This is a genomic window from Streptomyces sp. NPDC031497 (genome assembly GCF_055580905.1).
The window spans coordinates 171,130-286,472 of the sequence record NZ_JBVIKO010000012.1; the positions used below are offsets into that span (position 1 = coordinate 171,130).

At 70.6% G+C, this 115,343-nt stretch carries 88 protein-coding genes, 1 tRNA gene and 5 pseudogenes (2 of these 94 only partly in view); 46 read left to right on the forward strand and 48 right to left on the reverse strand.

The window, feature by feature from the left end:
• Window positions 1-1,154 carry the 5' portion of an AMP-dependent synthetase/ligase gene (locus ACZ5K7_RS25290; protein WP_351699111.1) on the reverse strand. 673 nt of this gene lie to the left of the window's left edge, so only the first 1,154 of its 1,827 coding nucleotides appear in the window; its start codon is at window positions 1,152-1,154; its stop codon lies beyond the left edge, outside the window.
• 247 nt (window positions 1,155-1,401) lie between these two features.
• Window positions 1,402-2,901, reverse strand: coding sequence for an MFS transporter (locus ACZ5K7_RS25295; RefSeq protein ID WP_468916383.1), 1,500 nt, complete (start codon window positions 2,899-2,901; stop codon window positions 1,402-1,404).
• 112 nt (window positions 2,902-3,013) lie between these two features.
• Here ACZ5K7_RS25295 and ACZ5K7_RS25300 point away from each other — a divergent pair, with 112 nt between their 5' ends.
• Window positions 3,014-3,991 (forward strand): Lrp/AsnC family transcriptional regulator, encoded by a 978-nt coding sequence (locus tag ACZ5K7_RS25300; RefSeq protein ID WP_351699442.1) that lies wholly within the window; start codon window positions 3,014-3,016, stop codon window positions 3,989-3,991.
• A 31-nt stretch (window positions 3,992-4,022) separates the two neighbouring features.
• On the opposite strand, the gene ACZ5K7_RS25305 is transcribed toward ACZ5K7_RS25300, so the two are convergent.
• Entirely contained in the window at window positions 4,023-4,889 is an 867-nt protein-coding gene (locus ACZ5K7_RS25305) for a LysR substrate-binding domain-containing protein (RefSeq protein ID WP_351699115.1), read from the reverse strand.
• Window positions 4,890-5,075: 186 nt separating this feature from the next.
• On the opposite strand from ACZ5K7_RS25305, the gene ACZ5K7_RS25310 reads away from it, so the two are divergent.
• Both ACZ5K7_RS25310 and ACZ5K7_RS25315 read left to right on the forward strand, forming a co-directional pair.
• The gene (locus ACZ5K7_RS25310; RefSeq protein WP_351699444.1) at window positions 5,076-6,101 is read left to right on the forward strand and encodes a bile acid:sodium symporter family protein; all 1,026 of its coding nucleotides are present in this window, start codon (window positions 5,076-5,078) and stop codon (window positions 6,099-6,101) included.
• A 141-nt stretch (window positions 6,102-6,242) separates the two neighbouring features.
• On the forward strand, window positions 6,243-6,770 hold the full coding sequence (locus ACZ5K7_RS25315) for an isochorismatase family protein (RefSeq protein WP_468916387.1): 528 nt from the start codon (window positions 6,243-6,245) through the stop codon (window positions 6,768-6,770).
• A 12-nt stretch (window positions 6,771-6,782) separates the two neighbouring features.
• Here the strand turns inward: ACZ5K7_RS25315 and ACZ5K7_RS25320 are convergent, their stop codons facing one another.
• Window positions 6,783-7,502 carry an SDR family oxidoreductase gene (locus ACZ5K7_RS25320; protein ID WP_351699118.1) on the reverse strand — a complete coding sequence of 240 codons (720 nt, stop codon included), beginning with the start codon at window positions 7,500-7,502 and terminating at the stop codon, window positions 6,783-6,785.
• A 140-nt stretch (window positions 7,503-7,642) separates the two neighbouring features.
• Here ACZ5K7_RS25320 and ACZ5K7_RS25325 point away from each other — a divergent pair, with 140 nt between their 5' ends.
• Window positions 7,643-8,473 (forward strand): LysR family transcriptional regulator, encoded by an 831-nt coding sequence (locus tag ACZ5K7_RS25325; RefSeq protein WP_468916390.1) that lies wholly within the window; start codon window positions 7,643-7,645, stop codon window positions 8,471-8,473.
• Window positions 8,474-8,545: 72 nt separating this feature from the next.
• Here the strand turns inward: ACZ5K7_RS25325 and fdhD are convergent, their stop codons facing one another.
• Genes fdhD through ACZ5K7_RS25350 form a run of 5 tightly spaced genes read right to left on the reverse strand, consistent with a single transcriptional unit; the run spans window position 8,546 to window position 14,969 of the window.
• A complete protein-coding gene (fdhD, locus tag ACZ5K7_RS25330) occupies window positions 8,546-9,394 on the reverse strand; it encodes a formate dehydrogenase accessory sulfurtransferase FdhD (protein WP_468916393.1) in 849 nt (282 codons plus the stop codon).
• Between the two features lie 7 nt (window positions 9,395-9,401).
• Entirely contained in the window at window positions 9,402-10,262 is an 861-nt protein-coding gene (locus ACZ5K7_RS25335) for a 2Fe-2S iron-sulfur cluster-binding protein (RefSeq protein ID WP_468916395.1), read from the reverse strand.
• Window positions 10,259-12,076 carry an NADH-ubiquinone oxidoreductase-F iron-sulfur binding region domain-containing protein gene (locus tag ACZ5K7_RS25340; RefSeq protein WP_468916570.1) on the reverse strand — a complete coding sequence of 606 codons (1,818 nt, stop codon included), beginning with the start codon at window positions 12,074-12,076 and terminating at the stop codon, window positions 10,259-10,261. The genes ACZ5K7_RS25335 and ACZ5K7_RS25340 overlap by 4 nt, the downstream gene beginning before the upstream one ends.
• A gap of 5 nt (window positions 12,077-12,081) precedes the next feature.
• Entirely contained in the window at window positions 12,082-14,001 is a 1,920-nt protein-coding gene (locus tag ACZ5K7_RS25345) for a molybdopterin oxidoreductase family protein (protein ID WP_468916398.1), read from the reverse strand.
• Window positions 13,998-14,969, reverse strand: a complete 972-nt coding sequence (locus ACZ5K7_RS25350) for a 2-dehydropantoate 2-reductase (RefSeq protein WP_468916401.1) — start codon at window positions 14,967-14,969, stop codon at window positions 13,998-14,000. The genes ACZ5K7_RS25345 and ACZ5K7_RS25350 overlap by 4 nt, the downstream gene beginning before the upstream one ends.
• A 227-nt stretch (window positions 14,970-15,196) precedes the next feature.
• On the opposite strand from ACZ5K7_RS25350, the gene ACZ5K7_RS25355 reads away from it, so the two are divergent.
• The 4 genes from ACZ5K7_RS25355 (at window position 15,197) to ACZ5K7_RS25370 (ending at window position 18,535) form a co-directional block, all read left to right on the forward strand.
• On the forward strand, window positions 15,197-16,525 hold the full coding sequence (locus ACZ5K7_RS25355; protein WP_468916403.1) for an OFA family MFS transporter: 1,329 nt from the start codon (window positions 15,197-15,199) through the stop codon (window positions 16,523-16,525).
• Window positions 16,500-16,634, forward strand: coding sequence for an MFS transporter small subunit (locus ACZ5K7_RS25360; RefSeq protein ID WP_351730470.1), 135 nt, complete (start codon window positions 16,500-16,502; stop codon window positions 16,632-16,634). The genes ACZ5K7_RS25355 and ACZ5K7_RS25360 overlap by 26 nt, the downstream gene beginning before the upstream one ends.
• Window positions 16,635-16,781: 147 nt before the next feature.
• Window positions 16,782-17,729, forward strand: coding sequence for a beta-ketoacyl-ACP synthase III (locus ACZ5K7_RS25365; RefSeq protein WP_468916406.1), 948 nt, complete (start codon window positions 16,782-16,784; stop codon window positions 17,727-17,729).
• 128 nt (window positions 17,730-17,857) lie between these two features.
• A complete protein-coding gene (locus tag ACZ5K7_RS25370) occupies window positions 17,858-18,535 on the forward strand; it encodes a GntR family transcriptional regulator (RefSeq protein WP_468916408.1) in 678 nt (225 codons plus the stop codon).
• Window positions 18,536-18,620: 85 nt separating this feature from the next.
• Here ACZ5K7_RS25370 and ACZ5K7_RS25375 read toward each other — a convergent pair whose 3' ends face one another.
• Window positions 18,621-19,610: a helix-turn-helix transcriptional regulator gene (locus ACZ5K7_RS25375; RefSeq protein WP_468916410.1), complete on the reverse strand. Its 990-nt coding sequence runs from the start codon at window positions 19,608-19,610 to the stop codon at window positions 18,621-18,623.
• Between the two features lie 92 nt (window positions 19,611-19,702).
• On the opposite strand from ACZ5K7_RS25375, the gene ACZ5K7_RS25380 reads away from it, so the two are divergent.
• On the forward strand, window positions 19,703-20,101 hold the full coding sequence (locus ACZ5K7_RS25380; RefSeq protein WP_468916413.1) for a VOC family protein: 399 nt from the start codon (window positions 19,703-19,705) through the stop codon (window positions 20,099-20,101).
• Window positions 20,102-20,125: 24 nt separating this feature from the next.
• Here ACZ5K7_RS25380 and ACZ5K7_RS25385 read toward each other — a convergent pair whose 3' ends face one another.
• Both ACZ5K7_RS25385 and ACZ5K7_RS25390 read right to left on the reverse strand, forming a co-directional pair.
• On the reverse strand, window positions 20,126-20,914 hold the full coding sequence (locus tag ACZ5K7_RS25385) for an SAM-dependent methyltransferase (protein WP_468916416.1): 789 nt from the start codon (window positions 20,912-20,914) through the stop codon (window positions 20,126-20,128).
• 285 nt (window positions 20,915-21,199) lie between these two features.
• Entirely contained in the window at window positions 21,200-21,658 is a 459-nt protein-coding gene (locus ACZ5K7_RS25390; protein ID WP_468916418.1) for a MarR family winged helix-turn-helix transcriptional regulator, read from the reverse strand.
• A 63-nt stretch (window positions 21,659-21,721) separates the two neighbouring features.
• On the opposite strand from ACZ5K7_RS25390, the gene ACZ5K7_RS25395 reads away from it, so the two are divergent.
• Window positions 21,722-22,090: a VOC family protein gene (locus ACZ5K7_RS25395; protein ID WP_351699147.1), complete on the forward strand. Its 369-nt coding sequence runs from the start codon at window positions 21,722-21,724 to the stop codon at window positions 22,088-22,090.
• 323 nt (window positions 22,091-22,413) lie between these two features.
• Here the strand turns inward: ACZ5K7_RS25395 and ACZ5K7_RS25400 are convergent, their stop codons facing one another.
• From ACZ5K7_RS25400 to ACZ5K7_RS25420, 5 genes are all read right to left on the reverse strand, one after another.
• Window positions 22,414-23,817, reverse strand: coding sequence for an OFA family MFS transporter (locus tag ACZ5K7_RS25400; RefSeq protein ID WP_468916420.1), 1,404 nt, complete (start codon window positions 23,815-23,817; stop codon window positions 22,414-22,416).
• Window position 23,818: 1 nt separating this feature from the next.
• Window positions 23,819-25,207 (reverse strand): OFA family MFS transporter, encoded by a 1,389-nt coding sequence (locus ACZ5K7_RS25405; protein ID WP_468916423.1) that lies wholly within the window; start codon window positions 25,205-25,207, stop codon window positions 23,819-23,821.
• Window positions 25,208-25,330: 123 nt separating this feature from the next.
• Window positions 25,331-27,475: an acetate--CoA ligase family protein gene (locus ACZ5K7_RS25410; protein ID WP_468916426.1), complete on the reverse strand. Its 2,145-nt coding sequence runs from the start codon at window positions 27,473-27,475 to the stop codon at window positions 25,331-25,333.
• A 4-nt stretch (window positions 27,476-27,479) separates the two neighbouring features.
• Window positions 27,480-28,712, reverse strand: a complete 1,233-nt coding sequence (gene frc, locus ACZ5K7_RS25415; protein ID WP_351699154.1) for a formyl-CoA transferase — start codon at window positions 28,710-28,712, stop codon at window positions 27,480-27,482.
• 11 nt (window positions 28,713-28,723) lie between these two features.
• Window positions 28,724-30,406, reverse strand: a complete 1,683-nt coding sequence (locus ACZ5K7_RS25420) for a thiamine pyrophosphate-binding protein (RefSeq protein WP_468916430.1) — start codon at window positions 30,404-30,406, stop codon at window positions 28,724-28,726.
• Window positions 30,407-30,593: 187 nt separating this feature from the next.
• Here ACZ5K7_RS25420 and sucC point away from each other — a divergent pair, with 187 nt between their 5' ends.
• Genes sucC through ACZ5K7_RS25435 form a run of 3 tightly spaced genes read left to right on the forward strand, consistent with a single transcriptional unit; the run spans window position 30,594 to window position 34,189 of the window.
• A complete protein-coding gene (sucC, locus tag ACZ5K7_RS25425; protein WP_468916432.1) occupies window positions 30,594-31,724 on the forward strand; it encodes an ADP-forming succinate--CoA ligase subunit beta in 1,131 nt (376 codons plus the stop codon).
• A gap of 11 nt (window positions 31,725-31,735) precedes the next feature.
• Complete coding sequence (sucD, locus tag ACZ5K7_RS25430) at window positions 31,736-32,632, forward strand: succinate--CoA ligase subunit alpha (protein WP_351699160.1); 897 nt, start codon at window positions 31,736-31,738, stop codon at window positions 32,630-32,632.
• A 3-nt stretch (window positions 32,633-32,635) separates the two neighbouring features.
• The gene (locus ACZ5K7_RS25435; RefSeq protein WP_468916435.1) at window positions 32,636-34,189 is read left to right on the forward strand and encodes an aldehyde dehydrogenase family protein; all 1,554 of its coding nucleotides are present in this window, start codon (window positions 32,636-32,638) and stop codon (window positions 34,187-34,189) included.
• Here the strand turns inward: ACZ5K7_RS25435 and ACZ5K7_RS25440 are convergent.
• Complete coding sequence (locus ACZ5K7_RS25440; protein WP_468916438.1) at window positions 34,179-34,436, reverse strand: hypothetical protein; 258 nt, start codon at window positions 34,434-34,436, stop codon at window positions 34,179-34,181. The two genes, ACZ5K7_RS25435 and ACZ5K7_RS25440, sit on opposite strands and share 11 nt — an antisense overlap.
• A gap of 442 nt (window positions 34,437-34,878) precedes the next feature.
• Here ACZ5K7_RS25440 and ACZ5K7_RS25445 point away from each other — a divergent pair.
• Window positions 34,879-34,963 (forward strand) — tRNA-Leu (locus ACZ5K7_RS25445).
• A gap of 143 nt (window positions 34,964-35,106) precedes the next feature.
• Here ACZ5K7_RS25445 and ACZ5K7_RS25450 read toward each other — a convergent pair.
• The 5 genes from ACZ5K7_RS25450 to ACZ5K7_RS25470 all read right to left on the reverse strand — a co-directional run bounded on the left by ACZ5K7_RS25450 (window position 35,107) and on the right by ACZ5K7_RS25470 (window position 39,766).
• The gene (locus ACZ5K7_RS25450; protein WP_468916441.1) at window positions 35,107-35,844 is read right to left on the reverse strand and encodes a recombinase family protein; all 738 of its coding nucleotides are present in this window, start codon (window positions 35,842-35,844) and stop codon (window positions 35,107-35,109) included.
• Window positions 35,845-35,959: 115 nt separating this feature from the next.
• Complete coding sequence (locus ACZ5K7_RS25455) at window positions 35,960-36,424, reverse strand: hypothetical protein (protein WP_351699169.1); 465 nt, start codon at window positions 36,422-36,424, stop codon at window positions 35,960-35,962.
• A 352-nt stretch (window positions 36,425-36,776) separates the two neighbouring features.
• A complete protein-coding gene (locus ACZ5K7_RS25460; RefSeq protein ID WP_468916444.1) occupies window positions 36,777-37,463 on the reverse strand; it encodes a DUF6308 family protein in 687 nt (228 codons plus the stop codon).
• Between the two features lie 260 nt (window positions 37,464-37,723).
• Window positions 37,724-38,062, reverse strand: coding sequence for a thioredoxin family protein (locus ACZ5K7_RS25465; RefSeq protein ID WP_468916445.1), 339 nt, complete (start codon window positions 38,060-38,062; stop codon window positions 37,724-37,726).
• A 564-nt stretch (window positions 38,063-38,626) separates the two neighbouring features.
• On the reverse strand, window positions 38,627-39,766 hold the full coding sequence (locus ACZ5K7_RS25470) for a PucR family transcriptional regulator (RefSeq protein WP_468916446.1): 1,140 nt from the start codon (window positions 39,764-39,766) through the stop codon (window positions 38,627-38,629).
• 87 nt (window positions 39,767-39,853) lie between these two features.
• Between ACZ5K7_RS25470 and ACZ5K7_RS25475 the strand changes: the two genes are divergently transcribed.
• Window positions 39,854-40,909 (forward strand): ferredoxin reductase, encoded by a 1,056-nt coding sequence (locus tag ACZ5K7_RS25475; RefSeq protein ID WP_351699178.1) that lies wholly within the window; start codon window positions 39,854-39,856, stop codon window positions 40,907-40,909.
• A gap of 7 nt (window positions 40,910-40,916) precedes the next feature.
• Complete coding sequence (locus tag ACZ5K7_RS25480; protein ID WP_468916448.1) at window positions 40,917-42,050, forward strand: fatty acid desaturase family protein; 1,134 nt, start codon at window positions 40,917-40,919, stop codon at window positions 42,048-42,050.
• A 504-nt stretch (window positions 42,051-42,554) separates the two neighbouring features.
• On the opposite strand, the gene ACZ5K7_RS25485 is transcribed toward ACZ5K7_RS25480, so the two are convergent.
• Together ACZ5K7_RS25485 and ACZ5K7_RS25490 are read right to left on the reverse strand one after the other, a co-directional pair.
• Window positions 42,555-44,816: a WD40 repeat domain-containing protein gene (locus tag ACZ5K7_RS25485; protein WP_468916451.1), complete on the reverse strand. Its 2,262-nt coding sequence runs from the start codon at window positions 44,814-44,816 to the stop codon at window positions 42,555-42,557.
• A gap of 14 nt (window positions 44,817-44,830) precedes the next feature.
• On the reverse strand, window positions 44,831-45,382 hold the full coding sequence (locus ACZ5K7_RS25490; protein WP_468916453.1) for a hypothetical protein: 552 nt from the start codon (window positions 45,380-45,382) through the stop codon (window positions 44,831-44,833).
• A 433-nt stretch (window positions 45,383-45,815) separates the two neighbouring features.
• Here ACZ5K7_RS25490 and ACZ5K7_RS25495 point away from each other — a divergent pair, with 433 nt between their 5' ends.
• The 3 genes from ACZ5K7_RS25495 to ACZ5K7_RS25505 all read left to right on the forward strand — a co-directional run bounded on the left by ACZ5K7_RS25495 (window position 45,816) and on the right by ACZ5K7_RS25505 (window position 50,107).
• Window positions 45,816-46,451 carry a GntR family transcriptional regulator gene (locus tag ACZ5K7_RS25495; protein ID WP_468916456.1) on the forward strand — a complete coding sequence of 212 codons (636 nt, stop codon included), beginning with the start codon at window positions 45,816-45,818 and terminating at the stop codon, window positions 46,449-46,451.
• Window positions 46,452-46,660: 209 nt separating this feature from the next.
• Entirely contained in the window at window positions 46,661-47,233 is a 573-nt protein-coding gene (locus ACZ5K7_RS25500) for an SMI1/KNR4 family protein (RefSeq protein ID WP_351699188.1), read from the forward strand.
• Window positions 47,234-47,491: 258 nt separating this feature from the next.
• Window positions 47,492-50,107 (forward strand): LamG-like jellyroll fold domain-containing protein, encoded by a 2,616-nt coding sequence (locus ACZ5K7_RS25505; protein ID WP_468916460.1) that lies wholly within the window; start codon window positions 47,492-47,494, stop codon window positions 50,105-50,107.
• Between the two features lie 120 nt (window positions 50,108-50,227).
• Here ACZ5K7_RS25505 and ACZ5K7_RS25510 read toward each other — a convergent pair.
• From ACZ5K7_RS25510 to ACZ5K7_RS25525, 4 genes and pseudogenes are all read right to left on the reverse strand, one after another.
• Window positions 50,228-50,308, reverse strand: a pseudogene (locus ACZ5K7_RS25510) (hypothetical protein); the annotation flags it as partial.
• Window positions 50,302-50,895: a helix-turn-helix domain-containing protein gene (locus tag ACZ5K7_RS25515; RefSeq protein WP_468916462.1), complete on the reverse strand. Its 594-nt coding sequence runs from the start codon at window positions 50,893-50,895 to the stop codon at window positions 50,302-50,304. The gene ACZ5K7_RS25515 and the pseudogene ACZ5K7_RS25510, both read right to left, overlap by 7 nt.
• 192 nt (window positions 50,896-51,087) lie before the next feature.
• A pseudogene (locus ACZ5K7_RS25520) lies at window positions 51,088-51,288 on the reverse strand (hypothetical protein); the annotation flags it as partial.
• A gap of 49 nt (window positions 51,289-51,337) precedes the next feature.
• A complete protein-coding gene (locus ACZ5K7_RS25525; RefSeq protein WP_468916573.1) occupies window positions 51,338-52,477 on the reverse strand; it encodes an acyl-CoA dehydrogenase family protein in 1,140 nt (379 codons plus the stop codon).
• A gap of 106 nt (window positions 52,478-52,583) precedes the next feature.
• On the opposite strand from ACZ5K7_RS25525, the gene ACZ5K7_RS25530 reads away from it, so the two are divergent.
• The 4 genes from ACZ5K7_RS25530 (at window position 52,584) to ACZ5K7_RS25545 (ending at window position 57,006) form a co-directional block, all read left to right on the forward strand.
• The gene (locus ACZ5K7_RS25530) at window positions 52,584-53,642 is read left to right on the forward strand and encodes an AraC family transcriptional regulator (protein ID WP_468916464.1); all 1,059 of its coding nucleotides are present in this window, start codon (window positions 52,584-52,586) and stop codon (window positions 53,640-53,642) included.
• 127 nt (window positions 53,643-53,769) lie between these two features.
• Window positions 53,770-54,675 carry a TIGR03620 family F420-dependent LLM class oxidoreductase gene (locus ACZ5K7_RS25535; protein WP_468916466.1) on the forward strand — a complete coding sequence of 302 codons (906 nt, stop codon included), beginning with the start codon at window positions 53,770-53,772 and terminating at the stop codon, window positions 54,673-54,675.
• Window positions 54,676-54,979: 304 nt separating this feature from the next.
• Window positions 54,980-55,615: a nucleotide-binding protein gene (locus ACZ5K7_RS25540; protein ID WP_468916469.1), complete on the forward strand. Its 636-nt coding sequence runs from the start codon at window positions 54,980-54,982 to the stop codon at window positions 55,613-55,615.
• Between the two features lie 572 nt (window positions 55,616-56,187).
• On the forward strand, window positions 56,188-57,006 hold the full coding sequence (locus ACZ5K7_RS25545; RefSeq protein WP_468916576.1) for an SAM-dependent methyltransferase: 819 nt from the start codon (window positions 56,188-56,190) through the stop codon (window positions 57,004-57,006).
• A 70-nt stretch (window positions 57,007-57,076) separates the two neighbouring features.
• On the opposite strand, the gene ACZ5K7_RS25550 is transcribed toward ACZ5K7_RS25545, so the two are convergent.
• Window positions 57,077-57,997, reverse strand: coding sequence for a helix-turn-helix domain-containing protein (locus tag ACZ5K7_RS25550; protein ID WP_351699202.1), 921 nt, complete (start codon window positions 57,995-57,997; stop codon window positions 57,077-57,079).
• A gap of 98 nt (window positions 57,998-58,095) precedes the next feature.
• A complete protein-coding gene (locus tag ACZ5K7_RS25555) occupies window positions 58,096-58,326 on the reverse strand; it encodes a DUF397 domain-containing protein (protein ID WP_468916472.1) in 231 nt (76 codons plus the stop codon).
• A 373-nt stretch (window positions 58,327-58,699) separates the two neighbouring features.
• On the opposite strand from ACZ5K7_RS25555, the gene ACZ5K7_RS25560 reads away from it, so the two are divergent.
• Both ACZ5K7_RS25560 and ACZ5K7_RS25565 read left to right on the forward strand, forming a co-directional pair.
• Window positions 58,700-59,092: an ATP-binding protein gene (locus tag ACZ5K7_RS25560; protein ID WP_468916475.1), complete on the forward strand. Its 393-nt coding sequence runs from the start codon at window positions 58,700-58,702 to the stop codon at window positions 59,090-59,092.
• Window positions 59,093-59,120: 28 nt separating this feature from the next.
• Window positions 59,121-59,657 carry a hypothetical protein gene (locus ACZ5K7_RS25565; RefSeq protein WP_468916579.1) on the forward strand — a complete coding sequence of 179 codons (537 nt, stop codon included), beginning with the start codon at window positions 59,121-59,123 and terminating at the stop codon, window positions 59,655-59,657.
• A 490-nt stretch (window positions 59,658-60,147) separates the two neighbouring features.
• Here the strand turns inward: ACZ5K7_RS25565 and ACZ5K7_RS25570 are convergent, their stop codons facing one another.
• Window positions 60,148-61,224, reverse strand: coding sequence for a CE1758 family FMN-dependent luciferase-like monooxygenase (locus ACZ5K7_RS25570; RefSeq protein ID WP_468916477.1), 1,077 nt, complete (start codon window positions 61,222-61,224; stop codon window positions 60,148-60,150).
• Window positions 61,225-61,506: 282 nt separating this feature from the next.
• On the opposite strand from ACZ5K7_RS25570, the gene ACZ5K7_RS25575 reads away from it, so the two are divergent.
• The 4 genes from ACZ5K7_RS25575 (at window position 61,507) to ACZ5K7_RS25590 (ending at window position 64,521) form a co-directional block, all read left to right on the forward strand.
• Window positions 61,507-61,899 (forward strand): hypothetical protein, encoded by a 393-nt coding sequence (locus ACZ5K7_RS25575; protein WP_468916480.1) that lies wholly within the window; start codon window positions 61,507-61,509, stop codon window positions 61,897-61,899.
• Window positions 61,900-61,994: 95 nt separating this feature from the next.
• The gene (locus tag ACZ5K7_RS25580) at window positions 61,995-62,993 is read left to right on the forward strand and encodes an NADPH:quinone reductase (protein WP_468916483.1); all 999 of its coding nucleotides are present in this window, start codon (window positions 61,995-61,997) and stop codon (window positions 62,991-62,993) included.
• 149 nt (window positions 62,994-63,142) lie between these two features.
• Window positions 63,143-63,871, forward strand: a complete 729-nt coding sequence (locus tag ACZ5K7_RS25585; RefSeq protein WP_468916487.1) for a helix-turn-helix domain-containing protein — start codon at window positions 63,143-63,145, stop codon at window positions 63,869-63,871.
• Window positions 63,872-63,966: 95 nt separating this feature from the next.
• Complete coding sequence (locus tag ACZ5K7_RS25590) at window positions 63,967-64,521, forward strand: dihydrofolate reductase family protein (RefSeq protein WP_468916490.1); 555 nt, start codon at window positions 63,967-63,969, stop codon at window positions 64,519-64,521.
• Between the two features lie 302 nt (window positions 64,522-64,823).
• On the opposite strand, the gene ACZ5K7_RS25595 is transcribed toward ACZ5K7_RS25590, so the two are convergent.
• The gene (locus ACZ5K7_RS25595; protein ID WP_468916587.1) at window positions 64,824-65,135 is read right to left on the reverse strand and encodes a hypothetical protein; all 312 of its coding nucleotides are present in this window, start codon (window positions 65,133-65,135) and stop codon (window positions 64,824-64,826) included.
• 36 nt (window positions 65,136-65,171) lie between these two features.
• On the opposite strand from ACZ5K7_RS25595, the pseudogene ACZ5K7_RS25600 reads away from it, so the two are divergent.
• Window positions 65,172-65,525 (forward strand): annotated as a pseudogene (locus tag ACZ5K7_RS25600) (response regulator transcription factor); the annotation flags it as partial.
• Between the two features lie 411 nt (window positions 65,526-65,936).
• On the opposite strand, the gene ACZ5K7_RS25605 reads toward ACZ5K7_RS25600, so the two are convergent.
• The 4 genes from ACZ5K7_RS25605 to ACZ5K7_RS25620 form a co-directional block, all read right to left on the reverse strand.
• Complete coding sequence (locus ACZ5K7_RS25605) at window positions 65,937-66,215, reverse strand: GlsB/YeaQ/YmgE family stress response membrane protein (RefSeq protein WP_351699221.1); 279 nt, start codon at window positions 66,213-66,215, stop codon at window positions 65,937-65,939.
• A 375-nt stretch (window positions 66,216-66,590) separates the two neighbouring features.
• On the reverse strand, window positions 66,591-66,995 hold the full coding sequence (locus tag ACZ5K7_RS25610) for an actin-binding ADF family protein (RefSeq protein WP_351699222.1): 405 nt from the start codon (window positions 66,993-66,995) through the stop codon (window positions 66,591-66,593).
• Window positions 66,996-67,337: 342 nt separating this feature from the next.
• Entirely contained in the window at window positions 67,338-67,850 is a 513-nt protein-coding gene (locus ACZ5K7_RS25615; protein ID WP_468916494.1) for a hypothetical protein, read from the reverse strand.
• 217 nt (window positions 67,851-68,067) lie between these two features.
• Window positions 68,068-68,628, reverse strand: a complete 561-nt coding sequence (locus ACZ5K7_RS25620; protein ID WP_351699226.1) for a hemerythrin domain-containing protein — start codon at window positions 68,626-68,628, stop codon at window positions 68,068-68,070.
• 512 nt (window positions 68,629-69,140) lie between these two features.
• Between ACZ5K7_RS25620 and ctaD the strand changes: the two genes are divergently transcribed.
• Complete coding sequence (gene ctaD / locus ACZ5K7_RS25625; RefSeq protein WP_468916498.1) at window positions 69,141-70,814, forward strand: aa3-type cytochrome oxidase subunit I; 1,674 nt, start codon at window positions 69,141-69,143, stop codon at window positions 70,812-70,814.
• Window positions 70,811-71,215, forward strand: a complete 405-nt coding sequence (gene ctaF, locus ACZ5K7_RS25630) for an aa3-type cytochrome oxidase subunit IV (RefSeq protein WP_468916501.1) — start codon at window positions 70,811-70,813, stop codon at window positions 71,213-71,215. Before ctaD ends, ctaF begins: the two co-directional genes overlap by 4 nt.
• Here the strand turns inward: ctaF and qcrB are convergent.
• Together qcrB and ACZ5K7_RS25640 are read right to left on the reverse strand one after the other, a co-directional pair.
• Window positions 71,133-72,695, reverse strand: a complete 1,563-nt coding sequence (gene qcrB, locus ACZ5K7_RS25635; protein ID WP_468916504.1) for a cytochrome bc1 complex cytochrome b subunit — start codon at window positions 72,693-72,695, stop codon at window positions 71,133-71,135. The genes ctaF and qcrB overlap by 83 nt on opposite strands.
• Before the next feature lie 422 nt (window positions 72,696-73,117).
• A complete protein-coding gene (locus ACZ5K7_RS25640; RefSeq protein WP_468916506.1) occupies window positions 73,118-73,669 on the reverse strand; it encodes an AAA family ATPase in 552 nt (183 codons plus the stop codon).
• 549 nt (window positions 73,670-74,218) lie between these two features.
• Here ACZ5K7_RS25640 and ACZ5K7_RS25645 point away from each other — a divergent pair.
• From ACZ5K7_RS25645 to ACZ5K7_RS25655, 3 genes are all read left to right on the forward strand, one after another.
• A complete protein-coding gene (locus ACZ5K7_RS25645) occupies window positions 74,219-75,055 on the forward strand; it encodes an SDR family oxidoreductase (RefSeq protein ID WP_468916509.1) in 837 nt (278 codons plus the stop codon).
• Between the two features lie 62 nt (window positions 75,056-75,117).
• Entirely contained in the window at window positions 75,118-75,873 is a 756-nt protein-coding gene (locus ACZ5K7_RS25650) for an SDR family NAD(P)-dependent oxidoreductase (protein WP_468916512.1), read from the forward strand.
• Between the two features lie 20 nt (window positions 75,874-75,893).
• Window positions 75,894-76,424 (forward strand): cupin domain-containing protein, encoded by a 531-nt coding sequence (locus ACZ5K7_RS25655; RefSeq protein WP_468916515.1) that lies wholly within the window; start codon window positions 75,894-75,896, stop codon window positions 76,422-76,424.
• Window positions 76,425-76,428: 4 nt separating this feature from the next.
• On the opposite strand, the gene ACZ5K7_RS25660 is transcribed toward ACZ5K7_RS25655, so the two are convergent.
• The 4 genes from ACZ5K7_RS25660 to ACZ5K7_RS25675 form a co-directional block, all read right to left on the reverse strand.
• Window positions 76,429-77,070 carry a TetR/AcrR family transcriptional regulator gene (locus ACZ5K7_RS25660; protein ID WP_351699239.1) on the reverse strand — a complete coding sequence of 214 codons (642 nt, stop codon included), beginning with the start codon at window positions 77,068-77,070 and terminating at the stop codon, window positions 76,429-76,431.
• A gap of 230 nt (window positions 77,071-77,300) precedes the next feature.
• Window positions 77,301-77,645, reverse strand: a complete 345-nt coding sequence (locus ACZ5K7_RS25665) for a hypothetical protein (protein WP_468916518.1) — start codon at window positions 77,643-77,645, stop codon at window positions 77,301-77,303.
• Window positions 77,646-77,925: 280 nt separating this feature from the next.
• Window positions 77,926-78,996, reverse strand: coding sequence for a fatty acid desaturase family protein (locus ACZ5K7_RS25670; protein WP_468916521.1), 1,071 nt, complete (start codon window positions 78,994-78,996; stop codon window positions 77,926-77,928).
• Window positions 78,997-79,238: 242 nt separating this feature from the next.
• Complete coding sequence (locus ACZ5K7_RS25675) at window positions 79,239-80,072, reverse strand: PIG-L family deacetylase (RefSeq protein WP_468916524.1); 834 nt, start codon at window positions 80,070-80,072, stop codon at window positions 79,239-79,241.
• A 556-nt stretch (window positions 80,073-80,628) separates the two neighbouring features.
• Between ACZ5K7_RS25675 and ACZ5K7_RS25680 the strand changes: the two genes are divergently transcribed.
• Together ACZ5K7_RS25680 and ACZ5K7_RS25685 are read left to right on the forward strand one after the other, a co-directional pair.
• Entirely contained in the window at window positions 80,629-83,850 is a 3,222-nt protein-coding gene (locus tag ACZ5K7_RS25680) for an FtsX-like permease family protein (protein WP_468916526.1), read from the forward strand.
• A gap of 47 nt (window positions 83,851-83,897) precedes the next feature.
• Window positions 83,898-86,729, forward strand: a complete 2,832-nt coding sequence (locus ACZ5K7_RS25685; RefSeq protein ID WP_468916529.1) for a thioesterase domain-containing protein — start codon at window positions 83,898-83,900, stop codon at window positions 86,727-86,729.
• A 61-nt stretch (window positions 86,730-86,790) separates the two neighbouring features.
• On the opposite strand, the gene ACZ5K7_RS25690 is transcribed toward ACZ5K7_RS25685, so the two are convergent.
• Together ACZ5K7_RS25690 and ACZ5K7_RS25695 are read right to left on the reverse strand one after the other, a co-directional pair.
• Window positions 86,791-87,822, reverse strand: a complete 1,032-nt coding sequence (locus tag ACZ5K7_RS25690; protein ID WP_468916582.1) for an ABC transporter ATP-binding protein — start codon at window positions 87,820-87,822, stop codon at window positions 86,791-86,793.
• Between the two features lie 312 nt (window positions 87,823-88,134).
• Window positions 88,135-88,866 carry an ABC transporter ATP-binding protein gene (locus tag ACZ5K7_RS25695; protein ID WP_450973177.1) on the reverse strand — a complete coding sequence of 244 codons (732 nt, stop codon included), beginning with the start codon at window positions 88,864-88,866 and terminating at the stop codon, window positions 88,135-88,137.
• A gap of 277 nt (window positions 88,867-89,143) precedes the next feature.
• Between ACZ5K7_RS25695 and ACZ5K7_RS25700 the strand changes: the two genes are divergently transcribed.
• The 8 genes and pseudogenes from ACZ5K7_RS25700 (at window position 89,144) to ACZ5K7_RS25735 (ending at window position 107,724) form a co-directional block, all read left to right on the forward strand.
• Entirely contained in the window at window positions 89,144-91,936 is a 2,793-nt protein-coding gene (locus ACZ5K7_RS25700) for a galactose-binding domain-containing protein (protein ID WP_468916532.1), read from the forward strand.
• Window positions 91,937-92,217: 281 nt separating this feature from the next.
• On the forward strand, window positions 92,218-95,778 hold the full coding sequence (locus tag ACZ5K7_RS25705; RefSeq protein ID WP_468916535.1) for a choice-of-anchor D domain-containing protein: 3,561 nt from the start codon (window positions 92,218-92,220) through the stop codon (window positions 95,776-95,778).
• Window positions 95,779-95,844: 66 nt separating this feature from the next.
• Window positions 95,845-97,818: a galactose-binding domain-containing protein gene (locus ACZ5K7_RS25710; RefSeq protein WP_468916538.1), complete on the forward strand. Its 1,974-nt coding sequence runs from the start codon at window positions 95,845-95,847 to the stop codon at window positions 97,816-97,818.
• Between the two features lie 11 nt (window positions 97,819-97,829).
• A pseudogene (locus ACZ5K7_RS25715) lies at window positions 97,830-97,928 on the forward strand (SAM-dependent methyltransferase); the annotation flags it as partial.
• 108 nt (window positions 97,929-98,036) lie between these two features.
• A complete protein-coding gene (locus ACZ5K7_RS25720) occupies window positions 98,037-99,023 on the forward strand; it encodes a hypothetical protein (RefSeq protein ID WP_468916541.1) in 987 nt (328 codons plus the stop codon).
• 128 nt (window positions 99,024-99,151) lie between these two features.
• Window positions 99,152-100,999, forward strand: a complete 1,848-nt coding sequence (locus ACZ5K7_RS25725; RefSeq protein ID WP_468916544.1) for an HSP90 family protein — start codon at window positions 99,152-99,154, stop codon at window positions 100,997-100,999.
• Between the two features lie 2 nt (window positions 101,000-101,001).
• Window positions 101,002-103,923 (forward strand): hypothetical protein, encoded by a 2,922-nt coding sequence (locus ACZ5K7_RS25730; RefSeq protein WP_468916547.1) that lies wholly within the window; start codon window positions 101,002-101,004, stop codon window positions 103,921-103,923.
• A 489-nt stretch (window positions 103,924-104,412) separates the two neighbouring features.
• A complete protein-coding gene (locus ACZ5K7_RS25735; RefSeq protein WP_468916550.1) occupies window positions 104,413-107,724 on the forward strand; it encodes a GH92 family glycosyl hydrolase in 3,312 nt (1,103 codons plus the stop codon).
• A gap of 77 nt (window positions 107,725-107,801) precedes the next feature.
• Here ACZ5K7_RS25735 and ACZ5K7_RS25740 read toward each other — a convergent pair whose 3' ends face one another.
• The 3 genes from ACZ5K7_RS25740 to ACZ5K7_RS25750 form a co-directional block, all read right to left on the reverse strand.
• A complete protein-coding gene (locus tag ACZ5K7_RS25740) occupies window positions 107,802-109,508 on the reverse strand; it encodes a carbohydrate binding domain-containing protein (protein ID WP_468916552.1) in 1,707 nt (568 codons plus the stop codon).
• 204 nt (window positions 109,509-109,712) lie between these two features.
• Complete coding sequence (locus tag ACZ5K7_RS25745) at window positions 109,713-111,662, reverse strand: LamG-like jellyroll fold domain-containing protein (protein WP_468916554.1); 1,950 nt, start codon at window positions 111,660-111,662, stop codon at window positions 109,713-109,715.
• A gap of 168 nt (window positions 111,663-111,830) precedes the next feature.
• Window positions 111,831-113,066 (reverse strand): MFS transporter, encoded by a 1,236-nt coding sequence (locus tag ACZ5K7_RS25750; protein ID WP_351699268.1) that lies wholly within the window; start codon window positions 113,064-113,066, stop codon window positions 111,831-111,833.
• Between the two features lie 937 nt (window positions 113,067-114,003).
• On the opposite strand from ACZ5K7_RS25750, the pseudogene fusA reads away from it, so the two are divergent.
• Window positions 114,004-115,343 (forward strand): annotated as a pseudogene (gene fusA / locus ACZ5K7_RS25755) (elongation factor G) (it continues 714 nt past the right edge of the window).

Below are 115,343 nucleotides of genomic sequence, written 5' to 3' on the forward strand. Positions count from 1 at the left end.
TAGCCCTCGTAGATCTGCACGCCCGCGCCGGCGAAGAACAGGCCGAGCCTGCGGTCCATGGCCGAGCCGCCGGACATGGCGTTGCGGATCCGGCCGCCCATCGCCGCCCGCACCTTGGAGTAGACGAGCTTGTCGAAGAGCTGGTGCTGCATGCGCAGTGACGCCGACGGGCCGGGGCCGGTGCCCCACGCCTTCGCCTCGACGGCGTCCGCGTACTTCACCGCGATCTCCACCGCCTTCTCGAACGGGCCGCCCTTGCCCTCCTTCTCCGCCTTCCGCCGGGCCGCGTTGAACACCTTCTCGAAGATGTACGGCACGGCCAGGATGAACGTCGGCCGGAACGCGGCCAGATCGGGCAGCAGCGCGGCCGCGTTCAGCTGCGGCTGGTGGCCGAAGCGCACGCCGTGCCGGATCGCGGCGACCTCCACCATGCGGCCGAAGACATGCGCGAGCGGCAGGAAGAGCAGGGTGGAGACCTCCTCGCCCTTCTTCGCGCGGAACACCGACTCCCAGCGGCCGACGACCGTGTCCGCCTCGAACATGAAGTTGCCGTGCGAGAGCACACAGCCCTTCGGACGGCCGGTGGTGCCCGAGGTGTAGATGATCGTGGCGACCGAGTCCGGGGTGACCGCCTGCCGGTGCCGGTGCACGACCTCGTCCTCCAGGTGCGCGCCCGCGTCGTACAGCTCCTGCACCGCGCCGGAGTCCAGCTGCCACAGCTGGCGCAGCTGGGGCAGCCGGTCGATGACGGTGGCGATCGTCATCGCGTGGTCCTCGTGCTCCACGATCGCGGCCGTGCACTCGGCGTCGTACAGCATCCAGAAGCACTGTTCGGCCGACGACGTGGGGTAGACCGGCACCACCTGGGCACCGATCGTCCACAGGGCGAAGTCGAACAGGGTCCACTCGTAGCGGGTGCGGGACATGATCGCGACCCGGTCACCGAACCGGATGCCGCGTGCCAGCAGGCCCTTGGCGAGGGCCAGGACCTCGTCGCGGAACTCGGCGGAGGTCACCTCACGCCACTGGCCGAGGTCGTCCTTGCGGCCCAGGGCGATGTGCAGCGGGTCCGCCAGGGCATGCTCGAACACACAGTCGGCCAGGCCGCCGACCGGCGGTGCCGACGCCAACGGCGGGTTGGTGAACTCGCGCAAACCCCGCTCCCGCTTCTCGCTCCCCAGTCACGCTCCGCACAGCGCCGTGAAAGCTACCCCACCGGCAGACCGTTCGGGAGGGGGTGCGAAAGCGAGCATTGCTCTCGTATGCCATCGCCTGTGCCTGGAAAATACACTCACATGGGGAAGGGCCGGACAGAATCCTTACGGTTGAGTAAGTTCCGCCTCCGTAATCTCCACTGAATCTGTACGACCCGATTACCGCCCCCGGCCGGTTACCGGCCGGTCAGGCCCGCGGCAGCGCCGGGCCCTGTGACGACTGCGCCGCGGGGGCCGATTTCGTCACTGCGCCGTCCGCGCGCGGGGCCCGCACCAGCACCAGGACCAGCGCGCCCGCCACCACCGAGGCACCCCCCATCACCACCAGGGCACCGTTCAGCCCGGAGGCGAAGGCGGTGCGCAGGGTGTGCTCGGCGAAGGTGTCCCGCAGTGCTCCGGCGCCGCCGCCCGCCAGCGTGTGCGCCGCGTCGTGCGGGAGGGCGCCGGTCATCCTGGAGGTCACCACGGTCCCGGAGACGGCGACCCCGAGCGCGTACCCCAGCTGCCGGACCGTGTTCACCGCACCGCCCGCCATCCCGGCCCGCTCCGCCGGCACCGCCGCGAGCGCCGCGCCCGCGACCGTCGGCGACACGAACCCGGTGCCGACACCCACCAGCACGAACCCGGGTATCAGCGTGGTCCAGGAGGAGCCCGCGCCCAGCACGGCCTGGCAGAGGTCGCCCGCGCCGATCAGCAACAGTCCGCCGCCGACCGTCAGCCGGGCCGGCGCCCCGTGCAGCAGCCGCCCCACCAGCACCGCGACCACCATCGCCGCCACTGTCATCGGCAGCAGCGTCAGCCCGGCCCGCACCGGGGCCATCCCGAGCAGGGTCTGCATCCAGATCGACACGTACGGCAGCGCACCGAACGCCACCCCGCTGAACGCGAACGCCCCCACCATCACGCCGGTGAACGACCGGCCGCGCAGCAGCGACAGCTCAAGGAGCGGATGCGCGGCCCGCCGTTCCACCAGCACGAACACCAGCAGCCCGAGGGCCGCCGCGGCGAACGCGCCGAGCGCCGCCGACGCCGTCCAGCCGTCCTCCCCGGCCCGTACGACCCCGTAGGTCACACCCCCGGCGAACAGTGCGAACGCGACCGTGCCCGCCCAGTCCACCCGCATCCCGCGCGGTCCCCGGGACTCCGGTACGACCCGCAGTGTCAGCCACACCGCGACCACACTGACCGGCAGGTTCACCAGGAAGATCCACCGCCAGCCCGGACCCGCCGTCAGCAGCCCGCCGACCACAGGACCGACCGCCGCGGCCCCGCCGCTCACCGCGCCCCACACGCCGAGCGCCGCCGACCGCTGCCGCCCCTGGTAGACCGAGCCGAGCAGCGGCAGCGTGGTCGCGAACATCGCGGCCGCGCCCACTCCCTGCACGGCCCGTGCCGCCACCAGCGTCCCCGGCCCCGGCGCCAGCCCGCACAGCAGGCTCGCGGCGGCGAACAGCACGACACCGGCCACATGCACCCGGCGCCGGCCGAGAATGTCGGCCGCGGCTCCCGCCCCCAGCAGCAGCGCGGCGAGTGCGAGAGCGTACCCGTCCACCACCCACTGCAGGTCGCTCAGGGACGCGTGCAGTGCCGCCGCCATGTCCGGCAGCGCCACCACCACGATCGTCACGTCGAGCAACAACATGAACGTTCCCAGACACACCGCGGTCAGCGGCCCCCACCTGCGCATCTCTTCACTCCTTGGTAGAACGGCTCGATGTCACTCCGTACCATGGGGCCAGTCCGGCCGATCAGGATGGTGGAACCGGGGTGATCGGCGGAATCCGATGGGAGGGGCCGTGCTGGCGCTGGAATCCGACACGTTCGACGAACTGGACCTGCGGCTGCTCAGTGCGCTGGAGGTCGACGGCCGGGCCTCCTTCAGCCGGATCGGGGCGGTCCTCGGCGTCTCCGACCAGACGATCGCCCGCCGCTACCGCAGACTGTGCGCCGACGCCGGACTGCGGGTGGTCGCGGTCCGGGACGCCGAACGGCTCGGCCAGGACCAGTGGATGCTCCGGCTGCGCTGCGCGCCCGACGGTGCCACCGTCATTGCCGAGGCCCTCGCCAAACGCCCCGACACCGCCTGGATCGGGCTGGCCTCCGGCGGCACCGAGATCGCCTGTATGACCCGGCCGCGCCACCCCGGCGACCACGACGACCTGCTGCTCGGCAAGCTGCCACGCACCCCCAGCGTGGTGGAGATCCGCGCCCAGCAGCTCCTGCACCGCTTCTACGGCGGGCCGTCCGGATGGATGCGGAAGTTCCGGGCGCTGACGGACGACCAGGTCGCCGCCCTGCGGCCGCCGGTGACCGGGGGCGACGGGCCGGCGCGCCTGGACCCCGAGGACGCGCCGCTGCTCGCCGCGCTGGAACGGGACGGCCGGGCGACCTACCCGGAGCTGCAGCGGGCGACCGGGCGGTCCGAGTCGGCGGTGAAGCGCCGGCTGGCCGCACTGATCGCCTCCGGGGCGGTGTACATCGACATCGAGTACCGCTGCGAGGTCCTCGGGTACGGCACGGCCGCGGTGCTGTGGATCACCACCGCGCCGTCCGCGATGCACTCCGTCGGGGAGACCCTCGCCGGGCACGACGAGGTGGCGTTCGCGGCGGCCACCGCCGGGCCCTCGCACATCGTCGTCACCGCGGTGGTGCGGAACACGGCCGGTCTCTACGCCTACCTGAGCGGGCCGCTCGGACGGCTGGAGGGGGTGCAGCACGTGGAGGCCATGCCGTTTCTGCGCAGTGTGAAGCAGCTGACGTATCAGGAGGTGTGGTGAGGCACGCGTCGCCGAGGGGACGCTGTGAAGGTCAGCTCCTTCGGTGCAGGCGCTCGCCGCCCCTGAGGATCGCCGCCGCGAGCGCGTCCGCCGCCGACTGTGCCGGTGAACGCCGGTGGCCGTGCACCAGTACGAAGTCGATCTTGCCCAGTTCCGGGAGGCCCGCCCGGTCCGGGACGCGGAACAGTCCCGGCGGGACCAGGCCCTTGGAGTGGGCCATCACGCCCAGACCCGCCCGGGCCGCCGCGATCAGGCCGTTGAGGCTGCCGCTGGTGCAGACGATGCGCCACTCGCGGCCCTGGCGTTCCAGCGCCTCCAGGGCCAGGGCGCGGGTGATGCCCGGCGGGGGGTAGACGATCAGCGGGACCGGGCGGTCGGGGTCCAGGCGGAGCCGCTCCGCACCGATCCACACCAGGTCGTCGTGCCAGACCAGCTCGCCCAGCGGATCCTCCGCGCGCCGCTTCGCCAGCACCAGGTCCAGCTTCCCGGCGGCCAGCTGCTCGTGCAGGGTGCCCGACAGCTCCACCGTGAGCTCCAGGTCGACCTCGGGGTGGTCGGAGCGGAAGCCCTCCAGGATCTCCGGCAGCCGGGTGAGGACGAAGTCCTCCGACGCGCCGAACCGGAGCCGGCCGCGCACCCTGGTTCCCGTGAAGAAGGCAGCCGCCTGCTCGTGCACCTCCAGGATCCGGCGGGCGAAGCCGAGCATCGCCTCGCCGTCCTCGGTCAGTTCCACCGAGTGGGTGTCCCGGGAGAACAGCTGGCGGCCGGCCGCGTCCTCCAGACGGCGTACGTGCTGGCTGACCGTCGACTGGCGCAGTCCCAGGCGGCGGGCTGCCTGGGTGAAGCTGAGTGTCTGGGCCACCGCGAGGAAGGTCCGCAACTGCGAAGGGTCGTACACTCGAACATGTTATCGCGGAACGCGATGGCAGTCAGAGTGGTATGCCGGATTCCCGATCACCTGCCTGAGGAGGACGATGGAGAGGGGCCTTCCGGCCACCGCCGAGAGCCCGGCGTACGCGCCGGCCCGACACTATTGACCGACCGCAAGTGGAGCACCGTGAAACGCCTGAGCTGGCCCCGTTGGATGCCGATCGACCCCTACGTCCTGCTGCTGCTCGGGACGGTAGGCATCGCCGCGCTCCTCCCGGCCCGGGACACCGCCGCCGACGTGGCCTCCGGCGCCTCCACGGCCGCGATCGCCTTTCTCTTCTTCCTCTACGGGGCCCGGCTCTCCACCCGCGAGGCCGTCGACGGACTGCGGCACTGGCGGCTCCATGTCACGGTCCTGGTCTGCACCTTCGTGATCTTCCCGGTGCTCGGCCTGGCCGCCCGCGGCCTGGTGCCCGTGCTGCTCACCCATCCGCTCTACCAGGGGTTCCTCTTCCTCACCCTGGTGCCCTCGACCATCCAGTCGTCGATCGCCTTCACCTCGATCGCCCGGGGCAACGTGCCCGCCGCGATCTGCGCCGGCTCCTTCTCCTCGCTGATCGGCATCGTCCTCACCCCGCTGCTCGCCGCCGCACTGCTCGGCAGCAACGGAGGCGGCTTCTCCGCCGACTCGATCGTCAAGATCGTCCTCCAGCTGCTGGTGCCGTTCGTCGCCGGACAGCTGCTGCGCCGGTGGATCGGCGAGTTCATCGCCCGGCACAAGAAGATCCTCGGCCTGGTCGACCGCGGCTCGATCCTGCTGGTCGTCTACACCGCGTTCAGCGAGGGCATGGTCCGGGGCATCTGGCACCAGGTCAGCGCCGTCCGGCTGGCCGGGCTCCTCGCCGTCGAGGCGGTGCTGCTCGCCGTGATGCTCGTCCTGACCTGGTACGGCGCCAAGGCGCTGGGCTTCGGCCGCGGTGACCGCATCGCCATCCAGTTCGCCGGGTCGAAGAAGTCCCTCGCCTCCGGACTGCCCATGGCCAGCGTCCTGTTCGGCGCCCATGCCTCGCTGGCCGTGCTGCCGCTGATGCTCTTCCATCAGATGCAGCTCATGGTGTGCGCGGTCATCGCCAAGCGCCGCGCCCACGACCCGGAGGCGCAGGAGGAGGATGCCGTGCCCCCGCCCGCCCCCGCGGCGGAGTCACGGTCGGCCGTCGGCACCGGGACCTCCGGCCGCTGAGCGGCCGGCGAGGGGCGCGGCCTCTCCGAGACCGGCCCGGGACCCGGCCACCGGTGTCGTCGGCTGCCGAACGCGACCAGTTCACGGGCCTGTTGATCCGGATTTCCGGTACGGACGGCTGATGACGGCTAACGTTCCGTCATGACCGCACCCCTGGCGCTCGACCCGGCGCGCACCGCCCTCGTCCTCGTCGACCTGATGGACCGCATCGTCGCGCTGCCCCTGGAGCCCCGCAAGGGCACCGAAGTCCTGCACAGCGCCGAGGAGCTGGCCCACTCCTTCCGCGCGGCCGGCGCACCCGTGGTGCTCCTCCGCGTCGAACGGCCCGCGCTCGCCGAGCAGCCGCCGGGCAGCGGGCTGGTGGCCGGACTCCGCAGAGAAGGGGACCTGGAGATCGTCAAGCGCACGATCGGCGGCTTCCAGGGCACGGAACTCGACGCCCGGCTGCGCCGGCTCGGCGTCACCCGCCTGGTGTTCGGCGGCATCGCCACCAACCTCGGCGTCGAGTCCACCGCCCGCGCCGCCGCCGACCTCGGCTACGACCTCGTCTTCGTGGCGGACGCCATGGCCGCCTTCACCGCCGCCGAGCACGAGGCGTCCGTCCGGCTCGACTTCCCGCGCCTCGGCACGGTCGTCACCGCCGCCGACGTCCGCTTCGCCCCCGCCTGACCGTCCGATCGCTCAGACCAGCGACCCGCCCCCGTCCACGACCACCACGGACCCGGTGCTGTACCCCCCACGCATCAGGTACAGGTACGCCTCCGCCACATCCGCCGGCTCGCCGACCCGCCCCACCGGCAGCGACTCGGCGGACGACCGGAACAGACCGTCCCGGTCCGCCTCCGGCAGCTCCCGCCACAGCTCGGTCCGCACCACTCCCGGCGACACCACGTTGACCCGCACCGGCGCCAGCTCCACGGCCAGCGCCCGGGTCAGCGCCTCCATCGCCCCGCACAGCGCCGACGCGACGCTCGAACCCGGCATCGGCCGCTGCCCCGCCGTGCCCGTGGTCAGCACCACCGACCCACCGGGGCGGATCGATCCGGCGCCGTACTTGACCGCCGTGTACGCACCGAACAGCCGGGTGTCCAGGAAACGCCGGGCCGCCCCGATGCTCGTCTCGGCCACGGTCTCCAGCAGCAGCGACTCACCCGCCGTGAACACCAGGTGGTCGTATCCGCCGATCCGCGCGAAGAAGCCGCGCACCGCGTCCTCGTCCGTGGCGTCCAGCACCTGGCCCTCGGCGTCCTCGGGCAGCACCTTCAGCGCCGCGTCCACGCTCTCCTGCCGGCGCGAGGCGACGACCACCCGCGCGCCCTCCCGCGCCGCGCCCTCGGCGACCGCGAGCCCGATGCCCGACGTACCTCCGATGACGACGACACGCTGTCCCTGCAGACCCATGGCCGGCTCCTCTCCTGGCTGCTGTTCCGTCCCGTTCGGACGCTTCCAGCCTGCCGCCCGGCGGCATCCGCCGTCCAAGACCTCTTCCGGCGGTGGCGATACCCTGAAGGCATCGCCGTCACCGGCCAGGAGGTGTGGGCATGGACCTGGATCTGCGCAAGATCCGATACTTCACGGCGGTCGCCGAGCTCCTCCACTTCGGCCGGGCGGCCGAGCAGCTGCACATCGCCCAGCCGGCGCTCAGCCGTCAGATCCGCGCGCTGGAGAAGGACTTGGGCGCCGAACTGTTCGTCCGGGACAGTCACGGCGTCACCTTGACCGACGCCGGACGTCAACTCCTCGACGACGCACGCCAGTTGCTGGCCACCGCCGACGGCACCCGGCGCCGCGTCCTGCAGGCCGCACGCGGCCGGCGGCGGCTCGTCGTCGGCTTCCGCGCCGGTGTCGTCGTCACCCCCGCGCTGCGCGCCTTCGCCGCGACCCACCCGGACGTCGAGGCGGGCGCCCGCCGGGTCGAGTGGGACGACCAGGAACGGCTCGTCCTCGACGGCACGGTCGACATCGCCTACGTACGGCTGCCCGTCCGGGAGGACGGACTGGAACTGCGCCCCCTGTACAGCGAGCCCCGCGTGGCCATGCTCCCCGCCGAGCACCGGCTCGCCGGGAAACCGGAGATCTCGCTCACCGACCTCGACGGCGAGCGACGGCTGCGCTACAACGATCCCCTCCCCGGCGACCTGCCGCTGCGCACCATCGAGGAGAAGTTCGAGCGCGTGGCCGCCGGCACCGGCATCACCCTGGTGCCGCACTCCGTCGCCGAGCAGTACTCCCGCCCGGACATCGCCTACGTCCCGGTCTCCGACGCCGATCCCGACCGGGTGCTGCTGGCCTGGGCGGCCGGCCGCCGCTCCCCCCTGATCGCCGCCTTCGCCGAGGCCGCGGCGGGCGTCGGGGCTCCGGGTTCCGGCTGAGGCGGGGCCCCTGCGGCGCAGGGGGCGCTCCCCGCCGGTCGGGGCCCCGCCGCCGTGCCGCGGGGAACCGGGTCAGCCCTGGGCGGCCGCGGCCCGCAGGGCGATACGGTCCTCGCCCGCGTACACGTTCATGTTGCTGCCGCGCAGGAAACCGACCAGCGTCAGCCCGGTCTCCGCCGCCAGGTCCACCGCCAGCGAGGACGGCGCCGAGACCGCCGCGAGCATCGGGATGCCCGCCATCACGGCCTTCTGCGCCAGCTCGAAGGAGGCCCGCCCGGAGACCAGCAGGATCGCCCGGGACAGCGGCAGCTGCCCGTTCTGCAGGGCCCGCCCGACCAGTTTGTCGACCGCGTTGTGCCGGCCCACATCTTCCCGGATGTCCAGCAGCTCCCCGTCCTCGGAGAACAGGGCCGCCGCGTGCAGCCCCCCGGTCCGGTCGAACACCTGCTGCGACGCGCGGAGCCGGTCGGGGAGGCTCGCGAGCAGCTCGGGTCCGACCCGGACCGGGGGAGTGTCGGCGATCGGCCAGCGAGCCGTCGTACGCACCGCGTCGAGGCTGGCCTTGCCGCACAGCCCGCAGGACGAGGACGTGTAGACGTTCCGCTCCAGGGTGAAGTCGGGGAGCTTGACGCCCGGCGTGGTCCGCACGTCGACCACGTTGTAGGTGTTCGAGCCGTCCACCGTCGCCCCGGCGCAGTAGACGATGTTCTGCAGGTCGTCGGCGGTCGCCAGGACGCCTTCGCTCACCAGGAACCCGGCCGCCAGCGCGAAGTCGTCGCCGGGCGTGCGCATCGTGATGGCCAGGGGTTTCCCGTTGAGTCTGATCTCCAGCGGTTCCTCGGCGACGAGTGTGTCCGGCCGGGCGGAGACCGCTCCGTCGCGGATGCGGATGACCTTGCGTCGTTCCGTGACTCGTCCCATGGTCTGATCAGCCCCGGTTCTGTACGTGCTGGTAGCCGAAACGGCCCTTGATGCAGAGGTTGCCGTGGGTCACCGGGTTGTCGTGCGGCGAGGTGACCTTGACTATCTCATTGTCCTGCACGTGGAGCGTGAGGTTGCAGCCCACACCGCAGTACGCGCACACCGTGGTCGTCTCCGTCTGCCGGGACTCGTCCCAGGTGCCCGCCGCCCGCATGTCGAACTCCGACTTGAACGACAGCGCCCCGGTGGGGCACACCTCCACACAGTTCCCGCAGTAGACACAGGCCGAGTCGGTCAGCGGGGCGTCGTGCTCCACGGCGATCCGGGCGTCGAAGCCCCGCCCGGCGACCGAGATCGCGAAGCTGTTCTGCCACTGGTCGCCGCAGGCGTCCACACACTTGTAGCAGAGGATGCACTTGTCGTAGTCGCGCACATACAGCTCGTTGTCGACCCTGGGCTCCTCGTCCAGGCGGGCCGCGCCGGGGCCGAAACGGTCCGGTTTCGCCTCGTACTCCTTGATCCACTCGGCGACCCGCGGGGTCGTCGACAGGTCCACCGAGGAGGCCAGCAGCTCCAGGACGATCCTGCGGCTGTGCCGGACGCGCTCGGTGCCGGTGCGCACCACCATCCCCGGCTCGGCCTTCCGGGAGCAGGCCGGCACCAGGGTCCGGGACCCCTCCACCTCGACCACGCACACCCGGCAGGCGTTCTTCGGGCGCAGGGTGTCGCCCTCGCACAGCGTCGGGACGTCCTCCCCGGCCGCCCGGCAGGCATCCAGGATCGTCGAGCCCTCCGGGACCCGGGCCTCCCGGTCGTCGAGCGTGAACTCCAGCAGCCGGCGCGGGATCCCCAGCGGTGTGACGGTCATGCGTACGCCCCCAGACGGTCGATGGCGGATTCCACGGCGTTCCAGGCGGTCTGGCCCAGACCGCAGATCGAGGCGTCCCGCATCGCCCGTCCGACCTCGCGCAGCAGCGCGATGTCATCGGCCGCGCCGGCGCCGGTGCGTTCGGCGATCCGGTGCAGCGCCTCCTCCTGCCGGACCGTCCCCACCCGGCACGGCACACACTGCCCGCAGGACTCGTCCCGGAAGAACTGAGCTATCCGGAGCAGGAGTCGAGGCAGCGGCACGGTGCCGTCGAAGGCCATGACCACACCCGAGCCGAGCGTGGTGCCCGCCTCCCGGGTGCCCTCGAAGGTGAGCGGGATGGCGAGTTCGTCCGGCCGTACGAAGCCGCCGGCGGCCCCGCCGAGCAGCACGGCCCGCAAGTCGTCCTGTGCTCCGGCGAGTTGGAGCAGTTCGCCGAGGGTGGCACCGAAGGGGAGCTCGTAGACACCTGGGCGGGCCACGCTCCCCGACACGCAGAAGAGCTTCGGGCCGGTGGACTTCGCCGTCCCGATCGCCGCGTACGCCGGGGCGCCCATGGTCAGGATCGGCAGGACGTTGACCAGCGTCTCCACGTTGTTCTCGACGGTCGGCTTCCCGAACAACCCCTTCTCCACGGGGAACGGCGGCTTCGAGCGCGGCTCGCCCCGGTACCCCTCGATGGAGTTGAACAGGGCCGTCTCCTCACCGCAGATGTACGCCCCCGCCCCGCGCCGGACCTCGATGTCGAAGGCGAAGCCCTGACCGAGGATGTCGTCGCCCAGGAAACCCCGGGCGCGGGCCTGGTCGATCGCGTGCTGGACATGGCGGGTCGCCCGCGGGTACTCGCCGCGAAGATAGACGAAGCCCCGGTGCGCGCCGATCGCGTACGCCGCGACGGTCATCGCCTCCACCAGCGCGTACGGGTCACCCTCCATGAGCACGCGGTCCTTGAAGGTGCCCGGCTCGGATTCGTCGGCGTTGCAGACGAGATAGTGCGGGCGGTCCGGCTGGGACGCCGTGGCCTGCCATTTGCGGCCGGTGGGGAAGGCGGCGCCACCGCGCCCGACCAGGCCCGAGTCGGTGACCTCGCGGATGACCCCGGCGGGACCGAGGGCGAAGGCCTGGCGCAGGGCGGTGTAGCCGCCGTGGGCGCGGTAGTCGTCGAGCGAGGACGGGTCGACCACGCCCACCCGCTTCAACAGGGTCAGACCTTCCTGTCCCGCCTGCGGTACGGCTGCCGCGGCCGGCGGCTCCTCGGGTGCCGAGTCGGGTGCGGTGGCCGCGAGGACGGCCGTCCTGACCGTCGCCGGGGCCGCCACCGCCGTACGTACCGGATCCCCGGCCCGGATCGCGAGGGCGGCCGGGGCCCGCTCGCACAGGCCCAGACAGGGGCTGCGCTCGACGTGCACCCCGGGACCGAGGCCCTCCTCCACCCCGGCGCACAGTGCGGACGCCCCGGCCGCCGTGCACGCCAGGTCCGTGCAGAGGTGCAGGACGGTCGCCGGGCGGGGTCCGACGGAGAACATCGCGTAGAAGGTGGCGACCCCGTAGGCCTCGGCCGGCGGGACCGTCAGGCGGCGGCACAGATACCCGAGGGCACCCTCGCTGATCCAGCCGACCCGGTCGTTGATCGCGTGCAGCCCCGGCAGCAGCAGGTCGCGGCGGTCCCGGGCGGGGCGTCCGCCGCGCGCCCACCGCAGGTCCGCGTCGGAACGGTCGGCGCCCTCCCAGGAGGACTCCGGAGGGCCGAGCAGGGCGTCGACGGCGGCCCGTTCGTCGTCCGTCGGTTTGCTGTCGCCGAAGTGCAGGTCCACTTGGGTCACCTCACGATGGTCGCGACCGGAAGCTTCTCGATACGGATCGCCGACGCCTTGAACTCCGCCGTCCCCGCGATCGGGCAGTTGGCCTCGATCGTCAGCTGGTTGGTGTCCACCTCGTCGGGAAAGTGCATGGTCATGAAGGCGAGACCGGGGCGCAGGGCGGTGTCGATCCAGACGGGGGCCACGACCGAGCCCCGCCGCGAGGACACCTGGACCTCCTCGCCGACCACGACCCCGTACCGCTCGGCGTCCTCCGGGCACAGCTCGATGTACTCGCCGCGCCGCAGCGGGGAGGCGTAACCACCGCTCTGCACCCCGGTGTTGTAGGAGTCGAGCCGCCGCCCGGTGGTGAGCCGGACGGGGTACTCCTCGTCGGTGAGGTCGACCGGCGGATCGTGCCGGACCAGCCCGAAGGGGGCCGGGGTGCCGCGCAGCGCCGGGTCCTTCTCCCACAGCCTGCCGTGCAGATAGGCCGGTTCGAGCCGCTCGGTGCTCGGGCACGGCCACTGGATGCCCTGGTGCTCGACGAGCCGGTCGTACGTCATCCCGTAGTGGTCCGGGGAGACCGACCTCAGCTCGTTCCAGACGGCCTGGGAGTCGGCGTACTTCCAGTCGTGGCCGAGGCGGCCGGCGAGGTCGCAGAGGATGTCGATGTCCTCGCGGGCCTCGCCGGGCGGGGTCACGGCCCGGCGTACCCGCTGCACCCGCCGTTCGCTGTTGGTGGTGGTGCCCTCGGTCTCCGCCCAGCCGGCGGTCGCGGGCAGTACGACGTCCGCCAGCTCGGCCGTCTTCGTGAGGAAGATGTCCTGGACGACCAGGAAGTCGAGGGCGCTCAGCCGGCGGATCGCCTGCTCGCTGTCGGCCTCCGACTGGGCCGGGTTCTCGCCGATGCAGTAGACCGCCTTGAGCGTGCCCTCCTCCATCGCCTCGAACATCTCGGTGAGGTTCAGCCCGTAGTGCGGCTCGATGACCGTGTCCCAGGCCGACTCGAACTTCAGCCGGGCCTCCGGGTCGAGGATGTCCTGGAAGCCGGGGAGGCGGTTGGGGATCGCGCCCATGTCGCCGCCGCCCTGCACGTTGTTCTGGCCGCGCAGCGGCTGCAACCCGGCGCCGTAGCGGCCCACTTGACCGGTCAGCAGGGAGAGGTTGATCAGGGCGCGGACGTTGTCGGTGCCGTTGTGGTGCTCCGTGATGCCGAGGGTCCAGCACAGCTGGGCGCGCTCGGCGCGGGCGTAGGCGTGCGCCAGCTCCCGGATCGCGGCGGCCGGTACGCCGGTCACCTTCTCCGCCAGCGACAGCGTCCACGGTTCGACGAGCGCCCGGTACTCCTCGAAACCGGTCGTCGCCCGCTCGATGAACGCCTCGTTGGCCAGCCCCGCGTGGATGATCTCCCGGCCGATCGCGTGCGCCATCGGGATGTCCGTCCCGACGTTCAGCCCGAGCCAGCTCTCCGCCCACTCGGCGGTGGAGGTGCGGCGCGGGTCGACGGCGTACATCCGGGCGCCGTTCCTGATGCCCTTCAGCACGTGCTGGAAGAAGATCGGGTGCGCGAAGCGGGCGTTGGAGCCCCACATCACGATGACGTCGGTGTGCTCGATCTCCTCGTACGAGGACGTGCCGCCGCCGGAGCCGAAGGCGGCGCTCAGGCCGGCCACGCTCGGGGCGTGACAGGTGCGGTTGCAGGAGTCGACGTTGTTGGTGCCCATCACCACCCGGGCGAACTTCTGCGCCACGTAGTTCATCTCGTTGGTGGCGCGGGCGCAGGAGAACAGCCCGAACGCGCCGCGGTTGCGGTCCAGGCCGCGGGCCGCGCGGTCCAGGGCCTCCTGCCAGCTCGCCCGCCGGAACGGCTCGTCACGGGAGTCCCGCACCAGGGGGTGGGTGAGCCGGGTGTAAGTCTTCTGCTGCCGTTTCCTCATGCGGCGCTCCTCAGCGCGAGCAGGTCCGAGATGGCGTGCACGGTGCGCAGGGTGGGCACCTGCACGCCGGTGATCTCCGCCAGCTCGACGACGGCCGCGAGGAGCACGTCGAGTTCCAGCGGCTTGCCGCGCTCCAGGTCCTGGAGCGTGGAGGTGCGGTGGTCGCCGACCTTCTCGGCGCCCGCGAGCCGGCGTTCGATGGAGACCCCGACCTCGCAGCCGAGGGCCTCGGCGACCGAGAGCGTCTCGCGCATCATGGTCTCGATGACCCGGCGGGTGCCGCCGTGCAGACACATCTGCCGCATGGTGGCCCGGGCCAGCGCGCTGATCGGGTTGAAGGAGATGTTGCCGAGCAGCTTGAGCCAGATGTCGTTGCGCAGCTCCGGCTCCACCGGGCACTTCAGCCCGCCGGTCTGCATCGCCTCGCTGAAGCGCAGACAGCGCTCGGACACGCTGCGGTCGGGCTCGCCGATCGAGAACCGGGTGCCTTCCAGGTGCCGTACCACGCCCGGGGCTTCGAGCTCGGTGGCCGCGTAGACCACACAGCCGACGGCGCGTTCGGGGGCGAGTACGGCACTGACCGCGCCGCCCGGGTCGACGCTCTCGACGCGGTGGCCGTCGTAGGGGCCGCCGTGCCGGTGGAAGTACCACCAGGGGATGCCGTTCTGGGCGGCGACCACCGCCGTGCGCTCGTGCAGCAGCGGCTCGATCAGCGGCCCGCACGCCGCGTACGAGTTGGCCTTCAGCCCGAGGAAGACGTAGTCGACCGGGCCGACCTCGGCCGGGTCGTCGGTGGCGTGGGCATGCGCGGTGAAGTCGCCGCGCGGGCTGAGCACCCGTACTCCGTACTGCCTCATGGCCGCCAGATGGGGTCCACGGGCGACGAGATGCACGTCGGCGCCCGCGCGGTGGAGCGCGGCACCGACATAGGCGCCGATCGCACCGGCGCCGAGAACTGCGACTTTCACGGAACACTCCGTTCGGTTTGAGGGATACCGCGGAGGTGGCCTCGGGGAGACCGGCTGGTGTGAAGCGTCGGCCGAATCATGTCGACGAAATATTGTCTACAGTATGGAGTCGAGGGCGACAAGGGTTCGGACAGCGACCGTTCGGCGCATTCTGGATACCGCTCATCGCATACGATCGAGCCGTTGGGTTCTCAACCACCCTGCCCCGGCCCTACCGTTCGGGACTCATGAGCAGCCCCCCTGTAGCACCGCCGGGCTGGAGCCGCTGGCTCGTCCCGCCCGCCGCCCTCTCCGTCCACCTCTCCATCGGCCAGGCCTACGCCTGGAGCGTCTTCAAGCCGCCGCTCGAATCCGCGCTGAACCTCAGCGGCACCGAGAGCGCGCTGCCCTTCCAGCTCGCGATCGTGATGCTCGGCCTGTCGGCCGCGTTCGGCGGCACCCTCGTCGAACGCAACGGACCGCGCTGGGCCATGACGGTCGCCCTGGTCTGCTTCTCCACCGGCTTCCTGATCTCCGCGCTGGGCGCCGAGACCAAGCAGTACTGGCTGATCGTCCTCGGCTACGGCTTCGTCGGCGGCATCGGCCTCGGCATCGGCTACATCTCGCCGGTCTCCACCCTGATCAAGTGGTTCCCGGACCGGCCCGGCATGGCCACCGGCATCGCCATCATGGGCTTCGGCGGCGGCGCGCTGATCGCCTCGCCCTGGTCCGCGCAGATGCTCTCGTCCTTCGGCAGTGACAACGATGGCATCGCCCTCGCCTTCCTGGTGCACGGGCTGGCGTACGCGGTCTTCATGACCCTCGGCGTGCTGCTGATCCGGGTGCCGCGCAGCGAGAAGCCGGTCGCGGACGCACCGAGCGCCTTCGAGGGCGTGCAGGTCTCGGCGAACAACGCGATCCGCACCCCGCAGTTCTGGTGCCTGTGGGTCGTGCTCTGCATGAACGTGACCGCGGGCATCGGCATCCTGGAGAAGGCCGCCCCGATGATCACGGACTTCTTCGCCGACAGCTCCACCGCGGTGACGGTGTCCGCGGCGGCCGGGTTCGTCGCCCTGCTGTCCGCCGCCAACATGGCGGGCCGCATCGGCTGGTCGTCCACCTCCGACCTGATCGGCCGCAAGAACATCTACCGCGTCTACCTCGGCGTCGGCGCGCTGATGTACCTGCTCATCACGTTGTTCGGGGACTCCTCCAAGCCGCTGTTCATCCTCTGCGCGCTGGTGATCCTGTCCTTCTACGGCGGCGGCTTCGCCACCGTCCCCGCGTATCTGAAGGACCTCTTCGGCACCTACCAGGTCGGCGCGATCCACGGCCGGCTGCTCACCGCCTGGTCCCTGGCCGGTGTGCTCGGGCCGCTGATCGTCAACTGGATCGCCGACCACCAGAAGGACGCCGGCAAGCACGGCGCCGACCTGTACACCCTGTCCTTCGGCATCATGATCGGACTGCTCGTCATCGGGTTCGTCGCCAACGAGCTGATCCGGCCTGTCAACGTCCGCCACCACATCCCCGCCCCGAGGGAGGCCGTCGATGTCGAACGAGAGCAGCCCGCCTGAGACCGACCGCCGCTGGCTGATCGCCGTCGCCTGGCTCTGGGTGGGCGCGCCCTTCGCCTACGGCGTGTATGAACTCGTACAGAAAGCGACACAGCTGTTCAACGGGTGAACCGGGAGAGTGCTCGGGCGTCCGAGGGTCTGCAAGAAGCCGACAACTCGGGCGCCCGTTTCCTGTGGCCTTACGTGCCGTCGTACCCGTGAGTCACTGAACAGACTGGTGGGCCCACACCGAGGCAACGAGGGGGACCCACCACCCATGAACGGCTCGCGCATCGCCGCCGTCGGCCACTACCAGCCCGCGAAGGTACTCACCAACGAGGACCTGGCGGGTCTGGTGGACACCAGTGACGAGTGGATCCGCAGCCGGGTGGGCATCAACACCCGGCACATCGCGGGCCCCGACGAACCCGTCGACGAGCTGGCCGCGCACGCCGCGGCCAAGGCCCTCGCCGCGGCCGGCCTCACCCCCGCGGACATCGACCTGGTGCTGGTCGCCACCTCCACCGCGATCGACCGGTCCCCGAACATGGCCGCTCGCGTCGCCGCCCGGCTCGGCATCCCGCAGCCCGCCGCGATGGACGTCAATGTCGTGTGCGCCGGTTTCACCCACGCCCTTGCCACCGCCGACCACACTGTGCGGGCGGGCGCCGCCACCCGTGCGCTCGTCATCGGCGCCGACAAGATGTCCGAGGTGACGGACTGGACCGACCGTACGACGTGTGTGCTGGTCGGCGACGGGGCGGGCGCGGCCGTGGTCGAGGCCTGCGGGCCCGGTGAGCAGCCCGGCATCGGGCCGGTGCTGTGGGGCTCGGTGCCGGAGATGAGCCATGCCGTACGGATCGAGGGCACCCCGCCGCGGTTCGCGCAGGAGGGACAGAGCGTCTACCGCTGGGCCACCACCCAGCTGCCGCCCATCGCCCGGCGCGCCTGCGAGAAGGCCGGGGTGGACCCCGTCGACCTCGCCGCCGTCGTCCTGCACCAGGCCAACCTGCGGATCATCGAGCCGCTCGCCCAGAAGATCGGCGCGGTCAACGCGGTGGTCGCCAGGGACGTCACCGAATCGGGCAACACCTCGGCCGCGAGCATCCCGCTCGCGCTGTCCAAGCTCGTCGAGCAGGGGCGCGTCTCCAGCGGCGACTCGGTCCTGCTGTTCGGCTTCGGCGGCAACCTGTCGTACGCGGGGCAGGTCGTGCGGTGTCCGTGAGGAGCGCGTCCGCGGTGTGACGTGGTCGACTCGCGCTTCCCCTGGCAGTTGTGCGCCGTAGACTGTAGACGAAAGACAATCGATACTGAGTGTCCGCTCGTAACGGGTGTCTGCCGAAGGGGGACCCGATGTTGTCAGCCGGACTGCCGCAGGGCGCGGTGCCCAAGCTCGAACGCCCCGGCCCGCTCCGCGACCGCGTCTACGAGGCGCTGCTGGAACTCATCACCACCCGCGCCCTCCAGCCCGGCCAGCATCTCGTGGAGAGCGAACTCGCCGGCCACCTCGGGGTCTCCCGGCAGCCGGTGCGCGAGGCGCTGCAACGGCTGAACACCGAGGGCTGGGTCGATCTGCGGCCCGCCCAGGGCGCGTTCGTCCACGAGCCCACGGAAGACGAGGCAGACCAACTCCTCACCGTCCGCACCCTGTTGGAGGCGGAGGCGGCGCGGCTGGCGGCGGCCGAGGCGGGCAGTGCGGGAGTGGCCGCTCTCGAATCCCTCTGCGCCGAGGGCGAGAAGGCGGTCGCCGCGGACGACGTGGACGGGGCCGTCGCCCTGAACGCCGCGTTCCACGCCAAGATCATGGACCTGGCCGGCAACGCGGTCCTCGCCGAACTCGCCGCCCAGGTCGACCGCCGGGTCCGCTGGTACTACACGCCGGTGGCCCGGCAGCGCGGCCACCAGTCATGGATCGAGCACCGCGAACTGATCGCGGCGATCATGGCCCGCGACGAACAGCTGGCGACCCGCCTGATGCGCGAACACACCGAGCACACCCGGCGGTCGTACCACGAGCGGGCCAAGCCCTGACCGTGCCGCCGGCACGATCGCCCCGAGGACCGGAGCGGTAAGGTCCGTCGGCGGTGATCCGTCTCATGACATCGGTTCCGCACCGTCAGGCCTGGCGGGCGGAGGACGTGAGGCGATCGGCGAGCGCGATGACGAGGTCGCGCAGTTCGTCGGGGCGCTCGATGACGAACGGCCGGTCCAGTGAGGCGAGTGCCGGAGGCAGCCAGTCGAGCCGCTCCGCCCGTAGTTCGACGCGCAGCCAGCGCTCGGTCGCCCGGTCCTCGTCCGCCGTGGGCGCGTGCTCCTCCACGCTCGCGACGCTTGCGGGAAGGTGGGCGCGGATCTGCTCGACGGTCCCGTGGATCCGCAAGGTCACCTCGTGCCGGTACTCGGCCGTGGCGAACCCTGACAACACGCGCTGTGCCGGATCGGGACCCACGGGCACCTCGAACGAGCCGGGCAGGGTCCTCGCGTCCGCGATGCGGTCGAGCCGGAAGGTTCGGGCCTCGCCGATCTCGGGGTCCGTGCCCGTGACGTACCACCGGCCCGCATGGGCGACGATCCCGTACGCGTGCAGTGTGCGTTGGCTGCGCCGGCCGTCGCGGTCGGTGTATCTGACCGAGACCGGCCGGCGGTGGCGTACCGCATCGGCGATGGTGAGCAGGACGCCGGCGTCCGGGGTGGCGAACTCACCGGGCTGATCCGTGAAGGAGAGGGATTCCAGGAGCGTGTCGAGCCGGCGGGCGACGTGCCGGGGCAGCACCCGCCGGATCTTCGCCGACACCGTCTCGCTCGCCGTGCGCTCCGCCGTCATCAACCCTGCCCGGCGGCCGGCGACCAGGCCGAGCAGCACGGCCAGCGCCTCGTCGTCGCTGAGCATGAGCGGAGGCAGACGGTACCCGGGGGCGAGCCGGTACCCGCCGTAGCGGCCGCGCACCGACTCCACGGGCACGTCAAGGTCGATCAGATGATCCACGTACCGCCGCACGGTGCGCCCGTCGACGCCGAGCCGGTCGGCGAGTTCGGCCACCGTCCGGGTTCCGCCTGACTGCAGCAGTTCCAGGAGTGTCAGCACGCGGCCGGTGGGTCGAGGCATGTGCACAGCCTAAGGCGAATACAGGACGGATTCTGTCCCCTATCTCTCCTAGCCTACGACGTGCAGCAACCCCGTCAGCCAAGGAGAGCACCATGGACTTCGTCTCGATCCGCATCATCACCGGCGACGTCGCCCGCCTCGTCGAGTTCTACGAGCGAGCCACCGGGGTGCGGGCGATATGGGCCACGGAGGACTTCGCCGAACTCACGACTCCCCACGCCACCCTCGCGATCGCCGGCACCCGCACCGTCCCGCTGTTCGCCCCGGGCTCTGCCCGCCCGGCGGACAACCACAGCGTGATCACCGAGTTCCGCGTCGACGACGTGGACCGCGTTCACCGGGACCTGACCGGCTTCGTCACCGACTTCGTCAACGAACCCACCACGATGCCCTGGGGCAACCGGTCGCTGCTCTTCCGCGACCCCGACGGCAACCTCGTCAACTTCTTCACCCCCGTCACCCCGGCGGCCATCGAGAAGTTCGCACGCTGACAGCAGGGAGCATCGGGGACGTTCTTACGGCACGCGGGCGACGCCGACGTAGAAGCCGCTCAACTCCGGGGTGGGAGCCGGTGAATCCTGGTACCAATGGGTCGCCGTGACCAGCCCAGGAGCCACCAGTTCCAGGCCCTCGAAGAACGGCTCGATCTCGGCCCGCGTACGCATGCGCAGCGGGATCTCGCCCTTGCGGTAGGTCGTGGTCACCGACTTGGCGAGGTGCGGGTGCTCATCCGTGGTGCCGTGCGAGAACATGAGGTAACTGCCCGACGGCAGCGCGTCGAGAAGCGTCCGCGTAAGACCGTAGGGGTTCTCGTCGTCGGTGATGAAGTGCATCAGCGCGATCATCGACAGCGCGACGGGCCGGGTGAAGTCCAGGAACGTACGGGCGTGGTCGAGGATGGTTCCCGGCTTCCGTACGTCGGCCTCGATGTAGTCGGTGCTTCCCTCGGGACTGCTGATGAGCAGAGCCTCCGCGTGCCGCAGCACGATGGGGTCGTTGTCGGCGTAGGCGATCCGCGCCGACGGCACTACGGCTTGCACGATCTGATGCAGGTTCGGCTGGGTCGGGATGCCCGTCCCGATGTCGAGGAACTGGTCGATGCCGTTGCCGGCCAGCCAGGCCGCCGCGCGGTGCATGAACGCCCTGTTGCGCATGGCGTTGAGACGCGCTTCCGGTGGCAGCTTCGCCGCCACCTCCTCGTCGACCGGGTAGTTGTCCTTGCCGCCCAGCAGCCAGTCGTAGACGCGTGCCGGATGGGGCCGGCTCGTGTCGATACGACTGTCGCGGGTGGGGTCTGCCGACATGCATGACTCCAGCGTGTACTAGATCGCTGACCGACTCACCGAGGTCGCTTCGTGCGCCGTGGACGAGGCAGTAGAGGGCATGGCGATTGTGCCATTGGCCTTGCCCTCACGCGGAGTTGTCGCTCGATGTGCGGCACGCTCGCATGCGCGACGGCCCAGCGGCCGGGTTACTCGGCCTGGCACGAGAAGTGCAGCCAGACCCAGGACATCCCGCTCCCCCCACGGCCTCGGGATTCTGCTCATCACTCCTGTCCGGGCGCGGCGAGACGTGCGCCGGGGAACGAGCTATGCACCCCCGTTGTCATCGCGCAGGGAGTGGATCATGCTCTGCAGGATCCGGAACGCTCCTGCCTGCTCGGTCTCGGTCAGGCCGGCCAGCATTCTGACCTCGACGGACCGGACCGCCGCGGTCGCCTTCTCCAGGCTCTGTCGGCCGCGGGGCGTGAGTCGCGTGGGAAGCACCTTCCCGACGGGCGCCTCCGCGGGCCTGGTCACGTAGCCGTCTCGTTCCAGGGCCTGGAGCAGCACGTTCATCGTCTGCCGTGTCACGAACGCGCCCCGCGCGAGCTCGGAGTTCGACAAGCCCGGTCGTTGCGCCAGCAGCTCGAGGCAGGAGTAGTGCGTCACGCTCATGCCGAGCGGCCGCAGCACCTCCTCCATGGCCGCGCGGAGGACGCTCGACGCCTCTTTCAGCAGGTAGCCCAGTGACGTCTCCAGGTCGACGCCGACACCTTCTTGACTCATGTCAGTATTCTGACATAGGTTGATGCGTGTCAGAAAACTGACACGAAAAGAGGGAGCGTCATCATGCCCGCCACCGGCCCCGACTTCATCTCGCTCCAAGCGCGCGACCTCGACGCTTCGCAGGCGTTCTACGAGCAGTACCTCGGCCTCGTCCGCTCGCCGGCCGGACCTCCGCACGCCGTCGTCTTCGAGACGAAGCCGATCGCGTTCGCACTCCGCGACGTCATTCCCGGCACCGACCTCGCGTCCGTCGCTCAGCCCGGCATCGGTGCCGCGATCTGGCTCCACGCCACCGACGTCCAGGCCATCCACGACGCGCTCGCCGCCGACGGTCACACCATCGTCTCCGCACCGATCGACGGCCCCTTCGGCCGGACCTTCACCTTCGCCGACCCCGACGGATACCAGGTCACGCTCCACGACCGCGCCTGATCGGCCGAACGCCACCGGACGATCACCGATCCCCGAAGACCGATCCCCGAAGACGGTGGTTGCGCCCTGGGCTCGTGCGTGACGCTGCCTTCTGCCCTGCTGACCTGGCGACGTTCTGCCGGCTGGATGACCTCGGCTTGGAAGTGGTCGGCCAACAGGTGCATCCCGCCCACGCGGTGTCGCCCTGTCGAGTGGTCGACCCTGCTGACCGGCGCCATGCCCGCGGCTGTCCGGGGCGCCGCGCCCGGAAACGGTTGAGTCCCGGATGTCGGTCCGGGACTCAACCGCTGGGGAGACCTCGACGTAAGGTTCCGCGGAACCCGTCAGGTCGCTGTCTGCGGTTGTACCGCGCTCACCTTCGCCGTCGCGCCTGGGCCGCGGCCCGGCTGCCGGAGCAGCAGGGCCACCCCGGCCGCCAGCATCGAGATGCCGCCGGCCAGGGCGTACGCGCCGTTGTAGCCCCAGGCGCCGACCACCATGGAGCCGAGGCCGCCGCCGAACAGGCCGCTGACGAGTTTGCCGCTGTAGACCAGGCCGTAGTTGGTGGCGTTGTAGTTCTCGCCGAAGTAGTCCGGGGTGAGGGCGGCGAAGAGCGGGTAGAAGGCGCCGCCGCCGAAGCCGGAGAGGAAGGCGAAGAACAGGAACAGCCACTCGCTCTTGACGTCACCGGCCCAGATCACGCCGAACTGGGCGAGGCCGAGGACGACGATCACGAAGACCAGGGTCGGCTTGCGGCCCAGGCGGTCGGAGAGCCAGCCGACCACGCCGCGGCCGATGCCGTTGATGACCGCCATCACGCCCATCGAGGAGGCCGCGACCAGTGGGCCGAAGCCGACGTCCTTGGCGAAGTCCACCTGGAAGGAGATGCCGAAGATCGAGACGCCCGCCGTCATGACGATCGCGATCCACATCAGGGGGAGCATGCCCGTGCGGATCGCCTCTTTCGGGGTGAACTGCCGTACCGCGGGCGGGTTCTTGGCGAGAGCCGTGGCGTTCTTGGTGTCGCCCGAGGGAGCGAGCGGGTCGATGTCGGCCGGCCACCAGTTCTTCGGCGGGTCCTTGAAGAAGAACGCGGTGACCAGGACCACGACCATGACGTAGGCGCCGATGAGGTCCAGCACCCGGTGGTAGTTGGCCGTGTCGAAGGCGTAGTTGAAGATGAAGATGAAGGGCAGTGAGCCGTAGGCGAAGCCGCCGTTCACGAAACCCGTGCGGGCGCCCCGGCGTTCGGGGAACCACTTGCCGACCATGTTGATGCAGGTCGCGTAGACCAGGCCGGAGCCGAGACCGCCGATCACGCCGAAGCCGATGATCGCCAGCCATATCTCGCTGATGTGCGAGAGGGCCAGGAAGCCGATCAGGCACATCACGGAGCCGGTGTACATCGCCCGGCGGGCCGTGAGGATGCCCTTCTCGCGCAGCCAGCCCGCCGGGAAGGCGATGCCGGCCTGGAAGAACACCCAGATGCTCAGGATCCAGAAGGTGTTGGACTGCGTCCAGCCGTGCGCGTGGGACAGCGTGTCCTCCGCGGAGCCGTACGCGTACTCGAAGACGCTGATGGCCATCATGGCCACCCACGGGAGGTACACCATGAGGTTGCGGGAGTGGCCGAGGATGTCCCGGTCGGTCTCCCCGATCCGGTACACCCGGCCGCGGGCGTCCGTCACCTCACGGTACGGCCGCCGCTGAGCACCGGTGCTGTTCGTGGCTACAGGGTCTGCCGTCATGTCACGCCATCTCCTCGCCGAGCGGATGCGGGTTGGGGACGATGCGCCGGGCGCTGGGCCTGCCCGGTGCCTTGAGGAAGAGCGCCAGCACCGCGGAGGCCAGGCCGACGGAGCCCGCGAGCACGAACGCGCCGTGGTAGTCCCACTCGCCGACGACGACCGCGCCCAGACCGGAGCCCACCAGGCCGGAGATCAGCTTGGAGCTGTAGACCATCCCGTAGTTGGTGGCGTTGTTGTTCTCACCGAAGTAGTCCGCCGTCATGGCCGCGAAGAGCGGGAAGATCGCCCCGCCGCCGAACCCGGAGACCATGGAGCAGAACAGGAAGAACGGCATGCTGCCCATCTGGCCGGAGACCAGCACACCGAACTGCGCGCTGCCCAGCACGATGCACACGATGATGAGTGTGTTGCGGCGGCCGTAGCGGTCGGAGATCCAGCCGATGACCCCGCGGCCGGTGCCGTTGACGATCGCCTTCAGGGACATGGCCGTGGCGACGATCCCGCCCGCGAACCCCATGTCCTTGCCGAACGGCACCTGGAAGGCGATGCCGAAGATGTTGATCCCGGCCGTGCACAGCAGGCAGAACCACATCATCCACAGGACGGGCGTACGGGCAGCCTCCTTCGGGGTGTACTGCTTGACCGCCGGCGGGTTCTTCTCCAACGCCCGCCTTATCCGCGGATCCTGAGTGGCCTTCAGCGGATCTACGTGCGGCGGCCACCAGTTCTTCGGCGGGTCCTTGAAGAACCAGCCGGCCGACGCCACCACCAGACACAGTCCGATGCCGACGGAGGTGAGCAGGACCCTGTAGTTGCTCAGGTCGAGGACGGAGGTGAAGAGGAACACGAACGGCACGGATCCGTAGGCGAAACCGCCGTTCACGAAGCCCGTCTTGCCGCCCTTGCGCTCCGGATACCACTTGCCGACCATGTTCACGCAGGTCGCGTAGACGAGACCGGCGCCGATGCCACTGCACATGCCGAAGCCGAGGTAGGCGACGACCACGTTCGGCGCGAACGCCAGTGCCACGTAGCCCAGCAGGGTGCCGACCGCGCCGATCAGCATGGCCGTACGCGCGGGAAGCCGTCCGCTCTCCCGCAGTTGCCCGGCCGGGAAGGCCACGGCCGCCTGGAAGAACACCCAGACGCCCATCAGCCAGAAGATGTGCCCGCTGCTCCACAGATGTGCCTCGTGCAGCGTGTCCTCCGCCGACGTGAACGCGTACTCGGCGGAACTGATGCCCATCATGCCCACCCAGGGCAGGATGACCATCCACTTGCGTGTGCGGCCCATCAGATCGACGTCGGTCTCGCCGATCCGGTATGTGCGGCCGTTGCGGTCCGTCACCTCCCTGAAGGGGACGGACGTCGTTAGATCGATGGATGACATGTTCGTTCAGCACCCCTTGCGTCGAAAGCTCTGGCCAGCGCCCCCTGTCCAATGCCTTTCGTGCGCGCACGGGTCCCGGGGCCGGCCGCAGCGCACCGCCGGCCGGCCCCCTCCTCGGCTAGGTCATGAGCCGCCCCCCAGCAGTCCGGCCGCCCGCGCCCAGCGGTACTTGGCGCCGAGCACGGCCACCGGCCGTTCGGTCGTGTACGGGTACGCCACGACCCCCCGCTCGTACAGGTACTGGCAGGCCTCCTCGACCTCGACGTCCCCCGCGAGCGAGGCGACGACCGGCTTCTCGATGCCCCGCTCCCGGAACTCCGCGACCACCCGCGCGGTCAGCTCCGCGAACACCATCGGCGGGGTGACGATGGTGTGCCAGTAGCCGAGGACCAGGGCGTGGATGCGCGGGTCCTCAAGACCGAGCCGGATCGTCGCCTCGTACGTCGACGGCGGCTCGCCGCCCGTGATGTCCACCGGGTTGCCCGCGGCGCCGAAGGGAGGGATGAAGCGGCGGAACGCCTCGTCCAGGTCCGGCGGTATCTCCATCAGGGACAGGCCGTTGTCGGTGATGGCGTCGGACAGGAGCACACCGCTGCCGCCCGCGCCGGTGATGATCACGACGTTGTCGCCCCGCGGGGCCGGCAGTACCGGCAGGCCACGCGCGTACTCCAGCATCTCGTTGAGGCCCGGCGCCCGGATCACACCCGCCTGCCGCAGGATGTCGTCATACACCGCGTCGTCACCCGCGAGGGCCCCCGTGTGCGAGCCCGCCGCCTTGGCACCGGCCGCCGTACGCCCCGCCTTGAGGACCACGACAGGCTTCCTCGGTACGGTGTTCCGCGCCGCCTCGACGAAGGCGCGGCCGTCCTTGAGGTCCTCCAGGTGCATCGCGATGCACTCGGTGTGCGGGTCCTCGCCGAACCAGGTCAGCAGGTCGTCCTCGTCCAGGTCCGACTTGTTGCCGAGGCCGACGATCGCCGACACACCCGTCTTGGTGGTCCGCGCGAAGCCGAGGATCGCCATCCCGATGCCGCCCGACTGGGACGTCAGCGCCACGCCGCCCTTCACGTCGTAGGGCGTGCAGAACGTGGCGCACAGGTCCTGCCAGGTCGAGTAGTAGCCGTAGATGTTCGGGCCGAGGAGACGGATGCCGTACCGCTCGCCGATCGCGACGATCTCCTCCTGGAGCTCGTGTTCGCCGGTCTCCGCGAAACCGGAGGGGATCAGGACGGCGTTGGGGATCTTCTTGCGGCCCACCTCCTCCAGCGCCGCTGCCACGAACTTGGCGGGAATGGCGAAGACTGCCACGTCCACCTCTCCGGGAACGTCCGTGACACTCTTGTACGCCTTGCGGCCCAGAATGTCATCGGCCTTGGGGTTCACCGGATGGATCTCCCCGGCGAAGCCGCCGTCGACGAGGTTGCGCATCACCGAGTTGCCGATCTTGCCCGGCTCGTTGGAGGCGCCGATCACGGCGACCGAGCGGGGCTGCATCAGCCGGCGCATGGAGGTGAGGATCTCCTCGCGCGCGTACTTCCGGCGCGGCGGCGGCTGCTTCTCGGCGAGGATGATCCGGATGTCGGCGGCGACCGCGCCCTGTGGGGTGGCGATCACCGGGTTGAGGTCCACCTCGGCGATCTCCGGGAAGTCCGCGACCAGTTGGGAGACCCGCCGGATCTGCTCGGCCACCGCCCACCGGTCCACGCCGGCCTGCCCGCGCACCCCGCGCAGCACCTCGGCCGCTTTGATGGAGTCGAGCATGGACAGCGCCTCGTCGGCGGAGACGGGCGCGAGCCGGAAGGTCACGTCCTTCAGCACCTCGACCAGCACCCCGCCGAGCCCGAACGCCACGACCTTCCCGAAGGTGGGGTCGGTGACCGCGCCGACGATCACCTCCGTGCCCTGCGGCAGCAGCTCCTGGACCTGTACGCCCTCGATCTTCGCGTCGGCGTCGTAGGCCTTCGCGTTCTCGACGATCCGGTGGAAGGCCGCGCGTACGTCCGCCGCGCCCTCGACCCCGACGATCACCCCGCCCGCGTCGGTCTTGTGCAGGATGTCCGGCGAGACGATCTTCATCACCACGGGCCCGGCGAAGCGCGCCGCGTACGCCACCGCCTCGTCGACGTCGGTCGCCAGTTCCTCGCCCGGTACGGCGATCCCGTACGCGTCGGCGATCACCTTGCCCTCCGGCGCGGTCAGTGCCGTACGGCCCTCCGCGCGCACGGAGTCGAGCAGCTCGCGGACCCGCAGCTCCCGGTCCTCAGCCATCACGTCAGATCACTCCGTTCGACTTGAGCAGGCGCAACTCTTCGTCGCCCAGACCGAGTTCGCCGATGTAGACCTCTGCGTTGTGCTCGCCGAGGAGCGGTGAACTGGTCACGTCCACGGGGGAGTCGGAGAGCTTGAGCGGGCTGCCGACGGTGACGAACTCGCCGCGCTCGGGGTGCGGGACGGTGACCACCATCTCGTTGGCGACCAGCGACTCGTCCTCGATGATCTCCTTGGTGGAGAGGATCGGCCCGCACGGGATGTTGTGGGCGTTGAGCTGCTCCAGCACCTTCCACTTGGGGAGCGTCGAGGACCACTCCTCGATCAGCTGGAACATCTTGTTGAGCTTGGGCAGACGGGCCTCCGGGGTCGCCCACTCCGGGTCGTCCGCGAGCTCCGGCCGGCCGATCAGCCGGGTGATCGGCTGCCAGCCGACCGGCTGCACGATGACGTACACGTAGTCGTTCGGGCCGCCCGGCGCGCACTGGACCGCCCAGCCGGGCTGGCCGCCGCCGGAGGCGTTGCCGGAGCGGGGCACCTGGTCGCCGAAGTCCTCGTTGGGGTACTCGGCGAGCGGCCCGTGCACCAGGCGCTGCTGGTCGCGCAGCTTCACCCGGCAGAGGTTGAGCACGGCGTGCTGCATGGCGACGTTGACCCGCTGGCCGCGTCCGGTGTGCTCCCGCTGGAAGAGCGCCGCCAGTATCCCGGCCACGGTATGCACCCCTGTGCCGGAGTCACCGATCTGCGCGCCCGTGGCCAGCGGCGGCCCGTCCTCGAATCCGGTGGTGGCCATCGAGCCGCCCATCGCCTGGGCGACGACCTCGTACGCCTTGAAGTCGGTGTACGGGCCTTCCCCGAACCCCTTGATGGACGCGTACACGATCCGGGGGTTGATCTCCTTGATGCGGTCCCAGGTGAACCCCATCCGGTCGACCGCGCCGGGACCGAAGTTCTCGACCATCACGTCCGAGCGGCGTATCAGCTCGGTGAGGAGCTCCTTGCCGCGCTCGGTCTTGGTGTTGAGGGTGATGCTCCGCTTGTTGCAGTTGAGCATCGTGAAGTAGAGGGAGTCGACGTCCGGGAGGTCACGCAGCTGCTTGCGTGTGATGTCACCGGTCGGTGCCTCCAGCTTGACGACGTCCGCGCCAAGCCAGGCGAGCAGCTGGGTGGCGGACGGCCCCGACTGGACGTGCGTCATGTCGAGGACGCGGATGCCTTCGAGTGCCTTGGTGGTCATCGGCGGTCACCTCACTTGTACATGGTCTGGTTCATGGTTCCGGGGGCGTACGCGTCCGGGTCGACCCAGACGTTGATCAGCGACGGCTTGCCCGACTCCCTGGCCCGGCGCAGCGCGGGGCCGATGTCGGCGGGGTCGCGGACCTCCTCGCCGTAACCGCCCAGCATCTGGGCGAACTTGTCGTAGTGGACGTCCCCGAGGGTGTTGCCGACCCGCTCGCGCTCCTTGCCGTACTTGGCGGCCTGGCCGTAACGGATCTGGTTCATCGAGGAGTTGTTGCCGACGATCCCGACGAAGGGGAGGTCGTAGCGGACCAGCGTCTCGAAGTCCCAGCCGGTGAGCGAGAACGCGCCGTCGCCGAAGAGGGCGACCACCTCCTTGTCGGGGCGGGCCTGCTTGGCGGCGAGCACGAAGGGGACGCCGACGCCGAGGGTGCCGAGCGGGCCCGGGTCCATCCAGTGGCCAGGGGACTTGGGCTGCACGACCTGCCCGGAGAAGGTGACGATGTCACCGCCGTCGCCGATGTAGATCGAGTCCTCGGTGAGGAAGTCGTTGATCTCGCTGACCAGGCGGTAGGGGTGGATGGGGGAGGCGTCCGAGCGGAGTTGAGGCAGCCGCTTCTCCAGTGCGGTCTGCTCGGCGGCGCGCAGCTCGTCGAGCCACTCCTTGCGCCGGGAGGCCCCGCCGTTGACGCGTCCGGAGGCGGCCTCGGTCACCGACTTCAGCACCAGGCCCGCGTCGCCGACGATCCCGAGGTCGATGTCGCGGTTCTTGCCGACCGTGCGGTAGTCGAGGTCGATCTGCACGACGGTCGCGGCGGGGGAGAGGCGCTTGCCGTAGCCCATGCGGAAGTCGAAGGGCGTGCCGACGATCACGATGACGTCGGCGTTGGAGAACGCGTACCGGCGGGAGAGCTGGAAGTGGTGCGGGTCGCCGGGCGGCAGGGTGCCGCGTCCGGCGCCGTTCATGTACGCCGGGACGTTGAGGGTGCGGACCAGCTCGATGGCGGCCGCGGTGCCGCGGGTCGTCCAGACCTGGCTGCCCAGCAGGATGGCCGGCTTCTCCGCGTGCACGAGGAGGTCGGCGAGCTTCTCGATCGCCTCCGGGTCGCCGGCCGAGCGGGTGGAGGCCCGGTAGGCGCCGGACCTGGGGACGCGCGCCTTCTCCGCCGGGACCTTGGCGTCCAGGACGTCGCGCGGTATCTCCAGGAAGGAGGGGCCGGGAGCGCCGTGGTAGCACTCGCGGAACGCCATGGAGACCATGTCGGCGGCGCGGGCGGTGTCCGGGACGGTCGCCGCGAACTTGGTGATCGGCGCCATCATGTCGACGTGCGGAAGGTCCTGCAGGGACCCCATCTTGTGCTGGGTGAGCGCACCTTGGCCGCCGATCAGCAGCATCGGGGACTCCGCGCGGAAGGCGTTGGCGACCCCGGTGACGGCGTCGGTCGTCCCCGGACCGGCGGTGACGACCGCGCAGCCGGGCCTGCCGGTGATACGTGCGTAGCCGTCGGCGGCGTGGGCCGCCACCTGCTCGTGGCGGACGTCGACGACTTCTATGCCCTCGTCTACGCAGCCGTCGTAGATGTCGATGATGTGGCCGCCGCAGAGGGTGTAGATGCGGTCGACCCCCTCGGCCTTCAGTGCCTTGGCAACGAGATGACCACCGGAAATCACGTCCTGGGTGTCGTCGGGCATGGCGAAGTCCTGTCCCTTCGTAGGGGGTGGGATGCCGTCTTCGTACATTGCATACAGTCGACGAATACTGTATGAAGCTTGTTATCCCGCATCCGGTGGGTGGTGTCCAGGGGGCGTGCGGCACTTTTCAGTCATCGGAGTTCGGCCTCTCGATGACTTCTGGATGACTTCGCAGACAGGAGCCGGAATGGACCTGTACGAACACCAGGCAAGGGAACTCTTCGAGGAACACGGCATCGTGGTGCCGAGGGCCGAGGTCACCGACTCGCCCAAGGAGGCCCGCGAGATCGCCCGCAGGCTCGGCGGCCGGGTCGTAGTGAAGGCGCAGGTCAAGACCGGCGGCCGGGGCAAGGCGGGTGGCGTCAAGCTCGCCGCCGACCCGGCCGCCGCGGAACTGACGGCCCGGCAGATCCTGGGCATGGACATCAAGGGGCACACGGTCGGCAAGGTGATGCTGGCCCAACCCGTGGAGATCGACAGCGAGTTCTACGTCTCGTACGTCCTGGACCGCGCGGCGGGCACCTTCCTCGCGATCGCCTCCGCCGAGGGCGGCATGGAGATCGAGGAGGTGGCCGCGACCCGTCCCGAGGCGGTGGCCCGGGTGCCCGTCGATCCCGCCGTGGGCGTCACCTCCGCCAAGGCCCAGGAGATCGCCGGGGCCGCCGGACTGCCACCGCAGACGGTGGACGTCCTGGTCCGGCTCTGGGAGGTGCTGGTCCGCGAGGACGCCCTGCTCGTCGAGGTGAACCCGCTCGTGCGGACCAAGGAGGGCCGGATCCTGGCGCTCGACGGCAAGGTCACCCTTGACGACAACGCCCGCTTCCGGCAGGCCCGTTGGGGCGCGGACGAGGACGGGCACCACGATCCGCTGGAGGCGACCGCCGCAGCCAAGGGCCTCAACTACGTCAAGCTGGACGGCGAGGTCGGCATCATCGGCAACGGCGCCGGCCTGGTGATGTCCACCCTGGACGTGGTGGCCGGCTGCGGCGCGAGCCCCGCCAACTTCCTGGACATCGGCGGCGGAGCCTCCGCCCAGATCATGGCCGACGGGCTCTCGGTGATCCTCTCCGACCCGGCCGTGAAGTCGGTCTTCGTCAACGTCTTCGGGGGGATCACGGCGTGCGACGCGGTCGCCGACGGGATCGTGCGGGCCCTGGAGACCGTCCGGCTGACCAAACCGCTGGTGGTCCGCCTCGACGGCAACAACGCGGTCCGCGGCCGGGCGATCCTCGACGGCCGCGCGCACCCCCTGGTCGAACAGGCCACCACCATGGACGGCGCCGCCCGCCGGGCCGCCGAACTCGCCCACACCGCCTGAGGAGCCGGGACATGGCGATCTACCTCACCAAGGAGAGCAAGGTCCTCGTCCAGGGCATGACCGGCGGCGAGGGCATGAAGCACACCCGGCGGATGCTCGCCGCCGGGACGGACGTCGTCGGCGGGGTCAACCCGCGCAAGGCCGGGCAGAGCGTCGACTTCGACGAGCGTGCGGTCCCGGTCTTCGGCACGGTCGCGGAGGGCATGGCCGCGACCGGCGCCGATGTCACCGTCGTCTTCGTGCCGCCCGCCTTCGCCAAGGCGGCGGTCCTGGAGGCCGCCGACGCCGGCATCGGCCTCGCGGTCGTGATCACCGAGGGCATCCCGGTCCATGACTCAGTGTCCTTCACGTCGTACGCGAAGCGGAACGGCACCCGGATCATCGGCCCCAACTGCCCCGGCCTGATCACCCCCGGCCAGTCCAACGCGGGCATCATCCCCGCCGACATCACCAAGCCGGGCCGGATCGGACTCGTCTCCAAGTCGGGCACCCTGACCTACCAACTCATGTACGAGCTACGGGACATCGGCTTCTCCACCTGTGTGGGCATCGGCGGCGACCCGGTCGTCGGCACGAACCACATCGACTGCCTGGCCGCCTTCCAGGAGGACCCCGACACCGAACTCGTCGTCCTCATAGGGGAGATCGGCGGCGACGCGGAGGAACGGGCCGCCGCCTACATCCGGGAGCACGTCACCAAGCCGGTCGTCGGCTACATCGCCGGGTTCACCGCGCCCGAGGGCCGGACCATGGGCCACGCGGGCGCGATCGTCTCCGGTTCGGCCGGCACCGCGCGGGCCAAGCAGCAGGCGCTGGAAGCGGTCGGGGTGCGGGTGGGGAGCACACCGACCGAGACCGCCCGGCTGGTCCTCGACCTGCTGGACGCACGGCAGCCGGAAGGGAGCTGAGCCATGGCCCTCGACGCTTCGATCCCTTTGGTCCAGAAGCCCGGCACCGGGTGGCGCGCCGCCTGGGCGCGCTGTCTCGCCCTCGCCCCCGAGGCCTTCCGCGACGACCGTGTCCTCAACCTCTGGGCAGGCACCTGGCAGCCCGACGGCCGGCCGCTGCCCGCGACCAGCCCCGTCGACGGCAGCCCCATCGCCGGCCCCCCACGGCTCGACCGCGGCACCGCGCACCGGGCCGTCCGCGCCTGCCTCGACCAGCACCGCGCCTGGCGGCACGTCCCGTTGGAAGAGCGCCGGGCCAGGGTGGCCGCCACCCTGGACGCCCTGACCGAACACCGCGAACTGCTCGCCCTGCTCCTGGTCTGGGAGATCGGCAAGCCCTGGCGGCTGGCCCAGGCGGACGTGGACCGGGCGATCGACGGGGTGCGCTGGTACGTCGACGGCATCGAGCCGATGCTCGCGGGACGCGCCCCGCTGGACGGGCCGGTGTCCAACATCGCCAGCTGGAACTACCCGATGAGCGTGCTCGTGCACGCGGTACTGGTGCAGGCCCTGGCGGGCAACGCGGTGGTGGCGAAGACCCCGACCGACGGCGGGGTCGCCTGTCTCACCCTGGCCTGCGCGCTGGCCGCCCGGGAGGGCCTGCCGGTCACACTGCTGAGCGGCAGCGGGGGCGAGCTGTCCGAGGTGCTGGTGCGGGCGCCGGAGATCGGCTGCGTCTCCTTCGTCGGCGGCCGGGACACCGGGGCCGCGGTGGCCACCGCCGTCGCCGACCTCGGCAAGCGGCACGTCCTCGAACAGGAGGGGCTCAACACCTGGGGCATCTGGGACTTCACCGGCTGGGAGGCGTTCACCGCCGTCGTCCCCAAGCTCTTCGACTACGGCAAGCAGCGCTGCACCGCCTACCCGCGCTTCGTCGTCCAGCGCGAGCTGTTCGACGAGTTCCTGACCGCCTACCTCCCGGCCGTCCGGGGCCTGCGGATCGGCCACCCCCTCGCGGTCGCCTACCCCGGCGACGCACTGCCCGAGCTGGACTTCGGCCCGTTGATCAACGCGGCCAAGGCCAAGGACCTGACCGACCAGGTCGCCGAGGCCGTCGACCGCGGCGCCGTCCCGCTGCACCGCGGCCGCCCGGCCGACGCTCGCTTCCTGCCCGGCCAGGACACCGCGGCGTACGTCCACCCGGTCACCCTCCTCAACCCGCCCCGGTCCTCACCCCTCCACCACGCGGAGCCCTTCGGTCCGGTCGACACGATCGTCCTGGTCGACACGGAGGCCGAACTGCTGGCCGCCATGAACGCGTCCAACGGCGCGCTGGTCGCCACCCTCTCCACCGACGGCGAGGCCACCTTCGCGCGGCTGGCCCCGCAGATCCGCGCCTTCAAGGTCGGCCACGGCGCACCGCGTTCACGCGGTGACCGGGACGAACTCTTCGGCGGCTTCGGCGCGTCCTGGCGGGGCGCCTTCGTCGGCGGTGAACTGCTGGTGCGCGCGGTGACACAGGGGCCGGTGGGGGAGCGGCTGCCGGGGAACTTCCCGGAGTACCAGCTCATGCCGTGAGGGCGAGCACCGAGGCCATGACCTCCTCGGCGAGCGGGCGGGCCACCCCCTGCGGGTAGGGGCGCGACAGGCTCAGCACGATGTGGTTCATCCCGGCCCGGACGAGGGCCGTGACCGTCGCCCGGGTGGCCGCGGGTTCGTCGTACGACACCAGGGCCCGGACCGAGCGGACGATCTCCACCGGACCCCGGCCAGGTCCGGCGCGGTGCGCGTCCAGCACCCGGGCGCGCTCGGCGACGGACTCCATCGTGCTGTGCCGGTGCTGTGCGGTGGTCCGGGCACGCGTTCCAGATGTCCGCGTGTTCGGCCGGCCGGACGCGGCAGCCGGGTGCCCCAGCCGCCGATGAGCAGCGGGGGACCCGGACGCCGCACCGGTCTGGGCTCGTTACGCGTGCCTTGAGCCGGCAGTACCCGCCCTCGAAGCCGGAGACGTCCTGGTCCGGATCGGCCTGGGGATCCGTACGGTCTCGTCGAGCCGGGCGAGGCCCTCGGCGGGCGGTAGGAGGGTGCGGCCGTGCGCCTGGTACGTACGAGCACCGCCCCTTCGGTAGTGATGCGGAGACGCACGGTGACGGCGCGCCCCACCTGCGGAGATGCCGACGGAAACGCAGGTGAAGGGCACTCCGAAAGCTTGGTATTGTTGTCCATGTCGCCGCGGGGAACACCCCCGGTCAGGCGGCAGACACCTGGTCCGGGTGGCGGAATGGCAGACGCGCTAGCTTGAGGTGCTAGTGCCCTTTATCGGGCGTGGGGGTTCAAGTCCCCCCTCGGACACATCATTGCCCCCTGAGCCGCGTTTCACGGGCAGGGCAGACTGGCACCCGCCTCCGGCTTCCGGCCGGGCGCGGGTGTTCTGTCGTCTCGGCAGGCTTGTGACTTCCTCCTTTATGATCTTGCGTGTGCTGCTGCGGTGCCGGTCAGCCGATGGCGATCCTTTCTCCTCGTGGAGTGTCTGCGGTCAGGGTCCGAGTGGTCGGGTTGAAGATCATGGATATCGATTCGGCACGGAGGTAACGGAGGTACTCGACCGCGGCGACCGGTGTCGGTGGAGCTGCTGTTTCGTTCAGGGCGGCCGCGTGGTCGGTGAGGCGGATGATCAGAGCGGGCAGGTGGGGCAGGACGTGGTCTTCGCGGACGTAGGCGTTGGGCGTCCGGTGGGTCAGGGGCGGGGCGGCGCTGGAGTGGCCGTGCCGGCACCGGTAGGCGGGGCGGCGGGTCCAGTGGGACTCCATCCGGCGCCCGCACATTCCACACCGCAGTAATCCCGCCAGGGTGTACGTCCGTCCCGGCGCCGTGAGTCGGCCGGCGTGAGTGTGCTGGACCGTGACGAAGTCGGCTTCGCTGACCAGTGCCGGGTGTGCCGGTGTCGTTGAGATGATCCAGTCGGTGGGGGTGTTCCAGCGCATCACGTCGCGGTGGCCGAGGCTGGTGTTGGCGGGGTCGATGAGGTCGTGGTCGGTGCGCTGCCGGTTCCAGACCTGGCGGCCGGTGTAGCGGGGGTTGGCCAGGATGGTGCGTACCGTGGTGAGGATCCACCGTCGGCTGGTCGGGTGCGGGTTGCGGTCTGGGTCGGCGGCGGAGGGGCTGGGGATGCCGGCATCGTTGAGGGCGCGGGTGATGCGGGCGACGCTGTGCCCGGCCAGGCGCTGGGGCAAAGATCCAGGACACGATCGGCCCGCACTCGGGGTCGACGTCCAGACGCTGCATGCGTACACCGCGACGGGCCAGCGCCCGGTTGGGGTGCGGGCCGGCATCCACGAGGCGGTAGCCCTAGGGTGGGCGGCCGCCGAGGTAGCGGCCTTGGTCGCGGGTCTGCACGGTCATCGCCGTGCGGGTGCGGATCCGGGCACGGGCGATCTCCCCCTTGGACAGGATGCCGAGCAGGATCATCAGCTCCTCCTGTCCGGCGGTCTGCGGATCCACCGCGCCGCCCAGCTCCGGCACCCACATCTCGATGCCGTAGTGGCCGAAGAGCGGGGCCATGGTGGCGAACTGGTTGCCGTAGAAGGCGCGTTCACTGGAGCCAATGACGACCGCCTCGAAAATCCGGTCAGGGTCGGCCATCCCCGCCAGCAGGGCCGCCGCCTCCGGACGGCGAGCCCAGGGCACGGTACGGCTGCGCCCGGTGTCGAAGAACTCGGCGACGATCCGTCCATGTCCGGAGACCAGAGCCTGAGCGCCGAGCAGTTGCCAGGCCCGCGACGTGTTCGCGTCCTGATGGTCCTCGGTCGACACCCGGCCATAGAACGCGAATCGCCGGCCACTAGCGGGCGGCACACTGGCGGGGCAGGAGCAGGGAGACCAACTCCTGGCCCAATCCGTCACAAGCACCTGGGCCGCAGGGGGTCATCGGTGCGCCTGACCGTCTGCTGTGACTCTGTCATCATTGGCGCCTCCGCTTAGCCGTCATGGCCGGCCATACCGTGGACATGCCCGGACCGGGGTACCGGCCGTTCCTGAGGTGCAGCATGTTGACCCGAACGAGTGAAGATCGGTGTGTAACGTGGTGCGCGCCGACGCCCTGAGAGGGACGTGGATCACCGGTCTCACGGAACCGCCGTGCGACTGGACCGGACGGCCCGACAGCTCAGCTCGTCGAGTCCTGACCCCGTGGTCCTTGGTGCATCCAGGCGATGACGTCGAATACGCGCAGGATCCCGATGTCGTCCCCGATGCCGGCCTTGTGACGGAGACGGGCCAACTGATCGCAAAGGGCGCCGTTGTCGGTCCGGAGGGCTGGTGCCAGCGCCGCCCAGAAGGAGTGATCCGTCCTCGGGCGCTGGAAGAGTTGCTTGATGCGAATGTCGTAGACCGGGATCAGATGGGGCCGCTTGCGGGCCAGGAGCTTGCCCGCGATCACTGGGCCACTGCCGTCGGGCTTCTTCTGGTATTTCGTCGTTCTGTCAGCCAGGCGTTCCCATAGCTCCCACGCAGGCCCATCCTTCGCCATCAGTCGATCGCTCGCAGGATCTTCCAGGCGGGCGTGGCGAGGGATCAGTGAGAGCAAGCGCGTCCACTGCCCGTCGGGGTCAGTCAGCAAGTTGATGGCACCATGGGGCTTGAGCGAGACTCCTAGCATGGTGATGGCGACCAAGTCGTTGGTGTTGAAGCGGTTCGCTGCGTGCTCGGCGTCCCCACCACCACCCAGGCGCTCGAAGTGCGCGCCGGAGTAGAACAGATCGCCGCTCAAGCGTCGGCGGGTGAAGTACTCGACCAGCAGCTGCACTGCCTTCTCGTCGTCCCAGAAAATATCCGGGATCTTCAGTCCGATCACCGCGAAGCCCCCCCAAGTCGCCTTGCTGCCGGTGACGCGCGCGGTGCATGGTACACACACCAGCTCGGACCCTGTGCGTGCCCGCCAGCGACGATGGCGGCTCGGCCAGAGGGCCAACTGCTCAGCGAGCCCCGGCTGGTGGGTGGTCCGCGAGCACGGCATGCTCGTCAGGGGGTGTCTCAGCCCCAAGGTGTCTCAGGCGGCGCATCTCCCATAGACGGGACGTGACGGGCGTCGCAGCCACGTGCCGCGGCGGCCGCTCAGAGGTGGCCGTCCAGGACCTTCCGTACCTCGGTGATGGTCATGGGCCCCGTGCCGTGCGCCACCGCCTCTCCCTCCTTCAGCAGGACGTAGGACGGGGCTCCGGTGATCCCGTATCGCTCGGTTGCGGCCGGACAACGCGTGATGTCGGCGCGGACGGCCGTCAGGCGGCCCGTGTAGTCGTCGGCGATGCCACCGACGGCGAGGTCCATCACCCGGCAGGGCTCGATTGCCTTGGGCCATGTCCCGGTGAAGTACGCGAGGACCGGAACTCCGCTCATCCCGAGGATGAAATCGAACTCCGCGTCCTCACGGGGTCGGTGAACCCGCTTCGTCATGGAAGCTCCTGACCTCACGTTCCGTCATTGCATCCCCATCATCCCTCGCGCGGTGTGCCAGGCCGGCCCGGTCGGCGTCCGGTTGACCTGCCGGAAGGGAGGCACGGGGCCGTCGCAGAACCACGGTGGTCCCCGGCACGAGCGGCCCGGCCCCAGGCAGCCCCTGGTGACCCGGCCTGGCCGCCCCGCTGGTCACCCAGCTGCAGCCCGCCGCGCGCCCGTGGGTCAGCTCGTGCCAGGACGGTGCCCTCCACGACGACATGAAAGCCGTTTTCCAGGCCATAGCGGCCCAGATCGTCGACTAGATGCTCGATGAGCGCGTCGACGAGCGGGCCGGTACGCATCGTCCACCGGATCCAGTCGAGCCGTATCCGCCACCCCGCTTCTCAGAGACAGCGCCCCCGACGGGCTTCCCGAGGACTTTTCCGGTCTTCACATCAACCCCCGGTCTCAGCCTGGCTGATACCGCTCTTCCCGGGCCGCGTGAGCCGGCTGATGGCACCGAGAACGAGGCACGAGTCCTGGACCGCTCGCGGATGCGGTCGTGGACGGTCGACGTACGCGTCAGCTGACCTGGAGACCGACCGCCAGCGTCAGTTCAAGGACCCGGTGTGGCGATGCGAGATCCGGAAACAGCTCCCGCAGCTGCGACATCCGGTACCGGACCGTCTGGGGATGGACGAACAACGCCGCCGCCACCTCGTCCCGCCTGCCCTGGTGCAGCAGCCACGCCCGCAACGTCTCCTCCAGTCGCCGTGCGGTCGCGACAGGCAGGGTCCGCAACGGTGTGAGGGCTCGGGCACGCAGGTCTGTGAACGCGTCCACGTCGGCGCTCAGCACCAGCTCGGGCAGGTGGTCCTCGGTGTCGCGAATATCAGAGGAGAGGGAGCGCGCGCGTAGGGCTCGTGCGTACGAGGCGGACGCACGAGTCCATGGCCGGGCCGGGCCGACCACGGCGGTGCGGTCGGTCAGCTGCCGCAAGAGATGTGACCGGTCGGCATCGGGGACCAGCAGCACACCGGTGGCGTCCGGCAGATCGTCGAGGACGAGGGTGCTGGGGTCGAACGCGCGGTAGGCGGGCCGGGCCTGGGCGGCGGGCAGCAGGACCGCGGTCAGTGACACCGGGGGCTGCCACCCGGCCCGTTGAGCGGAGGCGAGCAGCACGTCCGGGCTCGCGCCGGCGAGGAGGTCGCGGGCCAGGTGTTCCAGGTGGCGCTCCTGGGCCCTGCCCCGGGCGGCCAGTTCGTCGGCGTGGCCCGCGGCGCTCGCGGCGGAGAGTTCGTCGATGTAGGCGAAGGTCAGCTCGGCGAACTTGGCGACCTCGGCGGCGGGCAGACCCGCGGGTACGGCACCCGCCGCCAGGCACCGCCAGGCCACCCGGGCACCGACGCGGTAGGCGCTGAGCAGGGCATCCATCGAACGGCCGTCGCGCACCTCGCCGCGGCCCAGCTCGTAGGCGGCGTCACCGGCGTCGCCCCCCGTGGCGTTCCCGCTCGCGAGGTCCAGGTAGTTCCCCAGGGCGGTGCGGACGGCTCGGCGGATGGTGACGCCCATGCGGCCCGAAAGGGCATTGGCGTAGGAGGGGACCTCGTCGATGATCGCCTCGACGACCTCGTCGGCGGTGCTCGTCAGCGCGGCCCGAAGCGCGGTGACCGTCGTCTCATCCAGGGCCAGTTCGCTGGCCCTCTGGATTGCATGGCTCACGTTTTTGTTCCCTGCGAACAATTCGACCGACCAGATTCACGTCCTGCGGTCAGGACTTTACGCCCTGCGGCGCAGCAAGCTGGAGCCATGACGAGTGCACCCCTTCGCAGCAGGGCGTGGAAACTGCTGGAGATGGTCACGACCCCGCTGCTGCCGTCGGACTACCTCGACCTGGTCAGCCCGCTGCGTGCGGGCGCCGACCTGCGTGGGCGCATCGAGGCCGTACATCCCGAGACGGGTGACGCCGCGACCATCGTGATCAGGCCGGGACGGGGCTGGCGCGGCCACACGGCCGGCCAGTACGTGCGGATCGGGGTCGACGTCGACGGAGTGCGCCTGTGGCGTGCCTACTCCCTCACCTCGCCGACCAACCGCCAGGACGGCCGCGTCACGATCACCGTGAAGGCGATCCCGGACGGCAAGGTCAGCAACCACCTGGTCCGCAGGACCAGACCGGGAACGCTGATCCAGCTCGACCAGGCGACCGGTGACTTCGTGCTGCCGCGGGCCAAGCCCGCCAAGGTGCTCTACCTGACGGCCGGCAGCGGCATCACACCCGTGATGGGCATGCTGCGCGACACCGAGTTCGACGACGTCGTCATGGTCCACAGCGCGCCACAGCCGCACGACGTGATCTTCCGCAGCGAACTGCACGACCTGGTCGCGGACAAGAAGCTGCGACTCACCGAGGTGCACTCCGACACGGACGGCATGCTCGACATCACCCGCCTCGACGAACTCGTGCCCGACTGGGCCGAGCGCGAGACCTGGGCCTGCGGGCCCGCGGGCCTGCTCGACGCCGCCGAGAAGCACTGGGCCGAGCACGGCGTACAGGAGCGCCTGCACACCGAACGCTTCCGCCCCAACATCGTCGTCACCGGCGACGGCGGCGAGGTCACGTTCAGCGCCACCGGCAAGACCGTCGACGCGGACGGCTCCACGCCGTTGCTGGACATCGGTGAAGAGGCCGGCGTGCTCATGCCCTCCGGGTGCCGCATGGGCATCTGCTTCGGCTGCGTCACGCCGCTCAAGGCGGGCGCCGTCCGCGACCTGCGCACCGGCGAGATCACCGAAGCCGAGCCGGGCGTCCTCATCCAGACCTGCGTGTCCGCCGCCGCGGGCCCCTGCGACATCGAACGGTAGGAGCACCTTGACCGCCATCGACCCCACCGCCCACCTGACCGCGGAGCAGATCGAGGAGCTAGGCCGCGAGCTGGACGCGATCCGCGACGAGGTGATCGCCGGCCGCGGCGAGAAAGACGCCGCCTACATCCGCAAGGTCATCTCGGCGCAGCGCAAGCTCGAACTGGTCAGCAGGGGCGTCCTCCTGTTCTCGTTCTTCCCGCCCGCGTGGCTGATCGGCACCGCCGGTCTGTCCGTGGCGAAGATCATGGACAACATGGAGATCGGCCACAACATCCTGCACGGCCAGTGGGACTGGATGCGGGACCCGAAGATCCACTCCACCACCTGGGAGTGGGACCATGTCTCGCCGGCCGACCAGTGGAAGCACTCGCACAACGAGCTGCACCACACGTACACCAACGTGATCGGCAAGGACAACGACCTCGGTTACGGCATCATGCGCGTGGACGAGGACCAGAAGTGGCACCCGATCCACCTCGGCCAGCCGCTGTGGAACTTCATCAACGCCTGCTTCTTCGAGTACGGCATCGCGGCGTACGACCTGGAGCTCGGCAAGAACCTGCACAAGCGCCGCCGCAACAACCCGGAGTTCCGGGCGCGGGCCAGGGCCGTGGGCCGCAAGATCCGCAAGCAGGTGCTCAAGGACTACGTGATCCACCCGCTGCTGTCGGGCCCGTCGTTCCTCCCCACGCTCGCCGCCACGTTCACCGCGAACCTGGTCCGCAACGTCTGGTCCCACTCGGTGATCATGTGCGGGCACTTCCCCGAGGGCGTGCAGGTCTTCGAGCGCCGGTCGATCAAGGGCGAGACACGCGGCCAGTGGTACCTGCGCCAGATGATGGGCTCGGCGAACATCAGCGGCAGCAAGGCCATGCACTTCATGACCGGCAACCTGTCGCACCAGATCGAGCACCACCTGTTCCCGGACCTGCCGAGCAACCGGTACGCCGAGGTCGCGGTGAAGGTACGCGCGCTGTTCGAGAAGTACGAGCTGGAGTACGTCACAGGGCCGCTGCCCAAGCAGGTGTTCTCCGCGTGGCGCAAGGTCTTCCGGCTCTCGCTGCCGGACAAGAAGCCCGAGGTCAAGACGCCCGAGGTCAAGACGCCGGACCGCGAACAGGAGCTCGTCGCGGCCTGATTCCCGGTACTGGTTCAGATCTTTCAGCCGTACCGGCGGCACCGCCGGGCTCGGTGAGATCCGGTGCGGACGGTGGGCGACCTCGACGTCAGACCGTACGACACGGGAGGGATCCGGAGGTGTCTTGGTTTTCGTGCCGCAGGTCGGCGCCGTGACGGCCGGTCAGCTGGGAGCATGGCCGGGTGATCGCGTCCATGCTGTACAAGGAGCCTTTCCAACCTCGTGAGGTGTGCGCCGGGTTGGTCGCGGAGGGCGGTACAACGAAGTGAAGCTCCTGGTAGACGGGTTCACAACCAAGATCACCTGTTGGCGACCAGGAGCTTTCGTGCTTGTCTGCCCGTCCGGGACCGACCTGTCCGGTTCGAGCCTGCGGCTCCTCGCGCGTCACCGGCGCCGGCGCCGTCGTGAGTCGGCAGTCGATGGTGACGCCTGTCCACAGGCCGCCAGGCCCTGCTCAGGCTCGGGCACCTGCGGTGCGGCGATGTATCCGACGGTGCATCGCGTTCAGGTCGTCGTCCCGCTGCGGGGCTGCGTGACCGGGGTCAGGACCGCGACCTCCCAGCCGAAGCCCACCAGCAGTCGGCCGTCCGGGGTGAGTTTCACCGCATGGACGGGCGCGGGGAACACCAAGGGATGTCCGGTCGGACGGCCGGAGATCAGGTCCCACACCCGCACCGTCCCGTTCCGGCTGCCGCTGGCGGCGATCGGACGGCCGTCCGCCACTCCCGTCGCCACCGCCCGCACCTCCTCGGTGTGGCTGATGAGGGGGGCGCCGACGGGGCGCCCGGTGGTCAGGTCCCACACGCGCACCGTCCCGTCCCTGCTTCCGGTAACGGCGACCGGGTCACTGTCCACCACCGCGGTCGCCACCGCCGTTCCCATCGCCCTGACCAAGCCGATGCGGCCGGTCAGCGGATCGCCGACCGGGCGTCCAGTGGTCAGGTCCCAGACCCGCACCGTCGTGTCCCAACTTCCGGTGACCGCGACCGGGCGACCTCGCACCACTGCGGTCGCCACCGACCCCACCAGCCCGTAGTGGCCGGTGAGGGGCTCGCTGACGGGGCGGGTGGTGGTCAGGTCCCACACCCAGATCGTTCCGTCGTGGCCGCCGGCGACGGCCACCGGGGTCCCGGCCAGCACCGCCGTCGCCAGTGACCACACCGGCCCGGTGTGGCCGACGAGGGGTTGCCCCAAGGGCGCGCCGGTGGCCAGGTCCCACACCCGCACCGTTCCTTCCCAGCCACTGGTGAGGACGACCGTGCGGTCGTCCACCACGGCGGTGGCCAGCGCCTCCACGATGAGGGAGCCGGTGACAGGTGCGGCGGCGGGCCGACCGGTGGCCATGTCCCAGACCCGCACGGTCGCGTCCCGGCTGCTGGTGACCGCGACCGGGCGGCCGTCCACCACCGCCTCGGCCACGGCTCGCCCGTGGTCGGTGTGGCCGATACGGGGGGCGCCGACGGGGCGGCCGGGTGACAGGTCCCAGACGCGCACTTCTCCGTCCTCGTTGCCACCGGTGAGAGCGACCTGACGACCGTTCACCTCCGCGGTGGCCGCCGCCCACACCCCGTCGACATGGCCGGCCAGCGGTCTGCCGATGGGGCGGCCGGTGGCCAGGTCCCACACCCGCACCATCCCGGCCTGGCCGCCGCCGACCGCGACAGGACGGCCCTGCACCGTCCCGGTGGCCAGTGCCTGCACCCCGTCGGGGGCGCCGGTGAGGGGTTCGCCGCGCAGGCGCCCGGTGGTCAGGTCCCACACCCGCACGGTCCCGTCGTGGCTGCCGCTGACAGCCACCGGACGACCGTCCACCACCGCGGTGGCCAGGGCCCGCACCCCTGAGCTGTGACCGGTGAGCGGTTCGCCGACCGGGTGGCCGGTGGCCGGGTCCCACACCCGCACCGTCCCCTCCCAGGTGCCGGCGACGGCGACCGGGCGGCCGTCCACGACCCCCGCCGCCAGCGCCTCCACCGGGCCGTCGCGGCCGGTGAGGGGCTTGCCGACGGGCCGGCCGGTGGTCAGGTCCCACACCCGCACGGTCCCGTCCCGGCTGCTGCTCATGCCGAGCGGGCACCCGTCCGACACCACCGTCGCCACCGCTGTGACGCCTGCAGTGTGGCCGGTGAGGGGTGTGCTGACGGGGCGTCCGGTGGTCAGGTCCCAGAGCCGTACGGTCCCGTCCCGGCTGCCTCCGAAGACAACCGGGCAGTCCCGCACCACAGCCGTCGCCACCGCGCAGACCTCGCCGTCCAGGTCGGTGAGGGGTTCGCCGACGGGACTCCCGGCGGCCAGGTCCCACACCCGCACCGTGCGGTCGTAGCTGCTGCAGGTGACGGCGATCGGGCGCCCTCCGACGATCCCCGTCGCCACCCCGCGCACGCGCTCGGTGTGGCCGATCAGAGCCTGACGGAACCGGTGGTCGACCGTGCTGCCGGTGGCCCAGGCCACCTCCCATCGTCTGTCCGCACCGTCGTCGACCGGGACGGCGGTGAGCCGCGCCGACAGGCCCGGAGCCCCGTAGCGGGCGGCGTCCAGCGCCAGCATCTGCCGACGCACCCCCGGACCCGCCTGCCGGTGCAGATGCGCCGATGCCCGGTACACCGCTGCCGCCAACCGCCCGGCGGGCCCAGTGGCTGCTGCCAACAGCTCGAGCACCGCCTCGGGGTCGGCGTGTACCAGGAACGCCGGATCGAGGAACTTGGCTTCCGCACCGGCGGATTCGGCGTCAGCGCCCTCGACGCCCAGGCCATCGGACCAGCCATGCATGCCATCGCCCCCCATCAGCGCATCAGCCCCTCAAGGCGCGGCTCAGCCGGGCGGCTGCGGCGCAGGCGAAGATGCACCGGTCGCCACAGGGCCCAGGCCAGACCGAGCACGAGAGGGACCTGGAGAACCTGCTGGACCACCGCGGGGCCGGGAGCACTTCCCCGCTCGGCCGGGGCCAACCCCCGGGTGTCGACGGTCACCATGTAGGTGCCGCCCACCACCCAGTGCCAGCCGACGAGGGTGCCCCCCTGGATCGGGGCCAACGGTGGGCCGTCGAGGACGGAGACGGTGTAGGTCTCGGTACTCCCGCCGCTCATGCCGTCCTCGGCTACCTGGACCCCCAGGACCGTGACGTGTTCGGTGCGCCCGTGCTGGTGCAACTCGTTCTGGGCCAGCTCGGACCTCTGCAGGACCAAAGCCGCCAACAGACACAGCACGCCCAGGACCCACCGCAGGCCCAAGCGGCAGACGCCAGGAAGCAAGCAGGCACCCAGGAGCACCAGCACGCCCAGGAAGTCCATCCACTCGGCCTGCCTGAAGAAGGAGGTACGTGCGATCAGGCGCACGATCGCCCACAACCCGCACGCGCCCCCGACGCTTGCCGCAGCGGGACCCAGCCGTCGGATGAACGCTCCTGCCGTGGGGAGCCGTGGGCCCGACGGGATTCGTACGGCGTCCTCTTCGTCCGTGCCCATGCCCGTCCCCGTCCTCCACGCAACCCGCATGGTCCCCGGCAGCCACCGCACGAGGCTTCGACTCCACAAAGTAGAGATTGTTCAACGATCCTACAAGAGGTCATCCCTACGGACGTAGGCATCCCTCTCCCCTGGAATCCCCAACTGGGCAGATGGGGGCAGGTTTTGTTCAACGAGCATTCGAGGCACTCGGCAGATCCGGTGACGGTCGAGGAAGACGGATGGGCACAGCGCACTCGGCTCGTGGGTTGCCGGACTGGAGAGGGACCAAGACCAGCTCGGTCGCGGCAGCACCGCTGAGCGGGTGGCCGGTGTGCTACGCCGACGAGTGACGGAGGGTGATATCCCGCCCGGAACACGGTTGTCCGAGGAAGCCGTGGGGGCGGCCTTGGGCGTGTCCCGCAACACCTTGCGTGAGGCCTTCCGACTGCTGACCCATGAGCGGCTGCTGGTACACGAGTTGAACCGCGGCGTATTCGTACGCACCTTGGACGGCGACGACGTGGCACAGCTGTACCGGCTGCGCCGACTCGTGGAGGGCGCGGCCGTGCGGGAGGTGGCCGGCGCCCCCGACCGGGTGATCGAGGAGATCCGTGCATCCGTGGAGGAGGGCGAGCGGGCGGCAGCCGAGCAGCGCTGGCCCGATGTCGCCACCGCCGATCTGCATTTCCACCACGGCATCGTACGGCTGGCCGAATCACCACGACTGGCGGACTTCATGCTCCGCATCCACGCCGAACTGCGCCTGGCCTTCCATGCCATGGGCGACCTGCGGCGCTTCCACGCGCCCTGCCTCATCCGCAACCGTGAACTCTTGGCAGCCCTGGAGGCCCGGGACGCCCAGCAGGCAGAACTCCTGCTGTCGGTCTACCTCGCCGACGCCGAACGGCAACTGCTGCGCGCCTTCGCCGTCCGTGAACCGCTTTCATCCTCAGGCTGACGTGGCCAGGTGAAGGGTCAGGACTGCTTGGAGACCGGCCGAGGCGGGGTGGTGCGCCTGCGCGAGAGGATATGCCCCGCCGGCAACCTCGCCGTGCGCTGGTCCGGGCAGGAGGTACACCCTGCATCTCGAGGCACCTACGAGGCTCTCTCGACCCCGAGTTCTGGAAGTCTGCGGGGCACGAGGTACTGCTCTGACAGTCTGATGCCGTGGATGATCTCGTTGGTATTCAGAAGCCGCTCCGCCGTCTGACGGAGGCCGCTGAAGCGGTTGCGGAGCTGGAGCGCGCTGTGCCGGGCCTTGCCGCACTCCGCTTCGCGGTACCACTGGACCTCGACTGGACAAGGCTGGAAGCGAACTTGGGTCTGGCCTTGCCAGCCGACTACAAGCTGCTATGCGAGTTGTTTCCGGCGTTCGAACTCGGCAACTTCATGGCCTTCGGAGGGCCTGACCCCGGCCATGAGCATCTCTGGCCGAAGGGCGCACGCGAGGAGCTTGACATCATCGACGAGTGGCTCGGGTACGCCAACCTGACCGTCCCCCCGCGCACGTATCCCGCGCCGGGCGGCCTGCTGCCGTGGTCGACGTCGAACGAGGGTGACATCTTCCTGTGGAGCACCGGTGGGGAAGGGCCGGAGGAGTGGACGGTGACGGTTGCCTCACGCAACGGCGCCTGGTGGCACTACGAGGGCGGGGTGGCCCAGTTCATGGCGGACCTGGTCAGCGGCAGGCTGGAGCTGTGGGGGCTACCGTCGGTGAGCTGCGAGGTGAGTGCCCGCTGAGGAGCCGGCGGACGCGGCAGGTCGCCGATGAGCGGCAATGCCGACACAGCGGGGAAGTGCGTCGACGGCTTCAAGCTCCCGTGTCCCCGCAAGTCGTACGAGGGGTATTGACGGACCTCGCCGACACCTTAAGATCACTGCTGCTCGAAGTACCGATCGCTGTACGAGATACCGAACAAGGTCGGTTGGCGGCTTCGACGGGCTGCCCTGTTCCGGCCGGTACGCAACGCAACGGTCTGTCACAAAGGAATGAGCCGCATGCCTGCAGAATCCGGAGTGCCGCGCAGAACTGTCCTCACCGTCCTGGGCGCCGCCTCCCTCGCTGGGACCTTCGCCGCCGGTCCCGCCGGGGCCGCCGAACTCACCGGCACAGCCTCGAGCGCCACTGCCGCGGACCTCCCCGCCACAGCCGCGCACTGGACCTTCGACGAAGGCTCCGGCACCTTGGCCGCAGACTCCTCCGGCAACGGTCGCACCGCGTCGATCCAGGGCGCGGCCGGCTGGGACACCGGCAAGGTCGGCACCCACAGCCTGAGCCTCAAGGCGGGCGGCAACGCCACGGCGTCCGGGCCGGCCCTTGACACCTCCCAGGCGTTCTCGGTGGGCGCCTGGGTCAACCTCGCTCAACTCGGCGGCTATCAGACCGCCGTCAGCATCGACGGCAAGGTCGTCAGCGCCTTCTACCTGGGGCTGCGCGACGACACCGGCACCTTCGCCTTCGCCCGGCTCGACTCGGACGCCACTCAGAGTGCCGCGGTGGCGGCCGCCGCTTCAGCGCCTACCACCGGCACCTGGACCCACCTGGTCGGCGTCAGCGACCCGACCGCCGGTGTCATTCGCCTCTACGTCAACGGCGTTCTGGAGGGGGAGACCGCCTATGCCGCGGGCTGGGCCGGCAGCGGCGACACCGCCATCGGCCGTGCGCTCTACGGCGGTGGGCAGGTCGACCAGTGGCACGGCCTGATCGACGACGTGTGGATGTTCCCGTCCGTCCTCACCTCCGACCAGATCGCGGCGCTGGCCGGCGTTCCGGTGGAGACCACGACGCCGCTGCTGAGCGTGGACGTCGGCACCCCCGCGCATGCCGTGTCGCCGATCCTTCCGGGCCTGATGTTCGAGGACATCAACCACTCCGGCGAGGGCGGCATCTACGCGGAGCTGGTGCAGAACCGCTCGATGATGGCCGACGACACGTCGCCCGTCCACTGGTCCGCCGTCGGCGGAACGACCCTCGTCCTCGACACCGCCGCCCCGCTCAACGCCGCACTCGACCGTTCCCTCAAGGTGGTGCTGTCCAGCAGCACCGGCGCCGGAAACCGGGCCGGTGTCGCCAACGACGGCTTCTGGGGGATACCCGTGCGGCCCAGAACCGCTTACACCGCCCGTCTGTTCGCCAAGGCGTCGCGACGCATCGGTCCGCTCACGGTGGCCATCGAGTCGGCGGACGGCGCGACGGTGTACGCATCCGCCCACGTGCCCCACATCGGCACCGTCTTCCCAGGCCGCCCGTTCGAGTTGACCCTGCGCACCAGTTCGCGTACCCCCGTGGTCGGTGACGCAAGGCTGACCGTCACCACGGCCGACCCTGAGGCAGCGGGCGAGACCCTGTGGCTCCAGCACGTGTCCCTCTTCCCGCCCACGTACAACAACCGGCCCAACGGCCTGCGCATCGACCTGATGGACAAACTTGTCGCTCTGAAGCCCAAGTTCCTGCGCTTCCCCGGCGGAAACTTCGTCGAAGGCAACACCGTTGCGACACGGTTCAACTGGAAGAACACCATCGGTCCGGTCTGGGAGCGCCCCGGCCACATGGACGACGCCTGGGGCTACTGGTCCACGGACGGCCTCGGACTCCTCGAATACCTGCAATGGGTCGAGGACATGCACGCCCAGCCGGTCCTCGCCGTCTACGCCGGCTACTCGCTCAAGGGTGAACACGTCACCGGCGACGCGCTGGGGCCGTTCGTCCAGGACGCACTCGACGAGATCGAGTACGTGACCGGTCCTGTCACCAGCGCCTGGGGCGCACGACGTGCCGCCGACGGACATCCGGAGCCGTTCCCGCTGGAGTTCGTGGAGATCGGCAACGAGGACTGGTTCGACTCCTCGGGGTCCTACAACGAGCGGTTCGCTGCCTTCTACGACGCGATCAAGGCGAAGTACCCGCATCTGAAGCTGATCGCCACGACGTCCGTGACGAGCCGCACACCGGACCTGATCGACGAGCACTACTACCTCGCGCCGTCCGCTGCCCAGGCCTCCACCCACAAGTACGACAACCGGGACCGCAATTCGACCAAGGTGTTCGTCGGAGAGTGGGCCGCGCAGGAGGGCCGCCCGACACCCGACCTCAACGCGGCACTCGGCGACGCCGCTTGGCTGGCCGGGCTGATCCGCAACTCGGACCAGGTCCTCATGGAGTGCTACGCGCCGCTCTTCTCCCACGTCGAGAACAACGTCTGGGCCACCAACCTGATCGCCTACGACAACATGACCAGCTACGTGTCGCCCAGCTACTGGGCACAGCACATGCTGACGAGCAGGGTCGGCAACACGGTGCTGCCGGCCACCGCGCGGGCGCTGCCCGGTCTTGCCACCGTGGCCACCCGTTCCAGGAACCGCCTATACCTGGCGGTCGTCAACTCCGGGACGGATAAGGTGAACGTGCCGGTCGAGCTGAAGGGGCTGGTGAAGGGGGTCAAGAGGCGTGCCACCGCAACGGTCCTGACCGGCCCCTCGCGCGCCACGACCAACACGCTGGCGGACCCCGACACGGTGGTGCCCAGGACGAGCACCGTGACCGGCGCGGCAGCGTCCTTCACCAGCACCGTGCCGCCGCTCTCGGTCACCGTACTGGAACTCGTCCTGACCTGATCGGTCACTGCCCGACACCCCTGCTTCTCGGCGCACGTCGGTTTCAGAAGCGCTTGCCTTGCGCCACCGCAGGCGCCGCCTGGCTTTCCATTCCGGGTCACTGGCGCGTCCGCGTCGGCCGCGCATCTCGGCGGTGGTGCGGCGCCGGACCATTGACAGCATCTTGTCGGCGAGCTGGACGACGTGGAAGTGGTCTACCACGACGGTGGCCTGCGGGAGACCTGTGCGGACGGCGGCGCGCGGTAGGTGGTCGACATGTCGATGGCGACGTACTCGATGCTCTTTCTCCAGCTCAGCGGGGTGGTGGCGAGCCAGGCGAGCACATCGGCGACGGTGCGGCCCTCGACCTGGCCGAGCAGGCCGCCGGTGCCGAGCGCGTCGACGAACCCCGTGTGCCACCGATCGCGCGTCAGCCTCCACTTGCCGGTGGCGGGGTCCTGTTCCCAGCGCGGCCGTCCGCGTCGGGTCTCGTCGATGCCCAGCACCTTCACCTTGGGAAGCGGTGCCTCGGTGACCTCGTGTGCGATGGCGCGGAAGGCGTCCATCACCGTGGGCCAGGACAGGTGCAGGTCACGGGCCGCCTGGATGACGGTGGAGGCGGCGTCGCGTATGCGCCGCCCGGCGGCACCGCGCGGTCGCATGGTGATCCGTGCGCCGGCCGGGATCTGCGGGATCTGCTCGGTGACGGACCGGCACGGGCAGCCGGGCTCCCGGCACCACCAGCGGCGCTTGTGCCAGCGGAACTCCAGCCCGCTCTCGCCGTACGGCAGATCGCGGAGCCGGGTCACCGCCGAGCCCCTTCACCCTGGTGGCGAACACCCCGCACTCGGGGCAGGCCCGTGCCTGCTCATCCGCGGAGATCAGGTGCACCGGCGGGTGCCGTCCTCCGGCCGCTCCACCCGCGCGACGGCCAGGCCGTCCAGGTCGAGCAGCAACGTCGTATCGTTGTCCAAGCCCGTGGTTTCCGGGTGACCGTTCTGCGAGGACAGCGCCGCGAACCACAGGCGATCTGCCGGCTCGTACTGCACCGGGCTCGACAGCTGCCTCCGAAGCACCGTGTTCTCGTGGCGCAACACGAGCAGTTCCGCATCCTTGACTGCGTCCCGGCGTAGCAGCACCGTCGGGACCGCGAGTGGCTTCCACCATGGGTGTCGCGATGTTGCTGGGGTGCACGTCGACAGCGGGGTGAACGACTTGCTGGAGGACTCGCGTCGGCTGTCCGGTCGGGGGTCACAGGTTCATGGAGCGGCTGATGATCTCCTTCATGATTTCGGAGGTGCCGCCGTAGATCCGTTGGATGCGGGCGTCGGCGTATCTGCGGCAGATCAGGGACTCCCACATGTAGCCGTATCCGCCGAACATCTGCAGGCAGTCGTCCACGACTTCGCCCTGTAGTTCGGTGGTGACGAGTTTCGCTTCGGCGGCCTCGTCGGCGGTGAGGGTGCCCTGGTTGTGCGCGAGGACGCAGGCGTCGACGAAGGCCTGGGCGGAGGTGATCCGGGCCCGCATCGCGGCCAGCCGGAAGCGCGTGTCCTGGAACTTCGCCAGCGGACGTCCGAAGGCGGAGCGCTGCTTGGTGTAGGCGACCGTCTCCCGCAGTGCCGCCGCGGCGTGGGCCACCGCGCCCATGGCGACGACGAGCCGTTCCAGGGCGAATTGCCGCATCAGCAGGACGAAGCCCTGATCCGGGCCGCCGAGCACGTCGGCGGCCGGGACGCGGACGTCGTCGAAGAACAGCTCGGCGGTGTCCGAGGTCCGCAGGCCGAGCTTGTCCAGCTTGCGGCCCCGGGTGAGGCCGGGAGTGCCGGCGGCCACGAGGAACAGGCCGATCGAGTGGTCCTCGCCGGTGCGGGCGGCGACGATGACGAGATCGGCGTTGATGCCGCTGGAGATGAAGGTCTTGGCCCCGTTGATCAGCCAGCCGTCCCCGTCCGGGGCAGGCACCGCGTGTGTACGGATGGCGGCCACGTCTGAGCCGGTGCCGGGCTCGGTGATCGCGATGGCGAGCAGCGTCTCGCCGGAGACCGCGCGGGTGAGGTGCCGGGTCTTCTGGTCCTCGGTACCGAACGCGGCCAGGTACGGGGCGACGATGCCGGAGTGCAACGGGACCGCGAAGCCGGACTCGGCGACGTCCGCCAGTTCCTCGATCATGATCTGCTCGTAGCGCAGGTCGGTCAGGCCCAGGCCGCCGTAGGCGGGACCGGCCCATGGGCACAGCAGGCTCTGCTTGCCCGCGAGCCGCCAGATGTCCTTGCCGACGATCCCCTCGCGCTCCCAGCCGGTCTGCCTCGGGACGACCTCGCGCTGGACGAAGCCACGGCATGCGGTCCGGTACGCCTCGTGGGCCTCGTCGAAATAACCGTCTCTGATCATGTTCCGACGGTAGGCGGGCGGCACCGCGGGCCGTCATGACCGCAGCGCTCGCAGTCGTTGACCTGGGTGTCCGGCCGAGCCCCGTCCCGTATGATCGGCGGCCATGGCCTCACCTCCCGCGTACGGCGCGCCGGCCCGCTCGGTCGCCATCCATCACGTGCGGGCCTCGCTGCGCGGAGCCGAGCGGCACGGCGTGGACACCAGCGCGCTCCTGGAGCGGGCGGCCATCCCGCCGCGTCTGCTGGAGGTCCCGCTCGCCCGGGTGTCGCCCCAGCAGTTCGCCCGGCTCACCAAGGCGGTGTGGCAGGAACTCGACGACGAGTTGCAGGGCCTCGGGCCGCACCCCCTGAAGGTGGGCACCTTCGCGATGATGTGCCATGCCGTGGTGCACTGCAGCCCCGATCTGCGGACCGCGCTGGACCGAGGCAGCGCCTTCTACCGGCTGTTCCCCGGCGGACCCCGGTTCCATCTGGAGGAGAAGCCGGGGGAGGGGGCGGGGGAGGAGACCGACGCGCACGACGAGGCGCGAGTCGTCTTCGACCTCACGGCCTTCGACGATCCCGATCACTACCTCGCCGAGTCCGCCACCGTCGTCGCGCACCGCTTCGCAGGCTGGTTGATCCGGCAGCGGATCAACCTCACCCGGGTGGAATTCAGCCACCCGGCGCCGCGGCACGCTCTGGAGTACGACCTGCTCTACGGCGCCCCGTGCTCTTTCCGGGCCCCCCGCACCGCCCTCGTCTTCGACCGCGCGGTCCTCGACCGGCCGGTGCTCCAGGACGAGGCCGGGCTGCGTGCCTTCCTGCGCCAGGCTCCGGGCGATGTACTCGCCCGCCTGGACTACGGCAGCACCGCCGCCGCTCAGGTGCGCCGGCTGCTCGCGCGGTCACTGCCGGACCGGATGCCCGACCCACAGGACGTCGCAGCGCGGCTGGCGGTGAGCCCGCAGACCCTGCGCCGCCGGCTGGCCGCGGAGGGCACCTCCTTCCAGCAGATCCGTGACCAGCTGCGGCGTGATGTGGCCATCTCGGCGCTGGCTACGGGCACCATCTCCATCGAGGACATCTCGCAGCGGTTGGGGTTCTCCGAATCCAGCGCCTTCCACCGCGCCTTCAAACGCTGGACCGGCTCTGCTCCCCGCTCCTACCAGCCGGGCGGCTGAGCGACCTGCCGTGGAACGAACGCCCGGGTCAATGACCTTGAGCGCCACGGTCACGGCACCCGCCCGGCCCCGGCCCGTACTGTCTCGGCATGGTCCCCGCCACGTATCGAGTCTGGAGAACTACGGCATGACAGTGGTTGAAGAAGCAGGGCTCGGGCGCGTGGGGATCTGGACCGCGAGCCTGGACGCGGTGCCTCCAGCGGCGGCCGGCCAGATCGCGGCCGAGCTCGAAGCCCAGGGCTGGGGCACCCTGTGGTTCGGCGAAGCCTACGGCCGGGAGGCCTTCACCCAGGCCGGGCTGCTGCTCGCCGCCACCGGGCGCATGCGCGTGGCGACCGGCATCGCCAACATCTGGGCACGCGACGCGGTCGCGGCCAACGCGGCGTCCCGCACCTTGAACGCGGCCTACGGCGGGCGGTTCGTGCTCGGACTCGGAGTCAGCCACCGGCCGCTGGTCGAGCGGGTGCGCGGGGGCAGTTACGCCAAACCGGTTGCCGCCATGCGCGACTACCTCACGGCGATGGCGGGAGCAACCTTCTACGCCGCGGAGGCCGACGCACCACGCCTGCCCGTCCTGGTCGCCGCCCTCGGTCCCAGGATGCTGGAGGTGGCCCGCGAACTCGCGGACGGCAGCCACCCCTATCTGGTGACACCGGCCCAGACCGCCGAGGTGCGGGCGGCTCTGGGGCCGGAGAAGATCGTGGCCGTCGAGATGGGTGCCGTACTCACCTCGGACCGCGAGACCGCGTTGCGCCGGGCGCACACCCACCTGGACATCTACACCGGTCTGCCGAACTACCGTGCCAACTGGCTGAGGGGAGGCTTCGACGAGACGGACCTCATCCGCGGCGGCTCCGACCGGCTGGCCGAAGCACTCGTCGCATGGGGCGACGAAGCGGCGATCCTCAGCCGCGTACGCGAACATCTGGCTGCCGGGGCCGACCACGTCTGCGTCCAGGTCCTGATGGAAACGCCCTTCGACGTGCCGACCGAGCCGTGGCGAGAGCTCGCGCCCGCACTCGTCGGCGCATGACGAACGGAAATCCAACCGAGCTGACGCGGGTCTTGTAGCTGCCCTGCCTCGGCGATCAGCCACCTCAGCTCCTCCTACTGCGCCACCGTCTCGCGCCGGGTGCACAGCCGATACGGACGACGGCTCCCCGAGTACCCGGTCGGCGGGCGCCGCGTGGTGGTGAAGCCGGCGGTCCTCCCTCTCGGGCCCTGCGGCTTCCGTACTGGACCATACGAATGATTCACCGGCGCCGCCGGGTGAACGATGGCACTGTCTGTCCTGAGTCGACGGTCGGGCAGCCGTTCGCGAGCATAGGTTGACTCGTGTGCCGCTGAGCTACGCCTTTGTGAACCTGAAGCCCGGGGTGGGAAAGACGACCAGCGCAGTCTGGTTGGCCCACGCGCTTCACGAGTCGGGTGTCCCACCGCTACTGGTCGACAGCGACCCTGCTTCCTCCGCGCTGCGCTGGAGCGAATTGGCAGGTGGTTTCCCGTTTCCTGTGGTCGCTCTTCCGGTGGGCGATGTGCATCGACGCGTGAACGACTTCCTGGGCGACCGGCAGGCGGTCGTGTTCGACGCTCCGCAGCTGGAGGACCACGCGCACATCGCCCGCAGCATCATGAGGTACGCCGGCGAATGGATCGTGCCGGTGACTCCCGCTCCCATCGAGCTGGATCGCATGGCGCCCATCGGTGGGGAGATGGGCGACGTACAGTCCTTGCGCGCCCAGCCGGCCCACGCCGCCGTTCTGCTGAACCGAACGAACCGTGCCGAGGCCACGCGTACCGGTCCCGATGCCGACGCCCGCGAAGCTCTCACCGAGCGGGGATTCGACGTGTTGTCCACGCACATTCCGCGGCTCGACTTGTACGCCCAGTCGTTCGGAAGTCCGGTGGAGGTCAAAGCCTCGGCGTACATGGACCTCGCATGTGAACTCATCAAGCGACAGGACAAGGCATGAATCAGCGGAAGGACACCTACCGAGCCGCGTTGCAGCGCGGACCGGACGCGGTCGTACCACGTCCCGTGAAAGTCACTCAGCTGCACACCCGATACATGCGGGTGACCATCGAGCTCGACACCGGTTTGCCGCGTGACCTCGTGCAATGGGCAGGGTCAACGGTGTCCGTGATGGTGCGGGCCGGCGCCGCTGTCCTGCGACCCCTGAGAAGTGCCTAGCAAGCCGGGTGACGCAGTGGTGCTGGACCGGCCTTCGCTCGCCCACTGGCTCGACTGCGCCAGTACGAGCGTATCGTCAGCGAGCAACTCGCCCCCGTCTGCGGGCGGAGATCATGACGTGCCTCAGTCGACCACATCCGCCGGATGACTCCGTTCACGGCTCGGGCAGGTGGGTAGGCTTCCGGGGTACTGGGGTTCCGGGTCCAGAACGGTCCGACCGAGTGGGCGGTGCTCGGTGGGGCCTCGGGCGGCTCCGTATCCCTCGTTCGGGGCTGGCATCGCCAAATACCCTTTCCCTAGGATGGGTTGACTGTCGGGCCAGTCCGGTTGGCGCGGCTGGGAGCTGGGGGAATGATGCAGCCTGGAAAGCAACTGTCCACGTCGATCGATGCCACGGTGCCGACGGCCGCGCGCATGTACGACCACTACCTGGGCGGCAAGGACAACTACGCGGCCGACCGGGCAGCCTGTGAGGAGCTGGACAAGGTCGTGCCCAGCACCCGCGCGCTGGCGCTGAACAACCGGCGCTTTCTGCGGCGGGTGGTCAGGACGCTGGCGGCCGAGCACGGCATCCGGCAGTTCCTCGACCACGGATCCGGGCTGCCCACCCAGGACAACGTGCACCAGGTGGCGCAGCAGGTCGATCCGTCTTCCCGGGTGGTGTACGTCGACAACGACCCGATGGTCCTGGTGCACGGCCGCGCCCTGCTGGAGCAGAACGAGCGCACGGCGGTCATCCACGCCGACATGCGGGACACCGACGCGATCTTCTCCCACCCCGATACGAAGCGCCTGATCGACTTCTCGCAGCCGGTGGCCGTGCTGTTCAACTCGGTGTTCCACTGCATCCCGGACAGTGAGAGTGACGGGCCGCTCGCCGTGGCCCGCCGGGTGGCCCAACCGCTCGTGCCTGGGAGCTTCATGCTGATGTGCCAGCTGGTCAGCGAGGACGCCGAGGTACGGGACTTCGTCACCGACTTCATGGATCAGGCGACCCAGGGGCACTGGGGCCGCGTACGCGAGGAAAACGACGTCGCGGAGTGGTTCGAGGGCATGGACGTCCTCGAGCCGGGTCTGGTGGAGGTGTCCACCTGGCGACCGGATTCCGAAGTGGTGCCCCGTCAGCTCACCCAGGAGTGGATCGAGTTCGGCGGCGTCGGACGCATCCGGTAGCACACCGGTAGCGAAGAGGCGCAACTCCGCGTCAGGATCGTCGACCGCTGTCGTCGGACCTGACGCGGCGTCACGGGGCGGGGTAGCGCTGTTCCAGCGTGTCGCGCAGCAGGGCCAGGGACTCGCGAGGGTTGAGGGCCTCGTCGGCCAGCCGGTCCAGGGCCACCCGGTATTCCTCCGTCTCGTCGCGGTCCTCCAGGAAGTTCGCGCTCTTTATGTGCTCCAGGTAGACGATGTCGGGCAGATCGAGTCCGCCGAAGCGCAGGTAGGTGACGGGGATGGCCGGCGCGGAGGCGTTCGTCAGGTCCAGCGGCACGATCTGCACGGTCACATGGGGCAGCCCGGCCATCTTGACGAGGTACGCCAGCTGTTCGCGCATCACCTCACGGCTGCCCAGGACACGCAGCAGGACCGACTCGTCGATGATCGCCCACAGTTGAGGGGCGTCCGAGCGATGCAGTAGCTCCCGTCGGCGCATGCGCAGCTCCACACGGCGCTGCACCTCGCCGGCCGGAGCCGTCGGTAGCCCGCGCTCCACCACGGCTCGGGTGTAGGCCGGCGTCTGCAGCAGACCCGGCACGTACTGGATTTCGAAGGTGCGGATGGCGGCGGCCGCCTCCTGTAGTCCGACCAGCCGGTCGAACCACTCGGGCATCAGCCGCTTGTCGTAGCGCTGCCACCATCCCGGCTCACCGGCGCGCTGCAGCAGCTTGAGCAGGACCGACGCCTCGTAGTCGTCGGCCTTGTACAGCTCGAGCAGCGCACGGACGTCGCTTTCCGTGGGTGGCCTGCGGCCCTTGCCCGCCTCGATGCGCGACAGCTTCGCCGGACTGAACCCCAGGGCGCGCGCCGCCTGTTCCTGCGCGAAGCCGGCATCCTCGCGGATGCCCGCCAGTTGCACGCCCACCAGCATCTTCAGCAGAGTGGGGGCGGGCTCGGTCCGGCTCAGATAGGGTTCGAGGCGGGAGGCGCGCGGTGGCTCGGCGGACATCCTGACTCCCTGTCGACCGGCAGAAGACACACGTCATTATCGCATCCCGTCGGCCCCTGCCGGATGTGTTGGCCGAAGTGGAGATGCCCACCTCCGCTTCACACCAGGTGGTCGAACTCCCCTTCCTTCGCGCCGGCCAGGAAGGCGGCCAGTTCCGCCGGTGTGTAGACAAGGGCGGGTCCGTCGGGGTCACGGGAGTTGCGAATGGCGATACCTCCGTCGCCCAGGGGGGCCACCTCGACGCAGTTGCCCTCGGCATTGCTGTGCCGGCTTTTGATCCAGCAGACAGCCAATGAACTCGCCTGCACTCCGTTTGACACTGATGGCACCGCACTCTCCTTCTGACGTTCTGCCGCGCGTGTACGCGACCGCCCGCTCGGGCCGGGGCGGCACCGCGCCCCACACTCCTGCGCTCGGCCATCCTTCGCGCAATTTCCCGTGAAATTGCACAACGATGCTGCCGGAGTGGATAATAGCCGTGGCGTCAACAGCAGTGCCGACGCCCCTGTCCTGACGTCGTATCAGGGAGACGCCGTGTCATTACCTGTGCACCAAGCGCCTCGCATTCCCGGCAGGTCCGTGCCATGGGCAGGTTGGACCGCTGGGACCGGTGCACTCGCCAACACGGCGCCCCCCGGCTCCCTGAGTCACGGGGTCCGCCGGGAGCCTGAGTCGCTGGGCGGTGCGCCCAGCTCCGCTGCCGTGCCCATCACCGGCAGCAGGCAGGGCTTCGCGCAGGCGCGGACCTTCACCCAACGCACCCTGTGCCACTGGTCGCTCGACCACTTGAGCGACGACGCCGTCGTCGTCGTCGCCGAACTGGCCGCCAACGCGGTAACGCACGCCGTACCCCAGGCCCCGGACGGCGAGGCCGATGTGTGGCTGGCGCTCTGTCTCGAAGCCGACCACCTGATGTGCGCCGTCACCGACCCGAGCGACCGCCCGCCCGTATACCCCCGTGCCACCGACTCGTTGGAGGAGAACGGCCGCGGCCTGTGCATCGTCGAGGCCGTGTCCGAGGACTGGGGATGGGTACGGCATTCCCCGGCGGGCAAGACCGTCTGGGCCCTGCTGCCGATCTCCCCCCGGCCCTGACGCGACTGCCGTGAGAAGGCCGGGCATGATGCGCGCCGATTCGACGGAACCGACAAGCCCCCAGCATCCGACGTCTGTATCGGGAGCGGAAATGGCAACGCCACTCAAGAACGTGGGGCAGGTGCCCTGGCACGAGATCAAGGACTCCCGCGGCCCTGCCACAGCCATCCCGTTGCTGCTCAACAGCATCGCCTGGGGTGACACGGCTACGGCACGGACCGCGATCAGCGAATTGCGGGAGCGCATCTGCCAGTACGGCTTCGTCGTGGAACAGGCAACCGCCGCCACGGTCCCGTTCCTGTGGGAACTCGCCCGGCTCCCCCACGTCACCTGCCGCGTGCAGATCGTCCAACTGCTGAAGAACATCGCCGACGCCAGGCAGTGGGAGAAGACGGCCGCCGCCTACCCAAAACTGCTGCACCGTCGCGACAACTACGTGGGGTGGGAACGCGAAGCCCGCCAAGCCGTGCGCGCCAACCGCGGCACCATCCAGCGACTGCTCATCGAACCGGACGCCGAACTCGTCCGGGTCACCACGGAACTCGCCTCCACACTGACCGACTGAGAACACCCGGCAACGACGCTGGGGGCTCGAATACTCATCGCCGCAGATCATGCGGCGTATCGGTACTCGTTGACGGCTCCGCCGAGGATGCGGGTGCGGAGGAGTTCTGGGCCGTTTGGCTCGTGGACGACGGAGCGTTGTCCCGTGGCCTACCTGCACGGTCCCGGCGGCATCGGCAAGACCTCGCTGCTGCGCTACGCCGCCCGGCAGGCCGAGCTCAGCGGCCGCCGCGTGGTGCACGTGGACGGCCGGTTCCTCCGCCGCGTACACCCATCACGAACCTGCTCGACGCGTCCTGACGCTCGAAACCTGGGGCGATGCCCCCCGCGCCGGGAGATCTGCGCAGCGCGAGCCCGTGGCCGGGTGCCCGGGCCGGGGGCAATCCTTGCCCAGGCCCGGTCCAGCGCCGGAGACGGCAAACACGTTCAACATGGAACGCGCCTCAGGCGTAGGCGCATCTTGACAGGCGAATCAGGTCACGTGGCCTACTTCATCGGGTCGCCGGCCATTCGTCGCCGCTGCCGGTGGAATTCGCGGACCCGGATGCTTGCCGGCCCGCATCGTCGGTCTCCCGTCGCAGCACGGGCAGGACCTCGGCTCCGACGAGGTCGATCATCTCGTGGACGGTCGTCTCGGGCAGTCCCCCCTGGTCCATCCCGAACAGCTGGCGCTGGTAGGTGCCGAAGTGCTCCCGGAACGAGAGGATCTTGTCGACGACCTGTGCGGGACTTCCTACCGTCGCCCCGGTGGCCACCGCGGCGTCCTCCAGTGGCCCGCTGCTGGAGAGGACGGGGTGGGCGTAGTAGTAGGGCGCGTATTCGCGGAACGCGTCCTGGGAGTTGGGACGGACGTACAAGGTGGCGCCCGCTCCGACGATGGACGTCTCCGGGCTGCGGCCATGGGCCTCCCACCGCTCGCGGTAGTAATCCACGTACTTGGCGAAGTACTCCGTGGTCATGAAGAGGTTGTTGACGAAGAAGCCGTCGCCGTAGCGCGCGGCCTGCTCGGCGATCTCCGGGCTGCGGATCGAACCGTGCCACACCGCCGGCGGCTTCCCGTCCAGTGGGCGCGGAACGGAGGTGAAGTTATGCAGCGGCGTGCGGAAACGTCCTGACCAGTCGACGACTTCCTCGTCCCACAGCTTCCGCAGCAGCCCGTAGTTCTCGATCGCCAGAGGTATGCCCTCACGGATGTCCTGGCCGAACCATGGGTACACCTCCGCGGTGTTGCCGCGTCCGAGCATGATGTCCACGCGCCCGTCGGCCAGATGCTGGAGCATCGCGAAGTCCTCGGCGATCTTCACCGGGTCATTGGTGGTGATCAACGTCGTCGCCGTCGACAAGGTGATGCGCGAGGTCCGTGCGGCCACGTATGCCAGGAGAGTCGAGTCCGAACCGGACACGAACGGCGGGTTGTGGTGCTCGCCTATCGCGAACACATCGAATCCCGCCTGCTCGGCATGGACGGCGATTCGCGTGATGGCCTTGATGCGCTCGTACTCCGACACGCGCGTGCCCGACACCGGGTCAGGCGTCAGGTCACCGACACCGAAGATTCCGAACTCCATGTGGTCTTCCTTCGCATCTCTGAACGGACACGGATGTGTGCCTGATGGGCACGCCCTGGCCGGCACTGCCGCCCCGTCCGCCGTGCGGGTTCGTCGAGCAGGCGCGGAAGCGTGATCATCACCCATTGCGGAGCGCGCCAGAGGACCTCCTCGCTGAGGCCTGGCGGCTCACCCGTTCGGTAACCTAACATACTTGCCAACGCAAGCAAGCATCGAAGTCGGACGCTGTTCTGCGGTCCAGCCGAACCGGCGAGCCGCGCGGACATCACCCGTGCCTGGCAGGTGGGACTGGTCGAGCTGTTGGCCAATGGACCGGCTGTGGGGATTCCTGCCGACGCCGGCTACCAGGGAGTGGGCGCCCACCGTGCCGACGAGATCGCCGAATTCTCCTCCGCCCTCATCACCACCACCGAGCAGGAACTGCGACAGGTCGTTCTGACCCGGCTCGCCGCGACCTTCGGCGGTATCGGTGCGGCGCTCGCGCTCGTCGACGACGACCACCTCCTCGTCGCCTCGGATGGCGGGCTCCTCATGTGGGGCCGATGCCCAGCATCGACTGTCGCTGGACGAGCAGCTCCGATGGCCCAGGCCATCCGCACCGGCGAGCAGTTGTTCATCCCTGATCACGAGGAATTTCTCCATCGCCGGCCGCACGAGGCGCAGCGCCCCTGCTGACCGCGTCCTCGATGACACCATCGCGTTGAACCTCCCCGTGACCTCGCCTGAGGCGGGCCGGGAAGAAACCGGCTCGGCCGGACCTTGTGGAGATCATGAAAGCCATCGTGTACAAGGAAGGCGGCGGCCCTGAGGTGCTGCGCCTGACCGAGCGTCCCCTGCCGGAGCCGGGACCGGGCGAGGTACGGGTACGGGTCGAGGTGTCCGGGGTGAACCCGACGGACTGGAAGGTGCGCACGGCCGGGCCGCAGGACGAGGGCGAGCAGGTGCCCAACCAGGACGGCGCCGGACTGATCGACGCGGTCGGGGAGGGTGTCGCCCCGGGAAGGACCGGTCAGCGCGTCTGGATCTGGGAGGCCGCCTGGCAACGCCCGGACGGCACGGCGCAGGAGTACGTGGTGCTCCCCGAGGAACAGGCCGTACCGCTGCCCGAGAACGCCTCCCTCGACCTCGGCGCGAGCATCGCCATCCCCGCGATGACGGCCCACCGCGCCCTCACCGTGCGGGACGGCGGCCCGGCCCGGCTCGGCCCCGGCGCGCTCCGCGGCCGTACCGTGCTGGTCGCCGGTGGTGCGGGCGCGGTCGGCAACATGGCGATCCAGCTGGCGCGCTGGGCGGGGGCGACCGTGGTGACCACCGTCAGCAGCCCGTTCAAGGCGCGTCTGGCCGAGGCCGCCGGTGCACACCACGTCGTCGACTACAAGGCCCAGGACGCGGCGGCGGCGATCCGCCGGGTGGCCCCGGACGGTGTCGACATCGTCGTGGAGGTCGCCATGGCGGCGAACTCGGAGCTCGACGTCTCGGTGGCCGCTCAGAACGCCGCCATCGCGTACTACGACGACGGCGCCGAGGTGACACTGCCCCGCTGGGCCTTCTTCGGCAACCTGCGCTTCCAGGGCGTGCTCGTCTACACCATGCCGGCCGAGGCCAAGCGGGATGCCGTCGCCGCCATCACCGCCGCCCTCGCCGACGGGGCGCTGCGCGTGGGCGAGGAGGCGGGCCTGCCGCTGCACCGCTTCCCGCTGGAACGCACCGCGGACGCGCACACCGCGGTCGAGGAGGGAGCGGTGGGCAAGGTCCTCATCGACGTGTGAGCGTGGCCGGGCTTCCGCACGCGCCTTGCGGGCATCGGGCCACTGGCCGCGTTCATGCCGAGCCGCGCCGGCCTCTACGCGCATCTCGGACGCGCTCTGACCGTCCGGACGACGTGACACACTGGCGGCGCGGGCAGCGGTGAACGGGGGTGGTCCGGTTGGGTCTGGAGATCGAGAGCCGGCCGTCGGAGCTGCCGTACGTCGAGCGGGTGTGGCGCAGCCGCAGCGATGACGTGGGCCGGATGACGTCGATCGCGTCATCGCACTGTGAGCTCGTCTTCTGGGAGCACCACGGTCAGGTCCAGGCGGCCGTACTGGGCCCGGAGCCCAAGGCCTGCCTGGCTCCCGTCCCCGAGGACGCCACGTTCTTCGGCATCAGCTTTGCCCTCGGCACCTCGATGCCGCACATCCCGATCAGCCGGCTTGTGGGCGGTAGCGCGGAGATACCCGACGTGACACGGCGCTCCGTCTGGCTGAAGGGCTCCGCTTGGCATCCGCCCGACTACGACAACGCGGAGGCGTTCGTACGGCGCATGATGCGTGAGGGCATCGTGGACTGTGACCCGATCGTGGCCGCCGTGCTCGACGGTGCCACCCCCGACGTCTCCCCACGCACCCTCCAGCGGCGCTTTGTCGCGGCGACGGGCCTCACCCGGGGCTCCATCCGGCAGATCCACCGCGCCCGCGAGGCGGCGGTACTGATCCAGGAGGGTGCGCCGGCCCAGGACGTCGTGCACCGGCTGGGCTACTTCGACCAGCCGCACCTGGCGCGGTCCCTGACCCGGTACATCGGCCGGACCGCCACCCAGCTGAGCGCTCCGGACAGGGCGGAGCCCCTGTCGCTTCTGTACAAGCCCTCGGCTTCGATGCCCGCATAGTCTTGCTGGCGTAGCCGACGGGGTCGGCTCGTCCTGGCCAGAGGACTGTCCCGGCCTGGACCGGCGGACGGTCCCGAACTCATCGCGGAGGAATCATGCGCAAGGTCGTCTCGGGCCTGTTCGTCTCGCTCGACGGTGTCGCCCAGTCACCCAACGAGTGGCAGTTCGCTTTCGACGAGGAGATGGGCGCGGCGCTGGGGGAGACGCTGGAGACGGCCGACACGATTCTGCTGGGCCGGGTGACCTTCACCGAGTGGGCCGGGTACTGGCCGACGGTGACCAGCGGCGAGGATGCCGGTTTCGCCAAGTGGATCAACGATTCGCCCAAGTACGTCGTCTCCTCCACGCTGGACAGTGTCGAGGACTGGGCGAACAGCACGCTCATCAACGGCGATCTGGTGGCCGCGATCGAAGAGCTCAGGGCGGGCGAGGGCAAGGACATCACCGTCGCCGGCAGCCCGACGCTGGTGCGTTCGCTGCTGGAGCAGGACCTGCTGGACGAACTCGTCCTGCTGATCCACCCGGTGGTGGCCGGCGAGGGCCGCAAGAAGCTGTTCGCCGACGACGCCACCCTGAAGAAGTTGCAGCTGGTGAGCGCCCGGCCGACCAGCAGCGGAGTGATCATCGCGACCTACCGTCCGACGCGCTGAGCGCTGGTCGGCGGTTTCGCAACGACCCCGAGTCTGGCCACCGGTTCCTTCTCGACGAGGCCCGCGCTGCCGGTGAGCCGATGGCCGAGCGGACCGCCTGGCGGATCTGCCGGGACAACGGCTGGTGGAGCGCCTTTGGCAAGCGAAGGGGCCGCAGCAGACAGGAAGTTTGTCACCGCTCTCGTCCGTCACGGCATGACCGGCTCGATGGGGCGGGTCGACCAGTCACATCTGCGCACGTCTTCTTCCGTCCCCGGGCTGCCTCGTTGCCGGACGGGGGAAGTGGTCCACCATCGGCCCGCTCATGGTGACGGGTTCCGGGTGGCCCGATGTACGAAAGCCGGCGGGAGGTTCGCCCACACCACGGGCGAGCGTTCCAACCGGTCGAAGCGGCAGGCCAGTTCGGCGGTGAAGTGACGGGCGGGCGGAGTCCGGGCCGCGTGCAGGTACGCGAAGGTGGTGAACCGGCCGCCAGGCACGAGCACTTCGGTCACGGCGTCCAGGATGCGCCCGCGCCGTTGCCGCGGCATGACCGTCCACGGCAGCCCGGAGACCACCGCGTCGACCGGTTCGCCCACCGCGGCGGCCAGCTCGGCGGCCGAACCCTCCACCACGGTCAGCCGCGAGTCGCGCCGGATGGCCGACAGCGCCTCGTCAAGGACGCCCCCGCCGAGGAGATCCTGGTGACCGTCCGCGCGGTACTGCGGGGCGAGGTGATGGTGGCGCCGTCGCTGACCCGGCGCCTGGTCGAACGCTTCGTCCTGCACGCCCCCGCGTCCGCGCCCGCCCAGCGCCGCCTGGCGGCTCTCACCGAGCGAGAACGAGAAGTCCTCGCCCTGGTCGCCCGGGGACTGGCCAACGGCGAGATCGCGGACCGCCTCTTCGTCGGCGAGACGACCGTCAAGACCCACCTCGGCCGGATCCTGACCAAACTCGGCCTCCGGGACCGTATCCACGCGGTGATCTTCGCTTACGAGAGTGGGCTGGTACGGATCGGGGACTGAGCGGCGACAGACGTCCCGCCCGGTGGCCCGCATCGTCGCGGACCTGCTGTAACCAGCCCGGTACGGCGTCGGCCGGCGCGAAGACCTCCTTGGTCACCGACGGGATGACCGGTGCAGGCGCGCGGGGGTGTCACCCGGGCGGGTCCTCGGACCCGGGGATGCCCGGATCGGGGATCCGCGCGTACCCGCCGCCGGTGCGGCTACGCAGGGCTGGTGGAGTACGGCATCCCGGCACCGATGTGCGCCGGACGCTCCGCGCCGTTGCGCGAGGCAACAGCCGCCCCTCACGTCGGGCGGAGTCAGGCCGCTCCGTCCGCCGACCCGCGGGGGTTGCCGTGCACGCCGACGGCTCCCGTCCCGTGAGCCGGGGAGGGAGCCGTTCAGGTGGCGTGGTCGTATGCCTTCAGCGGGTCATGCGTGGCGGTGCGAGCGCCGGTTGCCGGTGACGAGGCGGTAGAGGAAGAGCAGGATGAGGGAGCCGACGATCGCCGCGATCCAGGTGGACAGGTCGAAGAACCCGTCGATGGAGTCGACGCCGAAGATCACCTTGCCGAGCCAGCCGCCCAGCAGACCGCCGACGATGCCGATGAGCATGGTGACGATGATGCCGCCGGGGTCCTTGCCCGGCATCAGGGCCTTGGCGATGGCGCCGGCGAGCAGGCCGATGATGATCCACGCGATGATGCCCATGGTGCGTCTCCGCTTCCTCGGATAAGGGGCTGTGTCAGTTCATCGTGTGCACCGATCGGGCTCGAACAAACGTGTCGTCCGGGTCGGCCATGCCGACCGGTGTCGTAGTCCGTGACTGGTTCGCCCGTTCACGGCTGATTTGTCATGCCCTCGAGAAGCCCCGCGACGGCTCGGATGTGAGCCTCTGGATCACGGCTGCTCGGCGCTCATGCGTCGCACAGCGGGATGGTCGACGGAGAGGCGCTCGGCGAGCGGGGCGCCGGGCTTCCGGGTGGCAGCCCGGAAGCAATGTGCTCCCGTAGTACGCGCAAGCGGGCGGCGGACACCCGTTTCACCCCACGCGGCCACCCGCCACCGCCGAGGAGAAGGGGTGGGTCAAGAGGCCCGGGACACGAGCGCCTCGTACTCGACGTCGGACAGGTTCGTGGCCCGCACGTAGACCTGGACACGGTCGAGCAGGCTCCGGAGTGTGCCGTAGCCGGAGGAGTGCGCGATCGTCTCCTCGGCTTTCGTCCCCGCCGGGCACCAAGAAATCAGCACGACCTTCTCCTGCCGGGTCCCGTCGGCTGTTGCGAAGAGCAGATGGTGGACAACGTACCGGGGCTCATCGGCCGGCAAAGCCTTCAGCAGTTCGTCGTGTGTCAGGTTCCCCTTGAAGTCGGGGATGACGGTCTCCAGTTTGTCGCTGAGCCGGTAGATCACAGTGTTGATGTCCCGCCTGCTTCTCAGCTCCTGGAAGATGCTGATACAGCTGTCGTCCACTGGGATGTCACCGCTCACGACGAGTCCTTCTGATTATGGGGAGAGCAGGCCGAACGGCTCAACGAACCGGATTCCCGGGAGGTTCTGGGCGGCTCGCACCGAGCTTGTCCCGCCTTTCCAGCGTAATTCTGAGCGGGGCATGTGCAGGATCGGCTGATCCGCTTGCGAACGAGGAGTCCGGTGCCGTCGAGGAGCCACGGACTGGGGCCGGCTCCGGTCGGCAGCGGCAGGCGTCGCTCCCGATTCGCGGACGGCTGGTCCGGGTGAACGAGGGCCCGGCCGGTTGTCCAGGGCGCTCTCAGCGGCGCGTGGGCGGCTCGTCGATACTCAGGTGGAGCGACAGGCTCTCGGGCGCTGAGATCAAGGAAGTTCCGCGCGGTCGGCGCTGAGGAGTTCCATGAGCTGGGGCCGGTGCAGGCCGGCGATGTTCTCGAGCAGGTCCGGATGGCGCAGCAGAGGCGCGGCTTCGGTGTCCCGCTTCCCGGGGTCGGTCAGCCGCCGCAGGCCGCCCACGGTGTGGTGCTCGCTCACGGCGAGAGGCCGGCGGGCGGCGCGGGTGGCCAGGCCGGGGTCGGCCAGGAGGCAGGCCGCCCAGCTGACGACGGTTTCGTCGATCCAGGTGCGCCACGCGGTGTCGGCGGGCTGTGGATCGCATCCGGTGAGGTGGTCCAGGCGCTCGGATCCGCCGGGTCCGAGCAGGTGGAGCAGTTGCACATCGAGGCTCGTCGGGTAACGCAGGGTGGCGGCGAGGGTGACGGCCTGCCGGGCCTGGGCCTCGGCCAGCGCCTGGCTGAGCGCGCCCCCGGGGGCGGGATAGGCGGCCAGGAGCCAGCGGGTGGAGGCGGCTATGACAGGAGTGAGATCGTCGGTCACGGCGGTGGGTCCCTCGGGAACGTGCTCGCCTGTGTCCGGCAGATCGGTCCCGCGAGCTGTTTCGCGGAGCCACGCTGCACCGCTTCGTGACCCAACAGCGTAGGCAGCCGGACCCGAGGAGGGAATGAGCCGCGTCACAGGGTGCCCGGTGTCCGCGTCGCGGGCCGGGACCGGACGTGTGCGGTCCCGGCCCAGGAACAGCCTGCCTCAGCGGCGGTCAGGACCTGCCGCGGCCGGTGACGAAGTCGCGGGCCCGGTCCACCAGGCCGGCGCCCGGAGCGAGGAGCTTGTTCGCGGGCGGGGTGTTCGGGGCGGAGGGGTGCGGGCGGGTCGGGGCCAGGGACTTGGCCCGGCGGATCTTGTCCCCGAGCTTGTTCAGCGCTTCGGGGGAACAAGCCTGCCGCAGCATCGGGAAGAGGTTGTCCTCCTCGTCCTGGACGTGAGCGGCGACCTCGTCCATGAGCTGCTGCAGCAGCGGGCTCATCCGGGGATCGTCGGTGTCCGTCTTCTCCAGCTGCTTGAGGAGCTTCTCGATCCGGCCGTGATCCGTGATCTCCTTGTCCGCGATCCGGTCGCCGCCCTCGATGTGCTCACGTACCGCCGGATACAGGTACTCCTCCTCGGCGACCGAGTGCCGTACCAGTTCGATGGTGACCTCGTCCACGAGATCACGGAGTTCCTGCCCGCCGCCCGGCATCCCCTGGATCCGGGCGAACATCTCCTCGACCTCCCGGTGGTCGGTCATCAGTTCCGCAAGCGCGTCTCCGCCATGTCCCATCGTCCATCCGCCTCTCGTCTCGCCGGTGCTGCCTGGGCCGGGTAGGTCCCGCCCAGCTGTCAGTGGTTCCCCGCCGGGACGGGCCCGGTGCCGCCTCGGACGAGGTCCACCCGGTCGGGTGCCTGTGTCGTTCCGGGATCAACGAACCGGCCGGCCCATCACCGTGCGTGTGCCGGGGGATGCGGAAGGGCTGGTGGTCGAGTCACCTGGCGCAGTTGCCTCCCCCGCGCCGGACGCTGATTCCCATACGTACGGCGGCCACCGGTGTGACCGCCACGAGCAGACCGCGGACGGGCGCCGACCACCCGCCACCCGGCAGCGAATCCCAGGCCGAAGGGGCGTGGCTGACGTGGCCCGCGCCTGGTCACCGGTAGCGTCGCCGCGGAGCGGACAGACACCGCGTATCGGCCACACCGGTGAGCCTCGCCCCTCCGCGGGAGCCGGCGGTCTCCCGGGTGGCGGGCAGAGCGCCCGCGAGGCGCTTCCCGCGCTCGGCCCGGCTGAGGAGGACCATGACCGAACTGTCGCGGCGGGTCGGCGAGAAGGCCGGTTCCTCCGCCGCACCGGCGCCGCTCGGACGCACACTGCTGGGCTGGGCCACCACCACCGACCACAAGGTGATCGGTCGGCTGTACATGGTGACGGCGTTCTGCTTCTTCCTCCTCGCCGGTCTGCTCGCCCTCGGCATGCGTGCCGAACTCGTCCGTCCTGGACTCCAGCTGGTGAGCAAGGATGTCTACAACCAGCTTTTCACCATCCACGGCACGATCATGATGCTGCTGTTCGCGACCCCGATGTTCGCCGGGTTCGCGAACGCGGTGATGCCGTTGCAGATCGGCGCCCCGGACGTGGCGTTCCCGCGGCTGAACGCGCTGTCGTACTGGATGTACCTGTTCGGCGGGCTGATGGTGGTCTCCGGGTTTCTGGTGCCTGGGGGCGCGGCGTCGTTCGGGTGGTTCGCGTACGCGCCGCTCAACAGCGCGTACTACTCGCCGGGCGCGGGCGCCGACCTGTGGGTGATGGGGCTGGTGGTCACCGGCGTGTCGACCACGCTGGGCGCGGTCAACTTCGTCACGACGATCGTGTGTCTGCGTGCGCCGGGCCTGACCATGTTCCGGATGCCGATGTTCACCTGGAACGTGCTGTTCACGTCGATCCTGGTGCTGCCGGCGTTCCCGGTGCTCACGGCCGCGCTGCTGGCGCTGGAGTGCGACCGGAAGTTCGGCTCGCACGTCTTCGACGCGCACGACGGCGGTGCGTTGCTGTGGCAGCACCTGTTCTGGTTCTTCGGGCATCCCGAGGTGTACATCGTGGCGCTGCCGTTCTTCGGGATCGTCTCGGAGATCATCCCGGTGTTCTCGCGCAAGCCGCTCTTCGGCTATCTGCCGATGATCGGGGCCACGACCTCCATCACCATGTTGTCCGCGGTGGTGTGGGCGCACCACATGTTCGCGACCGGGGCGGTGCTGCTGCCGTTCTTCTCGGTGATGTCGTTCCTGATCGCGGTGCCGACCGGAATCAAGTTCTTCGCCTGGATCGGGACGATGCACCGGGGTTCGCTCTCGTTCGAGACCCCGATGCTGTGGTCGGTGGGCTTTCTGGTGTCGTTCCTGCTGGGCGGCTTGAGCGGGGTGCTCCTCGCGTCGCCACCGCTCGACTTCCACGTCACCGACTCGTACTTCGTGGTGGCGCATCTGCACTATGTGCTGTTCGGCACGGTCGTGTTCGCGATGTTCGCAGGGTTCTACTTCTGGTGGCCGAAGTTCACCGGGAAGATGCTCGACGAACGGCTGGGCAAGGTGCACTTCTGGCTGCTCTTCCCGGGGTTCCAGCTGACGTTCCTGGTGCAGCACTGGCTCGGCGAGGCGGGGATGCCGAGACGGATCGCCGACTATCTGCCGGCGGACGGGTTCACGCTGCTCAACACCCTGTCCTCGGCGGGCGCGTTCCTGCTCGGGATCTCCACGCTGCCGTTCCTCTACAACGTCTGGCGTACGGGCCAGGGTGGGCGGCAGGTCGAGGAGGACGACCCCTGGGGATACGGACGCAGCCTTGAGTGGGCCACCTCCTGCCCGCCGCCCCGGCACAACTTCGTGGCGCTGCCCCGGGTGCGGTCGGAGTCCCCGGCGTTCGACCTGCACCATCCGGGGATCGTGCGGCAGGCGGAGCAGGAGGGGCGCCGGTGAAGGTCGAGGCACTGCTCTTCGGCGGGGTGGCCGTCTTCTTCGGTGCGGCCGCCGCGCTCTACGGCGTGTGGTCCGACGCCGATCCGGCCGGTACGGCGGCGCTGATCGTGGCCTTCGGGATGGCCGCGCTGGTGTCGTTCTTCTGCGCCGCCCAGTACGTCCGGCGCGGCCCGCGCCCGCAGGACTGCAGGGACGCGGAGGTGGCGGACTCCGCCGGGCCGCTGGAGTTCTTCCCGCCGCACAGCCCCTGGCCGATCGTCACCGCGTTCGGGTTCGCCGTCGCGGCGGTGGGGGTGGTGTTCGGTCTGTGGCTGTTCCTCATCGGCTTCGGCGTTCTGGCTCGGGGTGTTGCCGGGCTGGTGTTCCAGTACGCGAGCCGGGGGGCCGGTCAGGAGGACTGAGCGGCCTGCGCGGGGCACCCGGCCGGAACGACGTGACCGGGCGGTGGCCGCTCTCGTAGCCGCCGGACAGGGTCTGCCGTACCTCCCCCGTCTCCTCGCCCTCGGTCAGCAGTTGCTGTTCCGTGTGCAGCAGCGCGCGGCACACCGTGCGGGTCACGAAGAAGGCGGCGACCGGGGCCACGATCAGGGCGACCCGGAAGATCCAGGTCAGGGCGTTCACCGAGATCCGGAAGCTCTGGGCGATGACGTCGTTGCCGCCGGCCAGCAGCAGCACGGCGTAGAAGGTGACGCCCGCCGCACCGAGGCCGGTACGCACGGGCCGTTCGCGTGGCCGGTCGCTGAAGTGCTGCTCCTGGCTGTCCTCGCCGGTGAGCCGTTGCTCGACGAAGGGGTAGGCGTACAGGACGAGGAAGAACAGCGCGGGCAGCACGACGGCCGGCAGCAGGACGTTCCACATGAGGGTGTGCCCGGCGAGATTCGTCTCCCAGGGTGGGACGAGGCGCAGCGAGCCTTCGAGGAAGCCGACGTACCAGTCCGGTTGGGAGCCGGTCGACACCTGGTCCGGCCGGTAGGGGCCGTACACCCACACCGGGTTGATCTGCGCGACACCGGCGAGTACCACCAGCAGTCCGGAGACGGCGAGGGACAGACCGGTCGAGGAGGCCGCGAACTGGGGACAGAGTGGCTTGCCGGTCACGTTCTCGTTCGTGTGTCCGGGGCCGCGCCACTGGGTGTGCTTCAGGTGGAAGACCAGGATCAGGTGCACGGTGACCAGGGCGATCAGCGCGCCCGGCAGCAGCAGGATGTGCAGGCTGTAGAGCAGGGGAACGATGTCGTGGCCGGGAAACTCGGAGCCGAACACGAACATCGCGAGGTACGTCCCGACGACCGGGATCGACAGCATGATGCCCTGGGCGATCCGCAGACCGGTGCCGGAGAGCAGGTCGTCCGGGAGCGAGTAGCCGGCGAAGCCCTCGGCGAGGGAGAGCGAGAAGAGGGTGACGCCGATGGCCCAGTTCATCTCGCGCGGTCGGCGGAAGGCTCCGGTGAGGAAGACCCGCAGCAGGTGCACGCCGATCGCGGCGACGAAGACCAGCGCGGCCCAGTGGTGGGTCTGGCGCATCAGCAGGCCGCCGCGCACCTCGAAGCTGATGTGCAGGGTCGAGTCGAACGCGCCGGACATCAGCGTCCCGCGCAGGGGTTCGTAGGGGCCCTCGTAGACCACCTCCCGCATCTCGGGCTTGAAGAAGAACGTCAGCCACACGCCGGTGAGCACCAGCAGGATCAGGCTGTAGAGGGCGATCTCACCCAGCAGGAACGACCAGTGGTCGGGGAAGGCCTTGCGCAGCAGCCGGCCGGCCCCGTCGTGAACGGGCAGCCGGGCGTCCACCGCGTCCGCGAACCGTTCCCCGCCCCGGCCTTCCTCGCCCTCGTCCGGTCCCCTCCCGCTCATGCGGCGCCTGCGGCGCTTCGCGCGCATCGCACTGACCTCACGTAACGCCCTCCTCGGGACCGGGTGCCTCGCACTCTGGCCATCCCTTGCCCGGGAGGCGCGGGGTGGGCGCCCCGCCGCTGTGAAACACCCGCGCGGCAGGGCCTCGGCACCCGTTCGGATGAGCCGCCGACGTTCCCCGCGCGAAGGCGCCGGCCGCTCGGACACCGTCAACGACCGGAGGCGCGGCGGATCCCCAGACGAACCGGTCCCTCGGCGCGGTGCCGGGATCAGCAGATGAATTCCTTCATGACGGGCTCGCCGAGCACTCCTGCCGGACCGCAGCCAGGCCATCGGGGCGGCGACCAGACAGGTGGGCGCCGTCCTGAAGCGCGCCGGGATCACGTTCGCGCCGGCTGGCAGCGCAAGGCCCAGCAGGACAGCGGCTGACCGCGGCCGCCACGGCCCGGTCACACCCCGGAGGTTCCGCCGCCTCGGACCCGGGCCAGCACCTGGTCGGCCAACTCCTGCGGGGCCGACTCGCCGTCCAGGAACACCGTGTCACTGGGCAAGGTGTCGGCCGCGGCCATGCACCGCGCGATCCTTTCCTTGCACCAGCGCCGAACCCTCTCGTCCTGCTCAGGGTTGTCCGGGGTGAAGCTCCGGCCGTCGATCCGCTTCTCCAGAACCTCTCGGGAGACCTTCAGGAAGAAGTGGCGGACGTCGATGCCCGCATCCTTCAACGCACCGAAGATCTCACGGACGTAACCCGGATTGACCAACGTCATGGGGACCAGGACCGGACGGCGATACTCCTCGACCAGTCCCACCGCCAGATCGGCGACCTGCCGACGCCACAGCCGCAGGTCCTGGAAGTCGCCGGTCGGCACCTCCACGATCTCCCGCAGCACATAGCCGACCATCTCCGGGTCGTAGACCAGCGCCTCGGGCCAGCGTGGACGCAACTCGTCCACCAGCGTGGTCTTCCCGCTGCCGAACGCACCGTTCACCCAGACGATCAACGCGATCCTCCCCGCCCCGTTGCCAGGCGCCCGCGTCGGCCCCGGCATGTCGGATCAGCATGCCGCACGGTCTGGACGGGGCCGAACTTCACGGCCAGATCAGGCCCGGAAGATCGCTGAGTGGATCGGCACCTGCCGCCGACCGGAGTCGGCTCACGTTGCAGAAGCCATGAGGGCGGCGCCCACTTCCCGGCGCGTCTGTTCGCGAAAGCACGGTCGGAGCCCAGGTAAGCGGTGCCTGCGGTGATGAGCGGGGCGGGCGTCGTCGGGCAGGAGAACTCGCCGCCGACCAGGCTGGGAGACGCCCCGGAGGGCCATACACGTCACGCACGGAACGGGGCGACGTCAGGCCGGCGGAACCGGAAGACGCAACTGTGCGCGTCGGCCGTCGGTTCGGGTGGGCGATGCCGGTGCTGTGGTCGCCGCTCGGCGGATCTGGCGGTCTTGCGTCCATGACGTCTCCGGAGTACGTTTCCAAACGGGTCGACTCGAATCGAAATAGCCGCATCGTGAACCTCGCCGGCCGGGCCGGCGCACCAGGAGCCGCACATGAACACCGAGGTCAGCGTCGTCATCGGGAACGGGGGGATGGGGCGCGCCGTCGCGCGCAGGATCGGCGCCGGTCACCGACTCCTGATCGCCGACTCCAGGGAAGACGCTCTCGAGCCGGTCGCCGAGCAACTGCGCGACGACGGGTTCGAGGTGACCACGCGGAGCGTGGACGTCACCTCCCGCACGTCGGTGGCAGGACTCGCGCACGCCGCGGCGGAGCTCGGCAGGGTCACCCGTCTCGTCCACACCGCCGGCGTCTCTCCGGCCCAGGCGCCCATCCCCGCGATCCTCGCCGTGGACGTCCTCGGCCCGGCGCTGGTGCTGGACGAGTTCAAGGACGTGATCGCCCCCGGCGGTGCGGGCGTCGTCATCGCCAGCAACGCCGGGCACTTCTACCCGGGGCCGCTGTCGCCCGAGGACGTCCACGCGCTGTCCGAACTCTCCGCCGAGGACCTCGCCGGCCACGCGCTGCTGAGCCCGGAACGCTATGCCGACGGCAGCATCGCGTACCAATTCGCCAAACACGCCGCGCAGTTGCGGGTCAAGGCGGCGGCAGCGGGTGCCTGGGGCGACCGAGGGATCCGGCTCAACTCGATCAGTCCGGGCGTCATCTCCACACCGATGGGCCGCGCCGAACTCGAGGGCGGCGACAAGGGTTTGGTACGGGGCCTGATCGAAGCCTCGGCGATCAAGCGCCCCGGAGCCGCCGAGGAGATCGCCGCGGCAGCGGAGTTCCTGCTCGGCGCGAGCTTCGTCACCGGAACGGACCTGCTGGTGGACGGCGGTGCCGTGGCCGCGATCACCACCGGTCGCTTCGATCCGACCGCCTTCTGACCTCACCTTCCCACGGCCGTCTCCCGGCGGCCGGAGAACAACCGCACAGAAAAGACGCCACCATGCAAGACAGCGCACAGCGCTTCGCCCATCGCACCGTCCTCGTCACCGGCGCCGGCGCCGGCATCGGGCGCGCCACCGCGCTGCGCCTCGTCGCCGAGGGCGCCCGGGTGATCGCCGCCGACATCTCGGCCGAGAACCTGGACTCCCTCGCCGCAGAGGCGCGCGGCGACGGGGCGATCGTCGCCGTACCCGGCGACCTCACCGACCAGACCGTCGTGGACACGGTGGTGGCCGCGGGCGAGGGCCGGATCGACGGCCTGGCCAACATCGCCGGGATCACGGACGGCTGGCTGCCGGCCACCGAGATGGACGACCGTACGTGGCAGCGGGTCTTCGACCTCAACGTCACCGTTCCCATGCGCCTGACCCGTGCCGTGCTGCCGCAGATGCTGGAACGCGGCGAGGGCGCGCTGGTCTACGTCTCCTCCGAGGCGAGTTTCCGCTCCTCGCTCTCCGGCGCCGCCTACACCAGCTCCAAGCACGCCCTCAACGGCTTCGTGAAGTCCGTCGCCTTCTACTACGGCCGACGCGGCATCCGTGCGAACGCCGTCGCGCCCGGCGGGGTCAACACGGGGATGGACACAGCCTTCCGCTCCTCCTACGCCCAGGAGATGACCGCACCTGCCATCGCCGCCGGAACCCCTTCGGTCGCCCCCGAGGTCGTCGTCCATCCGCTGCTCTGGCTGCTCTCCGAGGACGCCCCCAACGTCAACGGCGTCATCCTGCCCAGCGACGGCGGCTGGACCACCATCTAGATGCGACAGGAGATCCCGCGATGACGGACAGTGCGGTGGACAAGGGGAACGTGCCGGAGGTTCGGCTCGTCGTCACGGGCCACGACGCCGACAACCGTGGCGTCATCGCCCGCGACACCCGGGTCGGACCCACACCGGGCCTGGCCGCGGACAGTTGGGAGGCCCGCGAACTGTGGAGTGTCAAGTCGCTGCCCTCGCTCCCGGACGACGGCCTGTCGGCGATCGAGTCGCACGCCTCCGGCCCCGGCAGTGTCCGGCTCATCCAGTGTGTGATCCACCCGGAGGGGGGCCCGCTCCCGCCCGGTGACCCGGACGTGACCTCCCGTACCGTCCTGCGGACCGATGACACCGCGATGCACTTCACCGCCTCGGTGGATCTGGTGGTCGTCCTCGAAGGGGAGGTGGAGATCGTCCTGGACGGCGCCCGCACCGTGCTCGGACAGGGCGACTTCCTCGTCCAGAACGGCACACGCCACGAGTGGCACAACTACGGGGACAGGCCCGCCCGGCTGGGCGTGGTCTTCCTCGCGACCGAGCACCGGGGCTTCTGACCGGCTAGGAACCGGTGGCCGGGTCCGCCCGCAGGCCGCGCAGCAGCACGTCGAGGAGCGAGTCCACCGACTCGATGCTCAGATCGTCGCGACGGGCGGTCACCCAGTACATGAGGGAGCCGAGGATCGCGTCCGCGACCGCGCCGAAGTCCGCGTCGGGGCGCACCTCTCCGGCCTCGGCCGCCACCCGCAGACGGTCGATGAACCCGGTCCGCTGCACCTGGGTGAAGCGCTCGTAGAGCCGCTCCGCGGTGGCCGGGTCCTCGCTCGCCGCCGAGGTGACGGCCCGGATCCGGTCGGCCCGGACCGGGTCGACGAAGTCCCGGGCGAGGGCGTGCGCCCAGGTGCGGACGTCCTCGCCCACCGGTCCGGTGCGCGCCGGCGGGGCGAGGTGGAAGGGCTGCGCCTCCTCCATCACCGCGTCCGCCACGACCATTCCCTTCGAGGGCCACCAGCGGTAGATGGTGTCCTTGCCCACTCCCGCGCGCGCCGCGATCGCACCGATCGACAACTTCTCGTAGCCCTGCTCGCCGACGAGTTCGCGGGTCGCGGAGAGGATGGCGAGCCGTGATGCCTCGCTGCGCTTGCGGCCCGGGGTGGGACGGGCATCCTCGCTGGTCGACGGGCGCTTGCTGGGCTGGCTCACCCGGCGAGTATAGGTCGCCCGCTCACCCACCGGTCCAGGAACGGTCGCGTCCCTGCCCCTGGGACGAATCGGATATGACGACGGTTCTTCGCGGGGCTTCCAGAGGTCCCGGAAGAGCCCGGGCACCCCGGTGAGCCGCCGCGACGGCCGGTTACGCGCTCCTGACCCGGGCGCATGAGGCTTGCGGTCGTTGCACGAGCCGGCGGGGGAGCCGTAGTCGGCGCTGCCGCTCATCCCACCTGGTCGTATCGCCCCAGGAACCGGAAGTCCCCGTTGCTGGCCCGGCTCGGTTCCCGCGCCGCCCCCGAGCGCGTGGGCTCGCGCGCCTCGGTGTCGGCGGCCGTCACCGGTACCACCCAGCGGGCGGTGAGCCCGGTGGCCAGCCGTACCTCGCGGCGGAAGCGGTCCCGGAAGGCGGGATCCGCTGCGTACTCGGCGCGGATCATCTTCACGGCGACGACCGCCCCGTCGGCGGCGCGGGCCAGATGGACCGTGCCCATGCCGCCGGTTCCGAGCCGGGTGAGCAGCCGGTGCCCACCGAGTGTCTCGGGGTTCTCGGCCCGCAGCGCACGCATCGCCCGCTCCCGCCGCCGTCAGGACGCGGGCAGCGTGCCGACGTAGGCGAACCGGCCGCCGTCGACCCGGTAGTGGTAGGCCTGCTGCACGGTGAGTTCTTTGTTCGTGTTGAACGCGTACGTCGTACTCAGCTCCTTGAAACGGGCCCGGGTGAGGGCCTTGGTGACCTGGGCGCGGCTGGGGCGCCGGACGCTCTCCCGGGCCAGGGCGGTGAGCCGGTCGGCGACCAGGCGGGTGGTGTCGTACGCTTCCGGCGCCCAGATACCCGGTGCGCTGCCGTCAGGACGCCTCGCGCTGCCGCCTGATGGGTTCTCCCACCCGGTGCAGGTGTGCGAGGGCCTCGCAGTAGGACCGCAGCAGCCCGGTCTCGTGGTACGGCACGCCGATCTCCGCGCAGTACTCCCGCACGATCAGCCGGGCGCGTCGCAGATGAGGGGTGGGCATGCTCGGGAACAGGTGGTGTTCGATCTGGTAGTTGAGCCCGCCGAGCATCATGTCCGTGAGCCGACCGCCCCTCACGTTGCGGGAGGTGAGCACCTGACGCCGCAGGAAGTCGGGCCGCTCGTCGCCGGTGAAGGTGGGCATGCCCTTGTGGTTCGGGGCGAACGTACAGCCGAGATAGACACCGAAGAGGCACTGGTGCACGGCGAGGAACGCCACGGCCTTGCCGGGAGAGAGCACCAGGAACAGCGCGGACAGGTAGGCCGCCAGGTGCAGGAGGAGCAGCGCGCCCTCCAGTACCCGGTTCTTCATGGACGGCGAGCGCAGCGCCCGCACGCTCGACACGTGCAGGTTGAAACCCTCCAGCGTCAGCAGCGGGAAGAACAGGAACGCCTGGTAACCGCCGATGAGCCGGGCCAGGCCGCGGCTGTCGCGTGCCTGGTCGGTGGACCACACCACGATGTCCGGAGCGACGTCGGGGTCGAGCTCCTCGTGGTTGGGGTTGGCGTGGTGACGGGTGTGCTTGTTCATCCACCAGCCGTAGCTCATGCCGATGGCGAGGTTGCCGAAGAGGCGACCCCATGTCTCGCTCGGGCGGCGCCTGCGGAAGACCTGCCGGTGTGCCAGATCGTGTGCCACGAGCGCCACTTGGCCGAAGACGAGGGCCATGGCGGCGGCGACAGCCAGCTGCCACCAGGTGTCGCCGAGCGCGAAGAAGGCCGCCCCGCCACCCAGCAGAGCCGCGATCACCAGGCCGAGCCGCACGGTGTAGTAGCCCGGGCGCCGGTCCAGCAGGCCTGCCTCGCTGATGCGTTGGGAGAGTCTGGCGAAATCGCTGCCGGGACCGGAGGGCCGCGATGCGGCGACGGGCGTCGCGGCCGTGACCGGAGCGTCGATGGAGAACGTCATACCGCCGAGTCTGGGCACGGCCGTACCGCGCCGACAGCGGGCCAGCTACCGGATCTGCAGGGGGACCGCCTCCGCACCCGCCGGGGGCTACCACCACTCCTACGCCGCTGACCTCGGCTTTTGACGTCGGTGCAGTTCCCCACGCCCGGCATCTTCGCGCCGGGCCACTTCGAGGAGGGCGTCACGCATGGTCCCCGTCGGCCGGGGATCCCCCCTCGGCCGTCAGCCCGGGGAAGCGGCGGTCAGCGCAGTCCGGCGAAGAGGTCGTTCTCGGGCACGGCCGCGCCGGTGGTGTCCTGGACGCGAACGAAGGTCTCGACGCCCATCAACTCGGTGAACCTCTCCGGGCCCATCCTGAGGAAGAAGATGTTCTCGCCCTGGCTGGCGTGCGCGGCCAGCGCGTCGAACTTCTGGCCGCCGAACGCGGTGGTGTCCACCCAGGTGGTGATCTCCTCGTCGGGCAGTCCGATCTTTGCCAGCGCGGCGGCCTCGGCGGGATCCGGCTCCGGCACGTCCGCACCGAACTCGCGCATGGTCTCGCCGAACCGCTGCATCATCGAGCGGGGCGCCGTCGTCCAGTACACCTTCGGTGTCGGCGCGGTCATCGCCAGCGCGGCCATCGTGATGCGGTGGGCCTGGATGTGGTCGGGGTGGCCGTAGAAGCCGTTTTCGTCGTAGGTGACGACCACATCGGGCTGGTAGCGCCGCAGGAGCTCCGCGAGCCGGGCGGCGCCCTCCTCCACAGGCGTCCGCCAGAAGGAGCCGGGAGCGTCGTTGGACGGCCAGCCCATCATTCCGGAGTCGGCGTAGTCCAGCATCTCCAGATGGCTGATCTTCAGGATGTCGCAGCTCGCTTCGAGTTCCTGACGCCGAATCGAGGCGACGGCCGCCGGATCATGCCCGGGATCACCCGGTTTGACACCATCCGGCCCGTCACCGCAACTACCGTCGGTACACGTCACGAGCACCGTGCGCATGCCCTCCGCCGCGTACCGCGCGAGGACGCCCCCCGTTCCCGTGGCCTCGTCGTCGGGGTGGGCGTGTACGGCCATGAGCGTCAAAGGCCGGTCGTTCATGAAGCAGTCCTCCTGTGTCAAAGGGCTCGGTCCGAGTCCGCGGCGCACCTGGCCGGGTACCCCTCAATAGCAGATGACCGGGTGTACCGCGGACCCGAGGGCGCCGGATCACGCCGGAGCGGGCGGTCCTTTTGTCTCTTTGTTCCCTACTCGCGCGGTACCGGTCTCCCGGCCGGTGCAACACCGCCGGGGGGACCTGCTGTTCCCGCCGCGGCAGCCCGGGCAACGGTCTTCGATCACCTCGCGAACCGCTCCCCGCCTGCGTCTTCAACCCGCGCGCAGAGGCTGACGGGCCTCGCGGAGCGCGGTGGCGGGTTCGGCCACCCTGGAGCCCCGGGCCCCAACAGATCAGTGATTCTTGCTTCGTTGGGGGATGCCTGGTAGGACTGTGGCGCGCCGTCACCGTCACATGTTCGATTTCGCGGGGGTTCATGTGGTCGCCACGGCCTTCACGACTTCGCCGCGGCGACGCCCGGGTGCCCCGCGCCCGGCCCGGCGGCTTCCCGCCGTTGCCAGGCGGGCCACGCAGCACGGGCTGGTACTGACCGCTGTGGCGGTGACCGTGCTGCTGTGTGCGACGGCGCTGGCCGCGCTCGCGGCGCTGGCGGGAAGTTCGGTGCAGGCGGGGGCCGTGCGGCGGCTGGCCGCCGACCTGGACGCGCAGGTGACCGTCAACGCGTCCTTCCGGGCCGGGGGAATGGCCGCCGCCGACCGGGACGTGCGGGCCGCCGGCGACCGGGCGTTCGCCGGGGTGCCGCACCGAACCTATGTGGGGCTGCTGGGCACGTCGCCGGTCTCGGTGACGGGGATCGACGGGGTCACGGGCCCGCCGCGCGGTCCCGGGGGCAGCGGGCTGCACCCGGTCGCGGTGCAGGACGGCGGTGAGTTCGGGCAGTTGGTCGCCGGCCGGTGGCCGGCCGGCACCGCCGACGCCCCGGCCGGCGCGTTCACCTCGCTGCCCGAAGTCCGGGCCGCCACCGGGTCCACCGCCCCGGTCGACGCGGCGGTGCCCGACGCGCTGGCCAAGCGCCTGGGCGTCGAACCCGGTTCCGCCCTCCGGGTGCGGGACGCCTTCGACCGCACCATGACCCTGCGGATCACCGGCGTCTTCCGGGCGACCGGTGCCGTCGGGTTCTGGCCCGCGATGGCCGGCGTACTGACCCAGGGCGAGACCGCCGACCAGGACCTGCTGGTGGTCTCGGCGTCGGCTCTCAACGGCAGCACCGTCCTGAACGGGCACCTGACAGTCCACTGGACCGTGCAGCCCGACTTCTCCCGCCTCGACGCGGGCAGCCTCGCCGGGCTGCACGACCGGGTGCGTGCCTTCTCCGGCAGCCAGAGCCGGGTGTCGGTGTTCGGCGGACGGCCGCCGTCACTGGACGACCTGAACGTGGTCTCCGGTCTGCCGGGCGCGATCGACGACCTGACGGTGCCGATGGTGGTGGCCCGGTCCTCGCTGTACCTGCCGAGCGTGCTGCTGGCCGTCCTCGCCCTGGCCACCCTCCTGCTGGCCGCTCGCCAGCTGACCCTGCGCCGGCGCGGTGAGCTGGCCCTCCAGCAGGCCAGAGGCGCCGGCACCCTGCGGTTGCTGCGCGGCGCGGCGGCCGAGTGGGCGCTCACCGGCGTCCCGGCCGCCGTCGCCGCGCCCTTCCTGGCCGGGCTGCTGCACCCCGGCAGCCGGGGCACCGGCGCGTGGGCGGCGGTGGGTCTGACCCTGCTGGTGCACGCCGCGGCGGTGCTGCTGCCCGTGCTGCCGTCGGCGCGGTCGCGGCCGGCCCGCGGTGCGCGGGCCGCCGCCGCGCAGCGGCTCGGCGCCGACCTGGCGCTGCTGGCCGTCGCGGCCCTGGGGTATCTGGAACTGCGGCGGCACCACTCGCTGATCGCCGACGTGGGCTCCGGCGGCGCGTCCGCGGACCCGGTGCTGGTCCTGGTGCCGACCCTGGTGGCCGGCGCCGCCGCGCTCCTGCTGCTGCGGCTGCTGCCGCTGACCTCCGTGCTGCTGGACGCGTTCGGCCGTCGCAGCCGGGGCCTGGTCCTCGCGCTGGCCGGCTGGCAGTCGAGCCGGCGGGCCGCGCGCAACGCGGGACCGGTGGTGCTGATGTGCCTGGCCGTGTCGGTGAGCGCCTTCGCCACCACCGCGCTGGCCTGCCTGGGCGGCCTGGCCTCCGAGCAGGCCGCGTTCACCGTCGGCGCGGACGTGCGGATCTCCCCGTCCGCGGACGACGGCTACCCCTCCTCCGTGCTGGGCGCCGCCTACCGCGCGCTGCCGGCGGTGACCGCCGTGACCCCGGTGACGCAGGCGACGGTGCACCTGCCCGGCGGCGCCACCGAGGACCTGGTCGGCACGATCGGCGGGCCCGCTCCCCGCACCCCGTCACCGGCCGTCTTCGGGATACCGCTGCCCGGGCGACCGACCGCGCTGCTGCTGGACGAGCGGCTGCGCAGCGACGGCAGCCGCGCGGCACCGAGCCTGGAACTGACCGTGCAGGACGCGTCCGGCGTCGTCAGTACCGTGGCGACCTACCTGCCCGCCGCCGACGGGGCCAGGCACACCGTCGTGGTCCCCCTCGACGTGGCGCTGAGCGGCGGCCATCCGCGGACGTATCCGCTGACGGTGACCGCCGTCGACGTCCTGCCGCAGCCGGACATGCGTCCCGCGCGGCTGGACCTGGAACTGCTCCGGGTGGGCGCGCGGGGCACCGCGGACACCTGGGTCCCCCGACTGCCCGGCGGCCAGGTCTGGACCGACGGCACGGATCACGCCGCCGACTCCACGGCGGGAGCCTGTGAAGGACAGCCGGCCGGCCGCTACGATCCCGGCACCCCCGGGGTGTGCTCAATCGTTCCGGGCGGCTCCGAGGTGCTCCGGACCACCATCAGCACCGGCAGCCGGCCCTCCCGGGCCATCAGCGAGGTCTTCGGCGGCCTGGCCGACAGCGACTACGACACCCGGCCCGGCAGCCAGGTGCGGCTCCTGGCCGGCCCGGCCGGCGAGCCGGCGCCGCTGCCGGTGCGCGCCGACGCCTCGGCGCTGCGCGACGCGCGCCTGAGCGTGGGCAGCACCACCACACTGGATCTGGGCGGCGGCCGGGTCACCGCCACGATCGTGGGCCGGGTCGACCCGCCGCCCGGACTGGGCCGCGCCCAGGGGCATCTGATCGCCGATCAGCGTCGGCTCGCCACCGCGCTGACGCTGGCCGGTGCCGACCAGGAGGATCCCGCGTTCTGGTGGATCGCCGGCACCGACAGCGCGCGTACGGCCGCCGCCGCCGAGGCACAGCCCGCGCTGGGCCGCGTCACCACCACGGCGCGCACCGCCGCGTCCCTGCAGGCCGATCCGTTCCGCAGCGGGCTGCGCCGGGTGCTGGAACTGGTCCGGTACCTGGCCCCCGGTTTCGCGGTCATCGCCTTCACCGTGCACGCGGTGGTCTCCACCCGGCAGCGCCGCAAGGAGTTCGCCCTGCTGCGGGCGATCGGCGTCCGTTCCCGGAGCCTGTCCGGGCTGCTGGGCGCCGAGCAGCTGGGTCTGGCGCTGTTCGCGGTGGTGCCGGGGGCGCTGATGGGCATGGCCCTGGCAGCGGCGGTGCTGCCGCTGGTCACCGTGGACGACAGCGGACAGGCCCCCTATCCGCCGCTGCCGCAGGTCATACCCTGGGGCACCGTGGCGCTGACCGCGGTGGCGACCGCGCTGGCCATCAGCGCGGTCGTGCTGACGCTGGCCCGGCTGCTGGCCCGGGTGGACCTGGTACGGGTACTGCGAGCGGGGGAAGACCGTTGAGCCGGGCGGCCGGGCACGACCGGAGAGGGCGGACGGGGACGCAGCCCGTGGGCACGGGCGCGGCGGTGACCCGGCGTCTGATACGCAAGGAGACCCGCGGTGACCTGCCCATGCTGGCCTGCCTGGCGGTGCTGGTCCTGGTGCTGACGGCGCTGTGCGCATGGGCGCCCGTGTTCGCGGGCCGCCAGGAGGACCGGGCGCTGCGGCAGCGCGTCGACGCCGCGCAGGTTCAGGCGCCCCTGATCAGCCTGAGTACGACACCGGAGGTCTTCAACACCTCGCCGCCCGCCGTGGACATGGCCACCCTGCTCGGCGCCGGCCGCACCCTCACCGACCACCTCGGCGGCTCCGCCGCGCGGCACCTGGCCTTCGCCGGCGGCGGCAGCTACGACTACAACCAGGCGTCCCTGATCTCCCCGCGGCCGCCGGGGCCGGCGAACACCAGCACCCTGCTGACGGTCAGTTACCTGCCGTCCGCGCGGGCCCACCTGCACTACGTCAGCGGCCGCGCGCCGGCCGACCACACGCCGCTGGGCACCGCACCCCAGATCGGCTTGTCGCAGGCCACCGCGCGGGCGCTGGGCGTGCGGACCGGCAGCCGGCTGACCCTCGACTTCGCCAAGACGCTCGGCGTGCAGAGCGCACCGCCCCGCGCGGAACTGCTGGTGAGCGGCGTCTACCGCACCACGGCCGCGGCCGACGGCTTCTGGACCGGCCGGGAGACGCTGGACCAGCCGTCGCGCTACCCGGCGGAGCGCTCCGCCGGCACGGTGCTCGCCGTCCGCGGCCTCGTCGGTCTCGACGCCGCCGACCTGCTGGCCGGCTCCGGGGTGGGCGGCCCACGGGTGACCTGGCAGGTGCGCGCCGACCTGTCCGGGGCGGCACTCGACCGGGCCCGCGCACTGACCGGGCCACTGTCCCACTACAGCGCGGACCTGAGCGCCACCCTGTGCCAGGGGCTGGATCCGATCACCGGCGACGTCAGCTGCCAGGTCGGCGGCCAGGCCACCGGGCCCCTGCTGGTGAGCGACTTCCTGACGCCGCTGCTCGCCGCGTTCACCGCTCAGGACCAACAGGCCAGGGCACTCGCGACGTTCGCCGTCGACGCGCTGGCCGCGGTCGCGCTGGCCACCGTCACCGTCGCGGTACGGCTGCTGCTGCGCCGAAGGCAGGCGCACCTGCGGTTGCAGCGCGCGCGGGGCGCGTCCACCGCGCGGCTGGTGCTGCTGCGCTGCGCCGTGGCCTGGCCGGTGGTGCTGATCGCCGCCCTCCTCGGCTGGGCGGCCGGACGGGCCCTCGCACCCACCGGCACGTCCGGATCACCGCAACCGGTGCCCGCCGCCCTCGCCGTCGCGGTGGTGGCGCTGACGGTGCCGCTGATGACCTGGCTCGCGGTCCGCGAGCCGCGCAGGCCCGGCCGGCTGCGGCGCTCGCGCCGGAAGACCGCCGTCGGCCGGCGCGTGGTCCTGGAACTGACGGTGCTGCTCGCGGCGGCCGCAGGCGTGGTCGCGCTGCGCTCGCAGGGCCCCGACGGGATCCTGGGCGCGGTGCCGGTGCTGGTCGCGCTGGCCGTCGTACTGATCCTGCTGCGGATCTATCCGCTCGTACTGCGCCTGGTGCTGCGGCAGGCCCGGCGCGGCCGGGGAACGGTGGGCTTCATCGGAGCGGCCCGGGCCGCCCACGACGCCCCGGCGACCGGACTGGCCCTGTTCGTCCTGGTCCTGACCCTGGGCACGGCCGTGTTCGGCGGTCTCGTGCAGCGTACGATCGGCGACGGCCTGGCCACGGGGGCGGCCTGGACCACCGGCGCCGACGCGAGCGCGACCGTGGCCGGGACCGTGGCCTCCGCGCCCGGCGCGGACACCGGGATACGGACCGCCCTCCAGCGTCTGCACACTCTCGACCTGGTCGGACAGGCCGACGGCGCGGTGATCTCCCGGGTCGCCGTGATCACCGTGGATCCCCGGCGACTGGCCGCCGTCGCCCCGAAGTCGCCGCTGGCCGGCGCCCTGCTGTCCGGTCTTGCCACCCCGCCGGGAACCCGGGCCGGCGCCGGCGTCCCGCTGCCCTCCCTCATCTCACCCGACCTGCGGGCGAGCGAACGCACCGGCGGCTTCACCACCACGGTGGTGACCCAGGGGCAGCCCCCGGTGGACCTGACCCTCAAGCCGGTCGGCACCCTCACCGCCGCGGAACTGCGCGACCCCCTCCTCGGGCCGGTCACGGCGCAGATCCCCGCCGGTTCGCCCCTGCTGATCACCACCGCCGGCGCCGAGCATCTGCTGCCCCAGCAGCCCTCGGGAAGCACCGTCCTGCTCCTCAAGGGCGGTGCTTCCCGAGGGCCCGCCACCGCCGGGCCCGCGGCGCTGCGGTCGGCGGCGGCCAAGGCACTCGGACCGCTGGCCCGGATCCGCGTGCGCTCCGAGACGCTGAGCACCCTGCGCGCGGACGGCCTGACGCGGGGACTCGGCACGATCTACACCACCACCTCGATCCTGGCCGCGCTCTCCGGCCTGCTCGCGCTCGCCCTGGAGCTGACCCTCACCTCCCACGAGCGCGGCCGCACCGCCTCGTTCCTGCGCACGCTCGGACTCGGCGGCAAGGAAGCCGGGGCGCTGCACTTCCTGCAACTGCTGCCGCTGGCGGTGGCATCGGCGGTGGGCGGCACGCTGCTCGGGCTGCTCGAACCGCGTCTCATGGCACCGACACTGGACCTGCGGCAGTTCACCGGCGGGCCCGCCCAGCCGGCACTGCGGACCGACTACTCGCTGACCGTCGCCCTGGTCGTCGGCGTGACCGGGCTGATCCTGGCCGCCGCGACCACCGAGACCGTCCTCGCCCGACGGCGCCGCCTGGGGGCCGTACTGCGCCTCACGTGAAACGCCGCGCACACGGCGGCTGCCCGCGGCTGCCCGCGGAGGCCACCGGAGGAACCGCCTACTACGCGTTCTCGGCGTTCTGGCCGCCGTCCGACGCGTTCTCCGCGTTCCCCGCGCTCTCCGTATTCTCCGCGTTCTCCACACGCTCGGCGTGCTCCGCGTCGGACTTCGCCCGCCGGGCCGCCTCGTCGGGCCATACGCCGATGTGGTCGCTCTCCAGGGCCAGCCGCACCCGCTTGCGCATGTGCAGGCGCTCGGTGAACTCACCCGGCAGCTGCAGCCGACCGCTGGCGTCCAGTACCGCGTACTCCTCGGCAGTGAGTACATCGACACCGTCCTCGCCGGTGGCGACCCGGCGCAGCACCTCGGTCGAGGTACGGCCGTTGCGGATCCGTACGGTGCGCTGGACCTGCTCGGACACCAGCGCGTCGTGGGTGACCACGATCACGGTGACGCCCAGGTCCTCGTTGGCCCGGCGCAGCGCGGCGAAGACCTCGTCGCTGGTGGCGGTGTCGAGTTCGCCGGTGGGCTCGTCGGCGAACAGCACCCGGGGCTCATTGGCGTTGGCGACGGCCACGGCGACCCGCTGCTGCTCGCCGCCGGAGAGCGTGTCGGGCATGCGGTCCCGGCAGTGGCCGACGGACAGCAGATCGAGCAGTTCCTCGGCCCGGGCCCGGCGCCGGGAGCGCTTGACCCCGGTGTACGTCATCGGAAGCATCACGTTCTCGGCCGCCGAGAGGTAGGGCAGCAGGTTGCGGGAGGTCTGCTGCCAGACGAAGCCCACGGTGGTACGCCGGTACGCCAGCCGTTCGCGGCGCTTCATCGTCAGCAGGTCGTGTCCGGCGACCTCGGCGGCACCCGCGGTGGGCACGTCCTGGCCGGAGAGGATGCCCAGCAGGGTGGACTTGCCGGAGCCGGAGGCTCCGATCACCGCGATCATCTCGCCCTGGGCCACGGCCAGGTCGAGGCCCTGGAGGGCCTGCACCTCGATGCCCTCGGTCTGGTAGATCCGCACCAGGTTCTCGCAGACGACCAGCCCCTCCTCGCGCCGCGGGGCGGCTGCCGCGGCGGCCCGCCGGCGCAGCTCGTCCAAGTCCGGTACCCCGGTCGCCTGTTGGTGCACTGTCACGCGGTCCCCCGAGGAGGTGAAGTCTGCGGATGACACTGTCGGACAGCCGTCAGGGTAATGCGGAAGTCCGTGCGACATGCTCGCCGTCCAGGACGTTCCACGGCTGGATGCCGCCGCCCGCCGCCCGCCGCCCGCCGCCCGCCGCCCGCCGCCGCCCGCCGCGCTCAGGGCGAGTCGCGGGCGGCCGGTCCATGACCGCAGCCCGTCTCGGGGTTCGGGGCGCCCTTGCCGTCCCGCCCGGCGTCGGCTTCCGCCGCCGGGCCGCGGGCGGTGCCGTCAGCTGTCCTCGACGATGCGGCCGTCACGGAGTTCGAGCACCCGGTCGGCCAGCGCGAGGAGTTGTGTGTCGTGGGTGGCGACGAGGGCGGTGACGGATTCGCTGCGGACGACGGCGCGCAGCAGGTCCATCACGGTGAGACCGGTGTCGGCGTCGAGTTGGCCGGTGGGTTCGTCGGCGATGATCAGGGCCGGGTTGTTGGCGAGCGCGCGGGCGATCGCGACCCGCTGCTGCTGGCCGCCGGACAGCTCGCCCGGACGCTGGTCGGCGTGGTCGGAGAGGCCGACGAGGGAGAGCAGAAGGTCCACGCGGGCTTCCCGGTCGCGGGCCGGGACCTTCCGCAGGCGCAACGGGACCCCGACGTTCTCGGCGGCGGTCAGGATCGGGATGAGGCCGAAGGACTGGAAGACGAAGCCGATGCGGTCGCGGCGCAGCGCCAGCAGGTCGTCGTCGCCGAGCCCGGCCAGATCGGTGCCGTCCAGGACGATCCGGCCGCCGTCCGGAGTGTCGAGGCCACCGACCAGGTTGAGCACGGTGGTCTTGCCGGAGCCGGAACGGCCTCTGAGGGCGACGAGTTCGCCGCGCGCCACGCTGAAGGAGACACCGCGCAGGGCGTGGACGGCGGTGTCGCCGCTGCCGTAAGTGCGGCGCAGGTCCTCGACCACCACCATCTCGCCGGCCGGCGTCCCGACGTCCGCAACAGCGCTGTGACCGCTGGACTGCTCGCTCATACGTCCTCTCCCGCCCCGCCCGGCCCGGCCGGAGCGGTCCTGCAACCGCACCGTACGGTACGCCGGACCTCCGCCGGAAGGTCAGCCATGGACGTACCGCCCGGCACCTACTCCGCGATCACTGGTCCCTCGCGTCATCCAGGATTTGCGTTCTGAGGAAAGAACCTTGCAGCGACTTGGGAGATTAATTCTTTACTTCGTCGGAATCTAGCGGGGTGGATGAGGGCTCTGTACGGTCGGGGCGCCGGTCTCCCCCCACTCCGTGAAGGAGCCTCACATGCTGACGATCTCCAGACCCCGGCGACTGGCGGTGGCCGCCGTCGCCGCGGTCGGCGCGATGTGCGTGTCCGTGTTACCCGCCGCTGCCACTCAGGCGGCGCTGCCGACCAAGGCGCACGCGGCAGCGAGCGCGGCGGCGGGTGCGACGACGCCGTTCTCGGTCTACGAGGCCGAGGCGGGAACTCCAGGCGGGGGCGCGGCCGTCCGGTCGCTGACCTCGGCGCCGACGACGCAGTATTCAAGCGCCGCCCTGGAGGCTTCGGGCCACTCCTACGTCCACCTGGGCGACACGGGCCAGTCCGTGCAGTGGACGAACACCACCGGGCAGCCGATCTCCTTCCTCAACGTCCGCGCCAGCATCCCGGATTCGGCGTCGGGCGGCGGCGTCACCGGAACGCTGAACCTGTACGTCAACGGCGTGTTCCGGCAGGCGCTGAACCTCAACTCGAAGCAGAGCTGGGTGTACGAGGGCAACGGCAACTACAACACGAGCGACAACCAGAACCCGGCCGACGGCGACCCGAGGGTCTTCTGGGACGAGTCGCACACCTTCGTCACCGGGGCCCCGATCCCGGCGGGCGCCACGTTCTCGCTGCGCAAGGACGCCGACAACAGCGCGTCCTTCTACGACGTGGACTCCGTCGACGTGGAGAACCCGCCGGCGCCGCAGACACAGCCCGCGAACTCGATCTCCATCACGAGCTGCGGTGCGGTGGCGGACAACACCCCGACCAACGGCGCGGCCGACAGCCAGTCGGTGGACAGCCGGGCCGCCATCCAGAGCTGCATCGACCAGGCCCGGTCGCAGGGCAAGACCCTGTGGATCCCGCAGGGCACCTTCTACGTGAAGGGCACCGCGGGACTGAACGCGCAGGGCATCACCATCGCGGGCGCGGGGCTCTGGTACAGCACGGTCTACCGTGACGTCCCGGTCCCCAACAGCACACCGCTGGCAGCCCTGTTCGACCTGACCTCCTGCACCGTGCGTAACTTCCACATCGACGCCAACGCCGTCAGCCGCAGCACCATCGGCGGGGACGGCGGCGCGATGGACACCACCGGCACCAACTGGCTGGCCGACGGCATCTGGACCCAGCACACCATGTCGGGCTTCTGGGCTTCCGGCACCGGTGGCAGGGTGCAGAACAGCAGGCTGACGTCGATCTGGGCGGACGGGATCAACGTCAACAACGTGTCGCTGAACGCGGACACCGGGAACGACCTGACGGTCACGAACAACTTCGTCCGCGGCACCGGGGACGACGCGATCGCCATCAACTCGGTGAACTACAACACCAACGGCGACGGTTCCCAGACCGTCTACAAGCCGATGACCAATGTCACCGTCAGTGACAACACCTCGATCGCGCCGTGGGGCGGCAAAGGTGTCGGGATCTACGGCGGCAGCGGCCACCAGGTGAGGAACAACTACATCAGCGACACCGCCCGCTACATCGGGCTCGGGGCCGGGCGCTTCGGAGTCAACGGCAGCGACCTGCTGTCCGCGACCGTGACCGGCAACACCGTGGTCCGCTCCGGCGGCAACGCCTACGGCCAGGGCCAGCCCGCCCTGCACATCGGCAACGGCGGCGACGGACAGAACACCGGGATCGTCGACAAGGTCACGGTGACCGGCAACACCGTCAACGACTCCCTCTACGACGGGATCGCCTTCTCCACCTCGACCAACACCCTGCTCCAGGACAACACCGTCAACGAACCCGGCCGCAACGGCATCGCGATCTCGCCGTCGTTCTACCCGGCGCCCACCGGCTCCGCGACGATCACCGGCAACACGGTCACCGGGCTCGACCCCGGCGCCTCGGCCTTCGTCAACAACTCCACCGGGTTCGTCGCGACGCTGAGTGACAACCACTGGCCGCCGCCCGCCCCCGAAGGCCCCTACGGCGGCACCCCGGCCGCCGTGCCCGGCACCGTGCAGGCGGAGAACTACGACACCGGCGGCCAGGGGGTCGCGTACAACGTCACCTCCGTCAACGGCAACGCCAACTCCTACCGCGCCGACGGCATCGACCTGGACAGCACCTCGGACTCCGGCGGTGGTTACAACCTCGGCTGGACCGGCGCCGGACAGTGGTTCCGCTACACCGTGGACGTCGCCGCGGCCGGGACCTACACCGTCAACCTGCGGATCGCGGCCCCGGCCGCGGCGGCCGGGGCGCTGCACCTGTCGGACGCCTCCGGCACGAACCTCACCGGAGCCGTCGACCTGCCCGCCACCGGCGACTGGCAGACCTGGGGCACCGCGACCACCCACGTGACCCTGCCCGCCGGCCGACAGGTCCTGACGCTCCATCAGGACACCGGCGGCTGGAACATCAACTACCTCGACTTCACTGCCGACACCGTCACCCCGGGCACCAACCTCGCCGCAGGCAAGCCCACCAGCGAGTCCAGTCACACGGACGTCTACCCGTCGTCGAACGTCACGGACGGCAACCAGGGCACCTACTGGGAAAGCGCCAACAACAGGTTCCCGCAGTGGGTCCAGGTCGATCTCGGCTCGGCCCGCAGCGCCTCGCGCGTGGTCCTGCAACTGCCCGCTGCCTGGGGCGCCCGCACGCAGACCCTCACTCTCGGCGGCAGCACGGACGGCACCACCTTCACCACCCTGAAGTCCTCGGCCGCCTACACCTTCGACCCGGGCACCAAGAACACCGTCACGCTCACCTTCCCCGCCACCACCCAGCGCTACTTCCGCGTCACCGTCAGCGCCAACAACGGCTGGCCCGCGGGTCAGGTGTCCGAGTTCCAGATCTGGACCTCCTGACCCCACCCCTCCACGGTGCCGCCGGACGCCCCGTCCGGCGGCACCGCCCTGTGCGGGGTCCGGCGCCGGCCGCAGCCTCGAGACGACACATTAGATCTTGCAGGCTGAATTTTTATTGTTGCAATGCTCTGTCTAGTTCTTGCGTGTCCATGTCGAGGATATTACGGTCCCCCTCGCGTCGTTACCGCCCCCTGCCTCCCCCCTCTCCCTTTGCGTCCCGCCCCTCTCTCCGGCGGTGTCGGCGGCACAGTTCCGGCATTTCGTGAACAAAGGAGTGGCAAGTGATCCATTCCATCCGAGATCTGAGACGGGCCCTCGTCTGGGCGGTCAGCACCGCGATGCTGGCCGCCGTCGGCGTCGTCGCGCTGGCCGTCCAACCGGCCTGGGCGGCGTCCACCGCCACCGGCGGCAGCGGCGCGAGCCTGCCGTACGTCGAGGTGCAGGCGGAGAACTCCGACACCAACGGCACGTCCATCGGCCCGAGTTACACCCAGGGCCAGCTGGCCGACGAGGCGTCGTACCGCAAGGCGACGACGCTCCAGGGCACCGGCAAGTACGTCACGTTCACCACGCCGGTGGCGACCAATTCGATCAACTTCCGGTACAGCATTCCCGACACCTCGAACGGCTCGGTCTACACCGCCGCGCTGTCCCTGTACGTCAACGGCGTCAAGCAGCCCGACTTCACCCTGACCAACGCCTACAGCTGGTACTACGGCAGCTACCCCTTCACCAACACGCCGGGCAGCAACCCGCACCACTTCTACGACGAGGCCCACCGTCTGTTCTCCACCACCTATCCGGCGGGCACGACCTTCAAGCTCCAGGTCGACGCGGGCGACACCGCCTCCTCGTACACGATCGACTTCGCCGACTTCGAGCAGGTCGGCGCCGCCCTGACCGCACCCTCGGGGGCGGTGTCGGTGACCAGCAAGGGCGCCGACGCCACCGGTGTGGCCGACGCGACCAGCGCGTTCAACGCCGCGATCAGCTCGGCGGGCCCCGGCGGCACCGTGTGGATCCCGCCGGGCACCTTCAACATCCCCGGCCACATCAGCGTCAACAACGTCACGATCGCCGGCGCAGGCATGTGGTACTCGACCGTCGTCGGCACGGCCCCCGGCTTCTACGGCAACTCGGCGCCCAACGCGAGCACCGGTGTGCGCCTGCAGAACTTCGCGATCTTCGGCAATGTGCAGGAACGCGACGACAGCGCCCAGGTCAACGGCATCGGCGGCGCGATGAGCGACTCGACCGTCTCCAACCTGTGGATCGACCACATGAAGGTCGGCGCCTGGATGGACGGCCCGATGGACGGGCTGACGTTCACCGGCATGCGCATCCGTGACACCACGGCCGACGGCATCAACTTCCACGGCGGCGTCACCAACTCCAAGGTGACCAACAGCGACATCCGCAACACCGGTGACGACGGCATCGCCACCTGGGCGGACTCCGCCATCGGCGCCGACGCCAACGACACGATCTCCAACAACACGGTGTCACTACAGATCTTGGCCAACGCCATCGCGATCTACGGCGGCCACGACAACACGGTCAGCGGCAACCGGGTGGTCGACACCGGCCTCGCCCAGGGCGGCGGCATCCACGTGGGGCAGCGCTTCACGTCGACGCCGGTCGGCCTCACCACGATCTCCGACAACACCATGGTCCGGGCCGGCAGCCTCGACCCGAACTGGCAGTTCGGCGTCGGTGCCCTGTGGTTCGACGGCAGCCAGGGCGCGATCAACGGCCCCATCAACGTGACCAACGCGCTGATCCAGCAGAGTCCGTACGAAGCCGTCCAGTGGGTCGAGGGAACCATCAGCGGCGTCAACCTCAACAACGTCACCATCGCCGGCACCGGAACCTTCGCCCTGCAGGAACAGACCGGCGGCGCCGCCAAGTTCACCAACGTCACGGCGACCGGCGTCGGTTACTCGTCCCCGGTGTACAACTGCTCCGGCGGCAACTTCGTCGTCACCGACGGCGGCGGCAACTCCGGCATCAGCGGCACGCCGTACTGCGGCGGCTGGCCGGCTCCGGTCTTCCCGCCCTACCCGTCCGAAGGCGTGACGGCCACTCCCGGCGCGCTCAACTTCGGTTCGGTCGCGACCGGTTCGACGAGCGCCGCGCAGACCGTCACGGTCTCCAACCCGACCAACGCGGCCGCGTCCGTCTCGTCGATCTCCACCAGCGGCGACTACTCCCAGACCAACACGTGCGGCTCGTCGATCGCGGCGAACGGCTCGTGCACCGTCAGCGTGAAGTTCGCGCCGACGGCGACCGGCAGCCGCAACGGATCTCTGACCGTCAACGCGGGCGGGGTCACCAACACGGTCAGCCTCTCCGGTACCGGCACCGCGCCGGGCCCGGTGCTGAACACCGACCCGGCGAGCCTGTCCTTCGCCGGTACGGTGGTCGGCTCGTCGGCCACCGCTCAGACGGTGACGGTGACGAACTCGGGCACTGCGTCGGCGACCGTCTCGGCCGTCGCGGCGACCGGTGACTTCAGCCAGACCAACAACTGCGCCACCCTCGCGGTCGGCGCGTCCTGCACGGTGACCGTCGGCTTCAAGCCCACCACGGGCGGCACCCGCAACGGCAACCTGACCGTCACCAGCAACGCCAACAACAGCCCGACCACCGTCTCCCTGACCGGCACAGGCATCGACAGCACCACCAATGTCGCCGCGGGGAGGCCGGCGTCGGCGAGTTCGAGCTCCAGTCCCTACGTCGCCTCGAACCTCACCGACACGGACGCCTCGACGTACTGGGAGGGCACGCTCGGTTCGTTCCCGCAGTGGGCCCAGGTCGACCTCGGCCAGAACTACAGCGTCGGCAAGGTCGTGCTCAAGCTCCCGCCGGCGACGGCGTGGTCGGCTCGCACGCAGACCCTGTCGGTGCAGGGGTCCACGGACGGCTCCAGCTTCTCGACGATCAAGGCGTCGGCCGGGTACACCTTCGACCCGAACACCAACAGCAACACGGTGACCATCACGTTCAACGCCGCCACGGCGAGATACGTGCGGGTGAACATCACCGCCAACACCGGCTGGAACGCCGCCCAGTTGTCGGACTTCCAGGTGTTCCCCAGCTCCGGCGGCTCCTCGCCGGCGACCCTGTCCACCAGCCCGACGTCGCTGTCGTATCCCACCCAGGCGCTCAACACCACCAGCAGTGCGCAGACCGTCACGGTGACCAACACCGGAACCGCCGCCGCGACCGTCTCGGGCATCACCGTCACGGGCGACTTCTCGCAGACCAACAACTGCGGGACGTCGATCGCGGCGAACGCCTCCTGCACGGTCAACGTCACGTTCCGGCCCACCGCGTCCGGCACCCGTACCGGTGACCTCAGCATCGCCAGCAACGCGTCGAACGGCACGGCCACGGTCGCGCTGACCGGCACCGGGGCCGGCACGGTGAGCCGCAACCTGGCAGCCGGCGCGGCCACCACGGAGTCCAGCCACACCGACGTCTACGCCTCGTCGAACGTGACGGACGGCAACCAGGGCTCCTACTGGGAGAGCGCCAACAACGCCTTCCCCCAGTGGGTCCAGGTGGACCTCGGTTCCGCGCAGAGCGCCAGCAGCGTCGTCCTCCAGCTCCCGGCGGGCTGGGGCGCCCGTAACCAGACGCTGTCCCTGTCGGGCAGTACCGACGGTTCCTCCTTCACCACCATCAAGTCGTCGGCCACGTACACCTTCGACCCCGCCACCAACAACACGGTCACCATCACGTTCACCGCGACCACCCAGCGGTACCTCCGGGTGAACATCACGGCGAACAACGGCTGGCCGGCCGGTCAGATCTCCGAGTTCCAGGTCTGGAACACCTGAACCGACCCGATGGTGCCGCCGGGCGCAGGCGCGCCCGGCGGCACCGACCACCGAGGAGGAGTCCCGATGGGTGTCACACGCAGAGTCTTCTTGAGGGCCGCGGTCGCGGCCACCGCGGTGGGAACCGTGGGCGCCACCGAGACCGTACTCGCCCAGACCGCGTCGGCGGCCAGCCCGCCGGGTGACGTGGTCGGCAAGATCACCGTCGGCTACCAGGGCTGGTTCGCCTGCGTCGGCGACGGCGCGCCCATCAACGGCTGGTGGCACTGGACCCAGAACTGGGGCCAGTCGCCGTCCCGGAACAACACCGCCATCAGCTGCTGGCCCGATGTGCGGGAGTACACCAACACGTACCAGACGTCGTACGCCGCCCTCGGCAACGGCCAGCCCGCCAAGCTGTTCTCCTCCTACGACCAGCAGACGGTGAACACCCACTTCCTGTGGATGCAGCAGAACGGCATCGACACCGCGGCGCTCCAGCGCTTCAACCCCACCGGCGGCGAGGGCCCCACACGCGACGCCATGGCGACCAAGGTGCGCAGCGCCGCGGAGTCGTACGGCCGGAAGTTCTACATCATGTACGACGTCTCCAACTGGACGAACATGCAGTCCGAGATCAAGACGGACTGGACGAACAAGATGTCCGCGCACACCGCGTCCTCGGCGTACGCGAGACAGAACGGCAAGCCGGTCGTCTGCATCTGGGGCTTCGGCTTCAACGACCCCAACCACCCCTTCACCCCCGACGCCTGCCTCGACGTCGTCAACTGGTTCAAGGGACAGGGCTGTTACGTCATCGGCGGCGTCCCGCGCGAATGGCGGACCGGCACCGGGGGCTCGCAGCCCGGCTTCCTGGGCGTCTACCACGCCTTCAACATGATCTCGCCGTGGATGGTCGGCGCCATCGGCAACGTGACCGAGGCCGACAACGCCTACACCACGTACACCGTCCCCGACCAGGCCGACTGCAACGCCAACGGCATCGACTTCCAGCCCTGCGTCCTGCCCGGCGACGTCTCCGGCCGGCAGCGCGCGCACGGCGACTTCATGTGGCGGCAGTTCTACAACATGGTGCGCGCCGGGGTGCAGGGCATCTACATCTCGATGTTCGACGAGTACAACGAGGGCAACCAGATCGCCAAGACCGCCGAGACCCAGGCCTGGGTGCCCACCGACTCCGGCTTCCTCGCCCTCGACGAGGACGGCACCGCCTGCTCCTCCGACTACTACCTGCGCCTGACCGGCGACGGCGGCCGCATGCTCAAGGGCCAGATCGCGCTGACCGCCACCCGCCCCACCCGGCCGACCCTCCCCACCGGCGGCGACACCACACCGCCCGCCGCGCCGGGAGCCCTGACCGTCACCGGGCACACCAGCAACTCCGCCTCGCTGAACTGGAACCCGTCGACCGACAACGTAGGTGTGACCGGCTACCGGATCCTTCAGGTGTCCGGCTCGACCAGCACCCAGGTGGGCACCACCGGCTCAACCTCCTTCACCGTCACCGGACTCGGCGCGTCCACCGCGTACACCTTCGCCGTCGTCGCCCTCGACGCGGCGGGCAACGTGTCGCAGCCCTCCAACCAGGCCACCGTCACCACCGACCCCCCGTCCAGCACTACCAACCTCGCGCTCCACCGGCCCACTTCGGAGAGCAGCCACACCCAGACCTACGGCTCGGGCAACGCGACCGACGGCGACGCCAACACCTACTGGGAGTCCGCCAACAACGCCTTCCCGCAGTGGGTCCAGGTCGACCTGGGCGCCGCCACCGGCGTCAAACGGATCGTCCTCAACCTCCCCCCGGCCACCGCCTGGGCCACCCGCACCCAGACCATCTCCGTCCAGGGCGGCACGGACGCCGGCACCTCCACCCAACTCCTCGCCGCAGCGGGCTACACCTTCAACCCGGCGACCGGCAACACGGCGACCCTCACCCTCCCCGCGACGGTCACCACCCGCTACATACGCCTCACCTTCACCGCCAACAACGGCTGGCCGGCCGGCCAGGTCTCGGAGTTCCAGGTCTTCGCCGCCTGACGCGAACGCCCGCGGCCGGTCTCACCCTCGTCGACCGCTTCGCCACCTGGGACGCCGCCCGCTACGGCGGCGGCCACGCCGTCAGCGTCCACAGCCGCCGTACACCCTGACCCTCGCGACCGCTCCGTGAACCACCGGTGGAAACCCTGTGGAAGTGCTGTCGGTGCCGCCGCTTATGCTGCACCCGACGATCACGCGGATCCTGGGGAGGGCGCGGCATGTTCGACAAGCTGTTCGGCAGAGGCGGGGAGAGACCGGCGGCGGATCCGCATGCCCTTCCCGCCCCGCGCCGACTGGGGAACGGCATGTACACGCTGCGCGCACTCGGAGACACGCGGGTGCTCGCGCTGGTGGAGGCGGCCGAAGCCGGTGACTGGACCGCGGTCAAGGCGGCGCTGGGCCCCTTCGACCTCGGCCGGGACGACCAGATCCTCGGTGAGCTGGCCGAACTGGCCGGAGTGCAGGACTGGATCGGCCGGGCCGTCGAGGAGGACAAGGAGCACCGGGCCACGGCGCTGCTGATATCCGGGGCGCGCCACATCGTCTGGGGCTGGGAGGCGCGCACCCGCGCGAGTGCCGTGGACGTCACGCCCGAGCAGTGGCGGGTGTTCCGCGAGCGGCTCCACATCGCCGAGGAACAGCTCCTGGAGGCGGCCGAGTCGCGGCCGGAATGGGTCACGCCGTGGCGCCGCCTCCTCACCTCCGGCCGCGGCATGTCGCTGGGCCCCGCGGTCAACGAGACCCGCCTCGGCGCCGCCCTGCGCCGCGCCCCGCTGGACCCGGACACCCACATCGAGTGGGTGTCGCACCTGCAGCCCCGGTGGAGCGGTGGGCCCGGTGAGGCCCTGGCGTTCGCGCGTGAGGCGTTCGCCGACGCGCCCGACGGCCATCGTCTCGGCTGTGTGATCGCCGTGGCGCACATCGAGGACTGGGTCGAGTCCGACCGCAAGAACTGCCTCGTCACCCCCGATATCCAGGACGAGTTGCTGGACGCGGCCGAGCGCAGCATCCTCCACCCCGCCTACGTACGGCGCCCGGGCTGGCAGCAGGACTTCAACGCGTTCGCCATGGCCCTGTCCCTGGCCTCCGAGCGGATCGCGCTGCCGCGGGTCTTCCGTGAGCTGGGCGGCGCGTACACCTCCTGGCCCTGGAGGTACATGGCGCAGTCGGAAAAGATGTACGCCCGCGCCCGGCGCAACGCCTGACCCCGGCCGGGCGCGACGCACGCCTGACCCCGGCCGGGCGCGACGCACGCCTGACCCCGGCCCGGCGCACCGCCCGAGCCCGCCACCCCCGCCCGCCGCCCGTCGCTCACCTCACCCCGGACTGCCCGATGACTCTGCCCCACACCCCCGCGAGCCCAGCCGGCGCCGACCGCACCTTCCAGGTGGATCTGCGCGGCCTCGTCGACCTCCTCTCCCACCACCTCTACTCCAGCCCCCGCGTCTACCTGCGCGAACTCCTGCAGAACGCGGTGGACGCGCTGACCGCCCGGCATGTTCTCGAACCGGGTGCCGCCGACGGCGCGTTCGGCATCCGTCTGTACGCCGACGGCGCGGTGGTCCGGGTGGAGGACGACGGGGTCGGTCTCACCGAGGCCGACGTGCACACCTTCCTCGCCACGATCGGCCGCAGCAGCAAGCGAACCGAGCAGATAGCCGAGCAACGCGCCGACTTCATCGGCCAGTTCGGCATCGGCCTGCTCTCCTGCTTCCTGGTCGCCGACGAGATCCACGTCGTCAGCCGGTCCGCCCGCACCCCCGACGCACCCGCCGTGGAGTGGCGGGGCCGCGGCGACGGCAGCTACACCGTCCGCACCCTGCCCGCCTCCGCCCGCCCCCGGCCCGGCACCACCGTCACCCTCACGCCCCGCGCCGACGCGGGGGAGTGGACCAGGCCGGTCCAAGTACAGGCGCTGGCCCGGCACTTCGGCTCCCTGCTGCGCCACCCGGTGACCTTCGACGGCGGCACCGGGGGTCCGGGCGCGCTGGTCAACCCCGAGCCCGCACCCTGGGCGCGTCCGTACCCCACACCGGGAGCACGCTCCCGGGCGCTGGCCGCGTACGGCGAGGAGATCTTCGGATTCACGCCGCTGGACACCATCGACCTGGACCTGCCGGCCGTCGGCCTGAAGGGCATCGCGTGCGTGCTCCCCGAGACGGTGCCGGCCGGGCGCCGCCACGGCCACCGCGTGCACGTCAAGGGCATGCTGCTGTCCGAGCAGGCCCAGGAGATCCTGCCCGAGTGGGCGTTCTTCGTCCGCTGCGTCCTCGATGCCGAGAGCCTGCGCCCGACCGCGTCCCGCGAGTCCCTGTACGAGGACGACACCCTCGCCGCGGTCCGTGACGCCCTCGCCGAACGGCTGCGCGCCTGGATCGCCCGCACCGCCGCCAGCGACCCGGACCTCCTCGGCCGCTTCCTCCAGGCCCACCACCTGGCCGTGAAGTCGCTGGCCGTGCACGACGACGAGATCCTGCGGATGCTGCTGCCCTGGCTGCCGTTCGAGACCACCGCCGGACACGCCACGCTGGACGAGTTCGCGCGCACCCACCGCACGGTGCTCGTCACCTCCAGCGTGGAGGAGTTCCGGCAGGTCGCCGCGATCGCCTCGGCCGCCGGACTCGGCGTCGTCAACGGCGGCTACACCTACGACCGCGAACTGGTCCACCGGCTGCCGGAGATCAGGCCGGAGGTCAGCGTCGCCGACCTCGACCCGGCCACGCTCACCGCCCACCTCGACCCCGTCGACCGGGAGACGGAACTCGCCGCCGCCCCCTACCTGGCCCAGGCCCGCGACGCCCTCGCCGTCTTCGACTGCGACGTCGCGCTGCGCACCTTCCAGCCCGCCTCGGCCCCCGCCCTCCTCCTCGACAGCCGTGAGGCCCGGCACGAGCGCACCCGTTCCCAGCTCGCCCGCGAACAGCAGGGCGGCGTGTGGGGCGACATCCTCGGCCACCTGCGGCAGGAGGCCCCGCGGGCCCAGCTGATCCTCAACCAGCTCAACCCGCTGGTCCGTACGGCGGTCACCATCGAGGAACCCGAACTGGCCCGCACCAGCGCCGAAGCCCTCTACGGGCAGGCCGCGATGCTGTCCCGGCGTCCGCTCAGGCCCGCCGAGTCGAGCCTCATCAACCGCTCCTTCCTCGACCTCCTCGCCCACGCCCTCCGCAAGGACAGCTGACGATGCCCACCGCACCCCATCCCCAGAACACGGACGAGCTGTACCGGGCGCTCCAGGAGAACGACCGGCGCCCCTACGGCCGGACCCGCACCGTCACCGCCGAGGAACTGGTCGACGCCGCCGAGCGGTTCACGGAGGGCCGCCCGCTCGTCCACGCCCTCCTGGAACTCCAGGAGGCGTACACCTACGGCTCCGAACCCCGCAAGTCGCCCGTCGTCTTCGCCCGCCTGCTCACCCTCTTCGACGAGCAGCCCGACGTGTTCGACGAGCGCCTGCGCCACCTGCTGTTCTGGCGGTTCAAGTGGGTCGCCAACGCCCTGCTCGCCCTGCCCGAGATGCCCCTGCCAAGTCTGCGCCAGTGGCTGACCGAGATGCGCGACCGCTACGAGAAGGCCGGCCTCGGGCTGCAGCCCTACTACGGACAGGCCTACCGGCTCGCCGCACACGTCGGCGAGGACACCGACCCGGCCTTCGAACTGTGGGCCGGACGGACCCGCACCAAGCTCAGCGACTGCGAGGCCTGCGAGATCTGCGAGCGCGCCCTGTACCACCTCGGGGCGGGCGACGACGAGCGGGCGCTACGCACCTGGGAACCCGTCCTGGCCGGGAAGGAGTCCTGCCAGGAGGAGCCCGCCCGCTCCGTCTCCTACGCGCTGCTCCCGCTGTTGCGTCTCGGCCGCACCGACCGGGCCCGCGAACTGCACCTCACCGGCTACCGCGCCTGCCGCCGCAACCCGGCGATGTCCGGCGAGGTCGGCCGGCACCTGGAGTTCTGCGCGCTGACCGGCAACGAGGCACGCGGCCTGGAACTCCTCGCGGAGAACCGGAACCTGTTCGACGACGTCGACTCGCCGCTTGACCTCGTCAGCTTCCTCACCGGCGTCGAGGTCCTCCTCCAGCGCGTCGAACTCCTCGGCCACGGCGACCTGCCCGCCGCCGGATACGCGGGCCGCACCTGGACGGTGGCCGGCCTGCGCGCCGAGGTACGCGGCCGCGCCGCCGACCTCGCAGCCCGCTTCGACGCCCGCAACGGAACCACGGCCCACACCGACCGGCGCACCGCCCGCCTCGACCGTGCGCCCCTCCTGGACGCGCTGGAGCTGACCCTGCGCGCCCGCGGTCTCGACGACGTCGCCCCGGCCGCCGCACCCGCACCCGCCGCCGTCCCTGAGTCGCTGGCCGAACTCATCGTGCGCGCAAGGGAGTCGGAGGAGCGGGGGCATCCGGACGCGACGGCCTGCTGGGCCCGGCTGCGCACCCTCGTCGCCGCCCCCGGCTACGCCCACCCCGACGACCCGGCCGTGGGACCGCTCGTACGACTGCGCGCGGACCTGCTGGCCGACGAGGCGGGCCGGGTGGGCGAGAAGGACGAGTTCGACAAGGCGGCCGCCCTGTGGGAGGAAGCCGCGAGCCTGTACGACGAGGCCGGAGCGCCGGGTGACGCGGCGCTCGCCCGCGCCTGCGCCGTGCTCCCCGCCGGGGAGCTCCCCGAGGAACGCGCCGACGGAGCCGAGGCGAAGGCCGCCGCGCTGACCGCCGCCCACGCGGCCCTCGTCCGGCTGCAGGAGGAGACGCCCGACCTCGCCCCGTACCAGGAGGCCCGGGTGCTGCGGCTGCGGGCGAGCGCACTCGGCCTGCGGCTGCAGGCGACGAGGGACGAGGAGCACATCGCGCCGGTCCTCGCCGAGGTGGACCTGCTGCTCGCCTTCGCCACCCGGCACGACATCACCGGCCAGATCTCCGGCGCCCACCTGCTGCGGGCCAGTACCCACGCGCTCTCCGGCGATCTGCCCACCGCGGTCGCGGAGATCGACGCCCACCTCGACCGGCTGAGGGCGGACGGCCCCGCCTGGCACCTGCCCCGCGCGCTCGGCCTGCGCGGCCGGCTCCGGCTCGGCCTCGGAGACACGCAGGCCGCGCACGCGGACCTGACCGAGGGCCTGCGGCTGGCCGCCGACTGGCCGTCCGACTCCGTCGACACCGCACGTCTCCACGGCGATCTGGCCCAGGCCTGCATGCGTCTGGGCCGTCCCGACGAGGCACTGCGGCACCTGTCGCGCTCCGCGGAGCTGGACCTGCGCCACGGCAGCCGGACGGACGCGTTCTGCACCTACGGCAACGCCGCCCGGCTCAGCCTCGAACTGGGCCGCGTCGAGGACTGCATCGCGCTGCTCGACTCGCTCCTGACCGAACCGGACGTCGCCGCCGGAGAGATGGACGACCGGCTCGTCGCCCAGCTGCGCCTGTACCGCGCCCGCGCGCTGCACGAGGGGGAGGATCTCAAGGCCGCCACGACGGAGTTCGTCGCCCTCGCGGCCGAGTCGGCCGGCTGGGACGACGACCCCGGGAGCCACGCCATGATCGCCGCCGAGACCGCCGTACTCCTCGCCGAGTCAGGCGAGTTCGGCCGGGCCCGCGAGGCCGCGGACCAGGCCCTCGCCGCCCATGCCCGGGCCCCGCGCTACGAGCAGCTCAGCAGCTGCCTGCGCGAACTCGCCCGTCTCCAGGCCCAGCGGCAGGGCGCCGAGGGCCTGGCCGACGCCCTCGCCGTCCTCGCCGACGCGGGCAGGGTCGCCGACGAGGCGCGCGCCGCGGAGTACGAGGCCCGTGACCGCTCCCTGGACAGTGCCCTCGCCTACGAACACGGACGGGTCAACGCCTACGCCGGTGAGTACGAGACCGCCCTGGCCGCGCTGGACAGGGCCCTCACCCTGCTCGGCGAACCGGGACCCGACGACGACCACGCAGGCGAGTGGGCCGAGTGTGTCCGGCTCGCGTCCGTCGTGGAGGGCCTCTACCTGGAACGCCCCGCCCCCGCCCTGACCCGCCTCGACGCGGCGATCTCCCACCTCACCCCCCTGGGCCACACCGAGGAGACCGAGTCCCTGGCCTCCCTGGCTGCCCAACTGCGCGACGAGGGGTGAGGACGGGGGGAAGGCGGGCGCGTCGGCCGGAACGTGCCCTCGCCGGGAAAGAAGCCTTTGCTGTGGTGCCGTAACTCCCGCAGGGAATCACATGGTTCGGCGCGGTTCCCGGTCCCTCCCGCGCCGAAGGCGGGCTCGCGTCCTCGACGGCGCGGGCCCGTGTGGACGGGCGGGCCGGGGTGCGGCCACCGTGGGCCCGGCACCCGGCCGTCCGTGAACTTCGCACGCAGAAAGTCTTGTTGGCCTCGTTGACACGCCACGAGCACAGGCGTTTCACTCGACACTCGTGCATGGCAACGTTGTCAGGCCGTGGGAGCGACTCGAACCGTTGCCTGTCGCCGGCATTCCGGTGTTTTTCGGCGCGCCGACACCTGATGTGCGAAGCACGAACCGCTGCGGAGGCAACCGATGGTGAGACCCCGACGTTCAGCTGCACCAGCCGACCGAGCAAGATTCCGCCGACGCCTCGTTGTGGTCTGCGTCCTGGGCATGGCAGCCCTTCCGCTTCCGGCGACCGGAAGCGCCCAGGCCGCGGGCAACGCGACGCCGCCCCTCGTGAAGGACCCCGCGTCCCTCGTCAACCCCCTCATCGGCACCTCCGGTGCGGTGGACACCTTCCCCGGCCCCGACATGCCGGCCGGCATGGTGCAGTGGGGCCCCGACACCACCCCGCACCGCCCCGACGGCGGCGGCTACGAGTACACCGCCGACAAGATCTCCGGCTTCAGCCTCACCCACGTCTCCGGACCCGGCTGCCCCGTCGCGGGCGACCTGCCCGTCCTGCCGGTGACCGGTGCCCTGTCGGGTGACCTCGGCAGCACGTCCGTCGGCTTCGGCCATGACAAGGAGCAGGCCGGCATCGGGTCCTACAAGGTCACCGACGCCAACGGGGTCAGCACCGAGCTGACCGACACCACCCGCGCCGGGCTGGGCAGCTTCACCTTCCCTTCGGGGCAGCAGGCGAACCTGCTGTTCAAGCTCAGCGGGGGCGCCACCCAGGTGGACGGAACCCGCGTCCAGGTGGTGAACAGCAAGGAGATCAGCGGCGCGATCGACAGCGGTCACTTCTGTGGCGCGAACAACCGGTACACGCTGCACTTCGACGTCAAGTTCGACCGGCCGTTCACCGCGAGCGGCACCTGGGTCGGCAGCACCATCACCCCCGACGCGACGTCACTGAAGGCGGGCAAGGTCAGCCAGACCCCGCAGAAGTCCACGTCGAAGCCGCTGAAGGAGAAGCACTTCACCGTCCCGGCGAAGCCGGCCCCGACGGTCCACGGGAGCACTGCCAAGGCCTCCGCGACACCGAGCGCCAGTACGGCATCCCGGTTGCCCAAGGCCGCCAAGGCCGCCCAGCCCCCCACGACCGGCGCGAACGGCATGTACCTGACCTTCGACACGTCGTCGAACACCAAGGTGACGGCGAAGGTCGGCATCTCGTACACGAGTGACGCGAACGCGGCGGACAACCTCGCCCGCGAGATCGGGAGCTGGAACCTCGGCGCCGTCGAGCGGGCCAACCACGACGCCTGGCACACGGTACTGAAGAACATCCAGGTGGGCGGCGGTTCCGCCGACCAGCAGACGCAGTTCTACACCGCGCTCTACCACGCGCTGCTGCACCCGAACGTCTTCTCCGACGCCAACGGCCAGTACATGGGCATGGACAACCAGGTCCACAAGCTGGCCAAGGGGCAGAAAGCCCAGTACGCCACATACTCCGGCTGGGACACCTACCGCTCCCAGACCCAGCTGATGGCGATGGTCGAACCCAAGGTCGCGAGCGACGTCGTCACCTCGATGCTCAACGGCTACGACCAGACGGGCCTGCTGCCCAAGTGGGCCTCGAACAACGGCGAGAGCTATGTGATGGTCGGTGACCCGGCCGCCGGCATCATCGCCGGCGCGTATGCCTTCGGCGCCACGGACTTCGACACGGGCAAGGCCCTCGCGGCCCTCCAGCACGAGGCCACCGTCCCGAACAACGACCGCCCCGGCGAGTCGGTACGGGACGCGAAGGGCTACCTTCCGCTGGACGAGAGCTACGGCTGCTGCAACTTCTACGGCCCGGTCTCCACCCAACTGGAGTACGACTCCGCCGACTACGCCCTCGCCGCCTTCGCCAGGTCGCTCGGCAAGACGTCCGTCTACGAGAAGTTCGCCACCCGCGCCCAGGACTGGATGAACGTCTTCAACCCGCAGACCGGCTACCTCCAGGCCAAGAACAAGGACGGCCAGTTCGCGGGCGGTTTCACCCCCGGCACCTCCAACGGCTTCGTGGAGGGCACCTCCGCCCAGTACACCCCCATGGTCCCCTTCAACCTGAAGCAGCTCATCCAGGCACGCGGCGGCACCCAGGCGTACTCGTCCTACCTGGACAGCCTGCTCGACGACATCACGAGCCCCGGCAGCACCGACGCCGACCTGAGCAACGAGCCCAGCGTGGAGATCCCCTGGGAGTACGACTACACCGGCGAGCCGTGGAAGACCCAGGCGGCCGTCCGTGAGGCCCAGCAGGACCTGTACTTCAACGCGCCGGTCGGCTCGTTCGGCAACGACGACCTCGGCGCCATGAGCTCCTGGTACGTCTGGTCCGAGCTGGGCCTGTACCCGGAGACCCCGGGCGCGGACACCCTGGTGCTCGGCAGCCCGGTGTTCCCGGTGGCCCAGGTGACCGTCGGCGGGAAGACCGTGCGGATCAACGCCCCGCAGGCCGCGACCGACGCGCCGTACGTGCAGTCGCTCGACGTCAAGGGCAAGGCCTGGAACACCTCCTGGCTGACGTACCAGCAGTTCAAGGGCGCGGGCACCATGGACTTCACGCTCGGTACCGAGCCCGACACCTCCTGGGCGTCCGGCCCGTCGGCGGTGCCGCCGTCGGACACCACGGGCGGCGGGCGGGTGCTGGCGGCGACCGGCCCCAGCAACGGTCTGGTCCTCCAGCCGGGCACGGGTGATGACGGCACCCTCGACCTGACCAACCTCGGCGGCCAGGCCGTCACGGTCGACTGGACGGCGACGGCCCCAACCGGCGTCACCCTGGACACCGCGTCCGGCTCGCTCACCGTGCCCGCCTCGGGCAGCGCCGAGGCGAAGGTCCACGTGACGGCGGGCCCGGACGAGGGGACGTATCCGGTCGCCTTCGCCCTGACCGACCACGGCACCGGTGCGGCACTGCCGGGGGCGGTCCTCCGGGTGGCCGTGGCCAAGGCCGGCGCCCTGTGGCCGTACGACACCAACGAGGGCATCTACCCCGACGGCAGCGGCTTCTCGGGCGGCTTCGACGGCGGCGGCTGGGCCTTCTCGCAGAACGCGCTGTCGGCGGCCGGCGTCACCAGCGGCTCCACCCTCACGGTCGACGGCATCTCCTACCTCTGGCCGACGGTGACGTCCGGGCAGCCCGACAACCTGGAGATGGCCGGCCAGACCATCCCCATGCCCGCCGGCACCTCGGGCGCGTCACTGGGTCTGCTGGGCGCGGCGGTCAACGCGCCGACCGACGGCAGTGGGGTCTCGGGCACACTGACCGTCACCTACACCGACGGCACCACCTCCCGGGCGACGGTCGGCTTCTCGGACTGGACGCTCAACGGCGGGCCGAGCAAGCCGCTGCCGGGTGACACGACGGCCGTCACGACGACCTACCGGAACACCGGGAGCGGCGGCCGGGACAACGTGAAGACCTATGTCTTCGCCACGAAGGTCCCGCTGGACCCGTCCAGGCAGGTGGCATCGGTGACGCTGCCGGTGACCGGCCAGACGGGCACCGACCACCTGTTCTCCTACGGCTTCGGCCAGTAGGAGACACCGGCACCGAGCAGAAGGGGCGGTTCCCGGACTCCCGTCCGGGAACCGCCCCTTCAGTGTGCGGACTTCGCTCAGGCGAGGCTGAAGTCGTCGGCGTCGACGGCGGCCTGGCCGTACCAGCCGTGGACGTAGACCGTGACCGTTCCGCTGCTGCCGGTGGTGAAGGTGACCTTGAGCTGGTTCCAGCTCGCGCTGTTCGACCAGGTGCTCGCGGTGGCACCGCCGCTGACACCGACGTAGGCGTACGGGCCTTGCACCCAACCGGACAGCGTGTAGGTGTGGTTGGGGGAGAGGGTGACGGTCTGGTCGCATTCCCCGGTGCCGCTGGAGCTCGGCGTGACCTGGAGGCTGTGGCTGCCGCTGTGGACCGGGCTGGAGACGACCGTGCTGCCGCCGGTGCAGGTCCAGGGGCTCGGACTGCCGGTCTCGAAGCCCGCGTTGGTCAGTGAGCCCCCACCGCCGCCGCCTCCGCCGGAGGAGGTGACCGTGAGCGTGTAGGTCGCGCTGTGGCTGCCGCTCGCGGCGGTGCCGGTGACGGTGATCGGGTAGCTGCCCGCGGCCACCGACGAGCCGACCGTCGCCGTCAGCGTCGAACTGCCCCCGGAGGTGACGGAGGCGGGGCTGAAGGAGACGCCGACCCCGGAGGGCGCGCCGGACGCGGACAGGGCGACGGACTCGGCGCTGCCGGAGGTGACGGCGGTGGAGACGGTCGCGGTCGCCGAACCGCCCTGGGCGACCGAGGCGGAGCCCGGCGACAGGGCCAGGGAGAAGTCGGTGGTGGTGCCTCCGCCGCCGCCCGAGCTGCCCTCGTAGGGCACGAACGCGTCGGTGAACGCGAGGCTGTTCTGGCTGATCTCGCTGCACGTGGGCAGGGAGTTGGCGTTCCCTCCGCACGCCTGGTCCCGGGTGATCGCCCAGAACGCCAGCCGCCCGACGCCGTTCTGCGCGGCGAAGCTCTCCACCGTCTGGGCGTCGGCCAGGGTGAAGGTGGAGCCGTCGTCGTTCTTGCCGATCATCGGGGTGATGCCGAGGTTGGCGTAGCTGTAGCCGGAGTCGACGGACTGCATCTGCGCCAGCGTGGCCCGGGACGCGGAGAGGGCGGCCTGGCCCATCTCGGTGCCGGTGCCGGCGTAGTAGTCCATGGCCATGATGTTGACGACGTCGATCTTGATGCCGGCGTTCTTGGCGGCCTTGAGGATGTTGACGCCGTCGCCGGTCAGCCCGCTCGTCAGCACCGGCAGGGTCATGGAGAACTGAAGCCCCGGGTTGGCGGCCTTGAGGTCCTTCATCGCCTGCATCTGACGGGCCGCGGCCGCGGTGTCCGCGATGGCGGCGCCCTCGATGTCGAAGTCGAGCTGGGTGACGCCGTAGTCGTTGATGATGGCCTGGTAGCCGGCGTCGATGCTGCTCTGGTTCGAGCACGTCCACGCGAGCGGCTCGCCGGCCGCCCCGCCGGAGGAGATGATCACGGAGGCGCCCTCGGCCTTCGCCCTGGCGATCTCCGGGTCGGTGTAGGAGTCGTTGCCGATGGGGAGCGTGTCGCCCCAGATCTGGGTGCAGCCCACGCCGAGGACGAAGGCCGCCGTGTAGGCCTTGAGCCCGTGTCCGGTGACGGCGGTGTCGAGCAGGCCTTCCTGACCGTTCGACATGTCGACGTAGGGCGCCACGGAGTAGACGCTGCCCGCCGCGGCGCTGCCGGCGGGGGCCAGTGCGACGGCGGCGCCGGTGGCCGTGAGGGCGAGGGCGCACGCGGAAGCCGCGAGTCTTGCCAGGTGCATGACATTGGCCCTTTCGGGATGCCCAGCGAGGGCGGGGGGGGTGGGGGAGGGGCCTGGAGGGGTATTGGTACATACCAAACTCTCCGGGGTCTCCGCCGTCAAGAGGACTAGACCAAAGGCTCTCCCAAGACGCGCGTCTCCGTCGGACGCGCGGCTCCCGTCTCCGGCGAGCCGGTGGGCGGGCCGGAGACGGGGGACACCGCGCTACTTCGCGGTCAGGAACTCGTCCGCGGACAGCGGGCGGTCGACGATCCGGATGTCACCGATGCCACCGTGGAACACGATGTCGACGGCGCCCGCGTACTCGTGGCCGCCCACCAGCCAGGGCAGCCCGAGCGAAGTGAGGCCGACCGACAGGCGCTTCGGGTTGTCGACGACCGGAGCGCCCTCGACGTACAGCTTCGTGTGGCGGCCGTCGTTGACCACCGCCAGGTGCCACCACTTGAGCTCCACCAGGCCGTGTCCCCAGTTGGTGGTCGGGTAGGTGTCGTTGAGGGGGTAGTGGTTGAACTGCGGCTCGCGGCCGTTGTTCGAGATGGCGAGCTGGAGCACGGGCTCGCCGGGGTCGGTGTTCTTGCCGTGCTTGCCGGCGTCCGCGGCCGAACCCCGGCGGCTGAGTATCGACGCCCAGCCGTTGCGGCCGGCGTCCCAGTCCAGCGGCATCCGCACGAACGTCTCGATGGTGTACCCGGACGTGAACGTCTCGGTGTTCAGCGGCGCTTTCGCCCCGGTGGTCAGATACGAGCCGTGCAGCGGGTTCCGGCCGCCCGCGAACGTCAGGCTGGCGTGTGCCGGCTGGTCGGGGTGGTGGTCGTCGGACCAGGTCAGCGCGGAGGCGGCGGTGCCCGGCAGGGTCACCACCGTCAGGTCGTTGCCCTTGCCGGACAGGTCGGGCACGGTCTGGCCCGCGGTGAGGGCGGTGCCGGGCGTGCCCTGCCCGTCGAAGCGCCAGTACGCCAGGGTGCCCTTCACCAGCTCCCGGGCGGCCGGGCGGGCCGGCCTTACCGGCACCGGGGCGAAGCCGGCGAACCGCTCCGCGAAGTCGATCGGCACCGAGAAGTTGTCGACCGGGCCGGTGATCCGGGCGTGCTGGGCCGCCAGTTCGGTACGGGACGCCGGCTTCTGGGCAAGGATCCAGGGGTTGACCGTCTCGACGTCGATCGTGTTCCGGGCCAGGTCGAAGTGGTACAGCCGGATCATGCCGCCACCGCCGAAGTAGCGGTTCTGGTAGTTGGTGATGTGCAGGTGCACCTCGTTGCCGGCGGCGTTCTTCGCGGTGGTGCGCGCGGGCGGCCAGTAGTGGCCGTTGAGGGTGAGGAAGATCTGGTCGTTGTCGTTGATCAGCCGGTCCCAGACCGTGCGGCCGTAGTCGGAGAGTACGGCGTTGTCCTCCGGGTCACCGGACTCGTACGGGAAAACGTTGTCATCGTAGTTCGAGTAGACGAGGTCGTGCGTCGTGAGGATCACCGGCAGCTTCGGGTGCGCCTTGATCACGCCGTCGGCCCAGGCGAAACCCTGCTCGCTGGTCCGCCAGTCCAGGGCCAGCAGCAGCCAGGAGCGGCCGGCGGCCTCGAAGACGTGCGCGGTGTTGTAGCCGGTCGCGTCCGCCCCGGCGAAGGTCTTCGCCCGCTTGAACCGCTGCGGGCCCATGGTCCGCAGATACGCGGTGTCGCCGCGGCTGTCGTCGCCGCTCACGTCGTGGTTGCCGGCCAGCACGCTGTAGGCGGCGCCGTGCGCGTCCAGCAGGTCGAACGCCTTGTCGACCTGCTGGAACGAGGACGGGTCCGCGTCCTGGGTCAGGTCGCCGAGGTGCGCCATGAAGACGATGTTGTCGTCGGAGGCGGTGCCGCTGTTGCCGATGACGTAGCGGAACGACTCCTCCTGCGGCGTCCGGTCGACGCTGTCCTGGCTGCCCCAGTACAGGAACTGGGTGTCCGGCATCACCGCGAGGGTGAACCGGAGGGCGGCCGGGTCCGGTCTCCAGGTGCCGGTCCTGCCGCTCTGGGAGATGCCGGCGGCGAACGCGGGTGTGCCGCCGAGCGTGGACGCGCCCACGGCCGCCGCCCCCGCACCGGCCAGCGCCGCGTTGCGGAGAAAACCACGCCTGCTCTGCCCGGCCGTTTCCTGTGACGCAGTGTCATCTTGCATGGACATAGGGCCTTCCCGGGTCGATGGTTCAAACGGCGACGACGCTACCCAGAAGCGCCCCGGGGCGAGCGGACAGGAGATGACAGGCGAAAGCCGGGCAGCTGTCCGGGATCCGAAGACCGACACCTGTCCCGCCGTTCGGCCCGGCCGCGTTCCGGTCGCCAGGTCGCTCGCTCAGGCCGAGGTTTCCGTCACCGTGTGCTCGCCGCGCCGGACGGTGACGAGGGCCGCCCACGCGATGGCGACCAGCGGAATGACACCCGAGATGATCACCTGGCCCTGGCTGGAGACCAGGCTGTTCGGGGTGCCCAGCAGGAAGCCGAGGCCGATGGAGCTGCGGGACAGCGCCTGGAAGCAGGCCCAGGCGCTGCCGTGCACCTCGGCCGGTACCCGCGAGTGCACCGCGTTGCGCAGGCCGACGTTGCACGCGCCGTTGCCGAAGCCCGCGATCAGGAACAGCGGGAAGATCACCGCGGCGACCGGGATCAGACCGGTGAGGAGCAGGCTCACGCCCATGCCCGTGATGCCGCCCAGGATCAGCAGGGTGTGCCGGTCCGCCCAGTCCGCGCGACCCGCGAGCAGGGCCCCGGGCACGGCCCCCAGGGCCCAGGTCGCCAGGAAGAGGCCGAAGACGGTGTCGTTGCCGTGGACGACATCCCGGAGATAGAAGACGCCGGCGACGTTCTCGATGCTGATGGCCAGGATCGACGCCGCCAGCGCGGGCATCAGCGTGCCCACCACCGGGGCGTCGCGCAGTGCCCGGTAGCCGTCCGCGAGTTTCGTGGCGGGGCGGCGGCCGATCGCCACGTCGACGCTGCTCGGCACCGCCAGCATGGTGCAGCCCGCGAGCACGAGGAAGGACCCGGCGTCCACCGCGAGGAGCACGCCGGTACCCCACTGGGAGTTGAGGAAGCCGGCCAGCGGAGGCCCGATCAGCCCCGCCACGGAGAGGCCGGCCGTCAGCAGGCTGTTCGCCCGGCCCGTGTGCCGGTCACCGGCGACGGCGGGCAGCATCTTGAACCCGGCCGCCACCGAGGCCACTCCGGCCAGGGCCGACAGCGCGATGAGCGCGACCCGCACATGGAACCCGCCGACGGCGGTGGCCGCACCGAGGGACAGCGACTGGGCCAGCAGCGCCCACAGACACACGGCGCGCGCGCTGAACCGGTCCACCACGGAGCCGATCAACGGCGCCGCGAGCACCGTGGGGATGAGTTCGGCGAGCATCACCTCGGTCACCCCGAAGCGGATGTCCCGGTCTGCCGCGTTCAGCACCAGCCCCAGCGAGGCGAGGGTGTCGCCGAGACGGGAGAACAGCGTTCCCGCGATGAGCACCTGCGCCGCGACCGGCAGCGCACTGCCCCTGCGCAGCGCGGCGAACGGCGCTCTCCGCGTCTTTTGCGTGTCCAATCCAGTCCTGTCCGTCCACTTGCTGTGCGCATTCAGTCTGTTCGCCGATCAGATTAGGCTCTCCCGCAGAGTGGTGGAGCGTTGACCGGCCACCTGGACGGGCCGCTTTCCGTCCTTTGTGTGCCCTGTCCGAATCCGGGGTGCGATCCCGATTTCTCAGCCACGCGCGATGCTTCACCGAAAATCCACACATGTTCCACATCGGCTCCGGCCGGTCCGGAGCATGCCGACGGGTCCCGGGTGCCACCCGCGACGATGTGCATCCGGGGCGTTCCGGGCGTCCTTTCCCGGGCCGCCCGGCCCGGGAAAGGGGATGAACGTCCTGATGTCCCGCTGGGTGCCGTAAAGCGTGCTTTTCGGCCAATCGCGGGAGTTGTGGCGGACTCTTCCGGTGAACCTGCTCCACCGCCGTTCACCGTCCCGGAAAGCGCCTTCCGGGACGGCGAAGTTATCGATGGCGGCCAGGTGAATGTCCGGAAAATGTCGGGACTACGGGCCGCCCCATTCCCAGAGGAATGGTGAAAAGGGAACGAACCGGCATCTCCGGGAAGCGCAAGTCCCCTGGTGGGAAAACCGGGTGCCGTGTCCCGCGCCCCTGCCTACACTCGCTCGGTATCACGCACCGTAGCCGCGGAAGGCAGTCGCGGTGCTGTGCCATGACGAGTTCGGACGATTGAGGGGAGAGGGTCATGTGCGACCGCGCGAATGCCGTCTCTTCCCGTTCCCGCTACGAGGTGATCCTCGTGTCCCCGTCCCTCCGGTGCCCGCTGCGCGGCCGGTACCGGACTCCGTGACGCCCCACCGGGCCCATCAAATCCTGGCATATGCCAAGGTGTTGACGCTCCGTCAGATGAGGTACCGGTGAACTCCGCCGCACGGAAATTGCGCCGCCCATTCCAGGATCCGTCCGGGAACCGCATTCGAAAGGCAACGGGCCATGCGCACCGAACTCCACCCGAACTCCGTCAACCCCCTCGCGTCCGTTCGTAACCTGGGCATCCTCGCCCACGTCGACGCCGGAAAGACCACCGTCACCGAACGCATCCTCTTTGCCACCGGCACCACACACAAACGCGGCGAGGTCCACGACGGCACCACCGTCACCGATTTCGACCCCCAGGAACGCGACCGCGGCATCACCATCTTCGCCGCGGCCGTCAGCTGCGCCTGGGCCGGCCACCGCGTCAACCTCATCGACACCCCGGGCCATGTGGACTTCGCCGACGAGGTCGAACGCTCCCTGCGGGTCCTCGACGGCGCGATCGCCGTGTTCGACGCGGTGGCCGGCGTGGAGCCGCAGACCGAGTCGGTGTGGCGGCAGGCCGACCGGCACGGCGTGCCCCGGATCGCCTTCGTCAACAAGCTGGACCGTGCGGGCGCCTCGCTCGACAGCGCCGTCGAGTCGATCCGCGCCCGCCTGCACCCGGCCCCGCTCGTCGTCCAGCTGCCCGTCGGCGCGGAGGACGGCTTCACCGGCGTCGTCGACCTCGTACGCATGCGTGCGCTGCTCTGGCCGGACGACAGCGGTACGGCGGTGACGGGACCGGTCCCCGAAGCGCTGCGCGCGGAGGCGGACCGCCGCCGGCGCGCCCTGGAGGAGACGGTGGCCGCGCTGCACCCGGCCGCGCTGGAGGAGTTCTGCGCGCCGGCCGGCCGGCTGTCCGACGGCACGCTGGCCACCGCCCTGCGCGACCTCACCCTGACCGGCGAGGGCGTCGTCGTCCTGTGCGGCTCCGCCTACCGCAACCGGGGCATCGAACCGCTGCTGGACGCGGCCGTGGCCTATCTGCCCTCACCGCTCGACGTGCCTGCCGTGCGCGGTACCCACGAGGGCGCCGAGCGCCGGCGGGCCGCCGACCCCGAAGGGCCGTTCGCGGCACTCGTGTTCAAGGTGACCGCGACGTCCACCGGACGCCTCACCCATGTCCGCATCTACTCGGGCACGATCGAGAAAGGAGACACCGTGTGGGATCCCGCGACCCGCCGCACCGAACGCGTCGCCCGCGTCCTGCGCGTCATGGCCGGCCGGCACGAGCCCCTCGACCGGGCGGTGGCCGGTGACATCGTCGCCGTCGTCGGACCGAAGTCGGCCCGCCCCGGCGCCACGCTGTGCACGCCGGACGCCCCGCTGCTCCTGGAGCCGCCCGTCGCCCCGGAACCGGTGGTGTCCGTCGCCGTCGAGGCCCGGCGCCGTACCGACACCGGCCGGCTGGCCCAGGCGCTGGCCCGGCTGGCCGAGGAGGACCCCTCGCTGGTGGTGCGCACCGACGCGGAGAC

Excerpts from the sequence above, each read along its gene's own strand:
- ACZ5K7_RS25505 (WP_468916460.1), top strand. The coding sequence starts at position 47,492 with ATGCCTGCAGAATCCGGAGTGCCGCGCAGAACTGTCCTCACCGTCCTG.
- ACZ5K7_RS25375 (WP_468916410.1), bottom strand. The coding sequence starts at position 19,610 with ATGCCTCGACCCACCGGCCGCGTGCTGACACTCCTGGAACTGCTGCAG.
- ACZ5K7_RS25475 (WP_351699178.1), top strand. The coding sequence starts at position 39,854 with ATGACGAGTGCACCCCTTCGCAGCAGGGCGTGGAAACTGCTGGAGATG.
- ACZ5K7_RS25355 (WP_468916403.1), top strand. The coding sequence starts at position 15,197 with ATGAGCAGCCCCCCTGTAGCACCGCCGGGCTGGAGCCGCTGGCTCGTC.
- ACZ5K7_RS25400 (WP_468916420.1), bottom strand. The coding sequence starts at position 23,817 with ATGACGGCAGACCCTGTAGCCACGAACAGCACCGGTGCTCAGCGGCGG.
- ACZ5K7_RS25655 (WP_468916515.1), top strand. The coding sequence starts at position 75,894 with ATGACGGACAGTGCGGTGGACAAGGGGAACGTGCCGGAGGTTCGGCTC.
- ACZ5K7_RS25580 (WP_468916483.1), top strand. The coding sequence starts at position 61,995 with ATGAAAGCCATCGTGTACAAGGAAGGCGGCGGCCCTGAGGTGCTGCGC.
- ACZ5K7_RS25530 (WP_468916464.1), top strand. The coding sequence starts at position 52,584 with ATGGCCTCACCTCCCGCGTACGGCGCGCCGGCCCGCTCGGTCGCCATC.
- ACZ5K7_RS25325 (WP_468916390.1), top strand. The coding sequence starts at position 7,643 with ATGGACCTGGATCTGCGCAAGATCCGATACTTCACGGCGGTCGCCGAG.
- ACZ5K7_RS25650 (WP_468916512.1), top strand. The coding sequence starts at position 75,118 with ATGCAAGACAGCGCACAGCGCTTCGCCCATCGCACCGTCCTCGTCACC.
- ACZ5K7_RS25385 (WP_468916416.1), bottom strand. The coding sequence starts at position 20,914 with ATGTCGGCAGACCCCACCCGCGACAGTCGTATCGACACGAGCCGGCCC.
- ACZ5K7_RS25550 (WP_351699202.1), bottom strand. The coding sequence starts at position 57,997 with ATGTCCGCCGAGCCACCGCGCGCCTCCCGCCTCGAACCCTATCTGAGC.
- ACZ5K7_RS25720 (WP_468916541.1), top strand. The coding sequence starts at position 98,037 with ATGTTCGACAAGCTGTTCGGCAGAGGCGGGGAGAGACCGGCGGCGGAT.
- ACZ5K7_RS25565 (WP_468916579.1), top strand. The coding sequence starts at position 59,121 with ATGCGCGCCGATTCGACGGAACCGACAAGCCCCCAGCATCCGACGTCT.
- ACZ5K7_RS25335 (WP_468916395.1), bottom strand. The coding sequence starts at position 10,262 with ATGACCGTCACACCGCTGGGGATCCCGCGCCGGCTGCTGGAGTTCACG.
- ACZ5K7_RS25395 (WP_351699147.1), top strand. The coding sequence starts at position 21,722 with ATGCCCGCCACCGGCCCCGACTTCATCTCGCTCCAAGCGCGCGACCTC.
- ACZ5K7_RS25410 (WP_468916426.1), bottom strand. The coding sequence starts at position 27,475 with ATGGCTGAGGACCGGGAGCTGCGGGTCCGCGAGCTGCTCGACTCCGTG.
- ACZ5K7_RS25735 (WP_468916550.1), top strand. The coding sequence starts at position 104,413 with ATGGCAGCCCTTCCGCTTCCGGCGACCGGAAGCGCCCAGGCCGCGGGC.
- ACZ5K7_RS25365 (WP_468916406.1), top strand. The coding sequence starts at position 16,782 with ATGAACGGCTCGCGCATCGCCGCCGTCGGCCACTACCAGCCCGCGAAG.
- ACZ5K7_RS25605 (WP_351699221.1), bottom strand. The coding sequence starts at position 66,215 with ATGGGCATCATCGCGTGGATCATCATCGGCCTGCTCGCCGGCGCCATC.
- ACZ5K7_RS25345 (WP_468916398.1), bottom strand. The coding sequence starts at position 14,001 with ATGAGGAAACGGCAGCAGAAGACTTACACCCGGCTCACCCACCCCCTG.
- ACZ5K7_RS25620 (WP_351699226.1), bottom strand. The coding sequence starts at position 68,628 with ATGGGACATGGCGGAGACGCGCTTGCGGAACTGATGACCGACCACCGG.
- qcrB (WP_468916504.1), bottom strand. The coding sequence starts at position 72,695 with ATGCGCGCGAAGCGCCGCAGGCGCCGCATGAGCGGGAGGGGACCGGAC.
- ACZ5K7_RS25695 (WP_450973177.1), bottom strand. The coding sequence starts at position 88,866 with ATGAGCGAGCAGTCCAGCGGTCACAGCGCTGTTGCGGACGTCGGGACG.
- ACZ5K7_RS25315 (WP_468916387.1), top strand. The coding sequence starts at position 6,243 with ATGACCGCACCCCTGGCGCTCGACCCGGCGCGCACCGCCCTCGTCCTC.
- ACZ5K7_RS25700 (WP_468916532.1), top strand. The coding sequence starts at position 89,144 with ATGCTGACGATCTCCAGACCCCGGCGACTGGCGGTGGCCGCCGTCGCC.
- ACZ5K7_RS25295 (WP_468916383.1), bottom strand. The coding sequence starts at position 2,901 with ATGCGCAGGTGGGGGCCGCTGACCGCGGTGTGTCTGGGAACGTTCATG.
- sucD (WP_351699160.1), top strand. The coding sequence starts at position 31,736 with ATGGCGATCTACCTCACCAAGGAGAGCAAGGTCCTCGTCCAGGGCATG.
- ACZ5K7_RS25725 (WP_468916544.1), top strand. The coding sequence starts at position 99,152 with ATGACTCTGCCCCACACCCCCGCGAGCCCAGCCGGCGCCGACCGCACC.
- ACZ5K7_RS25545 (WP_468916576.1), top strand. The coding sequence starts at position 56,188 with ATGCAGCCTGGAAAGCAACTGTCCACGTCGATCGATGCCACGGTGCCG.
- ACZ5K7_RS25390 (WP_468916418.1), bottom strand. The coding sequence starts at position 21,658 with ATGAGTCAAGAAGGTGTCGGCGTCGACCTGGAGACGTCACTGGGCTAC.
- ACZ5K7_RS25535 (WP_468916466.1), top strand. The coding sequence starts at position 53,770 with ATGACAGTGGTTGAAGAAGCAGGGCTCGGGCGCGTGGGGATCTGGACC.
- ACZ5K7_RS25570 (WP_468916477.1), bottom strand. The coding sequence starts at position 61,224 with ATGGAGTTCGGAATCTTCGGTGTCGGTGACCTGACGCCTGACCCGGTG.
- ACZ5K7_RS25405 (WP_468916423.1), bottom strand. The coding sequence starts at position 25,207 with ATGTCATCCATCGATCTAACGACGTCCGTCCCCTTCAGGGAGGTGACG.
- sucC (WP_468916432.1), top strand. The coding sequence starts at position 30,594 with ATGGACCTGTACGAACACCAGGCAAGGGAACTCTTCGAGGAACACGGC.
- ACZ5K7_RS25465 (WP_468916445.1), bottom strand. The coding sequence starts at position 38,062 with ATGACGAAGCGGGTTCACCGACCCCGTGAGGACGCGGAGTTCGATTTC.
- ACZ5K7_RS25310 (WP_351699444.1), top strand. The coding sequence starts at position 5,076 with ATGCCGATCGACCCCTACGTCCTGCTGCTGCTCGGGACGGTAGGCATC.
- ACZ5K7_RS25590 (WP_468916490.1), top strand. The coding sequence starts at position 63,967 with ATGCGCAAGGTCGTCTCGGGCCTGTTCGTCTCGCTCGACGGTGTCGCC.
- fdhD (WP_468916393.1), bottom strand. The coding sequence starts at position 9,394 with ATGGGACGAGTCACGGAACGACGCAAGGTCATCCGCATCCGCGACGGA.
- ACZ5K7_RS25745 (WP_468916554.1), bottom strand. The coding sequence starts at position 111,662 with ATGTCCATGCAAGATGACACTGCGTCACAGGAAACGGCCGGGCAGAGC.
- ACZ5K7_RS25440 (WP_468916438.1), bottom strand. The coding sequence starts at position 34,436 with ATGGAGTCCGTCGCCGAGCGCGCCCGGGTGCTGGACGCGCACCGCGCC.
- ACZ5K7_RS25485 (WP_468916451.1), bottom strand. The coding sequence starts at position 44,816 with ATGCATGGCTGGTCCGATGGCCTGGGCGTCGAGGGCGCTGACGCCGAA.
- ACZ5K7_RS25420 (WP_468916430.1), bottom strand. The coding sequence starts at position 30,406 with ATGCCCGACGACACCCAGGACGTGATTTCCGGTGGTCATCTCGTTGCC.
- ACZ5K7_RS25665 (WP_468916518.1), bottom strand. The coding sequence starts at position 77,645 with ATGCGTGCGCTGCGGGCCGAGAACCCCGAGACACTCGGTGGGCACCGG.
- frc (WP_351699154.1), bottom strand. The coding sequence starts at position 28,712 with ATGACCACCAAGGCACTCGAAGGCATCCGCGTCCTCGACATGACGCAC.
- ACZ5K7_RS25740 (WP_468916552.1), bottom strand. The coding sequence starts at position 109,508 with ATGCACCTGGCAAGACTCGCGGCTTCCGCGTGCGCCCTCGCCCTCACG.
- ACZ5K7_RS25320 (WP_351699118.1), bottom strand. The coding sequence starts at position 7,502 with ATGGGTCTGCAGGGACAGCGTGTCGTCGTCATCGGAGGTACGTCGGGC.
- ctaD (WP_468916498.1), top strand. The coding sequence starts at position 69,141 with ATGACCGAACTGTCGCGGCGGGTCGGCGAGAAGGCCGGTTCCTCCGCC.
- ACZ5K7_RS25360 (WP_351730470.1), top strand. The coding sequence starts at position 16,500 with ATGTCGAACGAGAGCAGCCCGCCTGAGACCGACCGCCGCTGGCTGATC.
- ACZ5K7_RS25730 (WP_468916547.1), top strand. The coding sequence starts at position 101,002 with ATGCCCACCGCACCCCATCCCCAGAACACGGACGAGCTGTACCGGGCG.
- ACZ5K7_RS25675 (WP_468916524.1), bottom strand. The coding sequence starts at position 80,072 with ATGAACGACCGGCCTTTGACGCTCATGGCCGTACACGCCCACCCCGAC.
- ACZ5K7_RS25645 (WP_468916509.1), top strand. The coding sequence starts at position 74,219 with ATGAACACCGAGGTCAGCGTCGTCATCGGGAACGGGGGGATGGGGCGC.
- ACZ5K7_RS25370 (WP_468916408.1), top strand. The coding sequence starts at position 17,858 with ATGTTGTCAGCCGGACTGCCGCAGGGCGCGGTGCCCAAGCTCGAACGC.
- ACZ5K7_RS25670 (WP_468916521.1), bottom strand. The coding sequence starts at position 78,996 with ATGACGTTCTCCATCGACGCTCCGGTCACGGCCGCGACGCCCGTCGCC.
- ACZ5K7_RS25710 (WP_468916538.1), top strand. The coding sequence starts at position 95,845 with ATGGGTGTCACACGCAGAGTCTTCTTGAGGGCCGCGGTCGCGGCCACC.
- ACZ5K7_RS25380 (WP_468916413.1), top strand. The coding sequence starts at position 19,703 with ATGGACTTCGTCTCGATCCGCATCATCACCGGCGACGTCGCCCGCCTC.
- ACZ5K7_RS25435 (WP_468916435.1), top strand. The coding sequence starts at position 32,636 with ATGGCCCTCGACGCTTCGATCCCTTTGGTCCAGAAGCCCGGCACCGGG.